105 protein-coding genes and 2 tRNA genes (2 of these 107 cut by a window edge) are annotated in these 115,343 nt (G+C 55.5%); 36 read left to right on the forward strand and 71 right to left on the reverse strand.

All coding sequences use genetic code 11. From position 1 onward, the window contains the following. The 3 genes in view from EGO56_RS16725 to EGO56_RS16735 are tightly spaced (at most 50 nt apart) and all read right to left on the reverse strand, a layout consistent with a single transcriptional unit that may run on beyond the window. Positions 1 to 490, reverse strand: the 5' portion of a protein-coding gene (locus EGO56_RS16725; protein WP_135910287.1) for a hypothetical protein. It extends 32 nt beyond the left edge of the window; only the first 490 of its 522 coding nucleotides appear in the window; its start codon is at positions 488 to 490; its stop codon lies off the left edge, out of view. Continuing rightward, positions 487 to 849: a tlde1 domain-containing protein gene (locus EGO56_RS16730; RefSeq protein WP_135910288.1), complete on the reverse strand. Its 363-nt coding sequence runs from the start codon at positions 847 to 849 to the stop codon at positions 487 to 489. Before EGO56_RS16730 ends, EGO56_RS16725 begins: the two co-directional genes overlap by 4 nt. A gap of 50 nt (positions 850 to 899) precedes the next feature. Then, positions 900 to 1,379, reverse strand: a complete 480-nt coding sequence (locus EGO56_RS16735; RefSeq protein ID WP_135910289.1) for an Hcp family type VI secretion system effector — start codon at positions 1,377 to 1,379, stop codon at positions 900 to 902. Positions 1,380 to 1,687: 308 nt separating this feature from the next. Here EGO56_RS16735 and EGO56_RS16740 point away from each other — a divergent pair, with 308 nt between their 5' ends. Then, positions 1,688 to 2,188, forward strand: a complete 501-nt coding sequence (locus EGO56_RS16740; RefSeq protein ID WP_033731349.1) for a GNAT family N-acetyltransferase — start codon at positions 1,688 to 1,690, stop codon at positions 2,186 to 2,188. A gap of 34 nt (positions 2,189 to 2,222) precedes the next feature. Here EGO56_RS16740 and miaE read toward each other — a convergent pair whose 3' ends face one another. Beyond that, positions 2,223 to 2,984, reverse strand: a complete 762-nt coding sequence (gene miaE / locus EGO56_RS16745) for a tRNA isopentenyl-2-thiomethyl-A-37 hydroxylase MiaE (protein WP_135910290.1) — start codon at positions 2,982 to 2,984, stop codon at positions 2,223 to 2,225. 54 nt (positions 2,985 to 3,038) lie between these two features. Then, positions 3,039 to 3,461, reverse strand: a complete 423-nt coding sequence (gene rraB / locus EGO56_RS16750) for a ribonuclease E inhibitor RraB (protein WP_013359940.1) — start codon at positions 3,459 to 3,461, stop codon at positions 3,039 to 3,041. Positions 3,462 to 3,621: 160 nt separating this feature from the next. Between rraB and argF the strand changes: the two genes are divergently transcribed. Further along, positions 3,622 to 4,629, forward strand: a complete 1,008-nt coding sequence (gene argF / locus EGO56_RS16755) for an ornithine carbamoyltransferase (protein ID WP_135910291.1) — start codon at positions 3,622 to 3,624, stop codon at positions 4,627 to 4,629. Positions 4,630 to 4,922: 293 nt separating this feature from the next. Here argF and EGO56_RS16760 read toward each other — a convergent pair whose 3' ends face one another. Together EGO56_RS16760 and EGO56_RS22440 are read right to left on the reverse strand one after the other, a co-directional pair. Then, positions 4,923 to 5,273: a DUF4087 domain-containing protein gene (locus EGO56_RS16760; protein ID WP_135910292.1), complete on the reverse strand. Its 351-nt coding sequence runs from the start codon at positions 5,271 to 5,273 to the stop codon at positions 4,923 to 4,925. After that, a complete protein-coding gene (locus tag EGO56_RS22440; protein WP_197732143.1) occupies positions 5,270 to 7,456 on the reverse strand; it encodes an EF-hand domain-containing protein in 2,187 nt (728 codons plus the stop codon). Before EGO56_RS22440 ends, EGO56_RS16760 begins: the two co-directional genes overlap by 4 nt. A gap of 462 nt (positions 7,457 to 7,918) precedes the next feature. Between EGO56_RS22440 and pyrB the strand changes: the two genes are divergently transcribed. The 3 genes from pyrB to ridA all read left to right on the forward strand — a co-directional run bounded on the left by pyrB (position 7,919) and on the right by ridA (position 9,789). Continuing rightward, on the forward strand, positions 7,919 to 8,854 hold the full coding sequence (gene pyrB / locus EGO56_RS16770) for an aspartate carbamoyltransferase (RefSeq protein ID WP_135910293.1): 936 nt from the start codon (positions 7,919 to 7,921) through the stop codon (positions 8,852 to 8,854). 11 nt (positions 8,855 to 8,865) lie between these two features. Beyond that, positions 8,866 to 9,330, forward strand: coding sequence for an aspartate carbamoyltransferase regulatory subunit (gene pyrI, locus EGO56_RS16775; protein ID WP_010251684.1), 465 nt, complete (start codon positions 8,866 to 8,868; stop codon positions 9,328 to 9,330). A gap of 72 nt (positions 9,331 to 9,402) precedes the next feature. Continuing rightward, a complete protein-coding gene (gene ridA, locus EGO56_RS16780) occupies positions 9,403 to 9,789 on the forward strand; it encodes a 2-iminobutanoate/2-iminopropanoate deaminase (RefSeq protein ID WP_135910600.1) in 387 nt (128 codons plus the stop codon). A gap of 49 nt (positions 9,790 to 9,838) precedes the next feature. Here the strand turns inward: ridA and lplT are convergent, their stop codons facing one another. The 8 genes from lplT to EGO56_RS16820 form a co-directional block, all read right to left on the reverse strand. Next, on the reverse strand, positions 9,839 to 11,029 hold the full coding sequence (gene lplT / locus EGO56_RS16785; protein ID WP_135910294.1) for a lysophospholipid transporter LplT: 1,191 nt from the start codon (positions 11,027 to 11,029) through the stop codon (positions 9,839 to 9,841). Then, the gene (gene aas, locus EGO56_RS16790) at positions 11,026 to 13,176 is read right to left on the reverse strand and encodes a bifunctional acyl-ACP--phospholipid O-acyltransferase/long-chain-fatty-acid--ACP ligase (protein ID WP_135910295.1); all 2,151 of its coding nucleotides are present in this window, start codon (positions 13,174 to 13,176) and stop codon (positions 11,026 to 11,028) included. The genes lplT and aas overlap by 4 nt, the downstream gene beginning before the upstream one ends. Before the next feature lie 89 nt (positions 13,177 to 13,265). Continuing rightward, positions 13,266 to 14,651, reverse strand: a complete 1,386-nt coding sequence (locus EGO56_RS16795) for an efflux transporter outer membrane subunit (protein WP_135910296.1) — start codon at positions 14,649 to 14,651, stop codon at positions 13,266 to 13,268. A 3-nt stretch (positions 14,652 to 14,654) separates the two neighbouring features. After that, a complete protein-coding gene (locus EGO56_RS16800) occupies positions 14,655 to 17,756 on the reverse strand; it encodes an efflux RND transporter permease subunit (protein WP_135910297.1) in 3,102 nt (1,033 codons plus the stop codon). Then, complete coding sequence (locus EGO56_RS16805; RefSeq protein ID WP_135910298.1) at positions 17,753 to 20,989, reverse strand: efflux RND transporter permease subunit; 3,237 nt, start codon at positions 20,987 to 20,989, stop codon at positions 17,753 to 17,755. Before EGO56_RS16805 ends, EGO56_RS16800 begins: the two co-directional genes overlap by 4 nt. Next, positions 20,986 to 22,194, reverse strand: a complete 1,209-nt coding sequence (locus EGO56_RS16810) for an efflux RND transporter periplasmic adaptor subunit (RefSeq protein ID WP_135910299.1) — start codon at positions 22,192 to 22,194, stop codon at positions 20,986 to 20,988. Before EGO56_RS16810 ends, EGO56_RS16805 begins: the two co-directional genes overlap by 4 nt. A 427-nt stretch (positions 22,195 to 22,621) precedes the next feature. Beyond that, the gene (locus tag EGO56_RS16815) at positions 22,622 to 24,361 is read right to left on the reverse strand and encodes a penicillin-binding transpeptidase domain-containing protein (protein WP_013359930.1); all 1,740 of its coding nucleotides are present in this window, start codon (positions 24,359 to 24,361) and stop codon (positions 22,622 to 22,624) included. A 278-nt stretch (positions 24,362 to 24,639) separates the two neighbouring features. After that, positions 24,640 to 26,913, reverse strand: a complete 2,274-nt coding sequence (locus EGO56_RS16820) for a molybdopterin-dependent oxidoreductase (RefSeq protein ID WP_135910300.1) — start codon at positions 26,911 to 26,913, stop codon at positions 24,640 to 24,642. 192 nt (positions 26,914 to 27,105) lie between these two features. On the opposite strand from EGO56_RS16820, the gene galR reads away from it, so the two are divergent. Continuing rightward, positions 27,106 to 28,107 (forward strand): HTH-type transcriptional regulator GalR, encoded by a 1,002-nt coding sequence (gene galR, locus EGO56_RS16825; RefSeq protein ID WP_003851033.1) that lies wholly within the window; start codon positions 27,106 to 27,108, stop codon positions 28,105 to 28,107. A 139-nt stretch (positions 28,108 to 28,246) separates the two neighbouring features. Here the strand turns inward: galR and EGO56_RS16830 are convergent, their stop codons facing one another. The 17 genes from EGO56_RS16830 to EGO56_RS16910 form a co-directional block, all read right to left on the reverse strand. Continuing rightward, the gene (locus tag EGO56_RS16830; RefSeq protein WP_135910301.1) at positions 28,247 to 29,248 is read right to left on the reverse strand and encodes a hypothetical protein; all 1,002 of its coding nucleotides are present in this window, start codon (positions 29,246 to 29,248) and stop codon (positions 28,247 to 28,249) included. Positions 29,249 to 29,252: 4 nt separating this feature from the next. Beyond that, complete coding sequence (locus tag EGO56_RS16835) at positions 29,253 to 30,191, reverse strand: ACP S-malonyltransferase (RefSeq protein ID WP_135910302.1); 939 nt, start codon at positions 30,189 to 30,191, stop codon at positions 29,253 to 29,255. Between the two features lie 10 nt (positions 30,192 to 30,201). Further along, positions 30,202 to 31,584, reverse strand: a complete 1,383-nt coding sequence (locus tag EGO56_RS16840; RefSeq protein ID WP_135910303.1) for a hypothetical protein — start codon at positions 31,582 to 31,584, stop codon at positions 30,202 to 30,204. Next, positions 31,581 to 32,318, reverse strand: coding sequence for an outer membrane lipoprotein-sorting protein (locus EGO56_RS16845; protein WP_238349025.1), 738 nt, complete (start codon positions 32,316 to 32,318; stop codon positions 31,581 to 31,583). The genes EGO56_RS16840 and EGO56_RS16845 overlap by 4 nt, the downstream gene beginning before the upstream one ends. A gap of 57 nt (positions 32,319 to 32,375) precedes the next feature. Then, positions 32,376 to 33,674 (reverse strand): ABC transporter permease, encoded by a 1,299-nt coding sequence (locus EGO56_RS16850; RefSeq protein ID WP_420371902.1) that lies wholly within the window; start codon positions 33,672 to 33,674, stop codon positions 32,376 to 32,378. Positions 33,675 to 33,686: 12 nt separating this feature from the next. Further along, the gene (locus tag EGO56_RS16855; protein ID WP_135910306.1) at positions 33,687 to 34,334 is read right to left on the reverse strand and encodes a hypothetical protein; all 648 of its coding nucleotides are present in this window, start codon (positions 34,332 to 34,334) and stop codon (positions 33,687 to 33,689) included. Further along, the gene (locus EGO56_RS16860; RefSeq protein ID WP_135910307.1) at positions 34,318 to 35,025 is read right to left on the reverse strand and encodes an ABC transporter ATP-binding protein; all 708 of its coding nucleotides are present in this window, start codon (positions 35,023 to 35,025) and stop codon (positions 34,318 to 34,320) included. Before EGO56_RS16860 ends, EGO56_RS16855 begins: the two co-directional genes overlap by 17 nt. A gap of 8 nt (positions 35,026 to 35,033) precedes the next feature. After that, positions 35,034 to 35,984, reverse strand: a complete 951-nt coding sequence (locus tag EGO56_RS16865) for an ATP-binding protein (protein ID WP_135910308.1) — start codon at positions 35,982 to 35,984, stop codon at positions 35,034 to 35,036. An 18-nt stretch (positions 35,985 to 36,002) separates the two neighbouring features. Then, a complete protein-coding gene (locus EGO56_RS16870) occupies positions 36,003 to 37,220 on the reverse strand; it encodes a beta-ketoacyl synthase N-terminal-like domain-containing protein (protein ID WP_135910309.1) in 1,218 nt (405 codons plus the stop codon). A gap of 4 nt (positions 37,221 to 37,224) precedes the next feature. Further along, on the reverse strand, positions 37,225 to 39,783 hold the full coding sequence (locus EGO56_RS16875) for a beta-ketoacyl-[acyl-carrier-protein] synthase family protein (RefSeq protein WP_135910310.1): 2,559 nt from the start codon (positions 39,781 to 39,783) through the stop codon (positions 37,225 to 37,227). 101 nt (positions 39,784 to 39,884) lie between these two features. Then, on the reverse strand, positions 39,885 to 41,045 hold the full coding sequence (locus EGO56_RS16880) for an aminomethyl transferase family protein (RefSeq protein WP_135910311.1): 1,161 nt from the start codon (positions 41,043 to 41,045) through the stop codon (positions 39,885 to 39,887). Between the two features lie 29 nt (positions 41,046 to 41,074). Further along, positions 41,075 to 41,356: an acyl carrier protein gene (locus EGO56_RS16885; RefSeq protein ID WP_135910312.1), complete on the reverse strand. Its 282-nt coding sequence runs from the start codon at positions 41,354 to 41,356 to the stop codon at positions 41,075 to 41,077. A 25-nt stretch (positions 41,357 to 41,381) separates the two neighbouring features. Then, positions 41,382 to 41,930, reverse strand: a complete 549-nt coding sequence (locus tag EGO56_RS16890) for a hotdog family protein (protein ID WP_135910313.1) — start codon at positions 41,928 to 41,930, stop codon at positions 41,382 to 41,384. Between the two features lie 3 nt (positions 41,931 to 41,933). Next, positions 41,934 to 42,689, reverse strand: a complete 756-nt coding sequence (locus EGO56_RS16895) for an SDR family oxidoreductase (protein ID WP_420371893.1) — start codon at positions 42,687 to 42,689, stop codon at positions 41,934 to 41,936. 20 nt (positions 42,690 to 42,709) lie between these two features. Next, positions 42,710 to 43,078: a holo-ACP synthase gene (acpS, locus tag EGO56_RS16900; protein ID WP_135910601.1), complete on the reverse strand. Its 369-nt coding sequence runs from the start codon at positions 43,076 to 43,078 to the stop codon at positions 42,710 to 42,712. A gap of 18 nt (positions 43,079 to 43,096) precedes the next feature. Continuing rightward, on the reverse strand, positions 43,097 to 44,719 hold the full coding sequence (locus EGO56_RS16905; protein ID WP_135910315.1) for a ShlB/FhaC/HecB family hemolysin secretion/activation protein: 1,623 nt from the start codon (positions 44,717 to 44,719) through the stop codon (positions 43,097 to 43,099). An 89-nt stretch (positions 44,720 to 44,808) separates the two neighbouring features. Next, complete coding sequence (locus tag EGO56_RS16910) at positions 44,809 to 48,687, reverse strand: two-partner secretion domain-containing protein (RefSeq protein ID WP_135910316.1); 3,879 nt, start codon at positions 48,685 to 48,687, stop codon at positions 44,809 to 44,811. 1,194 nt (positions 48,688 to 49,881) lie between these two features. Between EGO56_RS16910 and nrdD the strand changes: the two genes are divergently transcribed. Together nrdD and nrdG are read left to right on the forward strand one after the other, a co-directional pair. Further along, positions 49,882 to 52,020 carry an anaerobic ribonucleoside-triphosphate reductase gene (gene nrdD, locus EGO56_RS16915; protein WP_135910317.1) on the forward strand — a complete coding sequence of 713 codons (2,139 nt, stop codon included), beginning with the start codon at positions 49,882 to 49,884 and terminating at the stop codon, positions 52,018 to 52,020. Continuing rightward, positions 52,017 to 52,484 carry an anaerobic ribonucleoside-triphosphate reductase-activating protein gene (nrdG, locus tag EGO56_RS16920; protein WP_135910318.1) on the forward strand — a complete coding sequence of 156 codons (468 nt, stop codon included), beginning with the start codon at positions 52,017 to 52,019 and terminating at the stop codon, positions 52,482 to 52,484. The genes nrdD and nrdG overlap by 4 nt, the downstream gene beginning before the upstream one ends. Here nrdG and EGO56_RS16925 read toward each other — a convergent pair. Then, positions 52,476 to 53,111: an NAD-dependent epimerase/dehydratase family protein gene (locus EGO56_RS16925; RefSeq protein ID WP_135910319.1), complete on the reverse strand. Its 636-nt coding sequence runs from the start codon at positions 53,109 to 53,111 to the stop codon at positions 52,476 to 52,478. The two genes, nrdG and EGO56_RS16925, sit on opposite strands and share 9 nt — an antisense overlap. A gap of 146 nt (positions 53,112 to 53,257) precedes the next feature. Between EGO56_RS16925 and EGO56_RS16930 the strand changes: the two genes are divergently transcribed. Beyond that, a complete protein-coding gene (locus tag EGO56_RS16930) occupies positions 53,258 to 53,779 on the forward strand; it encodes a type 1 glutamine amidotransferase domain-containing protein (RefSeq protein WP_033731332.1) in 522 nt (173 codons plus the stop codon). Positions 53,780 to 53,814: 35 nt separating this feature from the next. On the opposite strand, the gene EGO56_RS16935 is transcribed toward EGO56_RS16930, so the two are convergent. Continuing rightward, positions 53,815 to 54,243 carry a YhbP family protein gene (locus EGO56_RS16935; protein ID WP_135910320.1) on the reverse strand — a complete coding sequence of 143 codons (429 nt, stop codon included), beginning with the start codon at positions 54,241 to 54,243 and terminating at the stop codon, positions 53,815 to 53,817. Between the two features lie 75 nt (positions 54,244 to 54,318). Here EGO56_RS16935 and EGO56_RS16940 point away from each other — a divergent pair, with 75 nt between their 5' ends. Beyond that, complete coding sequence (locus EGO56_RS16940; protein WP_135910321.1) at positions 54,319 to 54,612, forward strand: GIY-YIG nuclease family protein; 294 nt, start codon at positions 54,319 to 54,321, stop codon at positions 54,610 to 54,612. Here EGO56_RS16940 and EGO56_RS16945 read toward each other — a convergent pair. Then, the gene (locus EGO56_RS16945; RefSeq protein WP_135910322.1) at positions 54,596 to 55,102 is read right to left on the reverse strand and encodes a GNAT family N-acetyltransferase; all 507 of its coding nucleotides are present in this window, start codon (positions 55,100 to 55,102) and stop codon (positions 54,596 to 54,598) included. The two genes, EGO56_RS16940 and EGO56_RS16945, sit on opposite strands and share 17 nt — an antisense overlap. Next, positions 55,096 to 55,620, reverse strand: a complete 525-nt coding sequence (gene ubiT, locus EGO56_RS16950) for a ubiquinone anaerobic biosynthesis accessory factor UbiT (protein WP_135910323.1) — start codon at positions 55,618 to 55,620, stop codon at positions 55,096 to 55,098. Before ubiT ends, EGO56_RS16945 begins: the two co-directional genes overlap by 7 nt. 203 nt (positions 55,621 to 55,823) lie before the next feature. On the opposite strand from ubiT, the gene ubiU reads away from it, so the two are divergent. The 3 genes from ubiU to EGO56_RS16965 all read left to right on the forward strand — a co-directional run bounded on the left by ubiU (position 55,824) and on the right by EGO56_RS16965 (position 58,833). Next, complete coding sequence (ubiU, locus tag EGO56_RS16955) at positions 55,824 to 56,819, forward strand: ubiquinone anaerobic biosynthesis protein UbiU (RefSeq protein ID WP_033731328.1); 996 nt, start codon at positions 55,824 to 55,826, stop codon at positions 56,817 to 56,819. A 9-nt stretch (positions 56,820 to 56,828) separates the two neighbouring features. Next, the gene (locus EGO56_RS16960; RefSeq protein WP_033781667.1) at positions 56,829 to 57,707 is read left to right on the forward strand and encodes a U32 family peptidase; all 879 of its coding nucleotides are present in this window, start codon (positions 56,829 to 56,831) and stop codon (positions 57,705 to 57,707) included. Between the two features lie 115 nt (positions 57,708 to 57,822). Then, positions 57,823 to 58,833: a luciferase-like monooxygenase gene (locus tag EGO56_RS16965; RefSeq protein WP_135910324.1), complete on the forward strand. Its 1,011-nt coding sequence runs from the start codon at positions 57,823 to 57,825 to the stop codon at positions 58,831 to 58,833. Here the strand turns inward: EGO56_RS16965 and EGO56_RS16970 are convergent, their stop codons facing one another. Continuing rightward, on the reverse strand, positions 58,834 to 59,754 hold the full coding sequence (locus tag EGO56_RS16970) for an AraC family transcriptional regulator (protein WP_013359915.1): 921 nt from the start codon (positions 59,752 to 59,754) through the stop codon (positions 58,834 to 58,836). Between the two features lie 174 nt (positions 59,755 to 59,928). On the opposite strand from EGO56_RS16970, the gene EGO56_RS16975 reads away from it, so the two are divergent. Further along, a complete protein-coding gene (locus tag EGO56_RS16975; protein WP_135910325.1) occupies positions 59,929 to 60,675 on the forward strand; it encodes an SDR family NAD(P)-dependent oxidoreductase in 747 nt (248 codons plus the stop codon). 55 nt (positions 60,676 to 60,730) lie between these two features. On the opposite strand, the gene EGO56_RS16980 is transcribed toward EGO56_RS16975, so the two are convergent. The 17 genes from EGO56_RS16980 to rlmE form a co-directional block, all read right to left on the reverse strand. Next, complete coding sequence (locus EGO56_RS16980; protein ID WP_135910326.1) at positions 60,731 to 62,638, reverse strand: DEAD/DEAH family ATP-dependent RNA helicase; 1,908 nt, start codon at positions 62,636 to 62,638, stop codon at positions 60,731 to 60,733. A 16-nt stretch (positions 62,639 to 62,654) separates the two neighbouring features. Then, positions 62,655 to 62,711 carry a protein YrbN gene (gene yrbN / locus EGO56_RS22705; RefSeq protein WP_098053093.1) on the reverse strand — a complete coding sequence of 19 codons (57 nt, stop codon included), beginning with the start codon at positions 62,709 to 62,711 and terminating at the stop codon, positions 62,655 to 62,657. 105 nt (positions 62,712 to 62,816) lie between these two features. Then, positions 62,817 to 63,701, reverse strand: coding sequence for a lipoprotein NlpI (nlpI, locus tag EGO56_RS16990; protein ID WP_010251765.1), 885 nt, complete (start codon positions 63,699 to 63,701; stop codon positions 62,817 to 62,819). A gap of 129 nt (positions 63,702 to 63,830) precedes the next feature. Beyond that, entirely contained in the window at positions 63,831 to 65,966 is a 2,136-nt protein-coding gene (pnp, locus tag EGO56_RS16995; RefSeq protein WP_135910327.1) for a polyribonucleotide nucleotidyltransferase, read from the reverse strand. A 310-nt stretch (positions 65,967 to 66,276) separates the two neighbouring features. Then, positions 66,277 to 66,546 (reverse strand): 30S ribosomal protein S15, encoded by a 270-nt coding sequence (rpsO, locus tag EGO56_RS17000; protein ID WP_003851063.1) that lies wholly within the window; start codon positions 66,544 to 66,546, stop codon positions 66,277 to 66,279. Positions 66,547 to 66,677: 131 nt separating this feature from the next. Beyond that, a complete protein-coding gene (gene truB / locus EGO56_RS17005; RefSeq protein ID WP_033781661.1) occupies positions 66,678 to 67,622 on the reverse strand; it encodes a tRNA pseudouridine(55) synthase TruB in 945 nt (314 codons plus the stop codon). Then, the gene (gene rbfA / locus EGO56_RS17010; protein ID WP_033731320.1) at positions 67,622 to 68,029 is read right to left on the reverse strand and encodes a 30S ribosome-binding factor RbfA; all 408 of its coding nucleotides are present in this window, start codon (positions 68,027 to 68,029) and stop codon (positions 67,622 to 67,624) included. The genes truB and rbfA overlap by 1 nt, the downstream gene beginning before the upstream one ends. Before the next feature lie 65 nt (positions 68,030 to 68,094). After that, the gene (gene infB, locus EGO56_RS17015; protein ID WP_013359910.1) at positions 68,095 to 70,788 is read right to left on the reverse strand and encodes a translation initiation factor IF-2; all 2,694 of its coding nucleotides are present in this window, start codon (positions 70,786 to 70,788) and stop codon (positions 68,095 to 68,097) included. Between the two features lie 17 nt (positions 70,789 to 70,805). Next, entirely contained in the window at positions 70,806 to 72,293 is a 1,488-nt protein-coding gene (gene nusA, locus EGO56_RS17020) for a transcription termination factor NusA (RefSeq protein WP_061061455.1), read from the reverse strand. 24 nt (positions 72,294 to 72,317) lie between these two features. After that, positions 72,318 to 72,770 carry a ribosome maturation factor RimP gene (rimP, locus tag EGO56_RS17025; protein WP_010251795.1) on the reverse strand — a complete coding sequence of 151 codons (453 nt, stop codon included), beginning with the start codon at positions 72,768 to 72,770 and terminating at the stop codon, positions 72,318 to 72,320. A gap of 212 nt (positions 72,771 to 72,982) precedes the next feature. Continuing rightward, positions 72,983 to 73,059, reverse strand: a tRNA-Met gene (locus tag EGO56_RS17030). A gap of 59 nt (positions 73,060 to 73,118) precedes the next feature. After that, a tRNA-Leu gene (locus tag EGO56_RS17035) sits at positions 73,119 to 73,205 on the reverse strand. Between the two features lie 37 nt (positions 73,206 to 73,242). Next, positions 73,243 to 73,581 carry a preprotein translocase subunit SecG gene (gene secG, locus EGO56_RS17040; protein ID WP_135910328.1) on the reverse strand — a complete coding sequence of 113 codons (339 nt, stop codon included), beginning with the start codon at positions 73,579 to 73,581 and terminating at the stop codon, positions 73,243 to 73,245. Between the two features lie 217 nt (positions 73,582 to 73,798). Further along, the gene (glmM, locus tag EGO56_RS17050) at positions 73,799 to 75,133 is read right to left on the reverse strand and encodes a phosphoglucosamine mutase (protein ID WP_135910330.1); all 1,335 of its coding nucleotides are present in this window, start codon (positions 75,131 to 75,133) and stop codon (positions 73,799 to 73,801) included. Next, positions 75,130 to 75,969, reverse strand: a complete 840-nt coding sequence (folP, locus tag EGO56_RS17055) for a dihydropteroate synthase (RefSeq protein WP_135910331.1) — start codon at positions 75,967 to 75,969, stop codon at positions 75,130 to 75,132. Before folP ends, glmM begins: the two co-directional genes overlap by 4 nt. A 79-nt stretch (positions 75,970 to 76,048) precedes the next feature. Next, entirely contained in the window at positions 76,049 to 77,974 is a 1,926-nt protein-coding gene (gene ftsH, locus EGO56_RS17060) for an ATP-dependent zinc metalloprotease FtsH (protein WP_033731314.1), read from the reverse strand. A 113-nt stretch (positions 77,975 to 78,087) separates the two neighbouring features. Then, a complete protein-coding gene (gene rlmE / locus EGO56_RS17065) occupies positions 78,088 to 78,717 on the reverse strand; it encodes a 23S rRNA (uridine(2552)-2'-O)-methyltransferase RlmE (protein ID WP_013359905.1) in 630 nt (209 codons plus the stop codon). A gap of 127 nt (positions 78,718 to 78,844) precedes the next feature. Here rlmE and yhbY point away from each other — a divergent pair, with 127 nt between their 5' ends. Then, entirely contained in the window at positions 78,845 to 79,138 is a 294-nt protein-coding gene (gene yhbY / locus EGO56_RS17070) for a ribosome assembly RNA-binding protein YhbY (protein WP_010251809.1), read from the forward strand. Between the two features lie 106 nt (positions 79,139 to 79,244). Here yhbY and greA read toward each other — a convergent pair whose 3' ends face one another. Further along, positions 79,245 to 79,721: a transcription elongation factor GreA gene (gene greA, locus EGO56_RS17075; RefSeq protein ID WP_010251811.1), complete on the reverse strand. Its 477-nt coding sequence runs from the start codon at positions 79,719 to 79,721 to the stop codon at positions 79,245 to 79,247. Positions 79,722 to 79,970: 249 nt separating this feature from the next. Between greA and dacB the strand changes: the two genes are divergently transcribed. Then, entirely contained in the window at positions 79,971 to 81,404 is a 1,434-nt protein-coding gene (gene dacB, locus EGO56_RS17080) for a serine-type D-Ala-D-Ala carboxypeptidase (protein ID WP_010251813.1), read from the forward strand. 63 nt (positions 81,405 to 81,467) lie between these two features. Here the strand turns inward: dacB and EGO56_RS17085 are convergent, their stop codons facing one another. Then, on the reverse strand, positions 81,468 to 83,732 hold the full coding sequence (locus tag EGO56_RS17085; RefSeq protein WP_135910332.1) for a TonB-dependent siderophore receptor: 2,265 nt from the start codon (positions 83,730 to 83,732) through the stop codon (positions 81,468 to 81,470). 250 nt (positions 83,733 to 83,982) lie between these two features. Between EGO56_RS17085 and fes the strand changes: the two genes are divergently transcribed. From fes to EGO56_RS17100, 3 genes are all read left to right on the forward strand, one after another. Then, positions 83,983 to 85,194 (forward strand): enterochelin esterase, encoded by a 1,212-nt coding sequence (gene fes, locus EGO56_RS17090; protein WP_135910333.1) that lies wholly within the window; start codon positions 83,983 to 83,985, stop codon positions 85,192 to 85,194. Positions 85,195 to 85,290: 96 nt separating this feature from the next. Beyond that, positions 85,291 to 85,512, forward strand: coding sequence for an MbtH family protein (locus tag EGO56_RS17095; RefSeq protein ID WP_135910334.1), 222 nt, complete (start codon positions 85,291 to 85,293; stop codon positions 85,510 to 85,512). After that, positions 85,505 to 89,434 carry an enterobactin synthase subunit F gene (locus EGO56_RS17100; protein ID WP_135910335.1) on the forward strand — a complete coding sequence of 1,310 codons (3,930 nt, stop codon included), beginning with the start codon at positions 85,505 to 85,507 and terminating at the stop codon, positions 89,432 to 89,434. The genes EGO56_RS17095 and EGO56_RS17100 overlap by 8 nt, the downstream gene beginning before the upstream one ends. A gap of 42 nt (positions 89,435 to 89,476) precedes the next feature. Here the strand turns inward: EGO56_RS17100 and EGO56_RS17105 are convergent, their stop codons facing one another. The 3 genes from EGO56_RS17105 to fepD are packed head-to-tail and all read right to left on the reverse strand — an operon-like array spanning position 89,477 to position 92,231. Then, complete coding sequence (locus EGO56_RS17105; protein ID WP_135910336.1) at positions 89,477 to 90,268, reverse strand: ATP-binding cassette domain-containing protein; 792 nt, start codon at positions 90,266 to 90,268, stop codon at positions 89,477 to 89,479. Continuing rightward, positions 90,265 to 91,245 carry an iron-enterobactin ABC transporter permease gene (fepG, locus tag EGO56_RS17110; protein WP_135910337.1) on the reverse strand — a complete coding sequence of 327 codons (981 nt, stop codon included), beginning with the start codon at positions 91,243 to 91,245 and terminating at the stop codon, positions 90,265 to 90,267. The genes EGO56_RS17105 and fepG overlap by 4 nt, the downstream gene beginning before the upstream one ends. Continuing rightward, positions 91,242 to 92,231: a Fe(3+)-siderophore ABC transporter permease gene (gene fepD, locus EGO56_RS17115; RefSeq protein WP_135910338.1), complete on the reverse strand. Its 990-nt coding sequence runs from the start codon at positions 92,229 to 92,231 to the stop codon at positions 91,242 to 91,244. Before fepD ends, fepG begins: the two co-directional genes overlap by 4 nt. A 147-nt stretch (positions 92,232 to 92,378) precedes the next feature. On the opposite strand from fepD, the gene entS reads away from it, so the two are divergent. Further along, complete coding sequence (entS, locus tag EGO56_RS17120; RefSeq protein ID WP_135910339.1) at positions 92,379 to 93,623, forward strand: enterobactin transporter EntS; 1,245 nt, start codon at positions 92,379 to 92,381, stop codon at positions 93,621 to 93,623. Here entS and fepB read toward each other — a convergent pair. Next, a complete protein-coding gene (fepB, locus tag EGO56_RS17125) occupies positions 93,618 to 94,586 on the reverse strand; it encodes a Fe2+-enterobactin ABC transporter substrate-binding protein (RefSeq protein WP_135910340.1) in 969 nt (322 codons plus the stop codon). The two genes, entS and fepB, sit on opposite strands and share 6 nt — an antisense overlap. Positions 94,587 to 94,762: 176 nt before the next feature. Between fepB and EGO56_RS17130 the strand changes: the two genes are divergently transcribed. Genes EGO56_RS17130 through EGO56_RS17150 form a run of 5 tightly spaced genes read left to right on the forward strand, consistent with a single transcriptional unit; the run spans position 94,763 to position 99,618 of the window. Next, positions 94,763 to 95,941, forward strand: coding sequence for an isochorismate synthase (locus EGO56_RS17130; RefSeq protein WP_135910341.1), 1,179 nt, complete (start codon positions 94,763 to 94,765; stop codon positions 95,939 to 95,941). Positions 95,942 to 95,951: 10 nt separating this feature from the next. Then, on the forward strand, positions 95,952 to 97,568 hold the full coding sequence (locus EGO56_RS17135) for a (2,3-dihydroxybenzoyl)adenylate synthase (protein ID WP_135910342.1): 1,617 nt from the start codon (positions 95,952 to 95,954) through the stop codon (positions 97,566 to 97,568). 18 nt (positions 97,569 to 97,586) lie between these two features. Then, the gene (locus tag EGO56_RS17140; RefSeq protein WP_135910343.1) at positions 97,587 to 98,441 is read left to right on the forward strand and encodes an isochorismatase; all 855 of its coding nucleotides are present in this window, start codon (positions 97,587 to 97,589) and stop codon (positions 98,439 to 98,441) included. Then, complete coding sequence (gene dhbA / locus EGO56_RS17145; protein ID WP_135910344.1) at positions 98,438 to 99,196, forward strand: 2,3-dihydro-2,3-dihydroxybenzoate dehydrogenase; 759 nt, start codon at positions 98,438 to 98,440, stop codon at positions 99,194 to 99,196. Before EGO56_RS17140 ends, dhbA begins: the two co-directional genes overlap by 4 nt. Positions 99,197 to 99,198: 2 nt before the next feature. Continuing rightward, the gene (locus EGO56_RS17150) at positions 99,199 to 99,618 is read left to right on the forward strand and encodes a hotdog fold thioesterase (RefSeq protein WP_135910345.1); all 420 of its coding nucleotides are present in this window, start codon (positions 99,199 to 99,201) and stop codon (positions 99,616 to 99,618) included. 71 nt (positions 99,619 to 99,689) lie between these two features. On the opposite strand, the gene cgtA is transcribed toward EGO56_RS17150, so the two are convergent. The 3 genes from cgtA to rplU form a co-directional block, all read right to left on the reverse strand. Further along, positions 99,690 to 100,862, reverse strand: coding sequence for an Obg family GTPase CgtA (cgtA, locus tag EGO56_RS17155; protein WP_135910346.1), 1,173 nt, complete (start codon positions 100,860 to 100,862; stop codon positions 99,690 to 99,692). A 243-nt stretch (positions 100,863 to 101,105) separates the two neighbouring features. After that, positions 101,106 to 101,363, reverse strand: a complete 258-nt coding sequence (rpmA, locus tag EGO56_RS17160; RefSeq protein ID WP_003851093.1) for a 50S ribosomal protein L27 — start codon at positions 101,361 to 101,363, stop codon at positions 101,106 to 101,108. A 15-nt stretch (positions 101,364 to 101,378) separates the two neighbouring features. Beyond that, positions 101,379 to 101,690: a 50S ribosomal protein L21 gene (gene rplU / locus EGO56_RS17165; protein WP_008925416.1), complete on the reverse strand. Its 312-nt coding sequence runs from the start codon at positions 101,688 to 101,690 to the stop codon at positions 101,379 to 101,381. 256 nt (positions 101,691 to 101,946) lie between these two features. Between rplU and ispB the strand changes: the two genes are divergently transcribed. Beyond that, the gene (gene ispB, locus EGO56_RS17170; protein WP_135910347.1) at positions 101,947 to 102,918 is read left to right on the forward strand and encodes an octaprenyl diphosphate synthase; all 972 of its coding nucleotides are present in this window, start codon (positions 101,947 to 101,949) and stop codon (positions 102,916 to 102,918) included. Between the two features lie 237 nt (positions 102,919 to 103,155). Further along, positions 103,156 to 103,440, forward strand: a complete 285-nt coding sequence (locus EGO56_RS17175; RefSeq protein WP_135910348.1) for a helix-turn-helix domain-containing protein — start codon at positions 103,156 to 103,158, stop codon at positions 103,438 to 103,440. A gap of 72 nt (positions 103,441 to 103,512) precedes the next feature. Here EGO56_RS17175 and murA read toward each other — a convergent pair whose 3' ends face one another. The 8 genes from murA to EGO56_RS22370 all read right to left on the reverse strand — a co-directional run bounded on the left by murA (position 103,513) and on the right by EGO56_RS22370 (position 108,548). Then, complete coding sequence (gene murA, locus EGO56_RS17180; protein WP_013359888.1) at positions 103,513 to 104,772, reverse strand: UDP-N-acetylglucosamine 1-carboxyvinyltransferase; 1,260 nt, start codon at positions 104,770 to 104,772, stop codon at positions 103,513 to 103,515. 67 nt (positions 104,773 to 104,839) lie between these two features. Continuing rightward, entirely contained in the window at positions 104,840 to 105,097 is a 258-nt protein-coding gene (gene ibaG / locus EGO56_RS17185; RefSeq protein WP_003851098.1) for a BolA family iron metabolism protein IbaG, read from the reverse strand. Between the two features lie 113 nt (positions 105,098 to 105,210). Beyond that, positions 105,211 to 105,516: a lipid asymmetry maintenance protein MlaB gene (gene mlaB, locus EGO56_RS17190; RefSeq protein ID WP_010251883.1), complete on the reverse strand. Its 306-nt coding sequence runs from the start codon at positions 105,514 to 105,516 to the stop codon at positions 105,211 to 105,213. Further along, positions 105,516 to 106,151, reverse strand: coding sequence for a phospholipid-binding protein MlaC (mlaC, locus tag EGO56_RS17195; RefSeq protein ID WP_135910349.1), 636 nt, complete (start codon positions 106,149 to 106,151; stop codon positions 105,516 to 105,518). The genes mlaB and mlaC overlap by 1 nt, the downstream gene beginning before the upstream one ends. Positions 106,152 to 106,166: 15 nt before the next feature. Next, a complete protein-coding gene (gene mlaD, locus EGO56_RS17200) occupies positions 106,167 to 106,712 on the reverse strand; it encodes an outer membrane lipid asymmetry maintenance protein MlaD (protein ID WP_033731989.1) in 546 nt (181 codons plus the stop codon). Positions 106,713 to 106,716: 4 nt separating this feature from the next. Beyond that, entirely contained in the window at positions 106,717 to 107,499 is a 783-nt protein-coding gene (gene mlaE / locus EGO56_RS17205; RefSeq protein ID WP_033731283.1) for a lipid asymmetry maintenance ABC transporter permease subunit MlaE, read from the reverse strand. Positions 107,500 to 107,503: 4 nt separating this feature from the next. Next, a complete protein-coding gene (gene mlaF, locus EGO56_RS17210) occupies positions 107,504 to 108,319 on the reverse strand; it encodes a phospholipid ABC transporter ATP-binding protein MlaF (RefSeq protein WP_095706325.1) in 816 nt (271 codons plus the stop codon). Continuing rightward, positions 108,291 to 108,548, reverse strand: coding sequence for a hypothetical protein (locus EGO56_RS22370; RefSeq protein WP_148707093.1), 258 nt, complete (start codon positions 108,546 to 108,548; stop codon positions 108,291 to 108,293). The genes mlaF and EGO56_RS22370 overlap by 29 nt, the downstream gene beginning before the upstream one ends. Between EGO56_RS22370 and EGO56_RS17215 the strand changes: the two genes are divergently transcribed. The 9 genes from EGO56_RS17215 to ptsN form a co-directional block, all read left to right on the forward strand. Beyond that, positions 108,547 to 109,527 carry a calcium/sodium antiporter gene (locus tag EGO56_RS17215; protein ID WP_033731280.1) on the forward strand — a complete coding sequence of 327 codons (981 nt, stop codon included), beginning with the start codon at positions 108,547 to 108,549 and terminating at the stop codon, positions 109,525 to 109,527. The genes EGO56_RS22370 and EGO56_RS17215 overlap by 2 nt on opposite strands. Before the next feature lie 16 nt (positions 109,528 to 109,543). Further along, positions 109,544 to 110,527: an arabinose-5-phosphate isomerase KdsD gene (gene kdsD, locus EGO56_RS17220; RefSeq protein ID WP_013359882.1), complete on the forward strand. Its 984-nt coding sequence runs from the start codon at positions 109,544 to 109,546 to the stop codon at positions 110,525 to 110,527. A 13-nt stretch (positions 110,528 to 110,540) separates the two neighbouring features. Continuing rightward, positions 110,541 to 111,107, forward strand: a complete 567-nt coding sequence (kdsC, locus tag EGO56_RS17225; protein ID WP_013359881.1) for a 3-deoxy-manno-octulosonate-8-phosphatase KdsC — start codon at positions 110,541 to 110,543, stop codon at positions 111,105 to 111,107. After that, on the forward strand, positions 111,104 to 111,676 hold the full coding sequence (lptC, locus tag EGO56_RS17230) for an LPS export ABC transporter periplasmic protein LptC (RefSeq protein WP_013359880.1): 573 nt from the start codon (positions 111,104 to 111,106) through the stop codon (positions 111,674 to 111,676). Before kdsC ends, lptC begins: the two co-directional genes overlap by 4 nt. Further along, positions 111,651 to 112,202: a lipopolysaccharide ABC transporter substrate-binding protein LptA gene (gene lptA / locus EGO56_RS17235; protein WP_033731276.1), complete on the forward strand. Its 552-nt coding sequence runs from the start codon at positions 111,651 to 111,653 to the stop codon at positions 112,200 to 112,202. Before lptC ends, lptA begins: the two co-directional genes overlap by 26 nt. Before the next feature lie 5 nt (positions 112,203 to 112,207). After that, the gene (lptB, locus tag EGO56_RS17240; RefSeq protein ID WP_009092467.1) at positions 112,208 to 112,933 is read left to right on the forward strand and encodes an LPS export ABC transporter ATP-binding protein; all 726 of its coding nucleotides are present in this window, start codon (positions 112,208 to 112,210) and stop codon (positions 112,931 to 112,933) included. Positions 112,934 to 112,981: 48 nt separating this feature from the next. After that, positions 112,982 to 114,415 carry an RNA polymerase factor sigma-54 gene (rpoN, locus tag EGO56_RS17245; protein ID WP_033731275.1) on the forward strand — a complete coding sequence of 478 codons (1,434 nt, stop codon included), beginning with the start codon at positions 112,982 to 112,984 and terminating at the stop codon, positions 114,413 to 114,415. A gap of 21 nt (positions 114,416 to 114,436) precedes the next feature. Continuing rightward, complete coding sequence (hpf, locus tag EGO56_RS17250; RefSeq protein WP_013359877.1) at positions 114,437 to 114,724, forward strand: ribosome hibernation promoting factor; 288 nt, start codon at positions 114,437 to 114,439, stop codon at positions 114,722 to 114,724. A gap of 150 nt (positions 114,725 to 114,874) precedes the next feature. After that, positions 114,875 to 115,343: the 5' portion of a PTS IIA-like nitrogen regulatory protein PtsN gene (gene ptsN / locus EGO56_RS17255; RefSeq protein ID WP_013359876.1), read on the forward strand. Its footprint extends 11 nt past the window's final position; 469 of the gene's 480 nt are visible here — the first part of the coding sequence; the start codon lies at positions 114,875 to 114,877; its stop codon lies beyond the right edge, outside the window.

The following is a 115,343-nucleotide window of genomic DNA, read 5'->3' on the forward strand; positions in this document are numbered from 1 at the left end:
TTTCAGCAGCAAGATAATCATGACTCTTTTCTAATACAGACAGGCAATTTTTTTTACGGTCACTTTGTGACGTTAACTTAATAAGCGCCGCGCGGGCTCTTAAAAAGTACGCTTCTGTTTCATCAGGAGTGGGCTCAATAAATGGCATGCCGCATAGCTTATTAACATTTCTTTGATTAACATATTTCAATACCGATTCAGGATTTTCAGGTAAGGCAGACGCCATAGCAATGTCTAAACCTTCCTGAAAAGAGGTTGCACCTAAGAATGGCGCTTGATTAAGTATGGGATAAAGTTTAATCCAGCGTGCCCGACCCTGAGAGAGATATTCAGTTATCCTGTCAAAATCAGCTTCTGAGAGTGAACTGCTGTCGTTATTGCGGGATGCCGCAATCACTTTATCTGATAAACGTTGTTCTGCAGATTTAAAGCTCTCTGACGAGCAGGATACGGAAAATAACGTTAATATCACGATAATGAGCCATTTCATTTCACAATTAACTCCCGGTCGCCGCTGTCTGCGATACTCTTTCTGACATTAAAAGAAGCGACAATACAACCATTCGATGCAGTACCAAAGCCGTTATCTCCATGTATAAGAAATCCGGAACGGCCACACATATCGTTGCCCGCATACGGTGTCAGCCGCAGAACAAATCGGCCGGCGGTAGGATGCTTTGCCATAGGGCTGCCAATCTTATACTTACCTGCTGGTAAAGGCCCCTTGTTCACCTCACATGCTAATGCAGGATCGTCTTTGTATCCTTCAGCACCGGCATATAACGCATCAAATTTATAGACACCATTTCGTGTAAAAGATCGCTTTCTCACGTCATAAACCCATGTCATACCTGCTCCTTAAAATGACGCACAGAAATGCTGCGCCATTGATAGTTCAACTAAGTGCGTTCCTTCCATGAATCTGAATGTTGAATATTGCCATCGCAGTACTTCCAGGTGATTTTGTCGTAGCGCAATGTCACTGACTCGAGATGGTTCATGTTTTCAATCGTTTTAATGTTATGCATAAGAGGATTAACCGAAACGACTTTCACTCCTTCTATGAACATATTGAAGTACTCTTCTTCCTGACCAGCATGGTTAATGCGATACCATTTTATTTCCGCTGATTTGAGTGTTTGCCCGGAAGAGACTGCCTTGTAGAGATAAGGGCTGGATGAGTCAAATTCTTTTTCAAACTCTAATGCACTGTGAACACGCGTTCCTGTAATTTTACCTGTGTGGGCATCAACCGGTATGCTCAAACCATGCATGAAACTTAGTATTTCGATACTTCCTTCCCTATACTGAACATCAACTGACCCTTTAATATCTGCGCCGCCATCATCTTTCAGCCAGAGATACGCTGGAATTGCCATGAAGTTAATCCTTTAATTAGCGTTAAAGACCTTAACTTACAGCAGTAATACTCGGGGCTTTTGATTCATATCAAATAAGGCAAACAGAATTAATTGAAAAGGAAACCGCCTTTATTAAGGCCAACCAGGGAAATACTTTTATTATTACTGAACAGCGCAATAGTAAAAGGTAAAATATACTTGCAAGTCACTGTAATAAAAAACCAATGCGTTTCAGGCCGCCCTGCATTATCAGCAATATTGCTTTTACATGACGATAATGTTACTTCTGGTAAATGTCTAACCGATTCGCATAACCCAATCCCAACATGATTTCTGACTCTCAGCACCTCCAGGTGCGGCCAATAACGGCCGCCGATAATCCGCATATTGCCCAGGTGATCCGTGATGTTTCTGCGGAGTTCGGCCTGACGGCTGACAAGGGCTACACCGTCTCCGATCCGCAGCTCGACCAGCTGTTTGAGCTCTACAGTGCCGAACAGAGCGCCTACTGGATTGTGGAGTATCAGGGCAAAGTGGTCGGCGGCGGCGGGGTTGCACCTCTCGCCTGCAGCGCGCCCGATATCTGCGAACTGCAAAAGATGTACTTCCTGCCAGAGGTGCGCGGTCAGGGCCTGGCGCGCGAACTGGCGCTGAGGGCGATAGAATATGCACGCAGCCACGGCTTCCGTCGCTGCTATCTGGAAACTACCGCCAGCCTGACGCGGGCGATTAAACTCTATGAGTCGCTGGGCTTTGAGCATATCGACAGCGCGATGGGCTGCACCGGCCATGTCGACTGCGAAGTGCGGATGTTGAAACTGCTGTGATACAGGGGCAATCAGCCCCGCTGACGTGGCCGGTTCAGAACGCCGGAACGCCGCTATGAAAGCGTAATTCGTTGTCCGGTTGGCTGATCAAACGCCCTTCTGTCATGCCAATCGCCTGAACCCGCGGCGCGATATCTTTACCGGCGATTTGCGCCGCCAGCGTTAAATAGTCCTGATAATGCCGCGCCTCGGAGCGCAGCAGCGAAATATAGAATTTCGCCAGTTCATCATCAAGATACGGTGCCAGACTGGCGAAACGCTCGCAGGATCGCGCCTCAATGTAAGCGCCACAAATCAGCTTATCCACCAGCGTTTCCGGCTCATGGGTGGTCACTTCGCGCAGCAGCGATTTGGCATAGCGGCTGGAGGTAATCTTCTGATAGACCAGCCCGCGCGACTGCATAATTTCCCACACCTGATAGAAGTGATGCAGCTCCTCTTTAATCAGCAGCACCATCTTCTCCACCAGCTCATCCGCCCACGGCAGCGCATTGCGCACAATAACGCTTTTCGTCAGGTTCTTATGGGCGTTGATAAAGTCGCTGTCGCCATCTTCGCGGAAGATAAAATCTTCATAGGGCTTCAGCCACGCCAGAATGGCGTCGCCGCTGGGTTTGTCGGCGACATATTTGCGGATCAGCCATACCGCGGTCTGGGCGGCTTTCAGCTCGCAAACCAGATGGTCGGTTAACAGCAGAGTCAGGTTTTCCGGCTTGCGCGCCTCATCAATCCAGGCCTGTGGCGTGCGGCAGTGCAGAAACTGATAGATCGGTTCAAGTAAGGGTGCGTAATTCATGATGTCAAAAGGGGTGGCAGAAGTGACAGGCGGAGAACTCTCCGCCCCGGCTACTTAGTGGCGAATACCATCATCATCTTCATCTTCGATGGCGTCGTCATCTTCGTCTTCATCTTCGGCATCAGGGTCTTCGAAATAGGTGCCCCAGCCGTCGTAGTCGACGTTGTACTTACCAATCAGGTTCACCAGCTGCTCAACCTGCACATCAATCAGTTCAGGCTTCAGCGCAGATTCGCTGATGATGTCGACGCACATCACGGTGGTGCCATCTTCCAGCTCCAGCTCTTCCGGCTCGGTCACTTCATAACCCAGCTTGAATGCATCAACCGCGGCTTTTTCCAGTGAATCAAAATTATTGCATGAGAGATGATGCTCGATGGTATAGAGCGCATCAGGATCGCTGCCATCCTCCAGCAGCTCTTCGATAATCTGCCGTGTCTCTTCCTGCTGCTCTTCCAGTAATGCTTCATATGCCATGACAATGTCCTCTCTGAGTTCGGCAATAATCAATTATTTTCCCACACTGCCTGTCGCGCCACTACACAAAACGAAAAGTTTATTATCTCCAGACTTGAAAATGAATATTCATACGGTTAAATTGAATTTTAATTCATTTTAATGATTACCGGAGTGTTGTATGAGTCAACTGTATCAGCGCCATTTCCTCAGGCTTCTGGATTTTACCCCCGCCGAAATTGATCACCTGCTTTCCCTGTCCGCTGAGTTGAAACAGGCGAAAAAAAGCGCCAGCGAAGTGCAGTATCTGAAAGGCAAAAACATCGCGCTCATCTTCGAAAAAGACTCGACCCGTACCCGATGCTCTTTCGAAGTTGCCGCTTACGATCAGGGTGCAAACGTCACTTATCTCGGCCCGAGTGGCAGTCAGATTGGCCATAAAGAGTCAATGCGCGACACCGCGCGGGTGCTGGGCCGCATGTACGATGGCATTCAGTATCGCGGTTACGGTCAGGAGCTGGTGGAGACGCTGGCAGAACACGCCGGTGTGCCGGTGTGGAACGGTCTGACCACCGAGTTTCACCCAACCCAGCTGCTGGCTGACCTGGTGACCATGCAGGAGCATCTGCCGGGCAAAAAACTCAGCGAGATGACGCTGGTCTATGTGGGTGATGCACGCAACAACATGGGTAACACCATGCTGGAAGCCGCCGCTCAGGTCGGTCTTGATCTGCGTCTGGTAGCACCGAAGAGCTGCTGGCCAGAGGACGAACTGGTGGCACAGTGCCGCGACGCTGCGCAGCAGACCGGTGGCAAAATTACCCTCACCGAAGATATTGCTGATGGCGTAAAAGGCGCTGACTTTATCTACACCGACGTCTGGGTGTCGATGGGCGAAGCCAAAGAAGTCTGGGCCGAGCGTATTGCCCTGCTGCGTGACTATCAGGTTAACCGCGCGATGCTCGATCTGACCGGCAACCCGCAGGTGAAATTCCTGCACTGCCTGCCGGCCTTTCACGACGACCAGACCACACTGGGCCAGCAGATGGCAGCACAGTACGATCTGCCCAACGGCATGGAAGTGAGCAACGAGGTATTTGAGTCGCCGCACAGCATTGTGTTTGACCAGGCCGAGAACCGGATGCACACCATTAAAGCGGTGATGGTTGCCACGCTGGGCCAGCGCTGATGTGTCAGAGTCCTGACAGGAGATAAAATTGTTGCTGTTTAAGAAAGCTTTTTCCCATCAATCTTAACTTTCTAAAAAACCATCTCTAGAGGTGGTTTTTTCATTTACACGACAAAAGATTACGCTCAGTTATCAAGGAGTTTAAAAAGATCCTCAATAACTAAGTCATGATTGATTATTGAGATGCACGCAGTATCTTATTTTATTTTTACATACGCTATCACAGTAATGTTGTTTCATGAATTCGCAATGATATCTTATGTAGTTTTTGCGTATCGCTGGCTGAATACATGTCAGGGACGATGAAGGTTCGAATCATTTTGGCAACGATTAAGAGGTAATATGCTCTCACTATAAACCTTTGTTATTCTTTTTTTAACATGGTCTACATCAACCTTAACACAAGCACACCCATAACCATAACCTCCATTCGTTTTAACATATTCTTTATCGGTAAAATCTTTTAGCTTATCAATTCCATCAGCAATAAACCCTCCCTGAGAAGATATATCCCACAATCCATCTTTATCAATAATCCAGTGATTTCCTGGGCTGGGATTTTGTAACCAGCCACATCTTAGCTCACTACCAATTGAGCTAAAACTATTTAATAATATCATCAGAAGAAATAATTTACTTTTCACTTCAGCTCCCCTGAGTCAAGCTTAGTAAGAAATTCGTTAGCAAATTCTTTTATTTGCGCCGCGTGATCTAAACCATTTATGCATTTTCGGGCATTGAAAAAGTCAGATTCAATGTCATTAACATAATCAGACAACTTCTTACCTGTAAATACACCATTTTTGAAACCGTCTATTAGGATAAACAAAGCATTATTGGGCTCCAGTGCTTTGTCTGGCTCAGAAAATAGATCAACACCCAACTTTTCTGAATAGGCTTTATAATTGTAATCCCATGTAATTTGAACATACCCTCGCCCGTAGTATGGATAATAGCGATAGTGTTTTCTTCGATACTCATCTGTTGAAGTATGTCCTGACCAGTCTCCCTCCCTTACGGGCTGAAATGTATCTCCAGTCTCTCTTTTAACCGTAGCTAAAATATATGCGATCTGTGAATGGAGGTTTAATCCTTGTTTTCTACTTTCTTCAATTATTGCGTGAATAGTGCTTTCTCTTGTGGAAAAATCATATTCATTAACCTTTATCGCATCAAGAAACACAATCGGATGCACATGCCACAGCGCTTCGCCGCTGCGGATCTCCGGCACCTCTTTCATCCACACCAGCGTGTTGATGAAGTCGCGGTTATACAGCGCCATATCCGGATATTTCTTCGCCTGCTCATCCAGTGCGGCCTGCCACAGGGCCGACATCCCGTCCTTCAGCCACTCGCTGTGGTGCTTCACCACCAGACGCTCCACCTGATACCGGATGTGCGGCTGGCTGTTGTGCAGGAAACGCCACAGCTCCCCGGCGTCAATCACGCCGTCCCGGTTTTCATCCATCTGCTTCAGCAGCATCTGGTACCTTTCCGTATAGCTGGCTGAGTACATGTCCCGCGTTTCACTCCGGGCTAGCGCTTCGAGCCGCCCGAATACCTGCCGCAGCCAGCCCTCCTTCGGGGTCTGGAAAATGCTCTGCGGTGCGTCTTCCTGCTCCAGCGGCATAAAGCCCCGCTTTTCAAGCTCAAACTGATTCACCTTCTCCACGTCTTCCGCCGCCATCCATGCGAGTTCACCGGGGATGTGGTACCAGCTCTTTCCGTCCGCTTCTAATCTGCGGCACTCACCTTCCGGCGTGTAGTGCTCCGCGGTACTGGGTGACGGGTCACCATCCACGCCTGCCACAATGAACGTCTTTTCCCTTTCCCGGTACATCCAGCGCGTCCTGCCCGCCAGCGTATGCAGCTCTGTCGTCCCGGTTGTTACTCCGGCCGCATTTGCCAGGAAGCTTTTCATGCGCGCGTCCTGGCTGAATACCTCAAGATGGCAGAAGTGCTCAGGGGCACCATGCGGTCGCTCACTCAGGCCCAGGTGACCGATAACCTCGCCCGCCTTTATCCCCGGCGCATCCTCCCCGGAAACCGTCACCACCTGATTAAATACGCCGTGCTTACGGGCGGCCTGCATCCAGGCCGGCAGGATATACTCATGCCGCTTCACGAACCTGGCCAGACCCGAAATCCAGCCGGACTCTCCGGCAGATAACCCGCTCTTTGCCCCTTCGGGTACCGACACCACAGACACGAAGATAAACGGGGCCGGCCTGCCTTTAAGCAGAAAAGTGGCCTCCTGCTTAACTTCCACCACGGTACCGCGCGGCAGCGTGGTGTGCGTATCCTCAGGCACCTCATAGTGCCTCAGCACATCGCGCGGAACGCTGATGCCCTCGCTGAGGCCGTCGCGCACCCAGCCCGGAAACGTGTTGTCCTGGCGGATTTTGAGCGTGCCGGCGGTGACGGTCGCGGTCCGGACGCCAGTGACGCCGTACTCAGATAATGGCGCTATCTGCATCCATAGGGTATAGAAATCCAGCGCGTTATCGGGCCTGGCGCTGTCGGGGGTGCAGGTGGATTTGATAAGGAGGAAGGTGGAGCTGAATTTCAGCCTCTTTTTTCCGAACGCTGCGGTCTGATAATCATCGTTCAGCCGCCAGGCAACCACGTGACCGTCCGTCATGGATTTCAGGCCGGAGCTGCCGGGTTTACAGACGGCGCTGCCGGCAAAACTATCATACAGGTGGATGCCACCGTGCCAGTGCTCTGCCTGTTTCATTAGCCAGTGTGTGTCACCCCGGCTTCCCTGCATGGCAGCCATAAACTCCGCTGCTGAATGATAGCCGTCAACCGGCAGTACCATCTTCATCCCGTTCTCCCTGAACTTAGTATGGATATATGCACATCATACACCGCTCAGGACTTAACCCAAATATCCTCAGTTATTTGCTTACTTATGTGTTTGCCTGCCACGGAGTATCGACAGTGTTTTTAGCCCCACTGTAATTCAACAATGCTGGCAACTTCACTTTGCCATTTCGCCAATATCTTCAGATGTTAGCCTGTCGCACCCTGAATAATCATTAAAGATGCACAGCCGCAAACGGTTTCGTTGTGCATGTTTTCCTCTTGCCGCCCCACCGCGAACGGGTATAATGCGGCCCAATTTGCCGGAGGAAATATGCGACAGCACAGCGGACAATTTAACGTTCAATCACGCCTGACCGCAGGCGGCGCTGCTGTTTCTTTCGGTCATCGACCCGATCTTAAAAAAGCCCCTTAAGCAGGGGCTTTTTTTTGTCCGCAATCCGGCCGCGCAGAGGAGAAAGCTATGCCTAACCCGCTATATCGCAAGCACATTATTTCAATCAACGACCTCAGTCGTGAAGAGCTGGAACTGGCGCTGCACACCGCCGCAAAGTTGAAAGCCCATCCGCAGCCGGAACTGCTGAAGCACAAGGTGATCGCCAGTTGCTTCTTTGAGGCCTCGACCCGTACCCGCCTGTCGTTTGAAACCGCCATTCATCGTCTTGGCGCGTCAGCGGTGGGCTTTGCAGATGGCAGTAATACTTCGCTGGGCAAAAAAGGCGAAACCCTGGCCGACACCATTTCCGTCATCGGCACCTACGTTGATGCGATCGTGATGCGTCATCCGCAGGAAGGCGCGGCGCGACTGGCGACCGAATTCTCCGGCGGCATCCCGATTCTCAACGCTGGTGACGGCGCAAACCAGCATCCGACCCAGACGCTGCTCGATCTCTTCACCATTCAGGAGACGCAGAGCCGTCTTAATCAGCTGAATGTGGCGATGGTCGGCGACCTGAAGTATGGCCGTACCGTGCACTCCCTGACGCAGGCGCTGGCGAAATTTGATGGCAACCGTTTCTTTTTCATCGCGCCCGATGCGCTGGCGATGCCGGCCTATATCACCGACATGCTGGATGAGAAGAACATCGCCTGGTCACGGCACGACAGTTTTGAAGAGGTGATGCCGCAGCTCGATATTCTCTATATGACGCGGGTGCAGAAAGAGCGGCTCGATCCATCTGAATATGCCAACGTCAAAGCACAGTTCATTCTGCGCGCCGCCGATCTCACTACGGCACGCGACAACATGAAGGTGCTGCACCCGCTGCCACGCATCGACGAGATCACCACCGATGTCGATAAAACCCCGTATGCCTGGTATTTCCAGCAGGCGGGTAACGGCATCTATGCTCGCCAGGCTCTGCTGGCACTGGTTTTAAACAGCGAACTCGCCCTGTAAGGAGAACCCCCATGACGCAGGACAACAAATTGCAGGTCGAAGCGATCAAACGCGGCACGGTCATCGACCATATTCCGGCGCAGATCGGCTTTAAACTGCTCTCCCTGTTCCGGCTGACCGAAACCGATCAGCGCATTACCATCGGTCTGAATCTGCCGTCGGGCGAGATGGGCCGCAAAGATCTGATCAAAATTGAGAACACCTTTCTCACCGACGATCAGGTAAATCAGCTGGCGGTCTATGCGCCGCACGCCACGGTTAACCGCATCGACGACTACGAAGTGGTGGCGAAGATCGCCCCGACGCTGCCGGATCACGTTGAACGGGTGCTGACCTGCCCCAACAGCAACTGCATCAGCCGCAGCGAGCCGGTCTTCTCCAGCTTTGCCGTGAAGCAGCGTGCCGACGATGTGCATCTGAAGTGCAAATATTGCGAGAAAGAGTTCGCCCGTCATGTGGTGCTGGGTCACTGGTAATCGCCCTGCCCGACCCTATAATGGGCAACACCGGCGGCATCGCCGCCTGACGACATAATCAAAGGAGCCATGATGTCTCGTGAAATCAGTACTGAAAAAGCCCCTGCCGCTATCGGTCCCTATGTTCAGGGTGTCGATCTGGGCAGCATGATCATCACCTCAGGTCAGATCCCGGTCGATCCGGCGACCGGCCAGGCGGCAGATGACATTGCCGCACAGGCGCGTCAGTCACTGGAAAATGTGAAGGCGATTGTTGAAGCCGCGGGTCTGAAGGTGGGTGACATCGTGAAGACCACGGTGTTTGTGAAGGACCTGAATGATTTCGCTACGGTCAACGCGACGTATGAAGCGTTTTTCACCGAGCATGAGGCTAACTTCCCGGCGCGTTCCTGTGTTGAAGTGGCGCGTCTGCCAAAAGATGTGAAGATCGAAATCGAAGCGATTGCCGTCCGTCGCTAAGCCTCACGCCGCCTCTCCCTGCGTAAGCCGGAGAGAGGCGGCGAATTCGTTACCGCTTAGCCGGTCGCCATAGCCACAGCACCGTAATCGCCAGCGCAAACAGCACGCCAAAACCGACGCCCGTCGCCACCGCAGGTGCTCCCGCCTTAATCGCCAGCGTATAGAGCCCCAGCATGATCAGCATGGCGCTGTTCTCACCCAGATTCTGCACCGCAATCGCATTGCCTGACCCGACGCTCTCTTTACCCCGTGCCTGCAGCAGCGCATTCAGCGGCACGACAAAGAAGCCGCCCAGCGCACCAATCAGCATCAGCACTAAATAGGCATTCATCAGGGAATGCTGCAGCGCGAAGACCACCACCATCACGCCAATCAGCACACCGGCTGGCATGCAGCGACGCACAGTCTCCAGCGTGACCAGCTTCGCCGCCGCCGCCGCGCCAATCACAATGCCGATCGCCACCATCGCATTCAGCGTGGTTGGCGTAGTGTTGTCATTGATACCCAGCGCCACCGGCACCCAGAGCACCAGCAGGAAACGCAGCGTCACGCCTGCGCCCCAGAACAGACTGGTGCCGAGCAGCGAGAAGCGCGTTTCCGCATCACGCCACAGCAGCGCAGCGGCACTGAAGAAACTGCGCGTCATCACGCCAAACTGCCAGCTCTGCCCCGGCCGTGCCGCCTGCAGCTTCGAGATAAACAGGTTCGCGACCACGGCGATGCCGTAGGTCAGCGCACAGATTCCCAGTGCCGCCAGAATATGCCAGTCAGCCAGCATACCGCCTGCCACCGAGCCAAGCAGAATGGCGGCGATGGTCGACGCCTCCATCAGCCCGTTGGCTTTCACCAGCTTCTCGCCATGAGTAATCTCACCGAGGATGCCATATTTGGCCGGCGAGTAGGCCGCTGCGCCCGCGCCCACCAGGGTATAGCCGATGAAGGGATTAAAGCCGAAGCAGATCACCAGCGCGCCCAGCAGCTTCAGGCTGTTGGCGAGCATCATCACCCGCCCTTTCGCCATGCTGTCCGCCACCTGCCCGACAAAGGGTGCCAGCAGAATGTAGGCTGCAACAAACAGCATCTGTAATACCGGCTGGCTCCACTCTGGATAGAACTGACTTTTCAGCACCGCCAGTGTGGCAAACAGCAGCGCGTTATCGCCGAAGGCCGAAAAGAACTGGGCGATAATCACGGCAATCATGCCGCGCGACATCAGCGGCGCATTACGATCAAGGCTCATGCCTGCTCCTCTTCCGCCATTTTTTTCAGCGTGACGTAGTCGGGTTTACCGCTGCCCAGCTGCGGCAGTTGCTTCATGACACGGATATCACGCGGCAGTGCCAGCTCTGGTGCACCCAGCTCACGGGCCGCTTTCTGCAGCCTGTCGCGCGCCAGCTCAGCATCGGTGGTGAACAGCACCAGTGCCTCACCACGCTGACCATCCGGGCGCAGTGAAGCGGCGTGCTGTTTGTCCGGTGACGCTTTAAGGGCGATCTGCTCGACGATCTCCAGTGACACCATCTCACCGGCAATCTTCGCAAAGCGTTTGGCACGGCCCTGAATCTGGCAGAAGCCGCCTTCATCGAAGCTGACGATATCGCCGGTGTCGTACCAGCCTGCTTCCATATTGCCTTCACCATCGTCGGCGACCGGCGCTTCCAGCACGCCAGGATTTTCGACCCGCAGATAGCCCTTCATCACGTTCGGCCCACGCAGTTGCAGCCGTCCGCCGTGCTCAATGCCCGGCACCGACATCAGTCGCGAATCCATGCCCGGCAGAATGCGCCCCACGGTGTGCGTCTTCGCTGCCATCGGCACGTTAATCGCCACGACCGGCGCGCACTCGGTTACGCCGTAGCCTTCGAGAATGCGAATGCCATACTTCTCGATGTAGAGCTGACGAGTGTTCTCCTGCAGCTTCTCCGCACCGGCAACCACATAGCGCAGACGGGCAAAATCATAGGGCGCGGCAAAGCGCGCGTAGTTACCCAGGAAGGTTGAGGTGCCAAACAGCACGGTGCAGTTACGGTCATAGACCAGCTCCGGCACGATGCGATAGTGCAGCGGGCTGGGATAGAGGAAGACCTGTGCGCCGGTCATCAGCGGCGTAAACAGCCCGACGGTCAGACCAAACGCATGGAACAGCGGCAGCGCCGACATAAAGCGGTCACGCGGGGTGAAGTCGGCGATGGTGCGGATCTGCTCGACGTTCGCCAGCAGGCTTTTATGGGAATGCACCACGCCTTTGGGATTGCCTTCAGAGCCAGAGGTAAACAGCACCATCGCGGCGTCTTCCGGCTGCTGAGGCAGCTGGGCGCGATGCGGCATCAGCAGATGCGCAAGGATCCACAGCTTGTCCTTGCCGGTGACGGTATCTTTCAGATCTTCCAGGTAGATCCACTGCACATCGTCCAGCCCCTCCGGCAGATGCCACAGGTTGCCTTTGTCCAGGAACTGCCGCGACGTGAAGACGGTTTTGATCTGCGCGGCGGTCAGTGCAGCCCGCATGCCGTTAACGCCCGCGCTGTAGTTGAGCATGGCCGGAACACGCCCGCGCAGCGTAGCGCCGAAAATCGCCGCCGCCGTGACGGTGGCATTGGGCAGCAGCAGCCCTACCACTTCACGCGGCTGGCTGTAGCGCTCCAGAATACGGCCCACGCCCAGCGACTTCTTCAGCAGTCCGGTGTAGCTGTCGGGTTTGAAATTCACATCTTCGATACAGCGCTTGAACGCGCCATAACGGGTCCGGGCCGCCAGAAACGCCTCAAACAGGGTTTCACGCGGACGCACCGCCATGCGCGCTTCCATCATCACGTGATGCAGATGCTCCCCGGCCAGCACGCGCCGGTCGCGCGCCCGCTTCGCCTCCGGCATCGGAATGCGGGTCGCGGGCAGAATGGTCAGGGTGATGCGCGGGAACAGGCGACGTTTGAACACGCCCGCCAGACGACCGAACGGCGTGTATTCAGCGCCTTCGATGCGCATCGGCACCACATTCGCGCCTGAACGCGCGGCGACAAAGCCGGCCCCGCTGTAGATCTTCATCAGCGATCCGGTCACGGTTATCCGTCCTTCCGGGAAGATGACCACCGGACGGCCCGTATCAATCAGCCGTACCAGCTGCTTCAGCGCCATGGGCCGGGTCGGATCCAGCGGCACAAAGTCGATAAAGGGTTTAATCAGACGCATAAACCAGCTTTCGCTGATGGTCGAGTAGACGGCGAATACCGGCTTAATCGGCAAAAACAGCGCCAGCAGCATGCCGTCGAGAAACGACATATGGTTCGGGGTAATCAGGACCTTCTGCTTATGCAGTTCGGCGACGTCGCCACGCAGTTCGACCCGCCATAACAGTCGGAATATCAGGCGTAAAAGTGTGAAAGCCATGCCAGCTCCTTAGCATCGTAAAAAATAGCCCTCACGATGCAGGATTTGACGCGGTTCGACAACCAAATTATCGGCAATCTGGCGCGGCTTCAGGGGGCCTGCCAGCCACCGCCGAGCGCGGCAATCAGCGCCACGCTGCTGACCCACTGCGTGCTCTGCAGCGTCAGCAAACTCTGCTGCGCACTCAGGCTGCTGTTCTCAGTAGTCGCCACATCCAGGTAGTTAATCATGCCAGCCTCATACTGCAGACGCGTCACCCGTGCTGACGTCTGCGCGGCGTCGGTGGCGCGCTGCTGGGCGGCGATTTCGCCCTGCAGCGTGTTCAGCTCCACCAGCTTATCTTCCACTTCCTGCATCGCGGACAGCACCGTCTGACGATAGGTCGCGACGCTGGCATCCCAGCTCGCCCGCGCCTGATCGACTTTGGCAGAGGTCGCGCCCGCGTCAAGCAGCGTGCCGCTCAGCTCCGGCCCCAGCGACCAGACGCGGTTCGGCAGCGAGAACAGCGAATGCAGTACCGAAGCGCTGACGCCACCGCTGGCGCTCAGGGTCAGGTCGGGATAGTAACCAGCCACCGCCACACCCACGGCGGCATTGGCGGCTGCCATGTTGCGTTCGGCGTAGGCGATGTCGGGACGGCGCTGCAACAGCTCGCCCGGCAGGGCCGCCGGAATCGCGGGCAGCGTAGCGGTCAGCGGCGCGGCGGCCAGGCTAAAGTCGGCGGGGGCTTTGCCGATCAGCAGCGCAATGGCGTGCTCCATCTGCGCGCGCTGCCACTGGTAATCCTGCGCCGAGGCGCTGGCATTCTCCAGTTGCAGCTGCGCCTGAGCCAGAGTCGCCCGCGACGCGGTGCCCGCCAGATACTGGCTGTTGATCACGTTCAGGTAGCGCTGATAGGCATCAACGCTCTGCTGATAGCGCGCGATTTTCTGATCCATGATGCGCAGCTGAAAATAGTCCTGCGCCAGCTCAGACTGGGCGCTCAGGGTGATGTTGGCCAGCTCCGCCGCGCTGGCCGCGGCGCTGGCGCGGTCCTCCTCCAGCGTGCGCCGCAGTTTGCCCCACAGATCCAGCTCCCAGCTGGCACTCAGCTCCGCCTGATGGCTGCTGCTGGTGGTGCGAACGCTGCTGTTGGTTGCATGGCTGCCGCTGCGCGTCACGCTGCCGTCATAGCCCAGCGAAGGAAACAGCGCCGCGCGAGACTCCGCCGCCAGCGCCTGCGCCTGCCGGTACTGCGCGGCATAGGTCGCCACGTTCTGATTCGACACGCTCACCTGGCTCAGCAGCCCGCCCAGCGTGGCGTCGTGATAGACCGACCACCATTCGCCTTTGCTTTGCGCATCCAGCGGCGTCGCCTGCTGCCAGCCCCGGGCCTCTTTATAGTGAACCGGCATCGCCACCGCCGGGCGCTGATAATCGGGACCAACGCTACAGCCAGCCAGCAGCAGCACAATAAACGGGATAAGAGGTTTCATGGATCAGGATTCCGCATGGCGCAGACGACGCCATTGACGTTGAGTGGCACGGCCCAGACGGTCGAGCCACAGATAAACAACCGGTGTGGTAAACAGCGTCAGCAGCTGGCTGAGCGCCAGTCCGCCCGCGATGGCAATCCCCAGCGGGCTGCGCAGATCGGCATCACCGCCGCTGCCCAGCGCCAGCGGCAACGCGCCGAAGAAGGCGGCCAGCGTAGTCATCATGATCGGCCGGAAGCGCATCAGGCACGCCTGGGTGATCGCCTGCTGCGGCGACATGCCCTGCCGCCGTTCCGCGTCGATGGCAAAATCGATCATCATGATGGCGTTCTTTTTCACGATGCCAATCAGCAGGATGATGCCAATCAGCGCGATCACCGTGAGCTGCGTGTTGGTCAGCAGCAGCAGTAACAGCGCGCCGACGCCCGCAGACGGCAGCGTCGAAAGAATGGTCAGCGGATGGATGTAGCTCTCGTAGAGCACGCCGAGCACGATATAAACCGCTGCCAGCGCCGCCAGAATCAGCCACGGCATGGTGGCGGTCAGCTGGGAAAAGGCGGCGGCGGTACCGGCAAAACCGGCATGAATGGTCGATGGCAGGCCCAGCTTCGCCATCGCCTGTTTAATGAGTAACTGCGCCTGCTCCAGCGAGATGCCCTCATTGAGGTTGAATGCTACGGTACTGGTGGCGGACTGGCCCTGATGCGCCACCGACAGCGGCGCATTGCCGCCGCTGAAGCGGGCAAAGGCGGAGAGCGGCACGCGGTCACCGCTGTCATTAATCACATAAAGCTGCTGCAGCGTCTCAGGATTCGCGGTGTCGCTGTCCTGCAGCGACATCACCACGTGATACTGATTCAGGGTGTGATAGAGCGTGGCGATCTGCCGCTGGCTGAACGCATTGTTCAGCAGCGTATCGAGCATTTTCACGTTGACGCCCAGCCGGGTAGCACGGTCGCGGTCAATGGTCAGCTCCACCTCCTGCCCGCCGGTCTGCGAGTCGGAGTCCACGCTGTTGAGCTGGGGGATCGCCGCCAGCGCCGCCTGCACTTTCGGCGTCCAGATCCGCAGCAGATCCAGATCGTCCGCCTGCAGGCTGTACTGATACGTGGCGTTAGCGCTGCGTCCGCCAATGTGCAGATCCTGCGCCGCCATCAGGAACATCTGCGCCCCGGCGATGTGGCTGGTTTTACGCGTCAGCCGGTTGGCCACTTCGCTGGCCGTGGCATCACGCTGGTCAAAGTCCTTCAGCCGCACAAAGAAGTTGGCGCTGTTGCGGGAGCCAAACATCCCGCTGCCCATCGACGACATCACGCTTTCGACCGCCGGATCCTCCTGAATGATTTTGGTGAACATCAGCATTTTCGGCTTCATCGCCTGAAATGAAATGTTCTGATCGGCGCGCAGCGCGCCCATCAGTAGCCCGGTGTCCTGGTTCGGGAAAAAGCCCTTCTGCACTACGGTAAAGAGAAAAACATTCAGCAGCACGGTCAGCAGCAGACTGAGCAGCGTCAGTTTCTGATGGCGCATCACCCAGGCCAGCCCGCGCCCGTAGGCGGCCAGCAGGCGGTTCAGCTGATTTTCAATAAACTGATAAAGCGGATGCGGCCGCTGGCTGACGGGCGGCTTTGGTTTCAGCAGACGTGCGCAGAGCATCGGCGTCAGGCTGAGCGAGACAAACAGCGAGATCAGCAGCGACACGGTGAGCGTCACGGCAAACTCGCGGAACAGTCGCCCGACAATGCTGCCCATCAGCAGGATCGGGATGAACACCGCAATCAGCGACACGGTCATTGACAGCACGGTGAAACTCACCTCCTGCGCCCCGCGCAGCGCCGCCCGCAGCGGGCTCAACCCGCGCTCAATGTGACGGGTGATGTTCTCCAGCACCACAATCGCATCATCCACCACGAAGCCGGTGGAGATAATCAGCGCCATCAGCGACAGGTTATCCAGACTGTATCCCAGCAGGTACATCACCGCGCAGGTGCCGATCAGCGACACCGGCAGCGCCAGCGCCGGAATGATCACCGCCTGCAGATTGCGCAGGAAAACAAACACCACCGCAATGACCAGCAGCACCGCGATCAGCAGCGTCTCTTCGGTGTCATACAGCGAGGCGCGCACGCCGGGCGAGCGGTCAACCACCACTTTCAGCTGGCTGTCCGCGGGCAGGCTCTTTTCCAGCAGCGGCAGCTGCGCTTTGATCGCATCGATGGTTTCGAGCATGTTAGCGCCCGCCTGACGTTTGATGCCGATCATCACCGCAGGCGTGGCATTCAGAAATCCCGCCTGATAGCGATCTTCCACCGAGTCATAGACGGTGGCGACGTCGCGCAGCCGTACCGCCTTGCCCTGCTGATACGTGATGATCAGATCGCGATAGCTGGCGGCTTTTTCCAGCTGGCCGTTGCTGTCCACCAGCCACGACTGGTCACTGCCCTGCAAAATTCCCTTGGGCAGATTGGTGGTGCTGTTGGCAACGGCGGCACGCACCGTCTCCAGCGAGATGCCGTAATGGGTCAGCTTCAGCAGCTGCAGATCAATCCGCACCGCGGGCAAGGCGCTGCCCATCAGTGACACTTCGCCCACGCCCTGCACCTGCCCCATTGCCTGTTCGATCTTGCTCTCCGCCAGATCGTAAAGCTCGCCGGGTGTGCGGGTGGCGGAGGTCAGCGCCAGCATCACAATCGGCGCATCCGACGGGTTGGCTTTGCGATAAGTTGGCAGCGAGGCCATCGCGCTCGGCAGCAGGCTACGCGACGCGTTGATCGCCGCCTGCACGTCGCGCGCCGCGCCGTTGATATCGCGGTCCAGCTCAAACTGCAGGATGATGCTGCTGGAGCCCTGCGAACTGCTGGAGGTCATCTCACTGATACCGGCAATCTGCCCCAGCGAACGTTCCAGCGGGGTGGCGACCGTCGCCGCCATGGTTTCCGGGCTGGCTCCCGCCAGGCTGGCGCTGACCATGATGGTCGGAAAATCGACCTGCGGCAGCGGTGCCACCGGCAGCAGCCGGTAGCCCAGCGCGCCGAGCAGCAGGATCGCCAGCGTCAGCAGCAGCGTCGCCACCGGACGAAAGATAAACAGCCGGGTCAGATTCATTGCCCGCTCCGCGCCTGCTGCTGACGGCGTTTCACCCAGGCGTTGCCGCGCTGCGCCAGCCCGTCAAACCAGAGGTAGATGACCGGCGTGGAGAAGAGCGTCAGCACCTGACTGACAATCAGCCCGCCGACAATCACCAGCCCCAGCGGCTGACGCAGTTCGGCACCCGAGCCGGAGGCGAGCATCAGCGGCAGCGCGCCGAGCAGCGCCGCCATCGTCGTCATCAGGATCGGGCGGAAGCGCAGCAGGCAGGCCTGATGAATCGCCTCACGCGCGCTGAGGTGCTGCTGATGTTCCGCCTCCAGTGCGAAGTCGATCATCATAATGGCGTTCTTTTTCACGATGCCGATCAGCAGGATGACGCCAATCAGCGCAATCAGGCTGAACTCCGTGCCCGCCAGCAGCAGCGTCAGCAGCGCGCCCACCGCCGCCGACGGCAGCGTAGAGAGAATCGTGACCGGATGGATAAAGCTTTCGTAGAGGATACCGAGCACCACATACATGGTGATCAGCGCCGCCAGAATCAGCCACAGCGTGTTGCCGGTGGCGCTCTGGAACGCCGAGGTTTCCCCCTGATAGCGCAGCGTAGTGCTCTCCGGCAGCTGCAGCTGCTGGCGCACCTCCGCAATTGCCTGCTGACCATCCTCCAGCGAGTAGCCTGGATTAAGGTTGAAGGAGATCATCACCGCCGGGAACTGATTCAGTCGCATATGCATCAGCGAACCGGTGCGCTGATGAATCGTCGCAATAGCGGTGAGTTTCACCATCCCGCTGCTGGCCGTAGTGCTGTCCGAACCTGAGGTCGACGTCGACGTTGATGAAGACGTTGATGAAGACGTGGATGAAGAGGTGGACGAAGAGGCAGATGACGTCGTGCTGGTGGATGACGACGAACTGCTGCTGGTGGACGGCTGCAGATAAACATCATCAAACGACGCCGGCCCCTGCTGGTAAGCAGGCGCCACTTCCAGCACCACCCGATACTGATTCGACTGGGTAAAAATAGTCGAGACCAGCCGCTGACCAAACGCGTTATAGAGCGCAGTGTCCACGTCCGATGCGGTAATGCCGAAACGCGCCGCTTTGTCGCGGTTCAGCTCCACGTAAGAGACACGCCCCTGATCCTGGAGGTTACTCACCACCCCATTAAACTCGGGCCGCTGCTGCAAGGCCGCCACCAGTTTCGGCGACGTGCGGACCAGATTTTCACTGTCGGCGTCGTCAAGGGTGAACTGATACTGACTCGGCGACACCTGATCGTTGACGGTGAGATCCTGCGCTGGCTGCAGATAGAGCCGGATACCCGGCACGCTGGCGGTCGCCTGGTTCAGCTGGCTGATGACCTCGCTGGCACTGAGATCGCGCGAGCCAAACGGCTTAAGGTTGATCTGCAACCGTCCGCTGTTGAGACTGGTGTTGGTGCCGTCGATACCGATGGTCGATGAGACACTCTCCACCGCCGGGTTTTTCAGGATAAGTTTAGAGAGCGCCTGCTGGCGCGTAGCCATCGCGTTAAACGAGACATCCTGTGAGGCGACGGTAACGCCCTGAATCAGCCCGGTATCCTGCGTCGGGAAGAAGCCTTTCGGCACCATCAGATAGAGCAGCGCCGTCAGCCCGAAGGTCGCCAGCGCCACCAGCAGCGTCAGTTTCTGATGATTCAGCACTACGGTCAGCAGCCGGTCATAGCCGCGCACCAGCCGGTCAAACAGCGCGCCGCCCTTGCGGGCAAAGGTTGACTGCTGCTCTGGCGGAATGTGCCGCAGCAGATACGCGCACAGCATCGGGGTCAGCGTCAGCGACACCAGCATCGATACCAGGATCGTCACCGCCAGCGTAATCGCGAACTCCCGGAACAGCCGCCCGACCACATCGCCCATAAACAGCAGCGGGATCAGCACCGCAATCAGTGAAAAGGTCAGCGAAATGATGGTGAAGCCAATCTGCTGTGAGCCTTTCAGCGCGGCTTCCATCGGTGACTCGCCCTGCTCCAGCCGCCGGGAGATGTTCTCGACCACCACGATCGCGTCATCGATGACAAAGCCGGTGGCGATGGTCAGCGCCATCAGCGACAGATTATTCAGGCTGAAGCCCGCCAGATACATCACGCCAAAGGTGCCGACCAGCGACAGCGGCACCGCCACGCTGGGGATCAGCGTGGCGGCCACATTACGCAGGAACAGAAAGGTCACCATTACCACCAGCGCAATCGACAGCATTAACTCAAACTGCACGTCGCTGATTGAGGCACGAATGGTCTGGGTGCGGTCGGAGAGAATGGTCATCTTCACCCCGTCCGGCAGCGCCGCCTGCAATGCAGGAAGCTGCGCCTTGATGTTGTCCACCACCTGAATCACGTTTGCGCCGGGCTGACGCTGCACGCTGATGACAATCGCGGGCTGGTTATTGGCCCATGCGGACTGGAAGCTGTTCTCCGGACCCTGTTCAATATGGGCGATATCTTTCAGGCGCAGCGCCGCGCCGTTCTCGTAAGTGAGGATCAGGTTGCCGTACTCTTCAGCGGTGCGCAGCTGATCGTTGGCGTCGATGGTGACCGAATGATATTTGCCGTCAAAGCCGCCTTTGGAGCCATTGACGTTGCTGTTGCCGATCAGCGTGTTCACCGCCTCCAGCGTCAGATGATGCGCCGCCAGCGCCTGCGGGTTCATCTGCACCCGAATTGCGGGCTGATGACCGCCCGCCAGCGTCACCATGCCGACGCCGGAAATCTGCGACAGCTTCAGCGCCACCCGGGTATTCACCAGATCCTGCACCTCTGTCAGCGGCAGCGTGTCTGAACTGGCTGCCAGCGTCACCACCGCGCTGTCCGCCGGATTGACCTTTTTGTAGGTCGGCGGATTAGGCAGATCGTCAGGCAGCAGGTTATTTGCCGCGTTAATGGCCGCCTGTACTTCCTGCTCGGCGACATCCAGCGACAGATCGAGGCTGAACTTCAGGGTAATGATCGACGAGCCGCTGGCGCTGGTGGAGCTCATCTGGCTCAGCCCCGCCATCTGCCCTAACTGACGCTCCAGCGGTGAGGTGACCGACGACGCCATGACATCCGGGCTGGCGCCCGGATAAAGCGTGGTGACCTGAATGGTCGGATAGTCGACCTGCGGCAACGCCGAGGTCGACAGGAATTTATAGGCAAAGATGCCCGCGATTAGCACGCCGACCATCAGCAGAATGGTGGCGACCGGACGCAGAATAAACAGGCGAGACGGATTCATTTCGATACAGCACCGGCAGCGGGCGTCTCATCCGCCAGCGTGACTTTGCTGCCGCTGGTCAGACGATCGATCCCTTCCGTCACCAGCCGATCGCCCGGCGAAACGCCGCTGAGGATCGCCTGCTGATCGTCGCCGAACGCCGGTCCGGTGGTGACCGCTTTGCGCGTGACGGTATGATCTTTGTTGATCACAAAGACGAAGCTGCCATCGCTGCTGAGCTGCAGCGCCTGCGCCGGGATCACCGTCGCGCCTTTCAGCACCCGGGTCTGCAGCCTGATATTCACAAACTGGTTAGCAAACAGCGCTTCATCCCGGTTGGCAAACATCGCCTTCAGCGCCACGGTGCCGGTGGCGGTGTCGATCTGGTTGCTGATGAACTTCACTTCGCCGCTGGCGAGCGGATGCTGATTATCCTGATCGAACAGCGTCGCGGGCAAGCTTTGCCCCTGATGCAGCACGCTGACCAGCGCCGGGATGTCGCTTTGTGGCACGCTAAAGGTGACGGCGGCGGGCTGCATCTGAGTGATGGTGACCAGGCCGGTACTGCTGGAGCTCTGTACCATGTTGCCGGGATCGACCTGACGCAGACCGACGCGCCCGCTGATCGGGGCGGTGATCCGGGCATACTCAATGCTCAGCTTCGCACTGGCAATCTGCGCCTGATCGGCGGCGACAGCGCCGCGATACTGCCCGACGGTGGCAATCTGACTGTCCAGATCCTGACGCGCCAGCGCATCCTGCGCCGCCAGTTTGCGGTAACGCGCCAGCGTCAGCTCGGCACTTTTCAGCAGCGCCTGGTTTTCGCTGAGTTCAGCCTGATACTGGTTCAGCGTCGCCTGATAGCTGCGCGGATCGATCTGCGCCAGTAGCTGCCCGGCGCTGACCTTCTGCCCCTCAGTGAAGAAAACCTGCTCCAGCTGACCGTCAACGCGGCTGGTCACCGTCACGCTGGCGTTGGGGATCACCGTGCCGAGCGCGTTCAGCCACACCGGCACATCCGCCGTGCTGGCGACGCCGCTGTGAACCAGCGTTGCACCGCCGCCCATCATGCCAGGCGCACCCGGTCTGCCCGGCGGCATTCCCTCACCCGGCCCGTGCCCCGAAGAGAGCAGACGCCAGATAACGCCCGCGACAATCGCAACAACCAGCAACAGGAGCAGCCATTTAAGCCCAAAGGAACGCGCGGGGCGAGAAAGGTGAGTCATCGTCGAACTCTTCAGATAAGCAGAAAAAGAAATCCCGGAACGTGCGGAATGCGGCAGTGAAAACCGGCTGTGGCGAGCAAAAAAACGCCAGGCGTCACGGCGGCCATTATCGGTGAAAGGCGACGCGCGTTTCTACCGGCAAACTGTCAGGGTTTCGTTAAGAACGATGATGATTTAACGGCGGTTGATACAGCCGAAAAGACAGGGCCCGGTGCGCAGGCAAAAAAAAACCCACGCATCTGCGTGGGTCGGTGTAATAACAGGGTCTCACTGCCGAAGCGGTGTTGTTTTCACACCCATCAATACCTCTGGGACTGCTATCCTCGCACTGTTTGACCGCGCGGAGACAGCAGGAAAACGCAACCGAATTCGGGGAAGTGCAACGAGGTGTGTATATCCTTCACGCCTCGCTTACACTCTGATTTAACTAAGATTTGTCCGAAGGGCTGGCCGCAGGCCTGGTGTAGATGGCATCCGGCGCAACGTTCATGTGTTTCAGTACCGGCCCCATGATGTTGCCGAATACCGGCGCAGCAACCGAACCACCGAAGTGATCGCCCGCCGTCGGATGGTTGATCATCACCACCAGCGCCACTTCAGGATGGCTGGCGGGCGCGATACCGGCGGTGTAGTTGACGTAGCCGCCATCATACTTGCCGCTGGTGCCCATCTTTTCCGCCGTACCGGTTTTGGTTGCCAGACGGTAGCCCGGCACCGCCGCTTTCAGTCCGGTTCCGCCCGGTAGCACGTCGCTCTCCAGCATATGCACCACCTCTTTCACCGTTTCCGGATTGGCAACCTGGCGGCCCATGACCGGTGGCGTGACGCGGGTGATCGACAGCGGACGGTAAACGCCATAAGAGCCGAGCGTGGCGTATTCGCGGGCAATCTGCAGCGGCGTGACGCGCAGGCCATAACCAAAGGAGAAAGTGGCACGCTCAATGTCAGCCCAGCGGGCACGGTGCAGCGGGAAGTAACCGACGCTTTCGCCGGTCAGCCCTAATCCGGTCGGTTTGCCCAGGCCAAACGCATGATAGGTATTCACCAGCGCTTCCGCGGGCATCGCCAGCGCGAGATGAGAGACCCCGATGTCGCTCGATTTTTGCAGAATGCCGGTCATGGTCAGGCGCGGCCAGTGACCCACGTCGCGGATCAGGTGGCCGTTCACGCTGTAAGGCGTGGTGTCGATCACCGAGTCCGGGCGAACCAGATGGCGCTCCAGCGCTTCCATCACCACTAACGGCTTGACGGTCGATCCCGGTTCGTAGCTGTCATTGATGGCCGAGTTACGCATCTGCGCCGGGGTGGCCCCTTCATAGTTGTTGGGGTTGAACGACGGATAAGAGGCCATCGCCAGAATCTCGCCGGTGTCGATTTTCACCAGCACGGCGGCACCCGAGTCCGCCTTGTTGATCAGCACGCCGTCGCGCAGTTTGCTGTAAAGCGTGTACTGGTCATATTTGTCGATGCTGAGCTGGACCGTTGGCGGCTGCGTCGGCGGCTGGTAGTTGATCATCGCGATGATATTGCCTGCCGCATCCTGACGATAGACCTCTTTGCCCGGCTCGCCCTGCAAGACCTTATCAAAGCCTTTTTCCAGCCCGTTCAGGCCGACGTTATCCGCGCCGACGATGCCGATCAGTGGCGCAGAGGCTTCACTCATCGGATAGAAACGGCTGTCGTCATAAACTTCACTGATGCCTTTCAGCTTCAGCTCTTTAATGTCTTTGGCGATGCCCAGTTCGACTTTACGTCCCAGATAGAGGAAGCGACGTTTCGGGTTGGCGGTGATCTGCGCCGCCAGCTCTTCGGGACGGGTGTTCAGCGCGGCCGCAAGATAGGCCCATTTGGCACTGGTAAAATCGGGGTTGCTCTCCAGCACGCGCAGTGGATCCGCAATCACGTCGCGCGATGGCACGCTGAGCGCCAGCGCTTCGCCGTTACGATCCAGCAGGGTGCCGCGACTGGTCGGTAGCGTGACGGTTCGCAGCGATCGCTGATCCGCTTCGTGCTCCAGCATCGGCTGATTCAGGAACTGCAGGTCCGCGACGCGCGCCAGCAGCACCACCAGGCAGGTCGTGACACCGAGGCAGATTAGCCGAAAACGAAAAGGGTTAAAGGGCGCTTTTATCTGGTCTTTTCCCAGTAGTTTTTTAATCCGGGGCATGGCATTCCGCTGCGCAAAATAAAGAGAAAGGGGCTGGTGCCAGCAGTTATAAAGAAAGCGCTGGCCGTATAACAGGAAAACTGTGTATCAGTTCGTTATTGGCAACGGATTTTTGGCAAAAAAAACCTGCGCATCTGCGCAGGTTGGTGTAATCAAGAAAATCTATTGATGTTCACCCATCAATACCTCTGGGACCCTGAATGTAGCAAAGGGGATTGATCGGCTGCCATCGCCTAAACGCAACAGTTACCCGCAAAATGTAACCAGCCATGAGATCCTTACGCTATTGTGCAATCCTGATGTTTTTTGATTTCCACCAGGCAACTCATGGCGTTTGGCCCCTGCGTCAGCGACGAGGTGCTGATGTCGAGCGTCAGCACGTTGGGGTTACCCGCGCGATCGAAAGGCTGCCACGCCCTGCCGAAGCCCGGATCAAACCAGGCACCGGTGGCGATAATCACCACGCCCTGCGTTATACCCTCAGTGATGCGCACACCCGCCAGCATCACACCACGGGCGTTGCTCACCTCAATCTCATCGCCTTCCACCAGTCCGCGCGCGGCCGCATCCACTGGATGCATGCAGAGGGTTTCGTGGCCGGCCGTTTTGTTGCCCTGCACCGTGTCGGTGGCATCCAGCTGGCTGTGTAACCGGTCGGACGGCTGAATGGAGATCATGTGCAGCGGATAGTCACGGCTGACGGGCGAACCGAGCCACTCCTGCGGTTCACGCCACTCCGGATGACCGGCGAAATCGTCCAGCTGGTAGTCCGCAATGGTCTGGCTGAACAGCTCGATTTTGCCGCTGGCGGTTTTGATCGGATTCGCCTGCGGATCGGCGCGGAAATCCTCCATAAACTGGTAGGGCTTGCCGCCTTCCGGAATTTCCACAAAGCCGCGCTGCCAGAATTCATCAAACTCCGGGAAATCGATGCCCTTACGCTGATGCGCGGTGGCGCACTGCTGATAAAGATGCGCGATCCACTGCATCTCGTTGCGCCCTTCGGTAAAGGTGTCGCGATAGCCGAGACGCTCTGCTAAGTCGGCAAAAATATCGAAGTCGTTGCGCGCCTGATGCTGCGGCTTAATCGCCTGATGCATGGCCAGCACAAAGCGGTCACGTGACGAGCCGCCGATGTCGTTGCGCTCCAGTGTGGTCGTCGCGGGCAGCACGATGTCCGCCATCTGCGCCGCTGGCGTCCAGACGATATCCTGCACCACCACCGTATCGGGCCGTTGCCAGCCCTCCACCAGCCGGTTCAGCTGCTGATGATGGTGGAACGGATTGCCGCCCGCCCAGTGCACCATGTGGATGTCGGGATAGTGCAGCGTTTCACCCTGAAAGCGGTAAGGCTGGCCGGGGTTGAGCAGCATATCGCTGATGCGCGCCACCGGAATCGACAGTCCCGAAGGATTCGGGCCAGTGCTCATCATCGGCGCTGGCCCTTCCTGACGCGGGTTGCCGACGCTGTTCATCGACCCGTGACCAAAGGAGAACCCTGCGCCCGGCAGGCCAGGCTGACCGAGCATTGAGGAGAGCGCAATCATCATCCAGTAAGGCTGCTCGCCGCGATGGGCGCGCTGCACGGAATAGGAGCAGGTAATAAAGCTGCGCTTGCCGGTCAGTTGCTGCGCCAGCTGCACGATGCGGTCAGCCGGAATGCCAGTGATACGGCTGGCCCAGCCGGCGGTTTTCGCCACGCCGTCGGTTTCGCCCAGCAGATAGGCGCGCAGCTGCGGCCAGCCGGTGCAGTGGCTGGCGAGAAACGCCTCGTCAACCGCGCCGCGCTGGATGATCTCATGACCCAGCGCCAGCATCAGCGCCACGTCGGTGTTGGGGCGAATCGGGATCCATTCGGCGTTCACAAATTCCGGGCAGTCATCGCGCATCGGGCTGATGTTGATGACCGGCGTGCCTTTAGCCGCCAGCTGCATCAGCGCCGGTTTCAGGCTATGCTGCCCTGCGCCTCCCGAGGCGACCTGGGCGTTTTTCAGCGCCAGCCCGCCAAAGGCGACAAATATTTCGGCATGCTCCACTACCTGCGGCCACTCGGTAACACGTCCGGTTAGCGGCATATAGGTGCCGATTACATAGGGCAGGAAGAACTGCGCCGCGCCCCAGCTGTAGTTACCCTGCTGATCGACGCCGCCGCCACCCTGAAAGTAGAAGCGACGCACCAGCGTGCGGGCATGGTTGACGCGACCGGCCGATGACCAGCCGTAGGAGCCGTTAAAAATACCCGACGCACCGTAGCGCTCGCGGACGCGGCGATTCTCTTCCGCCACCAGATCCAGCGCGGTTTCCCAGTCCACGGCGACAAAATCTTCCCGGCCTCGCAGCGTGCGGTCGCTCTTCTCGCGTGACTTCAGCCACGAGCGGCGCACCATCGGCTGGCGAATGCGTTTGTCGGAGTAGACCAGCTCGGGAATGGTGTGGATCATCGGCGACGGATCGGCATCGGCGAAGAAAGGTTCGCAGCCAGTCAGACGATCGTTTTCAGTGACGGCGGTAAACGCGCCCCAGTGCGCCAGATGTGGCACTTTGGTTTTCATCGTTGTTTTTTTCACGGTAGCCAGGTGGGGAACTGAGCATAACATGGGGCGACGTCTCAGCAGAAGATGTGCCTGTGGGTCTGATTTTGCCCCTTTTTGCGACGACGCTGGCATTCTGTCGGGTTGATGTGTCCGCCCTTTTCCGTAACACTGATGCGATGTGTAAACGTTTTCCCCAAAGCAGGTCAACGCATGGCTACCATAAAGGATGTTGCGCGACTGGCGGGCGTTTCTGTCGCCACAGTCTCCCGTGTAATCAATAATTCTCCCAAAGCCAGCGACAGCTCCCGACAGGCCGTAGGCCAGGCGATGGAGCAGCTTCAGTATCACCCGAATGCCAACGCACGCGCGCTGGCGCAGCAATCGACCGAAACGCTCGGCCTGATTGTCGGTGACGTCTCCGATCCCTTTTTTGGCGCAATGGTGAAAGCCGTGGATGAAGTGGCAGGCGACACCGGTAACTTTTTGCTGATTGGTAACGGTTACCATAATGAGCAAAAAGAGCGGCAGGCGATTGAACAGCTGATGCGTCACCGCTGCGCGGCGCTGGTAGTGCACGCCAAGAAAATTCCCGACGCAGAACTGGAAGTGCTGATGAAGCAGGTGCCGGGTATGGTGCTGCTGAACCGCCTGATTAAAGGCTTTGAAAAGCGCTGTATTGCACTCGACGATCGCTACGGTGCCTGGCTGGCGACCCGCCATCTGATCCAGCTCGGCCACCAGAATATCGCCTTTATCTGCTCAACCCACACCATCTCTGATGCCGAAGATCGCCTGCAGGGTTACTACGATGCGCTGAAAGAGCACGGTCTGCCATGCAGCGATCGGCTGGTGACCTGGGGCGAACCGGACGAAGTGGGCGGTGAGCAGGCGATGACAGAACTGCTGGGACGCGGCAGGAATTTCACCGCCGTCGCCTGCTACAACGACTCCATGGCGGCGGGCGCGCTGGCGGTGCTGAGCGATAACGGCGTCCGCGTGCCGGAAGAGATGTCGCTGATCGGCTTCGATGATGTGCTGGTGTCGCGCTATGTGCGACCACGCCTCACGACGGTCCGCTATCCGATTGTCACGATGGCGCAGCAGGCGGCCCAACTGGCACTGGCGCTGGCCAACGATCTGCCGCTGCCGGAAGTGACCCACATGTTCAGCCCGACGCTGGTGCGCCGTCACTCGGTCAGCGGCCCGGCCTGACGCGGCAAGCGGAATCAGTCCGCTGCGATGGGAAAACCCCGCGCAGCGGACTGCCGCATCCTCTTCCTGCCTGGTTCATACCGGGTGCGTAAATCTCCTGTTCCGGCGCGTCATTACCGCCCTCTTCCGTCCGTCACCTCTACCACAGCGCGTTCTGGCGGCTGATCTCGCCCCAGCGTAAGTACATATCGCAGGACATCATGAAATCGTTATGCCACCTCCACCAGGCATGGAGCGCGTAGTAAGCCAGGCACGGCAGATAGCAGAGCAGGAAATAGACTTCGAACCACAGATTCCATCCCAGCAGCATGGCAATCAGTCCAGTCAGTGCCAGCCAGACAAACTCCACCGCAAGCAGCAACAGCAGCCGTAGCCACAGCGGTTTTTCATACAGCGCACGCAGCGGGGTCGCTGATGAGAACAGCAGGTCGATCTCGTTCATAAACAGATGACCCAGGAAGATATAGCGCCGGGTAAAGCGCAGAGAAAGCAGGTTTATCGCCAGCACCACCGCGCAGAGCACCAGCATGGTGATAATCGCTTTCAGCGTAAAGTAGTGCCCGTAAAGGTCAAATGCCTCGCGGTGACGCAACGGGGCGATGGTCAGCAGAGTCATCAGCAGGCTCATCAACACCGGCAGCGCCAGATAGTGTGAAAGCCGTCGGTAGCGCAGAGTATCCCTGGGCGCGACAAACACCTGTCTGATATAGCGTGGCCGCAGCAGGGCAAACAGCCCCCAGATCAGCAGCGGGGCCGTTACGGCCAGCACCGTCAGCGCAATGGCTGGCGGAGTCAGTAACAGTACAGCGCCGGTCAGGCCACCCGCCAGCAGCATCGCAAACGGCAGCACCACCAGGGGCGCATAAATAACGCGATCCGCGCGCTTCGGATCCTGATCCGCAAAGCAGCTCAGATCAACATTTTTGACCACGATTTTGTAGGCCCAGTAGGCGCGAAGATCGGCAATAAAGGCGTAGAGTATCAGCGCTAAAATCGCGCTCACACAGCCGATATCCTTCACGGAAAGCGAAAATCCGCTATTTTTCCAGTAAAAACCCAGCAGAGTCAGCGTCACCAGATAGATAACCGGCAGGGTCCTTTTATCCTGATAGCGAATAAAGGTGAAATAATCAGGGATCATAATTTTACTCTGACATCGCTATGGCGGTCCGGCTGTGCAGAACCGGATCGGCAGAGACACCGGAAAAGTCATTCAGCATCTGTCCCAGATAGGCTTTGTTGCTCATCTCAATGAACAGCGGCTGCGCAGAATGGTTCAGGCAGTGCAACAGGCTATCGCGCCATTTCACCGTGTGAGTCAGATGCAGTGACAGATTCTCTTTTATCCGGGCGGCATCCGACTCAGGCTGGCCGGTGACATTCATCAGCACCGGATGTTGCGGTGTGCTGATCGGCTGACCGGCGAGAAAATTCCGCATTGGCTCAACCCCCGCCTCCATCAACCGCGTATGCCAGGCCCCGCTGACGCCCAGCCTGATCGGGCTGTAGCCGTTCTCCAGCAGGACCTGACTGAATTGATTAAGCGCCGCAGCGGACCCGCCTATGACCTGCTGCTGTGGCGTGTTGTCGCAGCTGATATCCAGCGCGATACCGGAACGTTCAATCAGATCCCTGAGGGTGCCATAGTCGGCGCCCTTCAGCGCCAGCATGGATCCTTTGCAGACTTTACTGACCGCATCCATCGTGCTGGCACGAAAATGTAAGGCGCGGAACAGCGTCTCCAGCGAGAGTGCTCCGGCGGCAAATAGCGCGCTGTACTCGCCGACACTGTGGCCGCAGGAGGCGACGATCTGGCTGCCAGGGAAACGTTGCCGCCACAGGCTGAACAGCGACAGGTTGATCGCCGTGACCGCCAACTGCTGCACCGGAGTCTGTATCAGCTTATTCATCGGCCCTTTCAGGCAGACCCGACGCAGATCGCTGCCTGAAATATCGCTGGCACAATCCCAGATGGCGCGGGTGGTGTCATTCACCGCCCACAGATCGCTTCCCATCCCGATAAGGGGATTTCCCTGACCGGAAAAAAGCAGTACGACCGGGCGCGCCGGACTTTTAAGCGTCATGGTTATGTCCTTATAAGTAGTAATTGAAGCCAAGATAAATACCTACTGACTGGCCGAAGAGCGCAAACTCAGAATCGGCGCTGCCCAGCGCCGCACCCATCCCGCTAAACAGTTCAAGCCGCTCGCTGACGGCACTTAGCGGCGTACTGACGTGGAAGCCCGCCAGGGAACTGTTATCCACCAGATTGAGGATCAGATAGGGCTGCAGCCGGGTCTGTCCGGCAAACTGCAGGCTCGACCAGGCATTGAGATAGTGTTTCCCCTGCAGCATCCCTTTATTGCCGGTATTACTGATTTCAGATGACATCAGGTATTTGTAATCATCAAACGCCCGGTCAAGCGGGCCGAATCCGCTGCGGGTGTTGAGAAAACGCACCAGCTGACGCTGTTTTTGCCACCGGGAACGGGAATAGCCTTCACTCTGGAAATAGTATTCCAGCCCAAACACATCAAAGGTCTCTGAGGCATATTGCCCGCCAACCGCCAGCTCAACGCCCTGTTTATCTTCAGCCTGATAGAGCGAGGCGGGAAACGCATAGCGTTGAAGGGCGTTACGCTGAGCATCGGAGAGGTGACGCCAGCGCTGCGCAGTGTGATAGGCCGCCTCAGCATTCAGCGTCAGCTGAGGGGTGTAACGGAAGCTGTCAGAAAGCGCCACCGAGCGTGACTCCCCCAGAAGAACACGGACGCCGGGCGTATGGTCGCTGAACTGATGGGAGGTATAACTTAGCAGCCAGGCTTCACTGCTGTTTCCACGCTGGCTGGCGGACCAGTTGCCTGAAGAGAGATAGGGTTTATCGATTGTCGCCAGCCGCGGTACCAGCGTCAGGGACAACGCATGATCCGGGTTATCGGCCCGCAGGGTTGCCGCCCAGGAAGAGGAAGGATAGACCGAACGCATCTGCGGCTGATAAAACCGGGTCGGCTTAAAACCACCGTACCAGGTGCTGATAAGATCGTAAGGCGAATGCAGAAAAAAGAGCCCTGGCTTCGCTTTGAGTTTACCCGCCTCAAGCTGAACATGGTCTGATACCGCGTAAACCAGCCTGAGCTGTTCAATCAGCGCACGGGAACGGTGCGTATCACTTTCGAATACGCCGGTTGACCGGACGTTATACCAGGTCAGCCCGTAGAGTGAAAAATCGAGATTCAGCACATTATCTTTCAGCGAGCAGTTACTGGTGACGCTGATGCCCGCATCGTTATACAGATTGTTTCGGGTATAGGGATTTTTGCCCGCAATCTGCCACGGTGAAGTCTGTTTCTTCTGGTATGACATCTGCTCGAACAGCGTCACCGTGCTGTTTTGCGCTATCTCAGTACCCGAGAAGCAGCCAGCCCGCAGGCTCAGCGAAACAGCGCACAGTACTAATCCAGCCAGTACGCGCTTCATTTCAGCCCCCGCTGGATAGCCTCGCGGGTGAAATACGATTCCGGCAGTGATTCCAGACGGACGTCGCTGTATTCCATTACGGAATAACGCTGGCCGTGGCGGATATCCTTCACCACGATTTTCGTCGGGCGCATTTTGCCCAGTACCTTCTGAAAATTATGGTACGACACCTCTTTAAGCAGCTGTTTATCCAGCGAGTAGTAGGCGGCTTTGAAGGGGCGGTTATCCCCCTCTTTCTCGACGTAATAGATCACCTGAGGCCAGGTCACCTCTTCTGACCTGCGGTCTAATTGCAGCGAATAACAGACTTTGTCGCCGCACGGCACTTCTCCCAGTAATCTGGCGTGATAGGCATATTCAAAATTGGTCACAATGACATCGCCGTTGGAAATCTGCCCGACCAACCGCTGCTGGGGCGAAACCGGAATCGGACGGCGCAGTTCAGGCGTATAAAACCACAGCGCATACCAGTCAGAAAACAGCACCTTTCCACGATCGCGCGGCGGGTATATAAAACGCGCCAGCGAACGCGCATCAGCTTTGGTTTCCCCATCGGGCTTCATAAAGCGCATGGAGATATCCAGCACCTGTTTATTTTCAGGCTGCGTGGATCCCGCTTTATATTCGCCGATGGTTAGTGTGTAGCGGAAAGGCTTATTCGGCGAGCGAACGTCATCGGCACGCCGGATAATTTCAATCGCCTTTTCATCTGCGGGCGCTGAATAAGCCCACATCGGCCAGACTAAACAGGAGAGTGTTATTGCAACAGCTATGAACCCCATACCGCTTCCTTACGAGAATTTAAACGCATCCGAAATGTTAAGCCGCGAGGCACGCAGCGCTGGCAGCACCGAAGCACCGGTTGCCGTTAATATCGGCAGCACCAGCGTGATCCAGATAAGCGCCACGCTGTCCGTTTTAATAAATGCCGTATAGCCTACGGACTGGCCCGGCGACGGCGGCATCGCAATGCCGTAAACATTAATTACGCAGGCGATGAGATACCCCACGACCAGGCTGCCGACAGCGCCAGTGATGCCCGTCAATATTCCCTCAATTAAAAACAGTCTTGTCACATGCAGTGGTTTTAAACCAATCGCCCTGAGCGTGGTAATTTCCCGGGTACGTTCAATAATATTCATCGTCATGGCGTTGCCGATCATAAAGATGACAATCAGACTGACAATCAGCTTAATAAAGAAATAAATGCCGGACAGCAGTCCTTCGACTTGCTGATAAAAGAGTGAGACCTCTTTCCACTCTTTAACGATTAGCGGCAGGTTGTGCTTCGCAATAAAACGGCGCAGGTTGTCGGTGAAGACGGCGGTCTCATGCTCTTTCAGCAGGATCAGCACCTTACTTACGCCCCCGGTTCCCATAATACGTTGCGCGGTATCCAGGGGTATTTTCATCGCCACGTCATCGTAATCTTTGATGCCCGATTCAAACACACCGCGCAGCTTCATGGATAATGCCCCCTGCCCGCCATGCGTGTTGACCACCAGCACGTCAAGCCAGTCGTCGTAACGGGCATTAAGCGTTCTCGCCAGGCCGCTGCCCAGGGTAACTTCACTGGTTTTGACGCGTGACAAATCGCTGCCGGAAATTAACTTATCAAAAGAGCCCAGCGTTAATGCCGGTAAAGGCTCCACCCCCAGCGCAGAGAAATAGCTGGACGTTTCACTTTCATAGTGCGAAATCATCCCGGTAAACTCCAGCTGACCAGAAAGGGTCGATATATATCCGGCCAGATCCGGATCATTGAGAATTTCGCCCCTGAGCCAGCTATAGTTATCAATCAGACTTTTATTTTTATTGGAGGTGTCAAAATAGTTCTGGTTATAGATCTGAACATGCCCGACATTGGTACGTATCGTCTGCTCTTTTAAAATCCAGAATGAATAATCGATAAATCCGCCATATAAAAAAATCGACACACCGCCCAGCATGATGGCGGCCAGGGTTGAAAAGGAGCGTCGCTTGTGGCGGAAAAGATTTAAAAAGGCAAACTTTACATCCCGCGAACGATATAAAGCACACCAGATAATATAAATCAGAATGATAACAACCATACCATTGGCTAAAAGCATTTGACTGGACATTTATTTCCCTTCCAGCAGCGGTAATAAGACGTGCCTGACTTCATTCATATCCCATTCCGGGGCACGGTCAGAGGTGAGTACCGCAGCAGCGTCTGGATTCTGCTGCGTCAGTTTCGCCAGCAGTGCCTCTGCCCCGGCCTGCTGTTCACAACTCAGCAGCGCCCGATAACGCATCCCGATGAGATGTTCCACCAGCCCGGCATTGAATACCTGCGTGTTGTCCAGCATCAGAGCCGTATCCTTCAGCGTAACGACACAGCGCCCGATATCGGCCGCCAGCCAGGCATCAACCCGCGCGCGTAAATAGCGTACCCGCGGGTCAGCTTCGTGCAGGTCAACCGCCTCATCCAGATAGAAAAACCCCGTTTTGGCGTATTCAGATGCCCGGATAAAATCACCGGTAGTCAGAAAATAACGGGCCTGCCGCAGCATCCCATAGGCGTGGAACACCAGCGAAAGCACGTTGTCGCTGGCGCTGTACTCGTTGAACAGGGCCTGGGTGACGTCGGCAAGCGCGCCGGGCCGATCCGGTAATCCGCTCTGTATGACATGCGCCGCAACGGGAGCGAAAGAGGCTTGGGCCTGACCGGTACCGGCGAGACTCAGCAGGCACACGCAGAGCAGCAGAAAATTACGATTGCGCGTCATGGACTAACACTCCGTCTTTGATTTCAATCACCCGCTGCGCCCGCGCTTTCAGCTCGCTGGCGTGCGTAGAGATAATAAAAGTCGTGCGGGTCTCCTGATTAATTTTCAGCAGCAGCTCCAGGATGGCTTCGCCGGTGACCCGATCAAGATTCCCGGTGGGTTCATCGGCGACGACCACCTTCGGGTCATGGGCCAGCGCTCTGGCAATTGCCACGCGCTGCTGCTGACCACCGGAAAGTTGCCCGGGTTTACGCGCCGTAAGCGCAGCCAGCCCTACGCTGTCGATAAAATGCAGCGCTCGCTCTTGTGCTTCTTTTTTACCGATGTGTCCGTTCAGTACCAGCGGGAAATAGACGTTATCAAAAACATTCAGCACCGGAATTAAATTAAAAAACTGGAAGATAAAACCCAGATGTTTACCACGAAGCGTTGAGAGCTGTTCTTCACTGAGGTTATTCAGCAATTTATTATCAAACAGCACGGTACCATGGGTGGGTTTATCAATCCCTGACAGAATATTTAATAGTGTGCTTTTGCCGCTGCCGGAGGGTCCGCACAGCGCCACAAATTCGCCTTTTGCGATATCCAGGCTGATATTTTTCAGCGCATCAACTTTTCCATCCCCGCTGCCATAGTGTTTATGGATATGGCTTAACGATATCAGCGGAAGCGCTTTTATTACTCTGCTCATGGTGGCCGTCATTCCCTGCAGGATTCAATATCGAAATAGCTAAAGCCAGAATGTGTGTCAGGCACTATCGTTCTGATGTTTGTCGCAGGATCAGCGTGCTGGTCAATCCAGGCAAAGCTCAGGGCAGGCGTCATGCAGCCGCTGGCACCGTAGGTCTCTGCCAGATCAAGGATCTTGTGCTGCGGAATCGCTGAACGCTTTAACAGATCTTTTCGCAGGCCAGCAAAAGCGATGCGGTCGGCTTCTGCTGCATCCTGAACGCGCTGCGCCGGACTGTACTGACCGCCACTCACTTTGATCGCGCTTTTCTGCTGACTAAAAATAAAACAGCCGGTGCGTTCCACCGTCAGGTTCACTTTGTCAGCCTGGCCTCGCAGCCTGTCACCCCACCTGATGCGAAGATCCTCGTCAGAAAAGACCAGCATCGGGATGGCGCGATACGCGGCGCAGATTACGACATAATCGAACACATCCCAGCTCAGGTAATCCTTCGCCAGTGCCATTGCCTGAGTTAATGCCTGCTTTTCACCCCGGATTTTGCAGGTCGGTCCGTGAACGGCGAATTTTTTAACCAGATTCTTTGGCAGCGTATCAATTGCCGAAATGTGTAGCGCGCTGGAGATATTCTCAAATGTTCCCGACTCGCCCCACGAATCAACATAGATAAATGCCGTCCGGCTTTTTAATAATTTCACGCGCTCTTTGGCTGACAATGCCTGTAGCGCGTCATCAGCTGCCTGCTCCATTGCATCCAGATAATGCTGATACAGCGGATTTCGGATCATCTCGGCGGCATAAAGTGCAGACTGTGTGCCAAAACGCTTCAGCCCCCAGCCATTCGCCTGAGTCGATTTCAGCGACTTTTGATATAAATGTGCTTCCCAGGCATTGAGCCAGCCTGGCTGATAGAAATAAAAATCATCTTCCGGTTCAATAATCGAAAATGAGGATAAATACATGTCACTCTCCCTGTGCGCTCAGCGGCCTGAACAGATGTCAGACATCACGACACCAATGACAGAACCATCAACCCCCACGCCTGTTTTCAGCAGGTGACGCTTATTGTGACGGGTTACATCACGATCAATAAAAAGATGCGGCGCGATGACATCAATAATGTCGTCATTACTTACAGATGAAATAATCTCGTGATGAGTCAGCGTATGATGACCAATGATTAAATCAATAATTCCCGATCCGGTGGCGGTATAACCCATTTGCCCTTTATAGGCGAGAACCGGAACGATATTATCTTCCGCGAATACGGCTATCGCTTTCGCTTCTGCTTTATCACTGATGGAAGAGCCATTACCGTGGGGAATAATCGCACAGAGCTCTTCAACACTGACGTCGGCTATTTTCATCACTGACCGCATGACTTTCAGGATGCTGGTGCTGAGCCAGGAGCTGTCGTTGCTTCGGCCAGCGCTAATCTGCGTATAGCTGGTTTGCAGGTGTATTCCACCCGCGACCTGTCGTGCCTGCCGGTGCCGGCCACTTTCCAGCAACAGCACGCTGAATCCTTCAGCGAACAGGACACCTTTACTGTTCTCACCAAATGGCTGAACGCGTTCGGTTTCCAGCATCGACTGCGTGTTAAGAAACCAGATATCCTGCGTTTTAATTCTGGAGATATTGATAACCAGCACAAGGTCTATGCCCTGATGTTCAATGGCCTGACAGCCCAGATGTATCGCCGTCAGCGATGAGTTACTGGTGCCATTTATATTGGGCGGCAAATATTTCAGATGATACTGACGGGCAATATCGCCAGACAGACGATCCTGTGACATATTACTCACATGCAACTGCGTTAACGATTTTGAAAGATAAATATCTTCAACATCATTTTTATTATAAAAATCGTTATATGCGATACCGTCAACCCTGGGGCCGAGACCGCTAAAATAGACGCGTACGTTTGACCCGGCCAGACATTTCACATCCAGCCCGGCCTGGTCAAATGCCTCATCAATCAGGCAATAAAGCAGATCGGATGCGCTATCATCACTATCATTAAGGGTGGCGAAATATTTATTTCCTTTAAAACCACACTTTATTGCCTCATGTTCTGAGGTGAACCAGGGCTTTGTTTCTACGCGTTTCCCCCGTTTCAGATTTTCAATCAGCTGAAAACGGTTTCCGGCAAAGGGTAAACAGGAACTGAACCCTGCGATGATAGCGGCATTATCCACAATGTTATCCTTTAATCACAAACGCGTAATAATTACCGCCTTCCGTCGCACCCACGAGTAATACATGCCTGATGGCAAGATTCAGAGGCTCACGAACAAAATTAATTCGTTCATCAAAGAACGCAGCGGTATGCGGTATGGCGGGAACGGCCTGCTTTTTAATACAGTCAATAATGACAAGCAGATTCAGCAAACCGGCGGCAGAGGCGACAAAACCAAAATAGCCGTTGTAGTTAACGACCGGCACCTGCGGATGTCCTGCGGCAAAGGTGGCATAGATGGCATCGATTTCAATGCGCGAACTTTCAACACTGCCGTTACTGGTGCCGCACACCAGGTCGATCTCCCGCGCTGTAATTCCGGCATCGGTCAGGGCACGCTCAATGGCTAACGCCATAGATGCCGACTTTTCAGCAAGCATTGAACCGTCGAAATAGCTGTTGCTGCATGACTTACCGTAACCGGCAACCTCCGCCAGCACGTCCACGCCACGTTCTCTGGCCTGCTGTGGATCTTCCAGCAGCAGCATGCAGGCGCCTTCACCCGGAACGTACCCTTTGGAATCTTTACCGTAGACCTGGTAATCACTGGCCTCAGAGGTCATCCGGAGTTTCTGCGTCACTGCATTCATATACAGCGACATGGAGGGGAAATACTCATCCGCCCCGCCTACAATGACCTGCGATTGCAGGTTCTGGCGGACGATTTCATAGCCGTAGGTTAATGCGCCAAGCGCCGCATTCTCGCCGGTTGCCAGCGTGGTGGTGTAGCCCTTAATTCCTTCGGAAATCCCGCAGAAGGTCGGAATCGCGTTCATCAGTGAGCCGGGAAATTCAGAAGTCCGGACTTTACGTGGGTCGGGTTTCAGGCTTTGCAGATATTTGTAGGTGGTCTCCTGCGGACCGCTGGACATTCCCATCACCATACCCAGCTCATCGCCATCACGTTTAATTTTTCGCTTCGCCTGGTCAAGGGCGGCGGAGAGCGCAATCAGAGCAAAGGTGCCGCCTCGCGTCGCCTTGCGCGGGTCGAAACGGCGCAGATGCTTACGAGGCTCAAGACCTGTAATCTGGAAGGTTTTAAAATGCGGGTTATGTTCAGGGCGGGTGGCACCCCTGAGGCTGTACCCCTTACCAGACAGCGCTTCAAACTGGTTCGTTTTTTCGAGCACTTCCAGTAATTCGTTCGCCTCTTCCAGCGTATCTTCAGGAAAGATGACCTCCCCCAGCTCAACGCGGTGATTGCGCTGACGGATGCTGTCGAGGATTTCGCTGAGGGTATGTCCGATGGCAGAAACCGCGCCGCTGCCGGTAATCGCGACTCGCTTCTGATCAAAGCTGCTGACAGGAATTGAGCCGGGTTCCATGCTGACAATCAGGCTGCAATTATTACCGCCAAATGCGTAGTTGTTCTTCATGAAGATATTGGTCTTCTGCTCCCGGAACGCGTTGGGCACATAATCGAGTTCGCAGTTTGGACGGGCATCCGTGAAGTTCAGCGTTGGCAGTACGCGGTTATCCGGCAGCGTCACAAGGCAGGCAATTAACTCAACGATTCCTGCGGCACCAATGTTGTGGCCAAAGTAGGATTTGGTCGAACTCACCAGCGGCATCGGATGCCCGGCAAAGACTTTTTTCATTGCCAGTGTTTCGATGCGGTCGTTCGCCTCTGTGCCGGTGCCGTGTGCATTGACATAATCAATCTGCTCAGGAGTGATGCCGGCATTTTTCATCGCTTTCTGCATGACCTGTACTGCGCCGCTGGCACGCGGATCCGGACCGGTCTCATGAAACGCATCACACGAGGTCGCGTAGGAGAGGATCTCTGCGTAAATGGTGGCACCGCGCGCGACGGCGTGCTCATACTCTTCCAGCACCAGCGCACCCGCGCCTTCACCAATAGACATGCCGGAGTTGCCGGAAAACGGCGTACAGGTCTCCGGGTGCATGACGTTAAGCGCATAGAAACCGGCGAAGGTTGGCAGGTAGATCGGTTCAGTGCCGACCGCCAGCATGGTTTTGCTTTTACCGTTCTGGATATAGTCGAAGGCCATGCCTACAGCATTCGGACTGGCGGTACAGGCAGTCGCGACCAGCTCGACGCCGCCCTGCAATCCCAGCAGGGTTGAGACGCTGGAACAGCAGGATGAGAAGCCGCCGGAGAACAGCGCTTTGCGCAGTGAGAAATCTTCCAGGCGCTGCTCAAACAGCGGTAAAAAAGCCTCCGTGCCGGCAGAAGAAACGCCCACAATCAGGCCGGTCTGTTTAAGATGTGCCTTGTCTGCGACCAGACCCGCCTGGCTTAGTGCATCTTTGCCGACTTTATAAGCCCAGAGTGCCGCGTTATCCAGCGAGGCAATAACGTCATCCGGGAGTTCTGAATAATCGATATCGTGCAGCACTTCGGCTGCTCTGGCATTTTCAAACCATGCTGAAAAACGCTCGCTGTCAGCAACGCCATTTTTCTTATTTAATAAGGCCTCTTTGAAGTCGGGAATATTTTCAGCCAGAGAGGATAAAATACCCATCCCGGTAATAACGACGCGTTTCCTGGTTGTCTTCATAAATAACCGTACCATCCTGTACCGGAAGCACACAGCCGGCAGTCATCACCTGCGGCTTTGTCGCCGCTTATTTCTGCCTGCTGTGTCTGATATTGAAAGAATTACACTGCGCTTTTCGCTTTCGATTCGTCTACATAGCTGTGTTCAGTTGGATTAACCAGCATGCTCAGGTTGTAGATGAACGGCATAGATTTGGTTTTCGCCGTCACGGCTTCCGTGCGGGTCTGGATGGTAAAGCCGTCGATATCGGCCCAGGCGTAGTCGCTGTCCAGCAGCGTCAGGGCAATCATATTTTGCAGCGCCGGGGAGTAGATCGCCTGAACCACCTGACCAGCCGGCTGACCATCGACCAGAACGCTATCGCCCGCGGCCATCCCTGAACAAGGCTGTGTGGCTATCATGCCGATCAGTTTGCGTGAGCCTCTGTCCTGCGACAGCGCTTCGACCGCCTCTTTGCCAACGAAACCCTCTTTGTCATACTGGACGGCCCACTGCATCTGCAGTTCAACCGGGGTCAGAGGAATGCCAGCCCACAGGCGATCATCCCAGCCTGGGTTTTCGATGCGTGCCAGGGTCTGATAATCCAGACCGCCGGTTTGCAGCAGGTATTTGCTGCCCCGTTGCTGAAGTTGCTGCCACTGCTCAAGCAACTTCTCTTCAGGGCCAATCACCATATAGGCAAACTCACCATGCTTACCGCAGCGGAACACCATCAGTTCCTGTTCCGTGTTCATATGCTCGTGATAGGGCAGACCGATGACGTCAAAACCATGAAGTTCTGCCATCAATTCCCAGGAATAGGGCCCTTCCAGCAGAATCGCGCCCCACTGCTCTTCGCGCATATCTCTGATTTCAGGCGTTTCCTGTATATCAAGCTCATCTGCTTTTTCCAGCAGCTTATTCAGGCTGGTAATCAGTTCAATGGCGGGGATATTTTCAGATATGACATAATATCCGTCGGAACAGCAGAGGACGTAGACATCTCCGCGAATCGTGCCATCCTCTTTAAGAATCAGCGAGTAGATCCCCTGCTCGTCACGAATAATGGAAACGTCCGCAGAGACCAGATAATTTACCAGTGCCCAGGCATCGTCACCCATCACGCTGACGATGGCCATATGTGAATAGTCAACCAGCAACACGTTCTCACGCAGGGCTTTATATTCCACCATGGGATCGTTATAAGCCGAGGGCACGGAATAATTATTACGCATGCCCATTACTGCACCCTGCTTTGAATGAAAATCATTGAGAGACATCATAATTAAATCCTGTCAGTCACAAATTATAATTAAGCATTCTGCTTCCGGATAATGAACGTAGCGAGGCTGTTGATACTTCTCATATAAGAGGGATCATCGCTTTCACCGACTCTGATGCCGAACACTTTATCCAGCATGACGACAATTTCTGTGGCATCGACGGAGTCCAGCTTTAAACCATTGCCGAACAGAGCCGTGTCATCATCAATCTGCGATTCATCACGCTGAATGTTCAGACGCTGAATAATCTCTGTTTTAATCGTGCACAAAATCTCTTTGCGTTGCTGAATATCATCTTTCATCGTCGTCATGGTTTTACTCTCTCAGAGGTTACGGTTACCTGGTTTCTCGAAAATTAATAATGGTGCCCTGGCTAATCAATCTCTTACCGACATTCGCTGTTACGGCGTAATGTTTAAATCCCTGGGCATCAGAGAAGGCTAATTTGCTGGTAACTTCAATTGAGTCACCAGGCCAGGCGATATCTTTGAATTTAAGGTTCTGGGCAGCCAGCACTCCGCGCACTTCAGCGCGGCGGGTACGGATAATGTCCAGCATGTCATCAGTGGCAATACGGGCATGAATATCGCGCAGTGATGTCAGTGTTTCATTAAATCTTGCCTGATAAATGTCACAAATATCGGTCAGAAAAGAGAGATACTCACTGGCCTGGCCGAATATCTCGGAAATGATGGCGCCAGGCATTATCGGATCGTCCGGAAAGTGCCCCAGCAGGTAGGGTTCGTTATAGGTAATATGTTTCGTTACCTTCACAAAACCGTTCGGGCCATATTTAAAGTCATCAATTCTGTCGACCATCAGCAAAGGCTGACGCCAGCCACCCATTTCCAGAAAGATTTTTGAGGGAATAACGTATTTAGACATAAGTCACCGCATAACCAGGCCACCATCGATGACGATGGTCTGGCCGACAATATAGCTGGAGGCAGAAGAGCTTAAATAGACAATGCTGTTTGCGACTTCCTCACTTTTGCCAAGACGGCGTAAAGGAATGGAAGCGGTAATATTGCGTACCACCGTCCGTGAGACCTTTTTCACCATTTTTGACTCAATCATCCCCGGTGCCACAGCATTGACGCGGATACCGTACTGCGCGAGTTCAGCGGCCAGCGTGCGGGTAAAACCAAGAATGGCCCCTTTTGACGCGCTGTAGTTCACCTGCCCTACGCTTGGGATGAGCGCGGCAATAGAGGCGACGTTAATAATCGCCGGGCTTTCAGCGGAGCGAAGCAGCATCAGCGCCTCTTTTGTCAGGCGAAACATGCTGAACAGGTTGATATCCACCACCCGGCTGAAATCTTCAAAGCCCATGGACGCAAACAAACTGTCTTTCACTACCCCGGCGTTATTCACCAGCACATCCAGTTTGCCAGCCACATCGGTCAGATGAGCACAAAGCGCAGAAACGCTCTGCGGATCGGCGAGGTCGCACTGAATGATGGACAGTTTATGCCCTGCCGGATGGGCCTCTTTCAGCTCGGTAAGTTGCGTTGCATTCGAATGGTATACCGCGTAAACATCGCAATGCTGATCCAGAAATTTAGCGCAGATCGCCAGGCCAATATCGCCGCTGGCCCCCGTAATAAGCACCGACTTTTCTTTAAGGTCGTTATATTTATACATAATATTCACATATAGTTTGATTAATAGATAATGGCAACGGCGGTTGCATGGCTCTGGCAATGTGAAATAGTCAGCGCGCTATTGGCGATAGCGTTTTCAGCAAGCAGATCCTTTACCCGCCCGCTAAAAATAAAAGAGGGGCAGCCATATTCATCATGTGTAATTTCAATATCGTGAAAGGTAATGCCGTGACGATAACCACATCCCAGCGCCTTAACCGCCGCCTCTTTTGCAGCCCAGAAACCGGCTGCCCGTCCGAAATCAGGATCATCAGCGTTAATTTTAATTATTTCTCTGCGGGTAAAAACACGGTGCAGAAACTCTTTATTACCGTTATTGATTGCACGACTGATGCGTGAAATTTCAACGATATCTGTACCTATGCGCATAATGGCACCCATCCCTGGTTATAGCTGGTAAGATAAATTTAAATTAAGCGTGGCTTTATCAACATTCATCGCACCCGGATATTTCACGGGCACTGAAATCGCACAGTCATACGTCAGCGATTTTATCTGTCCCTGGATACCCACTGCTCCGCCAGCGATCAGTTCATCGCCATAAAGACTGTCTTTTTTTATCTGTCCAGCATCCAGGCCGTAATAGTAACTGGCATTAACCGATCTGATCGGATGATAGATCGTATTCTGCAGGTAGTATCCCTTGCTGCCCGTAAGCCCTGGGCTATTTTCAAAGCCACGTACGTTCCAGCGTTCACCCAGGGTTGTCTTATCCTGTAACGTCAGCTCATGGGGGGCGTATTGCCCGAATAAAGTGGCACTGTAAATGTTATTGCCCAGTTGCCGCGAATAGCGACTTTCCAGACTGAAAATCTGACTTACAGAGCTGACGTCACCATAGACCATGTCAGCCGTTTTCTCTGCGCCAAACCACGTCACAAATCGCTGCCACGAAAGGGTCGAATCCCAGGCTGCTGCTTCCAGCTGCTGTTTGTAGTTAACGCCAAATTTCACGTTATCCATGTTCCGCTTTTGCAGCACCAGTTCCTGGCCGTTAATTTTATAACCGGCTTTGCGACGAATAAGTTCAGCATTACCGGTTACTATCCGGCTCCTGTCGCGATAAACCGTACGTGATGCTTTTGCGCTCCAGTAATCACTCTTGCCCGCATAGTCCACTGAGATATCGCTGAGCGGAATCGCCTGACGCGACTTACTGCGGCTATAGAACAGCGAATAGTTCCAGTAGCCTGCCGGAAGCAGGTAGTACGCACTGGCACTCTCATACTTCCCGGTTGTGCTGCGGGTTCCGGCCAGATAAAACAGATCGCTTAAATGAGCCGTGTTGTATAAATAACCTACCACGGAGGTCAGGTAGCGGCCTGTCTCTTTGTCGCCCCAGTTGCTGACACTCGCTCTTAAACTCCACTCTTTCGTGCGAAGCGTCTTTATGCGGATAACGCTGTAGCCCTGCCGGGTACCCGGCTCGATATTCATTTTCACGTCAACATCAGGCACTAACTGAAGATTTTCCAGCCCCTGTTCAATATCGCGAATATTGAGAATGTCTCCGGCTTTAAACGGTAACATCCACGTATTAATATCATCATTTTCAACAATGATTTTCTCTATTCGCCCTGGATCCACCCTGAGCTTAAGACTGCCGGTCGAGATATCCTGTGAAGGAAGAGTGATGCGGGTTGTGATGTAACCAGCATTGATATAAACGTCCTGTAATGCCGTAGCGATTTTTACAATGCCGATACGACCAATGCAGTGCCCGAGTATCTCATTTTTAATCACCCTTTCGGCTTTACTGCTGAGAAAGTTATTTTCAGGAATAAAGTTCGTTATGGTAAAACAGTTCTCCTCTGCTGGCAGATCTTTCAGCCTGACTATTCTTTTTTCAGTGCTGGAATAAACATCCTGGCGATAAACCTTCTGTTCTTTAAAGACACTCAGATCGGCATTACTTTGCTGTTTGATCAGATGGCTGATCTCATCATCGGCGCGGGTATAAAAGGAGATCAACACGAATAACAGCAAAATAACTCTGTATTTCAGTTCCATTGACTTTCTCAAAAATAAAAAGGCAGCAGGTTCTCATTATTGTTAACGCAGAATCGTGATAGCTACTGCCTTTAGTTACCGCTTAACCGTTAAATACCAATCACAGCGCCGCTATTGGTAACTTTACCTGTCGTTATTTCCATGCCCGTCAGACCACCGAATACCGCATTAGTACCGCTGTTGGTCACACTATTGGCAGTGACGTTAGCTGTGCCATAGCTGAGCATATTGAGATAGTTATAGATATTGCCAGCCGTTTTTGCCGTTAATGTATAATCGGCGACAATATTACCGCGGTTATTAATGTCAGTACCGGCATCGATTGCGATATTTTGCGCAAGCATATTAGCTGATACGTTGTTAGTTACATGTCTCTGCGTACTGATGTTCAGGGAACTCCCGGCAACGATGTCTTTAAAATTCTCCACGCCATTCAGGGTACTAATTGTCAGCGCATTGGTCGCAGAAAGCGTATTCCGGTTGTAGAGAATACCTTTAAGCACGCTGAAGTTCAGATCACCTTTGCTGCTAATCCAGCCGTAGTTTACGTCGCTGCTGTCGACTTTCAGTGTTAAATCTTTGTCTGAAGCAATAACGCCGGTTGCTGTATTATCAGCCATGTTCCCACTGCTGAAGTTGTAGAGCGTCGCTGCAGTGATGTCCAGATTGCCTGCACTGTAAGTGGTTGCATAGTTGTTGTAGAACACACCCGTCGCTTTGACGATAGCGTCCGCACCGCTGACCAGCATTCCCCAGGTGTTATCCAGAACGCCGTTTGCAATGAGGCTCAACGGGCCATTGTTTGCAACGATATTGCCACTGTTGTTGTAAATGTTCTGTCCCGACAGGGAAACGCCTTCCTGCCCGATCATACCACCAGCATCCGCTGTGATATCAAAGTCGCTGCCTGACTGACTGCTGAAGTTATTTCCGTAACGGTTTTCAATGTTTCTGACCGCTGTTACCGACAGTTTCTGGCTTGCCGCCATCAGAGCAGTGTCATTTTGCACCGCTGATTTTGAATCGACCGTGACATTTGCACCGGCAATCAGACCGTAATTATTATCAACCGAATTTGCAGCAAGAGTGATATCACCTTCGCCAGAAACAAGCACACCTCTGAAACTATCATAATTACCTTTCAACGCCAGACTGATAGCTTCAGTCGCAGCAATCTGTCCGTAGTCGTTATTAAGTGCGTTCGTTTTGACATCAATAGCACCACCAGATTCAAGGACGCCGCTGTAGTTGTCAACGTTTCCATTCCCGGAAGCAATACGCATGTTTCCTGTCTGCGATTTTATTTTGCCACGGTTGTTACCCACATTTGCAGAGGTCGTTATTGTTGTATCGCCGGCAGATTCAAGATAAGCACTATTGTTATTAAAACTGTTTGCACTGATTGACGCATTACCATAACTGACAAGATTGAGATAATTATACAGATTCCCGCTTGTGGTAATGGCCATGTCAGCATTACTCACAATGTTATTTCGGTTGTTGATATCATTGACTGCAGTAATAGTGACGTTATTACCTATCATGTTACTGTTGTTATTGTTCGTCACATGGCGTTTGGTGTTCACTGACAGATCGCCGCCTGCTGAAACAATGGCAAAATTCTCTACACCGTTCTGCGCATCAATCTCCAGATCTGCTGTCGCGGCCAGCGTATTCCGGTTATATAGCGTGCCCTGCAGAACGTTAACGGTCGCATTGCCCGCACTGCTAATCCAGCCATAGTTGGTGAAATTATTGTTCACATTCAGCGCAAGGTCTTTATCTGCAACAATAAGTCCGGTGGCATTGTTATCGATTAGCGTGCCATTACTGCTGTTCTCAAGGTAAGGCGTATCTATCCTGAGGTTACCCATACTGTAGGTGGTCGCATAGTTATTATTGAATGACCAGCCTGTTTTAATGGTGGTGTCTTCTCCGCTCATCAGTAATGCCCGGGCATTGTCAATGCTGCCTTTGGCCTGCAGCGTTAGCGAACCACTTTCAGCAATAATCCGGCTTCTGCCGTTGTAAATATTATTGCCGGCGAGTGAAACACCTTCTTTGCCAATCATTCCGCCTTCCTGCTGCGGCATACCAAAGTACACACCGAAGAAGGTACCGAAGTTATCGCTATTAGCGTTATCAATATTGCTGGCAGAGTCTATTTTGAGTGTTTTATCAGCAACCATCAGCGCCGTGTTATTATTCACACCACCATTAGCACTGATACCAATATTTTGCCCCATCATAAAGCCGCCGTAGTTATTAACGACGTTGGCAGCCAGTTCGATGTCACCTTCCTCAGAACTGATCGCGCCAATATAGTTGGTAATATTGCCCGTGATTGCTGTAACAACGCCGCCTTTACCGGAAAGACCCGCGTTGTCGTTGCGCAGGGAACTGCCTTTAGCGATGACTTTGCCAGTGGCGTTTATTTTGCCGGAATAGTTGTCGATGGCTCCGCGACTTTCCAGAGAAACATCACCATTGGAGGCCATCTGTCCGCCATTGTTGTTCAGGCTGTTCGCAACGATCTGAACGCCCTTCTCCGCAATAATGCCTAATGAGTCATCACTCCCGGTATCGGCTGTTTTAGTCGAGCCGTTGTTTACCGTTGCAGTACTGGCGGAGATTTTAGCGTAGCCACCTGCTGAGCGGATCAGGCCCTGGGTATTATTGACATCACCTGTACTGACAATATTAACATCACCCAGAGAGTCCATCAGGCCTCTGTTGTTATTAACAGCGGCAGACTCAATGCCTACATATCCCCCCTTAATCTGACCATTGCTGTTGTTCAGCGTGCCGGTTTTTAAAGCCACGATCCCGGCTTCCATTCCAACCGTTTTTCCCTTACCTGAGTTGGTCAGTGTACTGTTATTGGTATCAACGGCCAGTGTGCCACTGGCGGCAATTTTGCCGTTAACATTGTCGATGGCGCTGCTGTTGATATAGAGATCGGCCGCAGTCGTTATCGTGCCTGCGCGGCTGTTCACCAGCGTGTTTTTATTGGTATCCAGCGCGATAGTGCCAACAGAAGTCACGGTGCCGGTGGTGTTATTCAGCGTACCGCTGGTTTTGATATTGATGGCTCCAGAAGACTCAATACCCGCGTTGCTGTTCAGCAACTGGCCTTTTGAATCGATGCTGATACCGTTATCACCACCCGCGATGACGCCCAGATTACGCACGCCTACGCCGTTTTCCGTACTGACCAGATTAATTTTGTTGGCATACATCCCACCCAGTGCGGCCACGTCGATGCTGTTTGCGCTACCCCAGCCTGATGCAGTCACGCTGCCGGTGACTTCACCCATTGCGTCGACATAGTTATTCCCAGCCACGACCTTAAGTTCGTCAACGCTGACTTTGTCATTGACCACAACAGTGCGTGACAGGATTTCCGTCGGGCTGCCGTTACTCATCTTGCCCAGCGTGATCGTACCGCCGTTAACCGAGTAGCCTGCCAGCTGGTTATTCTGAACGTCCGGTTTACCGGTGGTGAGCGTCAGCTTGCTGGTGTTGATGGTGCCGCTATTCCTGATCGAAATGCCGTTCGGATTGGCGATAATCAGATGAGCTTTGTCGCCTGCAACTTCCATCATGCCATTGATGGCACTGGCATTGCGTGAGGTCACCTCATTAAGAATGACTTTAGCTGTACCGGATGTCAGATTGCTATTGCCCTGCAATTTGCCGGCCAGCGTGGTGGTGGATTCAGCAACGCTGTTATTAAAGATTATTCCTTTCTTATCAACGTTTAATTTGTCGTAAACGTTATGAGAAAGCCCTTTATCGTTGGCTTTATTGATGTTGATAACCGGCACGTTATTCACTGCTGCCACAGTACCGTTATTGATACTGATCTCTGCCGCGTACGAAACGGATGGCAACGTTAACATCACAGCGATAGCTACCGGATGCCACTTCATTTCACAGCGCAATATATTATTTTTTCCATTATTCATAGAATCATTCCCTCTGCTAAATTTGTAGCTAAAAAAATAACACTGCGGACCAGAATCAGTGATTCATCTCGTCCGGCACAACAGTCTGCATTTCTCGTCCCACCTCTTTTACGAATAAGTGGTGACGGGCAGCAGACCAGACATTTCGTCTGAATCTTATGACTTACGATGATTAATATAAAATATCGTTAACCTATTCTATCCCGGTAATAACCCGGAGAATGAAAGTGTATAATCAGTAAGGACATCCGTAACATAATAAAGAAGAAAAAGGTATCCCTCACGCTTAAATGCACGATATTTTTTTATGCAAATCTATGATTTAAAAGGTATTTACCGGATAAAACCTCAATCAAATAAGCGCAGACCCTGTTACCGAAATAATACTTACCCTTGTGTTGTCTAAACAAAATCCTGTCATTAAATGACATCAGATATAATTTAGCGCAATGGTAACAAGTTTTTTCAGATTAGCAATGCCAGTAAAACGATATTAAGTATCGTTTAGGCATGACGGCTCGCCACACCCTGATAGAAATAGAGGAAAACCCGCAGATTACTAATACATAAAATAAAAAATAGGTCTGTATTTCCTTATTATCGACAATTCACCTTAATTTATATAGGCATTTAACCTGATTAAACTAAGCCACAAAGATCATTTTTTTAACATTTATAAGGAGTGCCCTAAGAATAAAAGGAATCTGAAGATCGCTTACTCAGGAAATTCCGGATAAATACGTTATCTTCCTGAGCAGAAAAAATATCACTTAAGGGAGCAGCAGCTGCAGCCGTCTACCCTGTTTTTCCCGTTGCAGCTGGCTGTTAGCACCTTATTGCCGTGCGCCTGTCATCGCGAATATTACCGGACAGTCATCGTCTCTATTCTCAGCCCGGTATTACCGATAGCGTCAGCTGAAATCCAGCAACGCGACTTTCCTTATTCCCATAATGACTGGCTGACAAAGCCGTTCGATACCTTAAATGGGATGCAGCGCTCACCATGCAGCCTGTCGTACATCAGCCGATCACGGCTGTCCCTGATCCAGGCCAGATGATTAACGTTGTTCAGCGTTTCGGCCGGGTTGAAGCTTCCTTGTTTCAGGTCAAATCTGTGCGCAATAATTCACAGCAATCACTACATGTAGGGAATAGAATCCACCCGAACCCCATATGTAGTTAACGGAGAGAGAAATGGCGACGGTGGTAATCAAGCGTGATGGATGCCGGACAGGCTTTGATGCGCAGCGTATTGAGCAGGCTGTCGTGGCGGCGGCACAGGCAGCAGGCGTTGACGATGCAGCCTGGTGCGCGCAGGTCGCTGAACGCGTTGCACTGCGGCTGGCCGATCGTCCTGAGGTGGCTATCCGTGAGATTCAGTGTGCAGTCGAAGAGACGCTGATGGCGGGTCCTTATCCGCAGCTGGCGCGCGCCTACATTGAATACCGCCACGATCGCGATGTCGCCCGAGATCGTCAGAGCCAGTTACACCACGCCATTCGCGGTCTGGTCGATCAGACCAACGCGGCGCTGCTGAACGAAAATGCTAACAAAGACAGCAAAGTGATCCCGACACAGCGCGATCTGCTGGCCGGGATCGTGGCGAAGCACTACGCGCAGCAGCAGATCCTGCCGCGGGATATCGTTCTGGCGCACGAGCGCGGCGAGATCCACTATCACGATCTCGACTATTCGCCCTTCTTCCCGATGTTTAACTGCATGCTGATCGATCTGAAAGGCATGCTGACTAACGGCTTCAAAATGGGCAACGCTGAGATCGAGCCGCCTAAATCGATCGCTACCGCCACTGCTGTGACGGCGCAGATCATCGCCCAGGTCGCCAGCCACATTTATGGCGGCACCACCATTAATCGCATTGATGAAGTGCTGGCCCCGTTTGTTGAGCAGAGCTATGCCCGGCATCTGACGATCGCTGAGCAGTGGCACATCCCACAGGCTGAACAGTATGCACGCCAGCGTACGGAGAAAGAGTGCTACGACGCCTTTCAGTCGCTGGAGTATGAGGTTAATACCCTGCACACCGCCAACGGCCAGACGCCGTTTGTCACCTTTGGTTTTGGTCTGGGGACGGACTGGGCGGCGCGGCTGATTCAGCAGTCGATTCTGCGTAACCGGCTGGCCGGACTGGGCAAAAATCGTAAAACCGCGGTGTTCCCAAAACTGGTGTTCAGCATTCGCGAAGGCGTTAACCGCCGGGCGGGCGACGTGAATTACGACATCAAGCAGCTGGCGCTGGAGTGTGCCAGCAAGCGGATGTATCCCGACATCCTAAATTACGATCAGGTGGTGAAAGTCACCGGCTCGTTCAAAACGCCCATGGGCTGCCGCAGCTTCCTGGGCGTTTATGAAGAGAATGGCGAGCAGATCCATGAGGGCCGCAACAACATCGGCGTGATCAGCCTGAACCTGCCGCGCATTGCGCTGGAGGCAGCTGGAGATGAAGCACGCTTCTGGACGTTGCTTGATGCCCGCCTGCTGCTGGCTAAGCGGGCGCTGATGACGCGGGTGGCGCGGCTGGAGAAGACCAAAGCGCGCGTTGCGCCCATCCTTTATATGGAAGGGGCCTGCGGCGTCCGGCTGAATGCCGATGATGAAGTAGGACCTATTTTCCGCAATGGCCGTGCGTCGCTGTCGCTGGGTTACATCGGCCTGCACGAAACCCTGAATGCGCTCAGCGGCGGCCACCAGCACCCTTACGATGACGCGGCACTGCGCGCCAAAGGCGTAGAGATCATTGCGTACCTGCGCGCCGCCACCGACCGCTGGAAAGCGGAAACAGGCTACGGCTTCAGCCTTTACAGCACGCCGAGTGAGAATCTGTGTGACCGCTTCTGCCGACTGGATGCGGCGCAGTTTGGCGTGGTGCCGGGCGTTACCGACAAGGGTTATTACACCAACAGCTTCCATCTCGACGTCGAGAAGAAGGTGAATCCTTACGATAAAATCGACTTTGAAGCGCCCTATCCGCCGCTGGCGAATGGCGGATTCATCTGTTACGGCGAATACCCGAACGTACAGCACAACCTTAAAGCGCTTGAGGATGTCTGGGATTACAGCTACGACCGCGTCCCCTATTACGGTACCAATACGCCGATTGATGAGTGCTACGAGTGCGGCTTCAACGGCGAGTTTACCTGTACCAGCCGTGGCTTTACCTGTCCGAACTGCGGCAATCACGATCCGGCTCGCGTCTCTGTGACACGGCGGGTCTGTGGCTATCTGGGCAGCCCGGATGCGCGACCTTTTAACGCCGGTAAGCAGCAGGAAGTGCAGCGTCGGGTGAAACATCTGGCCGAAGGGCCGCTGGGATGATGCATATTCACCGCTACTACGATGTGGATATCGTGAATGGCCCCGGCACCCGCTGCACGCTATTTGTCGCCGGTTGCGAACATCAGTGTCGCGGCTGCTACAACCAGAGTACGTGGCGCACTGACTCCGGCGTGCCCTTTACGCTGGCGATGGAGGAGCAACTGCTGGCGGATTTGCAGGACACACGCATTCCGCGCCAGGGCTTGTCACTGAGCGGTGGCGATCCCCTTCATCCGCATAACGTGCCGCACATTCGCCGGCTGGTGAAACGGGTACGACAGACATGTCCCGGTAAAGATATCTGGCTCTGGACCGGCTATCGCATGCAGGAGCTGAATGCGGCACAGCGTGCCGTGCTGGACTATCTCGACGTGCTGATCGATGGCCGCTTTGTTGAAGAGGAAAAGGATGCCACGCTGCAATGGCGCGGCAGCCGAAATCAGATCGTCTGGCAGTTACGCTGAATGACGCGGGATATCTCCCGACTCAATGATGCTGACGCTCTCACCACCTGGCGTGAATGCCTGCTGATGCAGACAACGTGCCACGTCGCGTGCGTGAACCGCCCGCCAGTTGCCCGGCAGCAGCGAAAACAGCGGTCCCGCCAGGCTTTCGCCCTGACGTTTCTGCGCGCGATCCCCCAGCAGCAGTGAAGGCCGCACCAGCGTCAGGCGCGGCCAGCCCTGATGGCGCAGCGCATTCTCCATTTCGCCTTTGACGCGATTGTACAAAAACGGTGAGTGACGGCTGGCACCGTGCGCGCTGACCACCAGCATCTGCTTCGCACCCAGACGTAATCCGCATAACCCGCTGTCCACCACCAGCGTGTAATCGACATGAATAAAGGCCTGCTTGCTGCCCGCCTGCTTACGTGTGGTGCCCAGGCAGCAGAACACCGTATCCAGCGAACTCTGCAGCGGCCCCAGCACATCGGTGAGATCGGCCTCTACCGGATTCACCACTTTGTGCATTACGGGCAGTGGCCGGCGGGTGGGCGCGATGATCTCATCAACACGCGGATCCTCAATCAGTAAGCGCAGCAGATGCGACCCGACTAAGCCGGTGGCACCGGTCAGTAATACGCGATTCATCTCAGATTCGTCCTTATTTCACTGCTGACAGCTTAAAAGATAGCTGATCTTAACGGGCTGGCTTGCGTTCTCACGCTCAGCGACCAGGCTTACAACGTTATCCGGATAGCGCGCCTCGCGCTCCACAAATTTAAGGAGGAAAAAAGATGAGCAAGAAAGTTGCGGTTTTGATTACCGATGAATTTGAAGACTCAGAATTTACCTCACCCGCGGAAGCCTACAAAGGCGCTGGTTTTGAGGTGGTGACCATTGAGAAACAGGCCGGTAATGTCGTTAAAGGCAAGAAAGGCGAAGCGGAAGTAACCATCGACCGCAGCATTGATGATGTCAGCCCGGCGGAATTTGACGCCCTGCTGCTGCCAGGCGGCCACTCGCCTGACGCGCTGCGCGGCGACGATCGTTTTGTTGCCTTTACCAAAGAATTTGTCGCCAGCGGCAAACCGATCTTTGCTATCTGCCACGGTCCACAGCTGCTGATTAGCGCGAACGGCGTGCGCGGTCGCAAGATGACTACCGTTAAAGCCGTTGCCATTGACCTGATCAATGCCGGTGCTGACTTCCATGATAAGGAAGTGGTCGTGGACGGCGATAAGCTGGTCACCAGCCGGACGCCGGACGATTTACCGGCCTTTAACCGTGAATCCCTGCGGATCCTCGAAGCGCTGTAAATCCGCCACGCCCTTTTCTGCTGAAAGGGGCGTGTCTATTTCTCCCGTTGCCACACAATTTTCTTGCCGAATCCCAGCGCATTATCCGTCATCTTCACCTCATCCAGCTCAATCTCCCACAGCGGTGCTGACACTTTGCGTGAGACCGGAAACCGTTTCTGGTAAGCCGCTCTGGCGATCTGCTCTGATGCCTCATCCAGCCGTGTGACCCGGCCACGATACTGTACCCCTTTAATCAGCAGGACAGTTCTGGGCTGGCCATTGACGGTGCCTGCAACCTGCGGATTCAGTACCATGAGTTCACCGTGGCGGGTATCAGGTTCGGTCATGATCCAGAAGACCATGCGTGTCTCATCAAAGACGTAGTAGCAGTTAGCGCACCAGAGTTGATCGTCGGCGGTACAGCAGAGTGAAAGCACATGCTGCTTTCGGAGGTAGCGAACCAGATGGGCGTGATCGGACAAGGTAAACTCCTGACGGTGCACCGGAGCGTGAAGCGCGCTACACTGCCCGGCACCTTTTTTTGGGAATAGATTACGATGGGTCAGCAGTGGCAACTCTACATCGTCCGGACGGCGAAAGGGAGCCTGTACACCGGCATCACCACGGATGTGGTGCGCCGGGTTGCTCAGCACCAGAGCGGACGCGGCGCACGCGCATTGCGGGGCAAAGGTCCGCTGGACCTGGTGTTTCACTGTGAAGCGGGCGATCGCGCCAGCGCCTCCAGACTGGAGTATCAGGTTAAACAACTGACCCGTCAGCAGAAGTTACTGCTGGTGGCGGGTCAGCCGATCAGTCTGGAGAGCTGGCTGGGTATTACGGCTGGCGTTTAAAAGGTTCGGCGTAGTCGATCTGCCCTTCCGTGCCGTCAAAAGCATTGTCCGCCAGACGGTAGACCTGGAACGTTGCCTCAGTTCCCGGCCAGTCACTGCGCAGGCCATGGCGTGCAGCCGGTTCAAAACCAAACCGGCTGAACAGCGCCGGATCGCCCAGCACCACAACCGCGCTGTAGCCAAATTCATTGAGCGTATCCAGCCCCTCATAAATCAGCTTGCTGGCAATGCCCTGACCGCGCAGCGTCTCATCAATGGCCAGCGGTGCCAGCGCCACCCAGCCGCGATCTTCACCCTGAACGCTGACCGGACTGAATGCGGCATAACCCAGCACCTGTCCCTCATCATCCGTGGCGACCACGCCTAAGGTCAGCAGGCCATCTTCACGCAGCGCCTGTGTCAGTTCCGCCTCGGCTGAACGGCTGAAGCAGCGTCTGAGCAGCGCGTCGATGCCTGCAGCATCAACACCAATTTCGCTACGAATCAACATGCGGCACCCGCGCGCGCCTGTGTGGCCTTCGCGTCCTGTTTCATGCCGGCGTCGACAAATGCCGCCATCTGCTCAATAGCCGTGCGTAACGCGGTGGGCATAGCCTCGGGTTCAATAGCATCCATTACGTTCTTCACCTCAAGTCCCAGTTCTGTGTCACCTTCAATCACCAGACGGCGTTGAAAGAACAGCATGTCGGGATCTGCTTTACGTGCTGCCACCAGCAACAGATCATTGGCATTGCCCCGAAACCAGACATCCGCTTCGGACTGTTGCAATACCGCCAGTCGGCCATCCTGCAGCGTGGTTATCCATTGCAGATTGAGATCGGCAATCCCGATACCCAGCAGGCGACCGTTCAGAAAGTCTAACTCACCTTCAGCCAAAGCATGGCGAAATTGCCAGTTTAAGAGTTGTTGCAGCAGCAACTTTTTGACCAAGAATGGGGTGAGCGCTACGGGTAACCCTAAGATTTTTGGACCCTTTTTTACAAAATGGGCATGTATCCGCTCTAACACTTTCGTCACTCCCTTTAGAAAATTTTACGTATATTGCCATATCCTTTTCTGCGCGCCTCATCCGGGATCAATAAAAAACGCGGCTATAGAGGGAAAAAAGCGCCGCCAGGCCGGATGAACTGGAATTTCACTGCCCCAAATCAACACGCTCGCCGGACCAGATGCCTAGACTCGACGCCCATCGCATGTTGAGAGGAACACCTATGGAACTGCTCTGCCCGGCAGGAAACTTACCCGCAGTGCGCACCGCCACAGAGAATGGTGCGGATGCGGTCTATGTGGGACTGAAAGATGACACCAATGCCCGTCACTTTGCGGGCCTGAACTTCACCGATAAAAAGCTGGCTGAAGCGGCGCGCTATCTCCATCAGCATCGGCGCAAACTGCATGTGGCGATCAACACGTTTGCCCACCCGGATGGCATGGGACGCTGGCAGCGGGCGATTGATGTGGCGGCGCAAAACGGAGCCGACGCGCTGATTCTGGCCGATATTGCCACGCTGGAGTATGCCGCGAAGCATTATCCACAGGTTGAACGTCATCTCTCTGTGCAGGCTTCGGCAACCAATCTTGAGGCGATTCGCTTTTATCATCGCCACTTCAATCTGCAGCGCGTGGTGCTGCCGCGGGTGTTGTCGATTCATCAGGTTAAACAACTGGCGCGCAGCACGCCGGTGCCGCTGGAGGTGTTCGCCTTTGGCAGCCTGTGCATTATGGCGGAAGGCCGCTGCTATCTCTCCTCCTGGATGACCGGCGAATCGCCTAACAGCGCAGGTGCCTGCTCCCCGGCGAAGTTTGTGCGCTGGCAGCAGACGCCGCAGGGCATGGAGTCACGCCTGAATGAGGTATTAATCGATCGCTACGCGCCCGATGAGAGCGCCGGTTACCCGACGCTCTGCAAAGGACGCTATGAGGTTAACAATCAGCGTTATCACGTGCTGGAGGAGCCCACCAGTCTCAACACACTGGAACTGCTGCCGGAGCTGCTGCGGGCAGGCATCGCCTCGGTGAAAATCGAAGGCCGCCAGCGCAGTCCCGCCTACGTCGCTGATGTGGCGCGCGTCTGGCGTCAGGCGATCGATCGCTGCAAGGCGCAGCCGGAACAGTTTGACGTCGCGCCACAGTGGATGCAGACCCTGGGCGATCTCTCCGAAGGCACACAAACCACGCTGGGTGCTTATCACCGTGAATGGCAATAAGGAGTCATGATGCAATATGCCCTTGGGCCGGTGCTCTGGTACTGGCCGACCGATACGCTGGAAGATTTCTACCAGCAGGCTGCCCGCAGTAGTGCGGATATTATTTATCTCGGCGAGGCGGTGTGCAGTAAACGCCGCGCCACGCCCTATGCCCGCTGGATGGCGCTGGCGCGTGACGTGGCGTCCAGCGGCAAACAGGTCGTACTCAGCACGCTGGCGCTGCTGCAATCCCCCTCTGAGCTGAAAGAGCTGCAGCGCTACGTAGAAAACGGCGAGTTCCTGATTGAAGCCAATGATATCGGCACGGTCAATATGGCCGCTGAGCGCCATCTGCCCTTTGTCGCCGGGCCGACGCTGAATGTCTATAACGCCGACACGCTGCAGCTGCTGGTCAAAGAGGGCATGACGCGCTGGTGTATGCCGGTGGAGATGTCGCGTGACTGGCTGCTACAGCTGCTGGCGCAGTGCGAAGCACGGGGTATCCGGCAGCAGTTTGAGGTGGAGGTGATGGGCTACGGTCATCTGCCGCTGGCGCTGTCAGCGCGCTGCTTCACCGCCCGCTCTGAAAACCGCGCGAAAGATGACTGCGAAACCTGCTGCATCAACTATCCGACAGGCCGCCGCGTCAATTCTCAGGAGGGACAGCAGGTGTTCGTCCTCAATGGCATTCAGACCATGAGCGGCTACTGCTATAACCTGGGTAACGATCTGGCGGGAATGCGTGGCCAGGTCGATTGCGTGAGACTCTCGCCACAGGATACGTCGACGCTGGCGGAGATTGACCGTTTCCGCGCTAATGAAAATGGCCAGGCCCCGCTTATGGTCGCGAAAGGCTGCGATTGTAACGGTTACTGGCGCAAACTGGCGGGTATGACGCTGGCATCCTGAGTAAAAGCACATACCGGCTATATTCCTGCTGAGGTTAGCAGTTTTAATATAAGGAATGATGCGTAATACTAAATGGTGCAGGTTTTTACGCCTGCGCCATACAACGGGAGTAGTCATGTCTGATAAAAAACCTCTTCGCCTGTCCGTGCTGGATCTTGCGCCGATTCCACAGGGCGCGACCGCACGGGATGCGTTCCACAATTCACTGGCGCTGGCGCGTCAGGCTGAAAAACTGGGCTTCGAACGCTACTGGCTGGCTGAACATCACAACATGACAGGGATTGCCAGCGCTGCGACGTCGGTGTTGATCGGCTATCTGGCGGCGAACACCGAGACCCTGAAGCTGGGTTCCGGCGGCATTATGCTGCCCAACCATGCGCCGCTGGTGATCGCCGAGCAGTTTGGCACCCTGGCCTCTCTCTATCCTGGCCGAATCGACCTCGGCTTAGGCCGTGCGCCCGGTTCTGACCAGCGCACCATGATGGCGCTGCGCCGTCACCAGGCCAGCATGCACGCTGACACCTTTCCCGAAGATGTGGCTGAGCTGATTCACTGGTTTGATGCTGACTCGGATGCGCAACTGCCGGTTCAGCCAGTGCCGGGTCTGGGGCTGAAGATCCTGGTCTGGCTGCTCGGTTCCAGCCTCTACAGCGCCCAGCTGTCAGCGAAAATGGGACTGCCATTTGCCTTTGCCTCCCATTTCGCGCCTGACCAGCTGTTCCAGGCGCTGCACGTGTATCGTGAGAACTTCCAGCCTTCAGCGCGTCTCGACAAGCCGTATGCCACCGTCTGCATTAACGTGGTTGCCGCTGATAATGAACGTGATGCGCGCTTCCTGTTTACCTCGCAGCAGCAGCAGTTTATTAACCTGCGCCGCGGCAAACCTGGCCCGTTGCCGGCACCGGTTGAGAACATGGATAACCTCTGGTCGCCGTCAGAGCAGTATGGCGTGCAGCAGGCGCTGAGCATGTCGCTGGTAGGCGATACCGACAAGGTGCGTCATGGCCTGGCCTCGCTGATGCGTGAAACGCAGGCGGATGAAATTATGGTTAATGGTCAGATTTTTGACTCCGAGGCACGTCTGCGCTCCTTTGCCATTGCGATGGAAGCGGCAAACAGCCTGTAATCAGTTTTGCGGTGGGCGCAGGGTATCCGGGCTCACCGCCAGCTGACGACTGTCCCTGGCCGGAGATTGCCCATACAGGCGGCGATACTCGCGGCTGAACTGTGATGCGCTCTGATAGCCCACCCGATAGCCTGCGGTACCGGCATCCAGCTTTTCCACCATCATCAGACGTCGCGCCTCATTGAGCCGCAGTTGTTTCTGGTATTGCATCGGCGTCATGGCCGTGACGGCTTTGAAGTGATGATGCAGCGAAGAGATACTCATGCCAACACTGCTGGCGAGCTGATCGATCTTCAGCGGCTGATGAAAATTCTCCCGCAGCCAGCGAGCTGCCTGCGCCACCCGGTTACCCGGCCGCTCAGCCAGCGCCATGTTCAGGATGCGCGATCCCTCCGGCCCGGTCAGCAGTCGGTAGAAAATCTCCTGCTCAATCAGCGGGGCCAGCGCCTCAATATCTTCCGGATGGTCAAGCAGACGCACCAGCCGGATGACCGCATCCACCAGCAAAGGTGAAACCTTATGCACGGTGACACCACGTTCATTGCCTGCGGTTGACAGCGGCAGCGCTGGCGGAAACTGTTCAAGGTAGCGCATAAGCCGGGATTCATTAATGGCGATACCTATCCCGAGATTCGGCTTTTCCGGTGTGGCGACAGTGACGCAGGCGCGCACTGGCATATCCAGCGTCACCAGCAACAGATCCCCCGGTCCATAGTGCAGCACCTCATCACCCATATGCAGTGCTTTGCTGCCCTGCGCCACCAGCGCAAAACTGGCCCATTGAGCAAAGTGCATCGGCTCTGTGGGTGCTGAAACCCGGCCAAAAAACAGGCAATCGATGGCGCTTGAATGCCGGCCATCCTCCGGCGCATGACGGGCAATTAACTGCGCCAGCGCCTGCCACTTGTCACTCTCTGTCACTGCGTTCTCCCCTTCCGCTCTCTGTGCCGATATTACCTGACGTCAGGTGAAATACCTGTCCTGCTGCCGCACTTTTGCAGGATCGTGCAAGAAGCTTGCAGGATTGCGCTACCCGCTTCTGGTCACCAGCGCGCATAGTCTTTCGACGCAATCATTACGGCGGAGAATGACATAATGAAAGCACTGCAGAACAAAATTGCACTGGTGACAGGTGCCTCAAAAGGCATTGGTGCAGCGATTGCCATCGCGTTCGCCGCAGCGGGCGCCAGGGTGGTGGTCAACTATCGTCAGGATGAAGTCGGGGCAGCTGACGTGGTCAGCGATATCGTCACGCTGGGCAGTGAAGCCGTGGCGGTACAGGCTGATATCTCTCATCTGCGGGATGTGGAACGGCTGTTTGCCACCACCGCAGAGTGTTTCGGCGCACCCGATATTGTGGTGAATAATGCGGGCAGTTTTCATCATGGCGAGTTTGCGGCGCTGACGCCGGAGGAGATGCAGCAGCAGATTAACGTTAACCTGCTCGGCACGCTGCTGGTCTGTCAGCAGGCAATTCGTCACTTTCCCGCGCATGGCGGCAGCATTATCAACCTCAGCGCCCTGAACAGTAAAAACAGTACGCCAGGTTCCGTGCTCTGGGCGGCAACTAAAGGTGCGGTGGATACGCTGACTCAGGGGCTGGCGCGCGAGCTGGGCGCAAAAAATATCCGGGTTAACGCGCTGGCACCTGGCATGATTCTGACCGAAGGATTGCTGGCCGCGAAGAGGATCAGCCCGCAGCTCAAGGCACAGCTGCTGGCGGCTACCCCGCTGGGGCGTTTTGGTCTGCCGGAGGATGTGGCGCAGGTCGCGCTGTTTCTTGCTTCTGAGGAGTCCGCTTATGTCAGCGGCGAGCGCGTCATGATCAGCGGCGGTGCCTGACAGGCATAAAAAAAGGGAAGCCAGCGGCTTCCCTTTTCGTTACGACGTTAAGTCGTTATGCATCACGACGACGTGGAGCGGCAGCTGCGCCTTCTTCACGACGTGGACCACGGCTACCTTCACGGTTAAAGCTGCGTCCGCCGCCTTCACGACCACCTTCACGGCGCTCTGAAGAGAAGCGACGACCACCTTCACGGTTGGCTGCGCCAGGACCGCTGCGACGCTCACCGCCAGCTGGACGACGATCGCCACGGCCTTCGTTTGGCTGTGCATCACCCAGCAACTGCATATTCATCGGTTTGTTCAGAATACGCGTACGGGTGAAGTGCTGCAGCACATCGCCTGGCATGCCTTTCGGCAGCTCGATAGTCGAGTGGTTACCGAACAGCTTGATGTTACCGATGTAACGGCTGCTGATGTCGCCTTCGTTAGCGATAGCGCCAACGATGTGACGAACTTCAACACCATCATCACGGCCCACTTCGATACGGTACAGCTGCATTTCGCCAACGTCACGACGTTCGCGACGTGGACGATCGCCATCACGGCTTTCACGTGGACCACGATCGCTACGCGCTTCACGGCTGTCACGACGGCCATCACGCTCGTCACGATCGCGGTATTCGCGACGTGCAGGACGTGGTGCTTCTGGTGGCAGAATCAGAGGACGTTCGCCCTGTGCCATCTTCAGCAGTGCGGCTGCGAGAGTTTCCAGATCCAGTTCATCTTCCGGCTGCATTTTAGTCAGCAGAGCACGGTACTGGTCCAGATCGCTGCTTTCCAGCTGCTGCTGGACTTTAGCGGCAAACTTAGCCAGACGACGCTCACCCAGCAGTTCTGCGTTAGGCAGTTCAACTTCAGGGATGGTCAGCTTCATGGTACGTTCGATGTTGCGCAGCAGACGACGCTCGCGGTTCTCAACGAACAGCAGCGCACGGCCAGCACGACCGGCACGACCGGTACGGCCGATACGGTGAACGTATGATTCTGCATCCATCGGGATGTCGTAGTTTACAACCAGGCTGATACGCTCAACGTCCAGGCCACGGGCCGCAACGTCGGTTGCAATCAGGATGTCCAGACGACCATCTTTCAGGCGCTCCAGCGTCTGCTCACGCAGTGCCTGGTTCATATCCCCGTTCAGCGCGGCGCTGTTATAGCCACTACGTTCCAGCGCTTCTGCCACTTCCAGCGTTGCGTTTTTAGTACGCACGAAGATGATGGCAGCATCAAAGTCTTCTGCTTCCAGGAAGCGAACCAGTGCGTCTGTTTTACGACCATAAGCGGTCCAGTAACTCTGGCTGATGTCAGGACGCGTTGTCATGCTTGACTGAATACGCACTTCCTGTGGATCTTTCATGAAGCGTTTGGTGATGCGACGAATCGCTTCCGGCATGGTTGCAGAGAACAGCGCAGTCTGATGACCGGCTGGGATCTGTGCCATGATGGTTTCAACGTCTTCGATGAAGCCCATACGCAGCATTTCATCTGCTTCATCCAGCACCAGACCGCGCAGGTTAGAAAGGTCTAACGTGCCGCGTTTCAGGTGGTCAAGCAGACGACCAGGCGTACCCACAACAACCTGTGGTCCCTGACGCAGAGCGCGCAGCTGCACGTCATAACGCTGGCCGCCGTAGAGGGCAACCACGTTCAGGCCGCGCATGTGTTTAGAGAATTCAGTAACTGCTTCAGCAACCTGAACCGCCAGTTCGCGGGTCGGTGCCAGCACCAGAATCTGTGGTGCTTTAACAGTCGGGTCAATGTTGTTCAACAGCGGCAGTGAGAACGCCGCAGTTTTACCACTCCCGGTCTGCGCCATGCCTAACACGTCACGGCCCGCCAGCAGGTGAGGAATACACTCAGCCTGGATTGGGGATGGCTTTACGTAGCCCATGCCATTCAGTGATTCAAGGATGTCGGCGTTCAGGCCAAGGTCAGCAAAAGTGGTTTGAATATCAGTCATGTAGTACACGTGCCTCTTAGATTGCGGCGGCCAGTCTACATAACTCGTCGTGAAAACTTTCAGTCATTTTCATCAAAAAGTGTGAACCGGCTCAAATTAGAAGTTTTGACGAACAGAAAAGCCCTCATCCCTTAAGATGATGACTTAACAGGTTTTACAGGCAAATTAAGTTCGTCAGCTATTGCTGGTCAGATTCTGATAAATCGTCTTGTGCCTGGCCGAGTTGCGCCAGTTCCAACAATGCGTATCGGTGTTCAACAAAGTTGTTAACGTTGTTGGCCACCGCCAGTTTGAACAACGCTTTCGCGTCGTCCTTCTCCCCCAGACTTAGGTAGTACTTACCTAAATAGAAGTTGGTTTCACTGAGATGTTCAGCGAGCGAGGTGTTATCCGTTGCGTCCGCCTTGAGACTTTCCATCAACGTTTTCTCGTTGATATCTCCAAGGTAGAACTCGACAATATTCCATCCCCATTGGTCTCTGACCGCTTTGTCGTGACGCTGTTGAAGCGCGACTTTTGCCTTGTCGACATCCATCTCACGTTCAACGAGATAGAGCCACAGACTGCGGAAAGGATCGTTAGGATCGTCTTGATAAAACGCCAGCAGATCATCTTGCGCTAACTTGTATCGACCGCCGTAATAGAGGGCGATACCACGGTTTAAATGCGCATAGTTGTAAGTTGGATCAAGCTCAAGTACAGAATCAAACGCTTCATAGGCGGCATCAAAGTTGCCCGCCTGCGTTAAATATATGCCTAAGTAGTTAAACACTTCGGGCATATCTGGTCTTATAGACAGCGCTTGCGAAAAATCGTTCCGCGCTAATGCCCGCAGACCTAAACTATCATACAACACTCCGCGCTCATATAACAGCTGTGCGCGTTCATCATCGGTGAGAGCGCGACTGGCAAGAATTTGTTCCATGCGCGCCAGTATCACTTCCTGCTGCAGTGTGGGCTGTAAAGGCACTGCAAGAACTTCGTTCTTACGCCAATTGGAGTTGCTGCATCCTGCCAGCGTCAAAGCTGTCGCAACAAAACACCAGCGCAGAAAAGGCTTCATTTCCCACTCCCGAATACAAACATTGGGATAACCATCCTGTCATCCGCCTGCTGTGCACAAGGATTCCCGCCCTCGCGATGATACAAACGCCCCTCTCTGCCAGGCAAAGAGGGGCAAATCAGCAACGACTTATTCAGCGTCAGGCGTAGTCACCGCTGCAGCTTCTTCAGTCTGCGGCTTAGATTCTGTCGCTTCTTTGATGCTCAGACGTACGCGGCCCTGGCGATCAACTTCCATCACCTTAACCGGCACTTCCTGACCCATCTGCAGGTAGTCAGTCACTTTCTCAACGCGCTTATCAGCGATTTGTGAAATGTGAACCAGACCTTCTTTACCGCCGCCGATAGCAACGAAGGCACCGAAGTCAACGATACGGGTCACTTTACCACTGTAAATGCGGCCCACTTCGATTTCTGCAGTGATCTCTTCGATACGACGAATCGCTTCTTTCGCTTTCAGACCATCGGTCGCCGCGATTTTCACGGTGCCGTCATCTTCGATTTCAATCGTCGTGCCGGTCTCTTCGGTCAGTGCACGAATCACTGAGCCGCCTTTACCGATCACATCTTTGATCTTGTCAGAGCTGATTTTGATGGTGTAGATGCGTGGAGCGAATTCAGAAATCTCAGTACGCGGTGTGCTGATAGCCTGTTCCATGACGCCCAGAATGTGCAGACGCGCACCCTTGGCCTGGTTCAGGGCTTCCTGCATGATTTCACGCGTGATGCCTTCGATTTTGATGTCCATCTGCAGCGCGGTGATACCTTCACGGCTACCGGCTACTTTGAAGTCCATGTCGCCCAGGTGATCTTCGTCGCCCAGGATGTCTGACAGAACCACAAACTTCTCATCTTCTTTTACCAGACCCATTGCGATACCGGCAACGGCGGCTTTGATTGGCACACCTGCATCCATCAGCGCCAGTGAGGCACCACAGACAGAGGCCATCGAAGAGGAGCCGTTAGATTCGGTGATTTCAGACACCACACGCACGGTGTAAGGGAAATCTTCCGCTTTAGGCATTACCGCTAACACACCGCGCTTCGCCAGACGACCGTGACCAATCTCACGACGCTTCGGCGAACCGACCATGCCGGTTTCACCGACAGAGTATGGAGGGAAGTTGTAATGGAACAGGAAGCTGTCGGTACGTTCGCCCATCAGCTCATCCAGATTCTGCGCATCACGGGTAGTACCCAGCGTTGCCGTAACCAGTGCCTGCGTCTCACCACGGGTAAACAGTGATGAACCGTGAGTACGTGGCAATACGCCAGTACGCACGTCCAGACCGCGGATCATGTCTTTTTCACGGCCATCGATACGTGGCTCGCCATTCAGGATGCGGGTACGAACGACGGTTTTTTCGAGGCTATGCACGATGTCGCCGATTTCTGAACCATCCAGCGTTTCATCTTCAGCCAGCAGCGCAGCAATGGTTTCGTCTTTGATGACGCCAACCTGCGCGTAACGCTCCTGCTTGTCAGTGATGCGGTAAGCATCGCTGATGCGCGCTTCTGCCAGGGCAGCAACGCGAGAAATCAGCGGGGTGTTAGCCGCTTCTGGCTGCCAGTCCCAGCGTGGTTTGCCGGCTTCAGCCACCAGGGCATTGATGTTTTCGATAACGATCTGCTGCTGGTCATGGCCAAAGACCACGGCGCCCAGCATCTGCTCTTCTGACAGGATCTCAGCTTCAGATTCAACCATCAGAACGGCATTCTGCGTACCGGCAACGACCAGATCCAGACGAGACTGTTTCAGCTCATCTGCGGTTGGGTTCAGAATATATTGATCGTTGATGTAACCGACACGCGCAGCACCAATCGGGCCATTAAACGGCAGACCAGAAAGCGCCAGTGCAGCCGAGGCACCAATCATTGCAACGATGTCCGGATGAACCTGTGGGTTAACAGACACCACGGTGGCAATAACCTGGACTTCGTTAACAAAGCCTTCCGGGAACAGCGGGCGAATCGGGCGGTCAATCAGACGCGAAATCAGAGTTTCGCCTTCGCTTGGACGGCCTTCACGACGGAAGAAGCTGCCTGGGATACGACCAGCAGCGTAAGTACGCTCCTGATAGTTCACGGTCAGTGGGAAGAAGTCCTGACCGGGTTTAGATTTTTTCTGACCTACGACAGTGACGAACACTGCAGTATCGTCCATGCTCACCATCACAGCGGCTGTCGCCTGGCGAGCCATCATGCCGGTTTCCAGCGTGACGGTATGTTGACCATATTGGAATTTGCGTACGATCGGATTCAGCAAAATCAAAGTCCTTAACTTCGGGGCTGGGCTATCTGTAGCCCGCCATTGATTACCAATCTTCAGCTGCATCCTCGCGACTAATGACAACCCTCGACCGCCCCTGCGGTAAAGCCTCTCATTAGCCGCGCGAAATTCTGCAAACTAAAGATCACACTAAGCAACAATACATCAGTTTGGCCCGGATTGCTGCCGATTGCTCGAAAAAAGGGGCCATAAAGGCCCCCTCTTCACGAAACTCGCACAAATCTGATCGTAAGCTGCACACCGTGCAAAAGCTCGCATAATGCCCCGACGATCAGATTCTTCAGACTTAGCGACGCAGACCGAGACTTTCGATCAGGCTGCTGTAGCGTGCAACGTCTTTACGCTTCAGGTAGTCCAGCAGCTTACGACGCTGAGATACCATGCGCAGCAGACCGCGGCGGCTGTGGTGGTCTTTTTTGTGCTCAGAGAAGTGACCCTGCAGATGGGTAATCTGCGCGGTCAACAGGGCAACCTGAACTTCAGTTGAACCGCTGTCGTTAGCACCACGGCCATATTTAGCGACGATCTCTGCTTTAGCTTCTACGCTTAGAGACATAATAAACTCCAGTAATAAATGAATGTATGGGTGCCGATCTCTAATTCAGCATCCCGCTTTAAAGCCGCGCTATTCTACTCTGCGCCCGATAGCAACGCAAATGCCCCATCAGCGAAAAGTGAACGCCTGGCTTAATCCTGATACTCAACCACTAAACGACGTGGCGCAAGACGGCCATCATCGGCAATTTCTGCCATACCGATAAATTTACGTGCTTCGCCTTCCGATACCCTGACCAGCCCGTGCGCAGGCGCATTGCTGGCCTGCACCGGCTGTCCCTGGCGGAAAAAATCTGCCACGGCGGGCGGGATATTTACTTCAGGGAAATCAGAAGCGGGACTGTCCATCGGCAACAACAGCGGATCGAGCTGCGTTTCCAGTGGGATGCCTGCTTCTGTGGCTTCCGCCAGCAGGGTATTGAGCTGTTCCAGCGTCACCATCCGTTCATACGGATAACGCGCAACCTGTACACGTCGCAGCATGATGACATGCGCACCACATCCCAGCTTTTCGCCCAGATCATCGATGATGGTACGGATATAGGTGCCTTTGGAGCAGTGAATTTCCAGCTCCAGCTCATTATCCTGCCAGCGAATAAACTGCAGCTCATAGACCGTGATCGGGCGCGGTTCACGCTCAATCACAATGCCCTGTCGCGCATATTCATACAGCGGACGACCCTGATGCTTCAGCGCTGAAAACATCGATGGCACCTGCAGCGTGTCGCCGCGGAAGCTCTCAAGGGCGCTATCCAGATCGGCCTGACTGAAGCTGACCGGACGCGTCTGCACGATGTTGCCATCGGCGTCTGACGTGTCAGTGCGCTCGCCCAGTCGGGCAATCACACGGTAGCGTTTGTCGGAATCGAGCAGATACTGCGAAAACTTGGTCGCTTCACCCAGGCAGATTGGCAACATGCCGGTGGCCAGTGGATCAAGCGCGCCGGTATGGCCTGCGCGATTGGCGTTGAAGATACGCTTCACTTTCTGCAGGACATCATTCGACGAAACGCCTTGTGGCTTATCCAGCAACAACACGCCATGGACGTCGCGACCGCGACGACGCGGACGACTCATTACGCCTCCTCGTCATCGCCGGTGGCATCCGGACCACGGCGCTCTGCATCGTTCTTCACGACGCTGGTGACGAGGTTAGACATGCGCATCCCTTCGACTAACGAGTTGTCGTAGAAGAACGTCAGCTCAGGCACGATACGCAGGCGCATCGCTTTGCCGAGCAGAATGCGAATGTAACCTGAGGCTTCTTTCAGCGCTTTCAGGCCATGCTTAATCGCATCTTCATCTTTGTCGTTGAGGAACGTCACGAACACTTTTGCGTAAGCAAGATCGCGTGACACTTCAACGCCGGATACGGTGACCATCATGCCAAGGCGCGGATCTTTAATCTCACGCTGCAGGATCATCGCAATCTCTTTTTGCAGCTCTTGTGACACGCGCTGCGGGCGACCAAATTCTTTCGCCATCATTATTTCTCCCAAATAATTCGGGAGGCCAGAGGCCTCCCAAATTGCAACACATCAGCAGTCTATTACTCGATGGTGCGTTTAATTTCGATGATTTCAAACACTTCGATCATATCGCCAACGCGAACGTCGTTGTAGTTCTTCACGCCGATACCGCACTCCATGCCGTTACGCACTTCGTTGACGTCATCTTTAAAGCGACGCAGAGATTCCAGCTCGCCTTCGTAAATCACCACGTTGTCACGCAGGACACGGATTGGATTGTGACGTTTGATGTTACCTTCCGTCACCATACAACCGGCAATCGCGCCAAACTTAGGTGATTTGAACACGTCGCGCACTGCAGCCAGACCAATGATCTGCTGTTTGTACTCTGGTGCCAGCATGCCGCTCATCGCTGCTTTAACTTCGTCAATCAGGTTATAGATGACAGAGTAGTAGCGCAGATCCAGGCTTTCTGCGTCAATAACGCGACGCGCAGAGGCATCGGCACGAACGTTGAAGCCAAGGAGGATGGCGTTAGAAGCAGCCGCCAGGGTTGCATCGGTTTCGGTAATCCCGCCTACGCCTGAACCCACAATCTTCACCTTCACTTCGTCGGTGGAGAGTTTCTGCAGGGAATCAGAGATGGCTTCCACAGAACCCTGAACGTCAGCTTTCAGAACAATATTCAGTTCAGACACTTCGCCTTCGGTCATGTTAGCAAACATGTTCTCGAGCTTAGATTTCTGCTGGCGAGCCAGTTTAACTTCGCGGAATTTGCCCTGACGATAGAGCGCAACTTCACGTGCTTTCTTCTCGTCACGTACCACGGTCGCTTCATCACCTGCAGCCGGCACGCCGGACAGACCCAGAATCTCAACCGGGATAGAAGGACCCGCTTCCAGAACTTCGCGACCCAGTTCGTCACGCATTGCACGAACACGGCCATATTCGAAACCACAAAGAACGATGTCGCCCTTGTTGAGCGTACCTTCACGAACCAGCACGGTAGCAACCGGACCACGACCTTTGTCGAGGAACGATTCAATCACTACGCCACTCGCCATACCTTCACGGATAGCCGTCAGTTCCAGCACTTCCGCCTGCAGCAGGATAGCGTTTAACAGGTCATCAATGCCGGTACCCGCTTTCGCAGAGACATTCACGAACATGTTTTCGCCGCCCCACTCTTCCGGAATAATTCCGTACTGAGTCAGTTCGTTTTTAACACGATCCGGATCCGCTTCTGGCTTATCGCACTTGTTCACGGCAACCACAACCGGCACTTTAGCGGCTTTGGCGTGCTGAATAGCTTCGACAGTCTGTGGCATCACGCCATCGTCTGCGGCAACGACCAGGATAACGATATCGGTCGCCTGCGCACCACGTGCACGCATCGCGGTAAACGCGGCGTGGCCCGGGGTATCCAGGAAGGTGACCATACCGTTGTCGGTTTCAACGTGGTAAGCACCGATGTGCTGTGTAATACCGCCCGCTTCACCAGAGGCGATTTTAGTGGAGCGGATATAGTCCAGCAGAGAGGTTTTACCGTGGTCGACGTGGCCCATGATGGTCACAACCGGCGCACGAGATTCCTGTGCCGCATCGGTATCACGATCGTCCATTACCGCTTCTTCCAGCTCGTTCTCACGACGCAGGGTCACTTTGTGGCCCATCTCTTCGGCTACGAGCTGTGCAGTTTCCTGATCGATGACCTGGTTGATAGTCGCCATGGCGCCCATCTTCATCATCGCTTTGATGACCAGAGAACCTTTCACCGCCATTTTGTTCGCCAGTTCGGCTACGGTGATGGTTTCGCCAATCACAACATCGCGGTTAACGGCCTGCGCTGGCTTGTTGAAGCCCTGCTGCAGTGCGCTAGGTTTGCGATGCTTACCGCCTTTACCGCCACGAACCTGCGCACGCGCTTCTTCACGGTCAGTTTTGGCTTCGGAATGTTTGTTGCCTTTTTTCGCCGGACGCGCAGCTTTAGCAGTCGTACGTGCACGCGCACGGCCTGCTTCAACCTGACGGTCGTTTTCGTCTTCTGCCTGACGGGCGTGGGTCGAAGTGGTGACGTGATAGTCGCCTTTATCCTCTTCTTCCGGTTTTTCCCATTCAGCTGATTTCTCTTCAGCCAGACGGCGGGCTTCTTCGGCTACGAGGCGGGCAGCCTCTTCAAGCTTACGGCGGGCTTCTTCTTCAGCTTTACGCTTCAGTTCAGCAGCTTCAGCTTCGCGACGGGCTTTGTCTGATTGCGCAGCCCTGGTCACTTCGTCGGTAGGTTGATTTGTCACTTTGTCATTTTCCGCTGCTGCACGTTTGGCCTTATCAGCGGCTTCGCGCCTTGCTTTATCTTCGGCTTCACGTTGCGCTTTCTGTTCAGCTTCGCGACGGGCTTTTTCTTCAGCCTCGCGTTGCGCCTGCTCTTCCGCTTCACGCTGCGCCTGGGCTTCAGCTTCTGCCTGAGCTTGCTCAGACTCTGCATCACCTTTCACATAGGTACGCTTTTTGCGGACTTCAATTTGCACCGACTTACTTTTACCCCCGGTGCCTGGAATATTCAAGGTGCTGCGCGTTTTACGCTGCAGCGTCAGCTTAGCTGAACCGACCTGACCGTGTTCACGGTTCAGATGAGATAGTAAGGTTTCTTTCTCTTGCTGGGTCACCGCGTCATTTTCAGACTTAGGGATCCCCGCATCAGCAAATTGCTGTACCAGGCGATCGACCGGAGTCTGAATTTCTGCGGCCAGCGATTTTACGGTTACATCTGTCATGCTGTTCCTTCCTGTTATTACGCGTCATCGCCGAACCAGCAGATATTACGTGCGGCCATAATCAGCGCGCCGGCCTGTTCATCAGACATGCCTTCAATATCCGTCAGATCGTCAACACCTTGCTCAGCGAGATCTTCCAGCGTGCAAACGCCTTTTGACGCCAGGCGGAACGCCAGCGCACGATCGAGGCCTTCAAGATTCAGAAGATCCGCTGCGGGCTCCTGATTTCCAAGACTCTCTTCTTTCGCCAGTGCCAGGGTGGTTAACGCATTTTTTGCTCGTTCACGCAGGGCTTCAATGGTCTCTTCGTCGAGGCCGTCGACTTCCAGCAGCTCGTTGATTGGCACGTATGCCAGCTCTTCCAGCGAGGAGAAGCCCTCTTCCACCAGTACGGTGGCGAACTCTTCGTCGATGTCGAGATGTTTAGTGAACATATCGATCGCTGCATGCGCTTCAGCCTGATGCTTAGCCTGCAGATCATCGACGGTCATCACGTTCAGCTCCCAGCCACTCAGCTGCGAAGCGAGACGCACGTTTTGGCCGTTACGGCCGATCGCCTGAGCCAGATTGCCAGCTTCTACGGCGATATCCATGGTGTGATTATCTTCATCAACCACGATTGACGCCACATCGGCCGGAGCCATGGCGTTAATAACAAACTGCGCCGGGTTATCGTCCCACAGCACGATATCGATACGCTCGCCGCCCAGTTCACTGGAAACAGCCTGAACACGCGCGCCGCGCATGCCCACACAGGCACCCACCGGATCGATACGTTTGTCGTTAGTTTTGACTGCAATTTTAGCGCGAGAACCCGGATCACGGGCAGCAGCTTTAATTTCAATCAGTTCTTCGCCAATTTCTGGCACCTCAATGCGGAACAGTTCAATCAGCATTTCCGGTTTGGAACGCGTCACGAACAGCTGCGCGCCACGCGCTTCCGGACGTACCGAGTAGAGTACGCCACGAATACGGTCGCCTGGACGGAAGTTTTCACGCGGCAGCATATCTTCGCGCAGAATGACCGCTTCGGCATTGCTGCCTAAGTCGAGGGAAATGTTGTCGCGGTTAACTTTCTTCACCACACCGGTGATGATTTCGCCTTCCTGCTCACGGAACTGATCAACCACCATCGCGCGCTCAGCTTCGCGCACTTTTTGCACGATAACCTGCTTAGCGGTCTGGGTAGTGATACGGTCAAAGGTGACCGATTCAATCTGATCTTCGACATATTCGCCCAGATTGAATGCTTCATCTTCGAAGCGGGCCGCATCCAGCGTGATCTCGCGCGTCGGCTGTGTCACCTCTTCTACGATTTCCCAGCGGCGGAAAGTATCGAAATCGCCACTGCGGCGATCAATGCTGACGCGTACTTCAATTTCCTGCTCGTACTTTTTCTTGGTCGCAGTCGCCAGCGCGCTCTCCAGCGCTTCGAAGATTTTCTCACGCGGCAGGGCTTTTTCGTTAGAAACGGCTTCTACAACAGCTAAGATCTCTTTGTTCATCCTGGTTAGCCTCAATCCGGACTTTTAAAAGTGGGGGACCAGGTTCGCTTTCTGAATATTACTCAGCGCGAACACTTCATCGCTACCCTCAACGTGCACCGTGATCATCTCGCCATCAACTGACTTGATGGTTCCCTGCCATTTACGGCGGTTCTGAACGGCCATACGCAACACCAGACTCACTTCTTCACCCATAAAACGGGTGTAGTGTTCTGCGGTGAACAGAGGACGATCGAGTCCCGGTGAAGAGACTTCAAGGTTGTAAGGTACCGTAATCGGATCTTCAACATCCATTACCGCACTTACCTGGTGGCTGACATCGGCGCAATCATCGACATTGATGCCATCTTCACTATCAATATAGATGCGCAGGATAGATGTGCGACTACGAACGAATTCAATTCCAACCAGTTCGTAACCCAGCGCTTCTACGGGAGCCGATACCAACTCTGTCAATTTTTGCTCTAATGTGGACAAGCCCACCCCCAAGACATAAAAAAAGGGCCTATAGCCCAGTATTACGATTCGCTAATAACAAAAAACCCCGAATATTCGGGGCTTTTAGTCACTGGACCCTGTATGCCGCAATGCGGCCCGGACTCCATCCAAAGAATTTTCTTTCAAAAAATAGCCGTGAATGCGTCCGTCGATGCATACAGTATATTTGAAAAAGAACTCAAAGGGAAAATTGGTTGCGGGGGCCGGATTTGAACCGACGACCTTCGGGTTATGAGCCCGACGAGCTACCAGGCTGCTCCACCCCGCGTCCGAAAACGTGGCGAATAATACGCCAGACCTGCATAAAATGCAAGAGATACTGCTATTTGGTACCGAGGACGGGACTTGAACCCGTAAGCCCAATCGGGCACTACCACCTCAAGGTAGCGTGTCTACCAATTCCACCACCACGGCACTGCACTGACCACAACGATTCGTTGTGCTGACGACCTTACTTAGGAATATCGCTGCCCGGTGTAACCGGTTGAGCTGGCTTTTCAGTCTGTTGAGAAGACTGCGCCGGCGCAGAAAGATTTTCCCACTCGCTTCCTTTTGAGGTTTTATTGCTGTTCAGATTACCCAGAACCAGGCTGATGATGAAGAACAGTGCCGCTAAGATGCCAGTCGTACGGGTCATGAAATTACCTGAACCCGAAGAACCAAACACCGTACCGGATGCGCCTGCACCGAATGAGGCTCCCATATCAGCGCCTTTGCCTTGCTGCAGCATGATCATACCCACGAGGGCGATAGCTACAATAAGGAAAACAACTAAAAGAGCTTCGTACATATTCAACCTGTTCCTTGCACGATAATCGTACAGTTAAAGCTTCAACCAGTATTGATGGGGCGTCTCGTCATCACCCATCAGAAGCGGGTGTGAATACTAACCAAAGGCGCATATCTCTGCAAGTGCAATTTCTCTTACGCAAACTGATTGCAGAAAAAAGCGCCATCCCGGTGATTTTACAGGCGGTTCAGCATTCTGAGTACCGCCATTAAGAGGTTTAAACCGCTTTGACCTGATCGGCAATCCGATTAGCCAGTTCGGTGACCTGCGCCTCATTTTCGCCTTCGACCATCACACGAATCAGCGGCTCAGTGCCTGACTTACGCAACAGAACGCGTCCGCGACCCGCCAGCGCTTTTTCAACATCGGCGGTGACCGCTTTCACGGCGTCGCTTTGCAGCGGGTCATGCTCGCCCGCGAAGCGTACGTTGACCAGAACCTGCGGCAGCATCTTCATACCACTGCAGAGATCGTGCAGGCTCATGTGGTTACGCACCATCGCAGTGAGCACTTGCAAACTTGCAACGATACCGTCACCGGTGGTGGTTTTATCCAGCAGGATCACATGACCGGAGTTCTCCGCGCCGAGACGCCAGCCCTTCTCCTGCATCTTCTCCAGCACATAACGGTCACCGACTTTGGCACGGGTAAACGGAATGCCGAGCTGTTTCAGCGCTAATTCCAGGCCCATGTTGCTCATCAGCGTGCCCACTACACCGCCACGTAACTGTCCCTGACGCAGCGCTTCACGTGCAATGATGTAAAGAATCTGGTCGCCATCAACTTTGTCACCCAGATGGTCAATCATCATGATGCGGTCGCCGTCGCCATCATAGGCCAGACCGATATCCGCCTTCTCTGCCAGTACGCGCTGCTGCAGTAGTTTAAGATCGGTCGCACCGCACTCTTTGTTGATGTTCATGCCGTCTGGCTGCACACCGATTGCGATGACGGTTGCGCCCAGCTCGCGCAGGACATTCGGCGCAATGTGGTAAGTCGCGCCATTGGCACAGTCGACCACAATTTTCAGGCCATTCAGATTGAGTTCGCTGGGGAAAGTCCCTTTGCAAAACTCAATGTAACGCCCTGCTGCATCTACGATGCGGCTGGCGCGGCCTAACTGCGCGGACTCCACGCAGGTAATTGGCTTTTCCATCTCCAGCTCAATCGCTTCTTCCACGTCATCAGGCAGTTTGGTGCCTTCGGACGAGAAGAATTTAATGCCGTTGTCGTCAAACGGATTGTGCGATGCTGAAATCACAATGCCCGCCTCAGCGCGGAAGGTACGGGTCAGATAGGCGATGGCGGGGGTCGGCATCGGACCGGTAAACGCAGCGGTCAGGCCCGCGGCGGCGAGACCTGCTTCCAGCGCAGACTCCAGCATATAGCCAGAGATACGGGTATCTTTGCCGATGATGATCTTTTTGGAACCGTGGCGCGCCAGTACTTTACCCGCGGCCCAGCCCAGCTTCAGGACAAAATCAGGCGTGATAGGTGTTTCACCGACTTTGCCGCGAATGCCGTCTGTACCGAAATATTTACGATTACTCATGATGTTCCTTTTGCTCTTCGGGTCGCTTCGACCACGCGCATCGCTTCGGCCGTCTCTCTTACGTCATGGACGCGAATAATCTGCGCGCCCTGCATGGCAGCAATCACCGCGCAGCTCAGGCTGCCGGTTAAACGCTGTGACGGGCCGACATTTAACAACTGGCCAATCATCGATTTACGCGACATCCCCACCAGCAGTGGCAGACCAAAGTGGTGAAAATCGCTGAGATGAGCCAGCAGTTCATAATTGTGGCTGAGATTTTTACCGAAACCGAAGCCCGGGTCGAGTATCAGCTGCTCTTTTTTCATTCCCGCCGCTTCGCAACGCGCAATCTGCTGAGCGAAGTAAGTGTCCACTTCCCTTAAGATGTTTTCGTAAACCGGTGCCTGCTGCATGGTGCGCGGTTCGCCCTGCATATGCATTAAACAGACAGGCAGTCCGGTTGCGGCGGCAGCTTCCAGCGCGCCCGGTTCAGAGAGGGAACGGACATCGTTAATGATGTGAGCACCCACTTGCGCGGCTTCCCGGATCACGTCCGCTTTAGAAGTGTCTACTGAAATCCAGACTTCGAAACGCTGGGCAATGGCATCGATCACCGGAATGACCCGCTCCAGCTCCTCCTCCACACTGACCTCATCAGCGCCCGGACGGGTTGATTCACCGCCTACATCGATAATGGTTGCGCCGGCGTTGACCATCTCATTGGTATGCGTCAGCGCATCGACCAGCGCGTTATGTTTACCACCATCTGAAAAGGAGTCCGGCGTGACATTCAGAATGCCCATCACATGAGGAAACGATAAATCGAGATGGGAATCACGGGCAAACAACTTCATGGTGAAAACTCCTTGCTGATCAATATCTGGATGTAAAAAACCCCGGACCAGCCGGGGTTTTGTCTGACGATGATGCGTCTTATTTGTTGTACTGCTCTGACATGGTATTACCTGGATTTGGTGTACGTGGTTCATCAACCGGACGTGGCGCTTTTGGCGTACCGTTGCTGTCTGAGTTGCTGCCTGGATCTTCCCAGCCCGCTGGCGGACGCACTTCGCGGCGTGCCATCAGGTCGTCGATCTGTGGTGCATCGATGGTTTCATACTTCATCAGCGCATCTTTCATCGCGTGAAGGATGTCCATGTTCTCACCCAGAATGCGACGAGCACGCTGGTAGTTACTGTCGATCAGGTGTTTAACTTCCTGGTCGATAATGCGGGCTGTTTCATCAGACATATGTTTCGCTTTCGCGACAGAACGTCCAAGGAACACTTCACCCTCTTCTTCTGCATACAGCAACGGACCCAGTTTTTCAGAGAAGCCCCACTGCGTCACCATGTTACGTGCCAGATTCGTCGCGACTTTAATGTCGTTGGACGCGCCGGTAGAAACATGTTCAACACCGTAGATGATCTCTTCTGCCAGACGACCGCCGTACAGCGTTGAGATCTGGCTTTCCAGTTTCTGACGGCTGGCGCTAATCGCGTCGCCTTCAGGCAGGAAGAAGGTCACACCCAGCGCACGGCCACGCGGGATAATCGTGACTTTATGCACCGGATCATGCTCTGGCACCAGGCGGCCAATAATGGCGTGGCCTGCTTCGTGATAGGCAGTGGATTCTTTCTGCGATTCCGTCATCACCATGGAGCGACGTTCCGCACCCATCATGATTTTGTCTTTCGCTTTCTCGAACTCAACCATCGACACCACACGCTTGTTTGAACGAGCGGCGAACAACGCTGCTTCGTTCACCAGGTTAGCCAGATCGGCACCTGAGAAGCCTGGCGTACCACGTGCAATGATTGCAGCATCAATGTCGGTTGCCAGTGGCACACGACGCATATGCACTTTCAGGATCTGCTCACGACCACGTACGTCTGGCAGACCGACCACAACCTGACGGTCAAAGCGGCCTGGACGCAGCAGCGCAGGGTCCAGTACGTCAGGACGGTTAGTCGCGGCGATAACGATAATTCCTTCGTTACCTTCGAAACCATCCATCTCAACCAGCATCTGGTTCAGCGTCTGCTCACGTTCATCATGGCCACCGCCTAAACCGGCGCCACGCTGACGACCGACGGCGTCAATCTCATCGATGAAGATGATGCACGGTGCGGCTTTCTTGGCCTGTTCGAACATGTCGCGCACACGGGATGCACCGACACCGACAAACATTTCCACAAAGTCAGAACCGGAAATAGTGAAGAAAGGCACTTTGGCTTCACCGGCAATCGCTTTTGCCAGCAGGGTTTTACCGGTACCCGGCGGCCCCACCATCAGAACGCCTTTTGGAATTTTACCGCCCAGCTTCTGGAAACGGCTCGGCTCACGCAGATATTCCACCAGCTCAGCCACTTCATCTTTCGCTTCGTCACAACCCGCAACGTCGGCGAAAGTGGTTTTAATCTGGTCTTCTGTCAACATGCGGGCTTTGCTTTTGCCGAAGGACATCGCGCCCTTACCGCCGCCGCCCTGCATCTGACGCATAAAGAAGATCCACACACCGATCAGCAGCAGCATCGGGAACCACGAAATGAAGATGGAAGCCAGCAGGCTTGGCTCTTCCGGCGGTTCGCCAACCACTTTGACGTTTTTGGTCAAGAGGTTATCGAGCAACTTGGGATCGTTGACAGGAATGTAGGTGGTATATTTATTGCTGTCTTTTTTGACAACGTTAATTTCACGCCCGTTAATACGTGCCTCGCGGACCTGATCCTGGTTCACTTCCGACAGGAAGGTTGAATAATCAACCCGACGGCCATTCGACTCGCTGGGCCCAAAGCTCTGGAATACTGACATCAGCACGACCGCGATGACTAACCAGAGAATCAGGTTTTTCGCCATGTCACTCAAGGGATTAACCTCATATTACATCGGTGTTAACAGATAGCGTAGGGTACTATAGTTCCTGCATACATGGAATCGCAGCAAAGCTGCGGACATCTCCAGCAATTTGGTTATAGTTTGCGCCCAGTCGCCACAATGTACACTTCACGTGAACGAGACCGTGAAGCGTCCGGCTTACGAATTTTTACTTTCGTAAACAGGGAGCGAATTTCCCGCAGGTATTCATCGAAGCCATCTCCCTGAAACACTTTCACTACGAAACTGCCGCCAGGTGCCAGAATATCCCGACACATCTCCAGCGCCAGCTCCACTAAATACATCGACCGGGGAATATCTACGGCAGGTGTACCACTCATATTCGGCGCCATATCGGACATGACAACCTGAACTTTCTGATCGCCAACGCGCTCAAGCAGCGCATTGATCACCGATTCTTCACGAAAATCGCCCTGAAGGAAATCGACACCGACTATCGGATCCATTGGCAGGATATCACAGGCAATGATGCGCCCTTTATTCCCGATTTGCTGAACCACATACTGCGACCAGCCACCAGGTGCAGCACCCAGATCTACCACGGTCATGCCGGGTTTGAAAAGCTTGTCACCCTGTTGTATTTCATCAAGTTTAAACCAGGCGCGCGAGCGCAACCCTTTTTTCTGCGCCTGAAGCACATATTTATCGCTAAAGTGTTCCTGAAGCCAGCGGCTGGAGCTGGCCGAACGCTTTTTACCCGTCATAATAATTCCAGTTAAATCGTCATCGTAGCGATAAACCTGCACGCAATGGGTTGCGTCGATTTGGTGATATACCCGAGATGGCGGTAGAATGAACCGTTTTCAATCCCTGAGTAAGTAAAAAACTACGATGAATCTAAGTACCAAACAAAAACAGCACCTCAAGGGCCTCGCCCATCCGCTCAAGCCAGTGGTTATGCTGGGTGGCAATGGCCTGACTGAAGGCGTGCTGGCCGAAATCGAGCAGGCTCTGTCGCATCACGAACTGATTAAGGTAAAAATCGCCTCTGAAGATCGTGAAACGAAACAGCTGATCGTCGAGGCTATCGTGCGTGAGACCGGTGCCAGCAACGTACAGGTGATCGGCAAAACGCTGGTGCTGTATCGCCCCTCTAAAGAGAGCAAAATTTCTCTGCCACGCTAAGTGGGCAAAGAAAGTGACATGCTCTTACCTCAGATAAAAGGCCGCAATGCGGCCTTTTTCCTTTCTTTACATTGTGCTTAAACGCTTTTCAAAGCGTAGCAACATCTTAAAGGTATTCCACCTTCAGGATCTCATACTCAACGTCGCCGCCCGGGGTTTTTACGATAGCCACATCATCGGCCTCTTTACCCACCAGGCCGCGCGCCATTGGCGAATTGACCGAAATCAGATTTTGCTTAAAGTCCGCTTCGTCATCGCCCACGATGCGATACGTGGCTTCTTCGTCGGTCTCGACGTTCAGCACGGTCACCGTGGCACCGAAGATCACGCGGCCGGTTTTCGGCATCTGCGTGACATCGATAACCTGCGCATTGGAGAGTTTGGCTTCAATCTCCTGAATACGGCCTTCACAAAAGCCCTGCTCTTCACGCGCAGCGTGATATTCCGCGTTCTCTTTTAAATCGCCATGTTCGCGTGCATCAGCGATAGAGGCGATAATGCGCGGGCGCTTCACGGTTTTCAGCTCGTTCAGCTCTTCGCGCAATCTTTCAGCGCCTCTTAACGTCATCGGAATCTGATTCATTTAAGCTCCTCGCCCTCTTTCCTGTTTAACGATGTCATCCTGACCGGTGACCGCAGAAAAAAGCGCTCTGCGGCGCATTAGCCCGTTTTTGCAAATAAAAGAATCCTGACCCGGAGATGCCTCCAGGCCAGAAAAGAGTTTTGCAATTTGATACGTATTTTACCCCAGAGTTCCCTGCGGGTCATCGTTTACTTTGCACCGCCCAGCGACGTAGTATTGACGCCCTCACCTGCCAGTTACCGCGAGATTATGCGATTTTCACGACTTGTTACCGGATTAAGCTGCGCATTTATGCTGCAGGCACACGCAGCGCCAGTTGATGAATACATGCAGTACCTGCCAGATGGCGCCAATCTGGCGCTGATGGTTCAGAAAGTGGGTGCATCAACACCGATTATTGATTACCACGGCAAACAGATGGCCCTGCCCGCCAGTACCATGAAAGTGGTGACGGCGCTGGCGGCACTACTGGAACTGGGTGGCGACTTCCGTTTTCAGACCACGTTTGAGACCCGGGGTGCCATTATTGATGGCACCCTGAACGGCGATTTAGTTGCACGTTTCGGCGGTGATCCGACCTTAAGCCGTCAGGATCTGCGCAACATGGTCGCGGCGATAAAGAAGCAGGGCATTAACCATATCAAAGGCAACCTGGTTATCGACACCTCGGTTTTTGCCAGTCATGACATGGCACCGGGCTGGCCGTGGAACGATATGACCCAGTGCTTCAGCGCCCCGCCGGGTGCCGCGATTGTGGATAAAAACTGCTTCTCGGTGTCGCTCTACAGCGCTAATACGCCGGGTGAAAATGCGTTTGTGCGCATCGCTTCCTATTATCCGGCGCATATGTACAGCCAGGTCCGCACCATCGGCCGTAACAGCGGTGAAGGGCAATATTGTGAACTGGATGTGGTTCCGGGTGAGCTGAACCGTTACACCCTGACAGGCTGTATGCGCCAGCGTGCCGAACCGCTGCCGCTGGCCTTTGCGGTGCAGGATGGCGCGGCGTGGGCGGGTGAAATCCTGAAGGCAGAGCTGCGGTCATCAGAGATTGACTACAGTGGCCATCTGGTACGCCAGACGCAGGTCACGGAGCCAGGTACCGTACTGGCATCGACCCAGTCTGCCCCGCTGCATACGCTGCTGCACACCATGCTGAAGAAGTCAGACAACATGATAGCCGACACGGTCTTCCGCACCATTGGTCATCACTACTTTAACGTGCCTGGTACCTTCCGCGCCGGACAGGATGCCGTCCGCCGTATCCTGAAAGCCAAAGCCAACGTCGATATGGGCAACAGCATTCAGGTCGATGGTTCCGGTCTGTCGCGCCACGATCTGATTTCGCCGCAAACCATGATGCAGGTGTTGCAGTTCATTGCGAAGAATGACAATACGCTGGATTATATTTCGATGCTGCCGCTGGCGGGTTATGACGGCACACTGCAGTATCGCGGCGGACTGCATGAGGCGGGACTGGATGGCAAGGTCTCGGCGAAAACCGGTTCACTGCAGGGCGTCTATAATCTCGCGGGCTTTATTACCACGTCCAGTGGTGCACGTGTGGCCTTTGTTCAGTTCCTTTCCGGTTATGCCGTGCCGCCGGAAGATCAACGTACCCGCCGTATTCCACTGGTACGTTTTGAGAGCCGACTCTACCGCGATATCAATCAGAACAACTGATAAAGCAGAGATAAAAAACGCAGCGGGCGATCACCCTGCTGCGTTTTTTTATGGCTGAACCGATCAGAAGCGGGTGTTCACGCTCATATAAAATGTGCGCCCCGATTCGTTAAAGGTATTGGCTCCCGCGCCGTAGAGGTAAGCGCCGGTGGTGGTATTGCCGGTGGTTTGCGCGTTGCCCTGCCGGAAATGACGCTTGTCGAACAGGTTGTCGATACCGACCGTGACGCTGGCATACTGATTAACATCATAGGTGCCGCTCATCCCCACCACCGAATAGGGGCTGACCTGATCGGTCGCGCTGCCGGTGACGGCGTTACCCTTATAGTCATACTTCTTCGGCACCTGTTTACCGTACCAGGTCAGGGTTGTCTGGAGAGACAGATCCTGCGTCGCCTGCCAGCTCAGCGTCGAATTGAGCGTATACGCCGGAATAATTGACAGACGATCGCCGGTCTCTTTATTTTTGCTTTGCAGCATATACGTGAAGTTGTTGTTCCACGTTACGCTGTCGGAGAACGGGACGTTAACCGTACCTTCCAGCCCCTCAACCACCGCTTTTGGCACATTTTCCCATTTGTAGATGTCGGTTTTGCCGTTAGACGCCGTGCCGGTGGGAGCCGTGCCTGCCTCAATCTTGTTCCGGTAGTCGTTGCGGAACCAGGTCAGACCCGTCTGATAGCCGTCGCGCTTCCATTCCAGTCCAATCTCTTTATTAATGCTGTTTTCCGCTTTCAGGTCATCATTACCCATCAGATAACAGGCACCGGTACTGGCTGCGCAGCCCTGACCATTGCTGTAAAGCAGGTAGTTCGGGTTGGTCTGGTAGAGGCTCGGCGCTTTATAAGCGCGCGCAATGCCCATTTTCAGGGTGACCTCATCGCCTAAGCCCTGAGAGAGGTTGAGCGACGGGCTCCAGTTATCGCCGACGATCGAATGGTGATCGAAGCGCAGGCCTGGCGTCAGCATGGTGCTATCGGTCAGCTCAATATTGTCTTCCGCAAACAGTGAGAAGATCTCCGCCTGCGAATAGGGAGAGCGTCCGGTGGAGGCGATACCCGGAATCGAGCCGTAGCTGGCGGCCTGCGTCGTCGAGGACGGATCCTTCATCCGCTGCTGATTCCATTCCGTGCCAAAGGTTGCGGTCTGATTCACCAGCCACTCAAACGGCACGCTGATCTCGCTGTGCAGCAACACATCATCCAGCTGGATGGTGTTGAAGTTGCTGTTGGAAAAGATACCTTCAGTGCCGCCCGCCAGCCCTTCATTCAGGCGCGAGTTGCGGGTGTTTTCATACTGCGCATAGGTATTGGTGCTGATGCCATTATCCCAGGCGCCGGTCCACTTAACCGAAAAGTTCTGCCGATAGAGCCGGTTGGTCTCGTCTCCATATTTGCTTTTCACAAGCGCGTTGGTATTGGTGTTCTGGGTGTCGCCAGCATAGAGGTTGCCCTGACGGCTGTAACCGGCCCCCACTTCCAGCGCCTGCATTGGTGCAAACGCCCAGCGCAGCAGGCCATGAACATCTTTATTGACTGAACCTTCCCGGCCCGCCGGATAGGATCCTGCATAACTGCCGGTGCGGTCAGCGGCGTGACCTTCATTAATGTCGTAAGCGTCGGCCTGCGTTTTTGCCAGACCGCCATAGAGCCGGAAACTGACATCATCGCCCAGCGGTCCTTCAAGACTGAAGTTGGTACGCCGCGTCGCGCCCTCCTCCTTGTGTTGCGGCACGTTGTAATAGGCGCTCCACGAGCCGTGCCACTGATTATCCATCTCTTTTTTGGTGATGATATTGACCACGCCACCCGCCGCACCATTGCCGTAGCGGGCCGCTGCCGGACCGCGGATGACGTCAATGCGGTCAATGATCTCTGGCGGAACCCAGTTCGTGTCGCCGCGTGTGTCGCGCTCGCCACGCCAGCCAAGCCGCACGGAATTACGGCTGGTTACCGGCAGCCCATCGATCAGAATCAGGGTGTTTTCCGGTCCCATTCCACGGATATCGATCTGACGGTTGTTTCCGCGCTGGCCGCTGGTGGAGTTACCGGTCAGGTTGACACCTGGCATGGTACGGATGATTTCGGCAACATCGCGCGCAGGCGGATGTTTTTTGATTTCGTCGGCGGTAATCGTCGATACGCCAGGTGCCTGCAGCGTCTGCTCAGCGGCGGTGACCGTCATGGTGCCGTCGTGGATCGTATCTGACGTGTTGTTGATCGCCGGGTCGCTGTGGGCTTCGGCAGCCACTGCGCCAGCAGAAATGAGAGAGGCAGTAAAACCCAGTTCAATCATAATGGCTAACGAAAGCCGGGATAACTTTTTCATTTTTCTGTTCCTGGAGTGCCAGCGAGCATGCCACTGCCGGCGTACCGGTAAAAAGGTCATAACCTTGCCTGCAACGCATTAACCCTCCCGCCACACCTGCTTCAGAACCGCGTTACGTCCGTCTGAAATCCGATGCGGCAGAGAGAATGCGCGCGCTCCCTGTCGAGCGGAAACACCCTATTGCAAATGCAAATAATTATCAATACTATTATCTGTAACATGCATTACCCTAAGCAAGTGTGATTGAATCATGGCGCGAATGGCGTGGTTAAACGAAGAGACCGGCAGCGAACGCTGGTGGCATCATCAGCAGCAACAGGGCATTCCCCTGATTGAACCCGGCGAAAAGGGGACCTGTCAGGTCACTTTTTTCTGGCGTGATCCGCAGGGTGACCCGCTGCACTCTGATACCCGGCGCGTCTGGATCAACATTACCGGTGTAACCGATCATCATCACACAGCCTCACCTTCCTCCTTAACACCTGTTCCTGATACTGATGTCTGGTGGTGGCAAACCACCCTGCCCGCTGACTGGCGCGGCAGCTACTGCCTGATCCCTGACAACCAGAAAGAGACGTTTACCGGGCAGGCTGATATGCATGCGCTGCGCCAGTGGTGGAGTCAGAAATTCAGGCACGCACAAAGCGATCCGCTCAATCCGCTGCGGAGCTGGTCGGCCGGGCGTGGCATGAGCGTCTCACCGCTGCATCTGCCGCTTGCGCCTGAGCAGCAGATATGGCGTGCAGTTGATGAAGGTCGCGCCACCACTCTTCCGCTGCAGCAGCATCTGTGGCGCAGCCAGCGGCTGGGCAATCAGCGTCAGGTCTGGCTTTATGTCACCGGCGAGGCAGATGCTGCCGATCGTCCGCTGGCACTGCTGCTGGATGGTCAGTTCTGGGCGCACAGCATGCCGGTTGCCGGTCCGCTTCAGGAACTCACTGCGGCAGGCGAATTGCCTCCTGCGGTCTATGTCATGATCGACATCATTGACCGCGAACACCGCACGCGTGAGCTGACCTGTAATCCCGATTTCTGGCTGGCGATTCAGCATGAGCTGTTACCACAAATTCAGCAGCGGGCACGGTTCCGGGCCGACAGCACGCTGGTAGCCGGACAGAGTTTTGGCGGCCTTTCTGCCGCTTACGCCACCCTGACCTGGCCGGAAACCTTTGCGGGTGCCGTCAGTCTTTCCGGTTCGTTCTGGTGGCCCGCACGCGGCGACCCGAATGGCTGGCTGCCGCAGCAGTTACAGCAGGGTTTGCTGCAGGCGCCCTCACGGCGCTTTTATCTGGAGGCGGGACGGCGCGAACGCCTGATTCTGGCGGCAAACGCGCAGTTTCAGCGCGATCTGACGGTGGCAGGACATAAGGTCAGCTATCACCCGGTTGAAGGTGGTCACGATGCGCTGTGCTGGCGCGGCGGGCTGCTGGCAGGCCTCAAAGCTATGTGGCAATCGTCATAACCCGCTGAACTCCCGGCGCCTGTGCGCCATTAAAAGAAAAAGGATACGCAGGAGAGCGGCGTTAACGCGCCCGACGACTTCGGACAGGAGACCAACATGCAACAACGCAATCCTTTCGACGATCCCCAGCAGGATTGTCAGGTGCTGAAAAACGATCAGCAGCAGTACAGCTTATGGCCCGCCTTTTGTGCGGTTCCGCCAGGATGGCAGCCTGTTTATGGGCCCGAACCACAAGCCCGTTGCCTGAACTGGCTGAATGAAAACTGGCACGATATCCGTCCGGTTATGACGCAGGATAGTGGGAGCCGCAATGTCTGAGACCACTCTGAACCCGCTGACAGAGCAAAAAACATTGCCGCTGGTGGCCGCTCAGCCCGGTATCTGGATCGCTGACCAGTTATCCCCCTATTCCAATGCCTACGCCGTGGCGCATTTCGTTGAACTGCGTGGTGCGCTGAACAGCGCGCTGCTGTCTCGCGCCATCGTTGCCGGCATGCAGGAAGCGGACACGCTGAATATGGCCTTTGGCGAGCAGGAGGGTGAACCGCTGCAGTGGCCTGCCCCCCAGCATTTTCGCGAGCCTGAAATAATCGATCTGCGCGATGCCGCCGATCCGGCGGCGGCCGCACGGGCGCTGATGCAGCAGGATATGTCCGGCGATCTGCGGGTGCTGAGCGGTGCGCCGCTCTATCATCACAGCCTGCTTCGGCTGGGCGAGGATCACTGGTACTGGTATCAGCGCTACCATCATCTGGTGGTCGATGGTTTCAGCTTCACCGCCCTGACCCGCCGCATCGCCCATCTCTACAGCGCCTGGCAGCACGGCGACACGCCGGAGCCGAGCCCCTTTGTCCCGTTCAGCGAGGTCGTCGACGAGTATCAGCGCTATCAGCACTCTTCGACCTGGCAGCGCGATCGTCAGTTCTGGCTGGAAAAAGGGGCGCATTTACCTGCGCCCGCCTCGTTATCTACGCTGCCGCTGGCGGGGCAAAGTGCCAGCACCAACCTGCTGCGACACACATTTGCTGTGGAGCAACACACCTTTCAGGCGTTGCTGGCGCATACTCAGCAGCAGAATCTCAGCGCGGCGGACACCGCCTTTGCGCTGGTGGCGCTGTGGCTGGCGCGCCTCACCGGTCAGAACGACTTTGCCGCCGGTTTCATCTTTATGCGCCGCATCGGCTCGGCCGCGCTCTGCACCACCGGTCCGGTGATCAACGTATTGCCTATGGCGATCCATTACGATCCGGCGCAGCCGCTGACGGCACTGGCCGCGCAGCTGGCGGGTGAGGTCAGAAAAATGCGCCGTCATCAGCGTTACGACGCTGAGCAGGTGCAGCGCGATCTGGGGCGATTGGGTGACAGCGCTCCGCTCTATGGGCCGGTGATTAACCTGAAGATGTTCGATTATCAGCTCGATTTCGCCGGCATTGAAGGCATCACTCATCAGCTGGCATCAGGCCCGGTTCGCGATCTGGAGATTGCTATCTACCTCAGCGAACAGGGCGACCTGACGCTGGAACTACTGGCTAATGCAGAGCGCTACCGCGAAACCGTGCTGAAGCAACATGCCAGCCGCTTTGGTCTGCTGCTTCAGCAGCTTGCCGTCCGGCCAGCGTGCGCCTGTGGTGAGCTGGATATGCTGATGCCGGAAGAACATCAGCAGCTGGCAGCGGTCAATCAGACCGCCGTGATGCTGCCTGCAGAGACGCTAAGCAGCCTGCTGCTGCTGCAGGCGCAGCGGACGCCGGACGCCGTGGCGCTGGCGGATGAGGCGCATCAGCTTAATTATCAGCAGATGCAACAGCAGGTCGCCGCGCTGGGACAACAGCTGATTGCGCAGGGTGTGACGCGGGGTGACATCGTCGCCGTGGGGCTGCCGCGCTCGGTCTTTTTATCGCTGGCACTGCAGGCGATTGTCAGCACAGGCGCAACCTGGCTGCCGCTTGATACCGGCTACCCGGACGATCGGCTGAAGATGATGCTGGAAGATGCCGCGCCGAAAACGCTGATCACCTGCCGCGAACTGGCAGACCGGCTGGCGGCTCTCTCACCGGTTGCGCCGCTGTTTTACGACGCGCTGTTAACCCCGGTTGATCGCGTGCTGACACAGGCTCCGGGTCCGCATGATGGTGCTTACCTCATCTATACCTCTGGTTCGACCGGTCGGCCAAAAGGCGTGCTGGTCAGTCATGAGGCAATCGTCAACCGGCTGCTGTGGATGCAGGATCGCTATCCGCTCGGCGGTGATGATGTCGTGCTGCAGAAAACGCCGAGCAGCTTTGATGTCTCGGTGTGGGAGTTCTTCTGGCCCTTGATCGCTGGCGCACAGCTGGTGATGTCACCGCCTGATGCCCACCGCGACCCGGAAGCCCTGCAGCAGCTGTTTGCCCGCTACCGCGTGACCACCACCCATTTTGTTCCCTCGATGCTGGCGGCCTTTGTTGCCTCGCTGCAGGATGACAACGCGATAGCAAGGTGCACCACCCTGCGCCAGGTGTTCTGCAGCGGCGAAGCGCTGCCCGCTGAGCTGTCGCGCCAGTGGCAGACGCTGACCCGGGTACCCTTGCACAACCTGTATGGCCCGACCGAAGCGGCAGTGGATGTCAGCTTCTACCCGGCGTTCGGACCCGCGCTGGCGGCCGTCGACGGTGCCAGCGTGCCGATTGGCTTCCCGGTCTGGAACACCGGCTTACGGATTCTGGATGCGCGCCTGCAGCCGGTGCCGCCTGGCGTGGCGGGCGATCTCTGGCTGACCGGCGTGCAGCTGGCACAGGGTTATCTGGATCGTCCCGACCTCACGGCCAGCCGGTTTGTGGCCGATCCGTGGGGTCACGGCTCCCGCATGTACCGCACCGGCGATGTGGCGCGCTGGCTGCCGGATGGTGCGGTGGAGTATCTGGGCCGCAGCGACGATCAGCTTAAAATCCGCGGACAGCGCATCGAGCTGAATGAGATCGACTATGCCATGGCTGCGCTGCCTGGCATTGTGCAGGCCGTGACGCATGCAGTGGTCCTGGGCAGCAGCAGCGACCAGCAGGGTGATGCCCGCCAGCTGGTCGGCTATGTAGTGGCAGATGGCCCGATTGATGCCGACGTCATGCGCCAGACGCTGGCGACACAGTTGCCCGCGCATATGGTGCCGGTGGCGATTGTTCAGCTGGCGGCATTACCGCTCAGCAGCAACGGCAAGCTGGATCGTAAAGCGCTGCCGCTGCCACAGACCCGGACAGCAACTGCCGGTCGTGCGCCGCACCCTGGTCTGGAAACCACGCTGGCGCAGGCGTTCGCCACGCTGCTGGAACGTGAGTCCGTCAGCGCACAGGATGATTTTTTTGCGCTGGGTGGCCATTCGCTGCTGGCGATGCGGCTGGCGGCGCAGCTGCGGCGGACGCTGAATCAGTCGGTATCAGTGGGCCAGATTATGGTGGCAGCCACGGCAGAAAAGCTGGCCGCCCTGCTCAGTAGCGAATCCGCGGAGACAGCCCGCGCCGGATTTGAGGCGGTCTTGCCGCTGCGGCGCACTACCGGCCCGACCCTGTTCTGCTTCCATCCCGCCTCCGGTTTTGCCTGGCAGTTCAGCGTGTTGCAGCGCTATCTGGATGCCCGCTGGTCGCTGCTCGGTATTCAGTCACCCGACATCACCAGCCCGCTGAATCAGGCGCAGCACCTTGATGCGGTGTGTGACGCACATCTGGCCACGGTACGCCAGCAGCAGCCAGAGGGCCCCTACTATTTCCTGGGCTATTCACTGGGCGGCACGCTGGCACAGGGTATCGCTGCGCGGCTGGAGGCCGAAGGTGAAACGGTTGCCTTCCTCGGGCTGCTGGATACCTGGCCGCCAGAGACGCAGAACTGGGATGAACGGCGCGGCGAAAACGTGCTGGACCCGGCGGTGCTGGAAGAAGTGAATCGGGAGCGCGAGCAGTTTATCGCGGCACAGCGCGAGCAGGCCGGTGAAGGGATGGCGGCGCTGTTCACCACCATTGAAGCCAACTACGCCAGTTCGGTGCGCCTGCTGGCGACGGCACGCAGCACCCGCTTCGGGGGACACGCCACGCTATTCCTGGCGCAACAGACGCAGCAGCCCGGTCAGGATGCGCGTCGCGCCTGGGCGCCCTGGGTCGGTGAACTGACCGTCTGGCCGCTGGACTGCGCGCACGTCGAGATCATCTCACCCCGCATGTTCGGGCAGATTGGCCCACGACTGCAGCAGTGTCTGGCGGCTCTTAATCCCTGAGCCGTCCTGACCTCGCGCTTTCTTCACCGGAGAAGGCGCGGGTCAGCCTCTGCCCAGCGGCACAATCATCGGCGTACCGGCCACGGGATCGTTAATGATAACGCAGCGCAGGCCGTAGATCGCTTCTATCAGTTCCGGCGTCACAATCTCCGCCGGTTTCCCTTCGGCAACGATTTTCCCGTCGCGCATCGCTATCAGGTGGCTGGCGTAGCGGCACGCCTGATTGAGATCGTGCAGCACCACTACCAGCGTTCGGCCATGCTGCTGATTGAGATCCTGCATTAATTCCAGCAGTTCAATCTGATGGGCGATATCCAGCCAGGTGGTCGGTTCATCCAGCAGCAATAGCGGTGTCTGCTGAGCCAGCACCATCGCAATCCACACCCGCTGCCGCTGACCGCCAGAGAGCGTATCAACTTGCTGCTGCGCTAAATCGGCCACGCCGGTAGCCTGCATGGCCTGCTGCACCGCTGCCTCATCTTCCTGTCGCCAGCGCCCGAACAGCGACTGGTGCGGATAACGCCCGCGCGCCACCAGTTCGCTGACGCTAATACCCGCAGGCGCATTCGAGCTTTGCGGCAGCAGTCCCAGCCGACGTGCCACCTCTTTGGTGGCGTAGTGAGCAATGGTATTGCCATCCAGCAGCACCTCGCCCTGCAGCGGCGAGACCAGGCGGCTTAAGGTACGCAGCAGCGTCGATTTTCCGCAGGCGTTGGGACCGATGATCACGGTCAGCTCACCGTCAGGGATCGCTACAGAGAGATTCTCCGCCACGATTTTTTTGTCATAGCCCAGCGTCAGCGCGTCGCCCTGCAAACGTGTTGTCACTTTCATTGACGTCGTGCCTCCCGCACCAGTAGCGCAATCAGATAGAGTCCGCCCAGGCTGACCGTGATTACGCCAACCGGCAGCTGATAAGGCAGGAAAAAGTGCTGCGCGGCGTAATCCGCGGCGATTAACAGCAGCGCGCCACAAAAGGCCGCCAGCGGCAGCGCGCCTTTAGTACCACCACTGAGCCGCCGCGCAATCTGCGGTGCCAGCAACGCAATAAAGGAGATCGGACCGACCAGCGCCGTTGAGGCGGCGGTGAGGATAACGCCCGTCAGCATCAGCATGAGGCGGCTGCGCTCAACCGGAACGCCCAGCGCGCAGGCCGTGTCGTCACCCATCTCCAGCAGTCGCATGCGGCGGGCCAGCATGCCTGTTGCCAGCAGCGCCAGCAGCAGCACGGTGATCACCGGCGTGGTTTTCGCCCAGGTAATGCCGTTAAGTGAACCGGCGCTCCAGAGCCCGGCGCTCAGTGCCGCCTCCAGTGAAGCACTGATAATCAGCCAGCTGTTCAGCGCCATCAGCAGTGCCCGCACGCTGATGCCGACAATAATCAGCCGGAAGGTCTCCACGCCGTTGCGCCAGCTGAACAGCCAGACCACACCTGCAGTGAGCAGCCCGCCTGCCAGCGCCGCCAGCGTCATCCCTTCCATGTTTTGCTGGAACAGCACCAGCGCCACCAGCACACCGCTGTAAGCGCCGGTGTTAAAACCCAGAATATCGGGACTGCCCAGCGGGTTGCGCAGCAGCGACTGAAAAATCGCCCCGCTGACGCCCAGCGCTGCACCAATCAGCAGCGCCATCATGACGCGCGGCAGACGCCACTCCAGCACAATCAGCTGAACATTGCGCGCCGCCTCGCCGTTGAGAAGTGCCCATAACTGGCTGGCGGAGATCGGTAAGGTGCCACGCGTGACGCCCAGAAAAGCCAGCACCCCGCAGGCCATCAACAGCAGCAGCGTATTGATCATCATCCGTGTCATATCTGCCCTCTTCCCGGCTTACGGCGCACCAGCACAATCAGCATCGGCGCACCGAGAATGGCCGTGACAATTGACACGCGCAGTTCACCCGGCACCAGCAGCCGTCCCAGAATATCGGCCGCCAGCAGCAGACAGGGAGTGATCACCAGGGTTCCCGGCAGCATCCAGCGATGATCGTTGCCCAGCAGCCAGCGGGCCAGATGCGGTGTCATTAACCCGACAAAGGCGATGGGGCCGACTGCCGCCGTCGCCGCACCGCTCAGCAGGGCAATCGCCAGCAATCCCACCAGTTGAGTACGCATCACACGGGTGCCCAGCGCGGTTGCCATATCTCCGCCCATACTCAGGCTGTTGAGCGAACGTGCCAGCAGCAGCGCCAGCAGACTCCCGGCCACGACCGCCGGAAAGACAGTGCGCAGAATGGCAAAATTGCGGATATCCAGCGAGCCGCTGTGCCAGAAACGCAGATGATCGTAAATATCGGGATTAAGCAGCGACAGGCCAGACGTTAAGCCCTCCAGCACCGCACCCAGCGCCACACCTGCCAGCGTCAGACGCAGCGGATTCACGCGGCCGCCGCCGATCGCACCCGTCATGGCCACCAGCAGCGACGCCAGCAGTGCACCCGTAAAAGCAAAACCCAGCCATTCCGCAGGAGAATCGGCGCCAGAGAGGGCGATGCCAAGCACCACCGCAAAACCCGCTCCGGCATTCACACCAAGAATGCCTGGGTCAGCCAGGGGATTGCGCGTCAGGCTCTGCATCAGTGCGCCCGCCAGACCTAAACTGATCCCGGCCAGCAGTCCCGCCAGGGTTCGCGGCAGCCGGGCATCGCGCACGATCACGCAATCGATGCGGCTGCAGTCGGAGAGTAAGGCATGTGTGACATCATGAAAGGGGACAGGTCTGGCTCCCAGCATCAGGCTGAGCGCGATAAGCAACAATAGCAGCATACCTGAACCGGCTATTGCACGGAGTTGACGCATAACGTTTAAACCTTCACGAATTCAACATGGCCCGCAATTGCGAGTGTTTATGATAATGATACTTGTTATCGTTATTAACTATTTTTTGTATGTTACCATGACTCTCAGATTCAATAATGAGGAAAATGGGTGCAAAAAAGCGACGCTATGAACAAACCCTCCCATTTTATCGATCTCACTCTGCTGAGAACCCATCCCGCCTTTCGCGCCCTGTTTATCGCCCGCTTTATCTCGATTGTCGCTCTCGGCATGCTGGCGGTGGCGGTCCCGGTTCAGATTCAGCAGCTGACGCAATCACCATTGCTGGTAGGACTGGCGGTGACGCTGGCCGGAGCCGGTATGTTTATCGGTCTGCTGACCGGCGGCGTGCTGGCCGATCGCTATGAGCGTCGTCGTCTGATCCTGTTTGCCCGATCCACCTGTGGCCTGGGCTTTGCCGCGTTGTGCATAAATGCCCTGCTCCCTTCACCGTCGGTCATCGCCGTCTTCGTGCTGGGACTCTGGGATGGCTTTTTCGGCGCGATAGGCGTCACGGCGCTGCTGGCAGCCACCCCGGCACTGGTCGGGCGTGAGAATCTGATGAAAGCGGGTGCCATTACTTTGCTGACGGTGCGCTTTGGCGCGATTCTGTCACCCGCGATTGCGGGTATGGTGATTGCTCAGGGCGGTGTGGCGTGGAACTACGGGCTGGCCGCGTTCGGCACGCTGCTGACGGTGTTAACCCTGTTGCGATTGCCGCCGCTTGCGCCACCGCCGCAGCCGCGTGAACATCCCATAAAGGCACTAAGCAGCGGCGTCCGCTTCCTGTTCGATACGCCGATTGTAGGTATGGCGGCGCTGACTGGCGCGCTGGTGACGTTAGCCAGCGCGGTGCGCGTGCTCTATCCGGCGCTGGCCCCTCACTGGCAGGTCGGTCTGACGGAGCTGGGGCTGATGTACGCCGCCGTGCCGTTGGGTGCTGCGACAGGCGCGCTGACCAGCGGACGGCTGGCGCAGTCGCCGCAACCGGGCCGCCTGATTCTGGTCAGTGCCATCGCGGCATTCGTCGCACTGGCTCTGTTCAGCCTAATGCCGTTGTTCAGCCTGAGTCTGATCTGCCTCGTGGCCTTTGGTTATTTCAGTGCCATCAGCAGCCTGGTCCAGTACGCGCTAATTCAGACGCTGACGCCCGATGCACTGCTTGGCAGGATCAACAGCCTCTGGACAGCACAGAATGTCACCGGCGATGCGATAGGTGCAGCAATAATTGGCGCGATGGGTTCACTGCTATTGCCACAGCAGGCTGCCGCCCTCTCTGGCCTGGCAGCCACCGTGCTGGGTCTCATCATGTGGCTGCTGATGGCCCGCCTGCGACGCTATCAACGGCCTGCCCCCGACGAAGCCACATCATGATTTCACGAACAGCGCTTCCAGCCGTGTCAGTAAATGACTGGCGCTGTAGTAGTCGAGACGAAAGCTATCCAGCCCCAGCGCATAGACTGCTTTATCGCGCACCGCTGGGGTCTGCGCCAGAAAAGCATTGCTCATTACCTGCGCAGCCGTGTTATCCTCGGCGGCGAACAGCAGATAAGTCTGTCCATTCAGGCCTTCCGCCAGATTTTCGCCTGATAGCTGAAGAATATCTTTACGCTGTCCCATGCTGTGAGCGGACTGAAGCGTCGCCGGTGGCGTTGCCAGCGTGAAGCCCAGCGCCTGCAGTAACTTCCCCTGTGCTGATGCCTCCGTCCAGAGATTCACAGCCCGGCCATCTCCGTTCCACACCATCGCAGAAACCGGCTGCGGAGGCAGGGTCAGCTTTGCCTTCAGCGCCTTTTCACGCGCGTCGAACTCGCTTATCCGGGCAGCGGCATCCGCCTCATGCCCGGTCGCCTCACCCAGCAGCGTCACCAGCTGCTGCCAGCTTTTATCGTCATAGTTAACGACCAGTACCGGTGCAATCGCCGAGAGCTGATCGGCCAGTTTGATCGCTGAATCATTACCGGTGGCGCTGACCACAATCAGGTCTGGCGCTTCCGCAGCGATCGCTTCCGCATTGGGTTCGCCAATATAGAGCCGCTTTACGCCACGCTGTTTCGCCACATGCCCCCACTGCCGGAAGAATCCCTGCTCATCAGCCAGCCGGCTGCCGGGTGCGGTTGCGCCACTGGCAATTAATGGCGCATCAATCGCCAGCAGCGAGCCGGTCAGGGTGACACTGGTTGAGACAATGCGAGTCGGTGCCTGAGCCAGGGTAACCTGACCTTTTGCCCCCGCGAAGGTGCGCGGCCAGCCGGTCTGTGCAACAGCGGTCACGCTGAACAGAGTGATACTCAGCAAAAACAGCGCTAATGCCGACGTTACTCCCTGTTTAGTCATTTGTTTTCATCCTATTTATCTCCGGTAATCCGGGCGACAACTTGTGCTGATTTAACCAACAAAACCAGCTGAATCACCGCGTATTTATTGACACCTCCGGCTATTCGACGTAGGTTACTGCAACATAATACAAATGATAATCATTATTAGTTATCTTATCATTTATAGGTGAAATTATGGTGGAATCGCTGGCATTTGAACATCCCCTGCTGCAGGATTTTCCGGCACTCTGCCGTGGCTTCCTGTTTACTTCTCCCTGGCGAAGCCTGACGACTCAGGGCTGTTTTACGACACTCACTGCTCCGGTAAACCAGGGCGAGCAGCTGACCGGAGAGTTTCAGCAACAACTGCAGCATCATTTTGCCTCGGCAAGAAAACAGGGCATAGCCCATCCCATTCTGGTAGGTGCGATCCCGTTCGATGTGGATCAGCCCGCTGCACTGTTTATCCCTGAGTCGTATCAGACCTTTCAGCGTGACGATCTGAAAGCCCACGCCTCATCGGCTGAAAGCGATCTGCCAAAAGTTCGTCGCCGTACGGCGCTGCCGGATCACGACACCTTCACTGACATGGTTGCGCAGGCCGTGGCGGCCACGCAGCGCGGCGATCCGGATAAAGTGGTGCTGTCGCGGCTGATGGAGATCGTGGCGGAACAGCCGGTCGATACGGCCGCCCTGATGCAGCGCATCCTGGCGCAGAACCCTGACAGCTATCACTTTCATCTGCCGCTGCCCGATGGCGGCGCGCTGGTGGGTGCCAGCCCTGAACTGATGATCCGTAAGCAGGGCCGCCAGTTCAGCTCCTGTCCGCTGGCCGGTTCAGCGCCACGCAACAGCGATTCACAGCGTGACCAGGCCTCAGGTGACAGCCTGATGCGGTCAGCCAAAGACCGGCATGAACATAAACTGGTGACGGATGCGATGCGCATGACGCTGCAGCCGCGCAGTCGCCTGCTGTCGGTCCCGGAAATCCCTTCCCTGCTGACCACCCCGACACTGTGGCACCTCGCCACGCAGATTCGGGGTGAAGTGCTGGACGACCGCGAAAATGCGCTGTCACTGGCCTGCCTGCTGCATCCGACACCGGCGCTCAGCGGCTTTCCGCATCAGCGTGCTCAGGCGCTGATTCAGCAACTTGAACCGTTTGAGCGTCAGCTGTTTGGCGGCATCGTCGGCTGGTGTGACGATCAGGGCAACGGCGAATGGGTCGTCACCATTCGCTGCGGCACGGTGAATGGTCCGCGGGTCCGGCTGTTTGCTGGCGCGGGCATCGTGGCGGACTCACAACCTGAATCAGAGTGGCGCGAAACCGGCGTCAAACTCGACACCATGCTTCGCGCTTTTGGATTGCACTAAAGGAACCTGTATGACGATTTCTTACAGCCGCTGGCCGGACGATCTGGCCGCACGTTACCGTGAAAAAGGGTACTGGCTGGATCTGCCGATGACCGACATCCTGGAACGTCACCGCGACAGCGAATGCGTGGCGGTGATTGATGGCGACCGGCAATTTACCTATCGCCAGATGGCCTCACTGAGTGACAATCTGGCAGCGGCCCTGCAGCGTCGTGGCCTGAAACCCGGTGATACGGCGCTGGTGCAGCTTGGCAACGTGGCGGAATTTTATCTGACGCTGTTTGCGCTGTTCAAAATCGGCGTCGCCCCGGTTAACGCCCTGTTCAGCCATCAGCGTACCGAACTGGTCGCCTATGCCAGTCAGATCGCGCCGTGCCTGTTGATTGCCGATCGCAGCCATCCCCTGTTCGCCGATGACGCCTTTATCACGCAGCTTCGCCGGGAACAGCATTCACTGCAGCAGGTGATCCTGCGTAATGACGCTCATGCGGAAAACAGTCTCGACACCCTGCTGGCAGAACCCGCAGGTGACTTCAGGGCAACCCCGACCGCAGGCGATGACGTCGCTTTTTTCCAGCTGTCGGGCGGCAGTACCGGCACTCCGAAGCTGATCCCGCGTACCCACAATGATTACTACTACAGCATCCGGGAAAGTGACGTGATCTGCGGGGTCAACGAAGATACCCGTTACCTGATTGCCCTGCCCGCTGCGCATAATTTCCCGATGAGTTCTCCGGGCGCGCTGGGCGTCTTTTACGCGGGCGGCCAGGTGATCTTAGCGGCCGATCCCAGCGCGACCCTCTGTTTCCCGCTGATTGAAAAACATCAGGTTACTGATACCGGCCTGGTTCCACCCGCGGCCAGTCTCTGGCTACAGGCGATTCAGGAATGGGGCAGTAATGCCGCGCTGGCCTCACTGCAACGCATTCAGGTCGGTGGCGCAAAGCTGGGTGAAACGCTGGCTGCGCGCATTCAGAACGAGATGGGCTGTACCCTTCAGCAGGTGTTTGGGATGGCGGAAGGTCTGGTGAACTACACCCGGCTGGATGACGATGAACAGACCATTCTCACCACGCAGGGACGCCCTATTTCTCCGGATGACGAGGTGTGGGTTGCAGATGAACAGGGGCAACCGCTGCCGGTCGGTGCCATTGGGCGCCTGATGACCCGCGGTCCCTACACGTTCCGCGGCTACTACAACAGCCCGGAACATAACGCCGCCAGCTTTGATGACCAGGGCTTCTACTGCTCTGGCGATCTGGTTGAGATCACCCCCGCTGGCAACATCATTGTGCAGGGTCGGGAGAAAGATCAGATCAACCGGGGCGGCGAAAAGATCGCAGCTGAAGAGATTGAAAACCTGCTGCAGCGCCATGTGGATGTGATCCACGCGGCGCTGGTCTCTATGAGCGACGAACTGATGGGTGAAAAGAGCTGTGCGTTTATTGTCACCCGTCAGCCGGTGAAACCGGTGGCGCTGCGTCGTCACCTGCGTGAACTGGGCGTCGCCGAATTTAAGCTGCCCGACCGTATTACCTGCGTAGATGCCCTGCCGCTGACCGCGGTCGGCAAGGTGGACAAAAAACGTCTGCGCCAACAACTTGCCGATCAGCGTGCGCAAGCCTGATCTGTCCGGAGAATTTTAATGGCTATTCCACAACTGACCTCTTATCCGCTACCTGACGCCACTGAGTTGCCGAACAACAAGGTGAAATGGACGCTGGAGCCGGGCCGTGCTGCCCTGCTGATCCACGATATGCAGCGCTATTTCCTTAACTTCTGGGGCGATAACAGCCCGCTGGTTGAGCAGGTCGTTGACAATATTGTCCGCCTGCGACGCTACTGCAAAGCGCAGGGCATTCCGGTGTTTTATACCGCTCAGCCTAACGCGCAGAGCGATGAAGATCGTGCGCTGCTCAACGATATGTGGGGACCCGGCCTGAATAAACATCCCGATCAGCAGAAGATCGTGGAGGCGCTGGCACCGGATGAGCACGATCAGGTCCTGACCAAGTGGCGCTACAGTGCGTTTCACCGCTCGCCGCTGGAGGCGATCCTGCAGGAGATGGGCCGCGATCAGCTGATTATTACCGGCGTCTATGCCCATATCGGCTGCCTGACCACCGCCACGGATGCGTTTATGCGTAATATCCAGCCGTTTATGGTGGCCGATGCGCTGGCTGACTTCAGCCGTGAGGAACATATGATGGCGCTGACCTACACCGCGGGTCGCAGCGGAAAGGTGGTGATGACCGCCGATCTGATGCCTGTGCCGCTCAGCAAAGACGAACTACGCGCGCTGATCCTGCCGCTGCTGGAAGATGATGAGGTGCCGGGCGATGATGAAAACCTGATCGACTACGGGCTGGATTCGGTACGCGTGATGGCGCTGGCGGCACGCTGGCGTCAGGTACATCGTGATATCGATTTTGTCAGCCTGGCCAGAAATCCGAGCATCGACGGCTGGTGGGCGCTGCTGTCGCGGGAGCCCGCTGAATGAGCCATGTATCCGATTTCAGCGGTAAAATCGTCTGGGTGACCGGTGCCGGTCAGGGCATTGGCTACCACACAGCGCTGGCTTTTCACCAGGCGGGCGCGCAGGTAGAGGCCTTTGATCTGCAGTTCCAGGGTCATGACTATCCGTTTTCCTGTCACATCATGGATGTAGCCGATCCGGCGCAGGTAAAATCAGTGTGTCAGCGGATGCTGGCCGCCCAGCCGCGCATCGATGTGCTGGTCAACGCAGCCGGTATTCTGCGTACTGGTACCACCGATGCGCTCTCATTTGCTGACTGGCAGGCCTGTCTTAACGTCAATGCGGGCGGTGCGTTTAACCTGTTTCAGCAGACGCTGCCGCGCTTTCGCGAACAGCGCGCCGGTGCCATCGTTACTGTCGCATCGAATTCAGCGCATGCACCGCGCATTGGTATGTCCGCTTATGGTGCGTCAAAAGCCGCGCTGCGCAGCCTCTGTCTGACCGTGGGTCTGGAAATGGCGCCTTACGGTGTGCGCTGTAATATTGTTTCGCCTGGCTCCACTGACACCGATATGCAGCGCAGCCTGTGGCACACACCAGCCGGCGAGCAGGAGATGATTGCGGGCTTCCCGGATCAGTTTAAGCTGGGTATTCCGCTGGGCAAGATCGCGCAGCCGCAGGAAATTGCGGCCACCGTTCTGTTTCTCGCGTCGGATCTTGCCAGCCATGTGACGCTGCAGGATATTGTGGTCGATGGCGGCGCAACCCTGGGAGCCTGATAATGACAGCGATCTGGAAACGATCCCTTGATCTTCCTGCACTGAACAAGCTGGGTGAGCACTCACTGGTGGCGCATCTGGGGATCGTTTTTACCGCAATTGGTGACGATTATCTGGAAGCGACAATGCCGGTCGATGCCCGGACGCAGCAGCCGTTCGGGTTGCTGCATGGCGGCGCCTCCGTGGTGCTGGCGGAGTCGATGGGTTCAATTGCCGGGTATATGGCGGTGGAAGAAGGCAGCAGCGTGGTCGGTGTTGAAGTTAACGCCAGCCATCATCGCGCGGTGTCAGCGGGACGGGTGCGGGGGACCTGCCGTCCACTGCATCTGGGTAAACGCAGTCAGAGCTGGCAGATTGAGATTCGGAACAGTCGGGATCAGCTGTGCTGCACTGCGCGACTGAGCGTAGCGGTCATGAGCTAGCGGCAGAAAGAACGATGCCCCCTTTCATACTGAAAGAGGGCATCACATATTACGCTGTAGCAGGCGTTCTGTTAACGCTGATAGATAATTTCAACGCCTTCGTCGTCTTCATCATCCCAGTCGTCATCCCACTCTTCATCTTCCACTTCGACCGTGTTTTCAATGGTTTCTTTGTGGTAATCATCCCACATGAATTCCACTTTCTCCGGCTGCTTCTCTTCAAGCTCCGCTTCTTTCGGGTTAGCGTTGATGAAGCTCATCACGTCCCAGCAGAGTTCTTTGACGCCGATCTGGCTTGCGGCAGAGATCAGGTAATACTTATCTTCCCAGCCCAGCGCTTCAGCAACCGCTTTAGCCCGTGACTGCGCTTCTTCTTCACTGATCAGATCAATTTTGTTGAAGACCAGCCAGCGTGGTTTGTTGAACAGCTTCTCGCTGTATTTTTCCAGCTCGCCGAGGATGATACGGGCATTTTCAACCGGATCGCTTTCATCAATCGGGTCGATATCGATCAGGTGAAGCAATACGCGGCAGCGTTCAAGATGCTTCAGGAAGCGAATGCCGAGGCCTGCGCCCTCTGCTGCGCCTTCAATCAGACCCGGAATATCGGCCACGACGAAGCTTTGCTCGCTGTCCATACGCACCACGCCCAGGCTTGGCACCAGGGTGGTAAACGGATAGTCCGCTACTTTAGGTTTGGCTGCCGAGACGGCACGAATAAAGGTCGATTTACCGGCATTCGGTAAGCCCAGCATACCGACGTCCGCCAGCAGCATCAGCTCCAGCTGCAGGTCACGCTTTTCACCTGGGGTACCCATGGTTTTCTGGCGCGGACTGCGGTTCACTGACGATTTGAAACGGGTGTTGCCCAGGCCATGCCAGCCGCCTTTACCGACCATCAGTTTCTGGCCGTGGCGCGTCATGTCGCCGAGTGTCTCACCGGTACCCTGGTCGATAACCCGGGTGCCGACCGGCACTTTAACTTCGATATCTTTACCGCGTTTACCGGTACAGTCGCGGCTCTGGCCGTTCTGCCCACGTTCGGCGCGGAAAGATTTTTCGAAACGATAATCGATGAGGGTATTGAGGTTTTCATCAGCGATCAGATAAACGTCACCGCCGTCACCACCATCACCCCCATCAGGGCCGCCTCTCGGGATATATTTTTCGCGGCGGAAGCTGACGCAACCATTACCGCCATCACCGGCGACGACCAGAATTGTCGCTTCATCAACAAACTTCATTTTTAAATCTCCGTCACACAATCGCCTGCAGCACTCTGCAGACGGGTCCGCCAGGGTCTTCTGCGCTGACCAGCGGCGGATAAATCAGGATTGGCTTTCGCCAGTGCGTACACAAAGTGTACAGCAAACTTTTGTGATGCGTCGCTTTTACCGCGACAGACCGCAGAATGTAAAAAGCCCCGCAGGAGCTGCGGGGCCTTCAATTCGTGCGTTCAGACGTTAAACGTCTGCGTCACGACAACCTTACTCAGCAACGATGCTGATGTATTTACGGTTGTTCGGACCTTTAACTTCGAACTGTACTTTACCGTCTGCGGTAGCAAACAGGGTGTGGTCACGACCACAACCTACATTGGTACCGGCGTGGAATTTGGTGCCACGCTGACGAACGATGATGCTACCTGCCAGAACAGATTCGCCACCGAAACGTTTTACACCCAGACGTTTTGCATTGGAGTCACGACCATTTCGAGTCGAACCACCAGCCTTTTTATGTGCCATTTGTCAGATCTCCTCTTACGCCGTGATACCAGTGATTTTCACATCAGTGAACCACTGGCGATGGCCTGCTTGCTTACGGTAGTGCTTACGACGACGAAACTTAACAATCTTAATTTTCTCGCCACGACCGTGAGCAACAACTTCTGCCTTGATCATTCCGCCTGAAACCAGTGGCGCGCCGATTTTCACGTCTTCGCCATTAGCAATCATCAGAACCTGGTCAAACTCAATCGTTTCACCGGTTGCGATGTCCAGCTTTTCCAGGCGAACGGTCTGACCTTCGCTTACTCGGTGTTGTTTACCACCACTTTGGAAAACCGCGTACATATAAAACTCCGCTTCTGCGCTTGCCTTTTAGTTCATCAGGCGGCGCGCTAAATATTCACAATAGGGCGCGAATTCTACGCAAAACTCCAGAAGAAGACAAGAGCACTTTGCACACTCTTGCAGAAAAAAAACACAGGCTGAATGCAACCGTTTCTCAGGCACAAAATTCAAGTACAATCAGTAACAGATTACCTGAACGCTGGCTGGGTAAACCACTTACCATGGCAGAGATAACGAGTCATAGCTGAAAAGACGAATGAACTTAGAACAGATTAATGAATTAACCGCACAGGATATGGCTGCCGTTAACCAGACCATCCTCGACCAGCTGAATTCGGATGTCTCGCTCATCAACCAGTTGGGCTACTACATCATCAGTGGCGGGGGCAAGCGTATCCGTCCCATTATTGCCGTGCTATCTGCACGTGCCATGGGCTACAAGGGCGACCTGCACGTGACCAATGCGGCGCTGATCGAATTTATCCACACCGCCACGCTGCTGCATGACGATGTCGTGGATGAATCCGATATGCGTCGTGGCAAAGCGACCGCGAACGCGGCGTTTGGCAATGCGGCAAGCGTGCTGGTCGGTGATTTTATTTACACTCGCGCCTTCCAGATGATGACCAGCATGGGGTCGCTGCGTATCCTGGCGCTGATGTCAGAGGCGGTAAACGTGATTGCTGAAGGCGAAGTCCTGCAGCTGATGAACGTCAACGACCCGGACATCACCGAAGAGAGCTACATGCGCGTGATTTACAGTAAGACCGCGCGCCTGTTTGAAGCGGCCTCACAGGCCTCGGCGATACTGGCTGAAGCGACACCTGAAGAGGAAAAAGCGCTGCAGGATTATGGACGCTATCTGGGTACCGCTTTCCAGTTAATTGACGATTTGCTGGATTACAGTGCTGACGGCGAGACGCTGGGTAAAAATACCGGCGATGACCTGAGCGAAGGCAAACCGACGCTGCCGCTGCTGCATGCCATGCAGCACGGCTCGCCTGAACAGGCGAAGATGATCCGTGAAGCCATCGAGCAGGGAAATGGCCGCCATCTGCTGGAGCCGGTGCTGGAAGCGATGAATCAGTGTGGTTCGCTGGAATGGACGCGTAGCCGCGCGGAACAGGAAGCGGATAAAGCGATTGAAGCCTTGCGGATTCTGCCCGAATCCCCCTGGCGCAGCGCGCTGGAGTCGCTGGCACACATGTCAGTTCAGCGCGACTTCTGATCCCTCACGGAGCCTGCCGGGCTCCGTTTTTACGACCCTGCTCTCACTTCTTTTTGTTCCCTCTTAGCTATTGCACTCCTGTTGCGTGCCACCACACAGACCAGACGCGGGATCCAAATATTACTGGAAATTAACAGGAAATATTTGCTATAAAATTCTGGCTATTTCCAGATAATGGTAAAAGGAAAGCCAGCGTCTCGCTGGATGATGCAATGACAAGGAAAAGGAGAACAGGTTATGCAAAAAATAAAGGAAGACTGGCACCCGGCTGACATTATCGCGGCGCTGCATAAGCGTGGTATGACGCTGGCAGCGCTGTCACGCGCAGCAGGCCTGAGTTCATCCACGCTGGCGAATGCACTGACGCGTCCATGGCCCAAAGGTGAATGGCTGATCGCCGACGCGATCAAGGTTCATCCCTGTGAGATCTGGCCCAGCCGCTATTACGATCCCGATACAAACTGCCTGCTGGATCGCAGAAAACGTATCCGGACGCCTGCCGATCAGACGGATAACGCCTGAGATCTCTGGCGATCCTCAGGCCAAAAAAAACCAGCCCCCGCGGGGGCTGGCTATTTCAGCGCATCTGCAGGATTACTCTTCGCTGACGCGCTCGATGTTCGCGCCCATCGCTTTCAGCTTATCTTCGATGTGCTCATAGCCACGATCGATGTGATAAATGCGATCAACGAACGTCGTGCCTTCCGCAATGCAACCCGCCAGAACCAGACTGGCAGACGCACGCAAATCGGTCGCCATTACCTGCGCACCTGACAGGGTTTCAACCCCGTGACAGATCGCCGTGTTGCTCTCAATCTCAGCATGTCCGCCCATACGAATCAGTTCCGGGATATGCATGAAACGGTTTTCAAAGATGGTTTCGGTAATCACGCCCGTGCCTTCCGCAACCATGTTTAACAGGGTGAACTGCGCCTGCATATCGGTCGGGAACCCCGGATGCGGTGCGGTGCGCACGTTGACCGCTTTTGGTCGCTTGCCGTGCATATCCAGACTGATCCAGTCTTCACCGGTTTCGATATCGGCACCCGCATCACGCAGCTTCGCCAGCACAGCGTCCAGCGTATCAGGCTGGGTTTTATGACACATCACTTTGCCGCCCGAAATCGCGGCAGCCACCAGGAAGGTACCGGTTTCGATACGATCGGGCAGGACGGTATAGACACCGCCACCCAGACGCTCTACGCCTTCGATGGTGATTTTGTCGCTGCCTGCGCCACTGATTTTAGCGCCCAGGGTGTTAAGGAAGTTGGCGGTATCCACAATTTCCGGCTCACGCGCCGCATTTTCAATCACGGTAGTACCGGTCGCCAGCGTCGCAGCACTCATGATGGTCACGGTTGCGCCAACGCTGATTTTGTCCATGACAATCAGCGCGCCTTTCAGGCGGCCATTGACTGACGCTTTGACATAGCCCTCTTCCAGCTTGATCTCGGCACCCAGCTGTTCCAGACCGGTGATGTGCAGGTCAACCGGACGCGCGCCGATAGCACAGCCACCCGGCAGGGAAACCTGACCCTGACCAAAACGTGCCACCAGCGGGCCCAGCGCCCAGATTGAGGCACGCATGGTTTTAACCAGATCGTAAGGCGCACAAAAGACATCTACCGCGCTGGCATCGACATGCACAGAACCGTTGCGTTCCACCTTCGCACCCAGCTGGCTCAGCAGCTTCATGGTGGTATCAATGTCGCGCAGCTTTGGCACATTCTGGATCTCTACCGGCTCTTCGGCCAGCAGGGCAGCAAACAGAATAGGAAGTGCGGCATTCTTCGCCCCGGAAATGGTGACTTCACCACTTAAGCGGGTGGGGCCTTGCACACGAAATTTTTCCATTAACACGGCTCTCAATTAACTAGCTAAAAATTGGACTCGCCCACGGCGAGTTCACCACGCTGCGGGATCAGAAACCGTTGAGTTTACGGTCACGCGCCCATTCAGCGGGAGTATAGGTTTTGATAGAGACAGCATGCATGCGGTTATCCGCGATGAACTCCATCAGCGGCGCGTAGACAGCCTGCTGCTTTTTCACGCGGCTCAGTTCGCCAAACAGTTCGCCTACGGCGATCACCTGAAAATGGCTGCCATCGTTGCTCATCACATGAACTTCGTCTAAAGGCAATGCGGCCATCAGCACGGCCTGAATTTCACTGTTTTCCATTGGGCTTAACTTCACTTAATAATAATAAGGCTGACATAGTAGAGGAAAGCGGCTGACTCTTAAATACGCAAAAGCCCCTGTTGAAAACAGGGGCTTAGCATAACAACCGGAAATCAGGCGCTTTTATCCGCAGAAACAATAATCTGTTGCAGATTGTAAAGCGTAATCAGCGAGTGCAGTTTGTCACTGATACCCGTAAAGCGTGGAGTAATGCCCTGTGCCCGGGCGATTTCCCGCAGGTGCACCAGCAGGGCGAGACCGGAAGAATCAACACGCTCCAGCGCTGCAACGTCGATGGTATCGACATCTTTAATCAGCGTTTCACGTTGCTGCCACAGGCTCATTAACGTGTCGCGATCCAGTTCGCCTTTCAGCAATAGCGTGCTGGCTTCCCGCTCCCAGCGTAACGATTCGTGCATTATTTTTGTTTATCCAGCGTAATTGGCTGTGCCGCAGAGGATTTCAGTTGCGCTGTCAGACCGTCAATACCTTTAGTACGTAACAGATCGCTCCACTCATTTTGTTTGGTGGTGATCATGCTCACGCCTTCGGCGATCATGTCATAAGCCTGCCAGTTACCGGTCTGGCTGTTTTTACGCCACTGGAAGTCGAGACGAACTGGTGGACGGCCATTAGGATCGATGATGGAGACCCGAATAGCGACAATCTGAGCATCGCCCAATGGCTGCTCAGGCTGAATCTGGTAGCTCTGACCGTTATAGAGTGCCAGTGCCTGACCATAAGCCTGGGCCAGATAGTCACCAAAGGCGCTGAAGTAGGCTTCACGCTGCGCCGGCGTCGAATCACGATAGTAGCGGCCCAGCACTAACGCGCCCGCGTATTTGATCTGTACATAGGGCAGCAGCTCCTGACGCACAATCTGACGCAGGTAGTTTGGGTCCTGCTTGATTTTCGGCTGCTCATTTTTCAGACGGGTAAACGTCTTTTCCGCCGCTTCGTTCATCAGCTTGTAGGGATTGCTCTGATCGGCTGCTGTCGCCGTCAGCGGTACGGCAACCACCAGCATGGTAATCATCAGTAAACGTTTAAACATGGTATACCCTCTTCTTTAAGGTTGAGCCGGTGCCGCAGGCGCAGCACTGTCGCCTTCCTGCGCATCCTTGTTGTCACTGTTTTGCTTGTTATCGCCGCTCTTATAAAGGAACTGGCCAATCAGGTCTTCAAGCACCATCGCTGACTTGGTATCGCGCAGCGTATCGCCATCTTTCAGCATCGCCGAACCGAGTTCAGGATCGTCAAAGCCTAAGTTGAGCGCCAGGAACTGCTCACCCAGCAGTCCCTGCGTGCGAATCGCCAGCGAGCTGGTGTCTGAAATTTTATTCGCATACTGATCGCTGATCTCCATCGTGACACGTGGCAGCAGCGTTTTCGGTTCAAGCTCAATGTCCGTTACCCGGCCAATCACCACACCGCCGATTTTGACCGGCGAACTGGCTTTCAGGCCGCCGATATTGTCAAACGTGGCGTAGAGTTTCCATGTTGGCTCTGTGCCCATCGACTTTAAATCGGCGACGCGCAGACAGAGAAACAATGCGGCGATCAACGCCATAATCATAAAAATGCCAACCCAGATTTCGCTTTTTTTGCTTTGCATTGCATCAATTCCCAAACATCAGTGCTGTCAGCACAAAATCCAACCCGAGCACCGCCAGTGAAGCATGTACTACGGTACGCGTTGTCGCGCGACTGATCCCTTCAGAAGTGGGAATCGCGTCATAGCCATTAAAAAGAGCAATCCAGGTAACCGTCACGGCAAAGACGGCGCTTTTGATGATGCAGTTAACAACGTCGGTGCGGAAATCGACCGCGTTCTGCATGGCTGACCAGAAGAAACCAGGATCGATTCCCTTCCAGCTCACGCCAACCAGGGCACCGCCAGCAATGCCTACCGCGGTGAAGATCAGTGCGAGTAGCGGCATACTGATAAAACCGGCCCAGAAGCGCGGCGAAACGACGCGACGCAACGGATCCACCGCCATCATCTCCATACTGGAGAGCTGTTCAGTGGCTTTCATCAGACCGATTTCAGCCGTGAGGGCCGAGCCTGCCCGCCCGGCAAACAGCAGCGCGGTCACGACCGGCCCCAGCTCACGCAGCAACGACAGCGCCACCAGCATGCCCAGACTGGTTTCAGCACCGTAAGTGGTCAGTACCAGATAACCCTGCAGTCCCAGTACCATGCCGATAAACAGGCCCGACACCACAATAATCAGTAACGACAACACGCCAACACTATAGAGCTGTTTAATCAGTAGCGGCGAGTGTCTGCGGAACGCGGGTTTTCCTACCAGCGCGTGAAACAGCATTAATCCTGCGCGTCCAAAACTGGCGCACGTTTCAATTCCCTGACGACCGAATGACGCCAGCGCCTTCAAGACCATCTGTTTAGTTACTCCCTGAGCCGGTTAAATCAGCGAGATAGTCGCCGGCAGGAAAACGGAAGGGAACCGGACCATCCGCATCGCCATCAATAAACTGGCGGACGCGCGGGTCATTATTCTCTCGCAGTTCCGGCGTGGTGCCGTGTGCGATAATTTTTTGTCCGGCCACGATATAGGCATAGTCCGCAATACTCAGTACTTCCGGTACGTCGTGCGAGACCACAATACAGGTCAGGCCCAGAGCATGGTTCAGTTCATCAATGAGTTTGACCAGCACACCCATGGTGATGGGATCCTGACCGACAAAAGGCTCATCGAACATGATCAGTTCCGGCTCAAGCGCAATCGCGCGCGCCAGCGCCACACGACGCGCCATTCCGCCCGACAGCTCAGCCGGTTTCAGTTGAGCTGCGCCACGCAGCCCCACGGCTTCCAGCTTCATTAATACCGTGCTGTGCAGAATAGGTGCGGGAAGACGGGTATGTTCGCGCAGCGGCCAGGCGACATTTTCATAGACCGTTAAGTCAGTAAATAGCGCGCCAGACTGGAACAGCATGCTCATCTTCTTGCGCGCTTCATACAATTTAGCGCGCGACAATGACGGAATGTTTTCGCCACGGAAAAAGATGTCACCGCGGGTCGGCTGAAGTTGCCCCCCAATCAAGCGTAGCAGAGTGGTTTTCCCTATCCCCGACGGTCCCATTATCGCCGTCACTTTGCCTTTCGGCACGGTCAGCGAAATGTCGTCGAAGATGGTGCGATCTCCGCGCGAAAAACTCACGCCACGAACCTCAACCAGATTCGTTTGCTGCTGGATCATTATTACCTCTTGTAAGGATCGGGCGTAAACATGGGGTACGATGGTAGCCTGTTCGGTCCTGATTCACGATAGCTTTACAGAAACTTACCGCTAAGATTTGGCGAAAATGGTCATTAAATTTACTTTTGCCGTTCAGACGGTCAAAATCAGCGGCTGTCTCGCCAAACAGAACCTTAAACCGGTCGGTAAAGGCATTGCCGGCCCGGGTTTTTACGCAAGGATTTTTCATGTTCGTAGCTTCTGCACTGCTGATTATCGGTTTGCTTTTACTGGCATATGGTGCCGATCGTCTGGTGTTTAGCGCCTCTATATTGTGTCGTTCCTTTGGCATTCCGCCGCTGATCATTGGCATGACCGTTGTCAGCATCGGCACCTCGCTGCCAGAAATGATCCTCTCCTTTTCCGCGGCCCAGCATGGCCAGATGGATCTGGCAGTTGGCACCGCGCTCGGCTCGAATATTACCAACATTTTACTCATTTTGGGTGCCGCTGCGCTAATGCATCCACTCAGCGTTCATTCTAATCTGATACGCCGTGAACTGCCGTTGATGTTGCTGGTTACCCTGCTCAGCGGATTCATGCTGTTTGACAATCAGCTTAGTCGACTGGATGGAATTGGCCTGATTGCCATCGCCGCTATTTATCTGATGGTGGTGATTCGCATTGCGCGTAAAGCAGAACGGGACAACAACGACACCCTGACCCGCGAGCAGCTGGCCGAGCTGCCCCGTGAAGAGAGCGGAAACACGGTGGCCTTTCTCTGGCTGGCCGTCGCGCTGATAATTCTGCCGATGTCCACCCGCATGGTGATCGACAATGCCACCGCCTTTGCCGACTACTTTGGCGTCAGCGAACTGGTGATGGGCCTGACGCTCATCGCCGTGGGCACCAGCCTGCCTGAGCTGGCGACGGTGATTGCCGGGGCGCTGAAAGGTGAAGATGATATCGCGATCGGCAATCTGATCGGTGCCAACATTTATAATATTGCCATCGTGCTGGGCCTGCCGGCGCTGATTCACCCTGGCAGTATCGACTATCACGCCTTTGCTCGTGATTACTGGGTGATGCTGGGCGTCAGCGTGCTGTTTGCCCTGCTCTGCCTGCTGCGTCGCCGACGCGTTGGCCGCATCGCCGGCCTGATTTTACTCTGTGGTTTCTTCGTCTGGGTGACGCTGCTGTGGATGCAGCCGGCATTCATGGACGGCTAACAAGGACAGACTCACTATGTCATATCAGCAACCAACAGCATTTGATTTTCAGCAGGCGGGGAAAACCGTCCTGCGCATCGAGCGTGAAGGACTGGAACAGCTCGATCAATATATTAATGACGATTTCGCCCGCGCCTGCGCCCTGATCTACGCCTGTCAGGGTAAAGTGGTCGTGATGGGCATGGGTAAGTCTGGTCATATCGGCAAAAAAATGGCGGCGACCTTTGCCAGTACCGGTACGCCAGCCTTTTTTGTTCATCCGGCCGAAGCCAGCCATGGCGACCTGGGCATGGTGAGCAAAAATGATGTGGTGATCGCCATCTCTAACAGCGGTGAGTCGAATGAAATCCTCGCGCTGATTCCGGTGTTAAAACGTCAGCACATTGCGCTGATCTGCATGACAGGACGGCCTGACAGCGCGATGGGCCGGGTTGCCGATGTGCATCTGTGTGTCCATGTTCCGCAGGAAGCCTGCCCGTTAGGCCTTGCGCCAACCACCAGTACCACAGCCACACTGGTGATGGGCGATGCGCTGGCGGTTTCGCTGCTGGAAGCACGCGGATTCACGGCGGAAGATTTCGCCCTCTCCCACCCTGGCGGTGCGCTGGGCCGCAAACTGCTGCTGCATGTAGCAGATATCATGCACAGCGGCGATGAGCTGCCGCACGTAACCCGTGACGCCTCACTGCGTGATGCGCTGCTGGAGATTACCCGCAAAAATCTGGGCCTGACGGTCATCGTCGACGGTTTGATGAAAATTGAAGGTATCTTTACTGATGGTGACCTGCGCCGCATCTTTGATATGGGCATCGATTTTCAGCGCGCCACCATCGGGGAAGTGATGACGCCAGGTGGCATCCGCGTCCGGCCAAATATGCTGGCGGTTGAAGCCCTGAACCTGATGCAAACCAAAAACATTACCTCGATTCTGGTGGCCGATGACGACCATCTGCTCGGTGTGGTACATATGCATGACATGCTGCGCGCTGGCGTAGTCTGAACAGGAAAAGAAAATGCAACAGGTAACGCCCACGATTGACACCTGCTATGGACCTGTCAGTGCTGACGTCATGGCGCGCGCCAGCAACATTCGTCTGCTGATCTGCGACGTCGATGGCGTCATGTCCGACGGGGTGATCTACATGGGAAACAAGGGTGAAGAGCTGAAAGCCTTCAACGTGCGGGATGGTTACGGTGTACGCTGTTTGCTGACCGCTGATGTGGAAGTGGCTATTATTACCGGCCGCAATGCGCGTCTGATGGAAGATCGCTGCAAAACGCTCGGCATCCGTCATCTTTATCAGGGACAATCGGATAAGCTTTTGGCCTATCGTGAACTTCTGGATAAACTGTCTCTCTCTGATGATCAGGTCGCCTACATCGGTGACGACCTGATCGACTGGCCGGTTATGGCGAAAGTGGGATTAAGCGTGGCGGTGGCGGATGCACATCCGATCCTGTTGCCGCGCGCGCAGTATGTCACGCGGATTGCGGGTGGACGCGGCGCGGTTCGCGAAGTATGTGACCTGATCTTAATGGCGCAGAACAAATTTGAGGATGCCAAAGGGCAATCAGTATGAGTAAAAGCAGGCGTTGGATAACGCTGATTCTGACCTTGATTGCACTGGTTTTGATCGGCTGGAATCTTACCAACCAGGATGGCGATGGCACGCCAGTCGGGACGGATAGTCAGTCGCCGACCTATACCAGTGATGATTCTCACACTGTGGTGTATAACCCGCAGGGCGCGCTGTCATATAAACTGGTCTCTGACAAAGTGACCTATTTCTCGGATGACGAGCTGAGCTGGTTCGACAATCCGGTAATGACCACCTTTGATGAGAATAAAATTCCTACCTGGACGTTACGCGCAGATAAAGCAAAGCTCACCAAAGATCGTATGCTTTATCTGTATGGCCATGTTGAGCTGAATACGCTGACGCAGGATTCTCAGCTTGAGCGGATCAAAACCGATAATGCACAGATTAACCTTGTTACTCAGGACGTTACCTCTGATGACCAGGTGACATTGTATGGCCGCAGCTTTAACTCCACCGGCATGAAAATGCGCGGCAATTTACGGACAAAAAACGCCGAGTTAATCGAGAAGGTCAAAACCTCTTATGAAATTCAAAATGAACAAAAATAGCCTGAAGATTTTACTGGCCAGCATGTTACTGGCAACCAGCGTTCCGGCGCTGGCCCTGACCGGTGACTCGGACAAACCCGTCAATATTGACTCGCAGAATCAGGCGCTGGATTTGCAGGGCAATGTCGCGACCTTTACCGGCAATGTCATCGTGACGCAGGGCTCTATCAAAATCACGGCCGATAAAGTCGTGGTGACCCGTCCGGGCGGCGACAGTAAGAAAACCATCGTTGACGCCTACGGTAATCCCGCCACTTTCTATCAGATGCAGGACAGCGGCAAGCCGGTTCAGGGCCATGCCTCTAAACTGCACTACGAACTGGCCAACGATTTCGTTGAACTGACCGGCAATGCGTTCATTGAGCAGCAGGACAGCAACATCAAAGGCGATCGTATTACCTATCTGGTGAAAGAGCAGAAAATGCAGGCTTACAGCCAGGGCCAGAACAAGCGCGTCACGACCGTACTGGTGCCGTCGCAACTTCAGGATAAAGGTTCGTCCAACAGCGGAAAGAAGAGTAACTGATAGCTATGGCCACATTAATCGCAGAAAACCTGGCGAAGGCATATAAAGGCCGTCGCGTGGTAGAAGATGTCAGCCTGCAGGTAAAATCCGGCGAGATTGTCGGCCTGCTGGGTCCGAACGGAGCCGGTAAAACCACCACCTTTTACATGGTGGTGGGCATTGTGCCGCGTGACGCTGGCCGCATTGTCATTGATGATGAAGACATCAGCATCCTGCCGCTGCATGCGCGTGCGCGTCGCGGCATCGGTTATCTGCCGCAGGAGGCGTCGATTTTCCGTCGCCTCAGCGTCTACGATAACCTGATGGCGGTACTGCAGATCCGTGATGACCTCACCGAAGAGCAACGCCAGGATCGCGCCCGTGAGCTGATGGAAGAGTTCCACATCGAGCACCTGCGTGACAGCATGGGTCAGGCACTGTCGGGTGGTGAACGACGTCGTGTTGAGATTGCCCGCGCGCTGGCTGCCAATCCTAAGTTTATTCTGCTGGATGAACCTTTTGCCGGTGTTGACCCTATTTCCGTTATCGACATCAAGAAGATCATTGAGCATCTGCGTGACAGCGGCCTCGGCGTTTTGATTACCGACCACAACGTGCGCGAAACGTTAGCGGTCTGTGAGCGGGCCTATATCGTCAGCCAGGGCCACCTGATTGCGCATGGTACACCCAATGAAATTCTTGCGGATGAGCAGGTTAAGCGGGTTTATTTGGGTGAAGAGTTCAGACTCTGATAAGGTGTCGTTAATACCGATGTTTACCTGGGAACTACCATCCTGTCTATGAAGCAAGGTTTACAACTCAGGTTCAGCCAACAGCTGGCAATGACTCCACAATTGCAGCAGGCAATTCGTCTGCTGCAACTCTCCACGCTTGAACTCCAGCAGGAGTTACAGCTTGCACTGGAAAGTAATCCCCTGCTTGAGCAGACCGATCTGCATGACGAGATTGACTCCCGGGAATCGTCAGAAGCCGAAGCGCTGGATACCCGTGAAGCGCTCGAGCAGAAAGAGATGCCTGATGAGCTGCCGCTGGATGCCACCTGGGATGAAATCTACACCGCTGGCACCCCTTCCGGCACCGGTACCGATTATCAGGATGATGAGTTGCCGGTCTATCAGGGCGAAACCACGCAGTCACTGCAGGATTACCTGATGTGGCAGGTTGAATTGACGCCTTTCAGCGATACCGACCGCGCGATTGCGACCTCTATCGTCGATGCTATCGATGACACCGGATATCTCACCGTCTCGCTTGAGGAGATCCTCGACAGCATCGGCAACGATGAGCTTGAAGCGGATGAGGTTGAGGCGGTGCTGAAACGCATCCAGCGCTTTGACCCGATTGGTGTGGGCGCACGTGATTTGCGTGACTGTCTGCTGGTTCAGCTCTCCCAGTATGCGCCAGAAACGCCGATGCTGACTGAAGCACGCCTGATTGTCAGCGAACATCTCGACCTGCTGGCTAATCACGACTTCCGTAGCCTGATGCGCGTCACGCGCCTCAAAGAAGAGGTGCTGAAAGAGGCGATGCTGCTGATTCAGTCGCTGGACCCGCGTCCGGGTCAGTCCATCAACACCGGCGAGCCGGAATATGTTATCCCCGACGTGCTGGTGCGTAAGGTCGGCAACCGCTGGACGGTTGAGCTCAATGCCGACAGCGTGCCTCGTCTGAAGATCAACCAGCACTATGCGGCAATGGGCGGTGCAACGCGCAATGACAGCGACAGCCAGTTCATTCGCAGTAATCTGCAGGAAGCGCGCTGGCTGATTAAGAGTCTGGAAAGCCGCAATGACACGCTGCTTAAAGTCACGCGCTGTATCGTTGAGCAGCAGCAGGCGTTCTTTGAGCAGGGTGAAGAATTTATGCGTCCGATGGTGCTGGCCGATATCGCCCAGGCCGTTGAGATGCACGAATCGACCATTTCCCGTGTGACCACGCAGAAGTATCTGCACAGCCCGCGTGGCATTTTTGAACTGAAGTACTTTTTCTCCAGTCACGTTAATACGGAGGGTGGCGGTGAAGCCTCCTCTACCGCGATCCGTGCTCTGGTGAAGAAATTAATTTCGGCGGAAAATCCAGCCAAACCCTTGAGCGACAGTAAACTGACCTCCATGTTATCTGATCAGGGGATCATGGTGGCACGGCGTACCGTCGCCAAATATCGTGAGTCTTTATCCATCCCGCCATCGAACCAGCGTAAACAGCTGGTTTGAAAGAAATGAGAAGGAAGACCTATGCAGCTGAACCTGACCGGGCAACATGTTGAAATCACGCCACCTTTACGTGAATTCGTCAGCGGTAAATTTGCCAAACTGGAACACTATTTTGAACATATCAATCAGGTCTATATTGTCCTGAAGGTTGAGAAAGTCACACAGGTGGCTGACGCAACACTTCACGTGAACGGTGGCGAGCTGCACGCCACGTCGGAAGCGGAAGATATGTATGCGGCAATTGACGGGCTGATCGATAAACTCGCCCGTCAGCTGACCAAACACAAAGATAAACTGAAAAAACACTAACCTTCACGCTAGCTACGCGCGCATGGCGCGCAGAGCCGACAGGATGGGGCGGATAATCCGCCCCGTTTTGTCATCTGAGCAAGCGCCGTTTGTCGCACATATCAGGGCGCTGGCGGTGAATGGCCTGGTGAACACGCAAGTGAAACGATAATGAACAACGACCTTACACTGGAATTGAGCACAGTGCTTTCGCCAGACTGCACCCGCAGCGGCGTACACTGCCAGAGCAAAAAACGTGCGCTGGAAATCATCAGCGAACTGGCCGCTAAGCAGCTCAACCTGCCGCACCAGACGCTTTTCGAAGCGATTCTGACCCGCGAACGCATGGGCAGTACCGGTATTGGTAACGGAATAGCCATTCCTCACGGCAAGCTGGAAGAGGATACGCTGCGTGCGGTTGGGGTATTTATCAGCCTTGAGCAGCCGATTGCGTTTGATGCCGTCGACAACCAGCCGGTCGACCTGTTGTTTGCATTGCTGGTTCCGGCTGACCAGTGCAAAACACACCTGCACACCCTTTCACTGGTGGCAAAACGTCTGGCAGATAAAACGGTTTGCCGTCGTCTGCGTGCTGCGCAGAGTGATGAAGAGCTCTATGCCATTATTACGGAAGTCCAGA

Origin of the sequence: Pantoea vagans, assembly GCF_004792415.1 — a bacterium.
Taxonomy (GTDB): Bacteria; Pseudomonadota; Gammaproteobacteria; order Enterobacterales; family Enterobacteriaceae; genus Pantoea; species Pantoea vagans.

Excerpts from the sequence above, each read along its gene's own strand:
- EGO56_RS16730 (WP_135910288.1), bottom strand. The coding sequence starts at position 849 with ATGACATGGGTTTATGACGTGAGAAAGCGATCTTTTACACGAAATGGT.
- EGO56_RS16735 (WP_135910289.1), bottom strand. The coding sequence starts at position 1,379 with ATGGCAATTCCAGCGTATCTCTGGCTGAAAGATGATGGCGGCGCAGAT.
- EGO56_RS16740 (WP_033731349.1), top strand. The coding sequence starts at position 1,688 with ATGATTTCTGACTCTCAGCACCTCCAGGTGCGGCCAATAACGGCCGCC.
- miaE (WP_135910290.1), bottom strand. The coding sequence starts at position 2,984 with ATGAATTACGCACCCTTACTTGAACCGATCTATCAGTTTCTGCACTGC.
- rraB (WP_013359940.1), bottom strand. The coding sequence starts at position 3,461 with ATGGCATATGAAGCATTACTGGAAGAGCAGCAGGAAGAGACACGGCAG.
- argF (WP_135910291.1), top strand. The coding sequence starts at position 3,622 with ATGAGTCAACTGTATCAGCGCCATTTCCTCAGGCTTCTGGATTTTACC.
- EGO56_RS22440 (WP_197732143.1), bottom strand. The coding sequence starts at position 7,456 with ATGAAGATGGTACTGCCGGTTGACGGCTATCATTCAGCAGCGGAGTTT.
- pyrB (WP_135910293.1), top strand. The coding sequence starts at position 7,919 with ATGCCTAACCCGCTATATCGCAAGCACATTATTTCAATCAACGACCTC.
- pyrI (WP_010251684.1), top strand. The coding sequence starts at position 8,866 with ATGACGCAGGACAACAAATTGCAGGTCGAAGCGATCAAACGCGGCACG.
- ridA (WP_135910600.1), top strand. The coding sequence starts at position 9,403 with ATGTCTCGTGAAATCAGTACTGAAAAAGCCCCTGCCGCTATCGGTCCC.
- lplT (WP_135910294.1), bottom strand. The coding sequence starts at position 11,029 with ATGAGCCTTGATCGTAATGCGCCGCTGATGTCGCGCGGCATGATTGCC.
- aas (WP_135910295.1), bottom strand. The coding sequence starts at position 13,176 with ATGGCTTTCACACTTTTACGCCTGATATTCCGACTGTTATGGCGGGTC.
- EGO56_RS16795 (WP_135910296.1), bottom strand. The coding sequence starts at position 14,651 with ATGAAACCTCTTATCCCGTTTATTGTGCTGCTGCTGGCTGGCTGTAGC.
- EGO56_RS16800 (WP_135910297.1), bottom strand. The coding sequence starts at position 17,756 with ATGAATCTGACCCGGCTGTTTATCTTTCGTCCGGTGGCGACGCTGCTG.
- EGO56_RS16805 (WP_135910298.1), bottom strand. The coding sequence starts at position 20,989 with ATGAATCCGTCTCGCCTGTTTATTCTGCGTCCGGTCGCCACCATTCTG.
- EGO56_RS16810 (WP_135910299.1), bottom strand. The coding sequence starts at position 22,194 with ATGACTCACCTTTCTCGCCCCGCGCGTTCCTTTGGGCTTAAATGGCTG.
- EGO56_RS16815 (WP_013359930.1), bottom strand. The coding sequence starts at position 24,361 with ATGCCCCGGATTAAAAAACTACTGGGAAAAGACCAGATAAAAGCGCCC.
- EGO56_RS16820 (WP_135910300.1), bottom strand. The coding sequence starts at position 26,913 with ATGAAAACCAAAGTGCCACATCTGGCGCACTGGGGCGCGTTTACCGCC.
- galR (WP_003851033.1), top strand. The coding sequence starts at position 27,106 with ATGGCTACCATAAAGGATGTTGCGCGACTGGCGGGCGTTTCTGTCGCC.
- EGO56_RS16830 (WP_135910301.1), bottom strand. The coding sequence starts at position 29,248 with ATGATCCCTGATTATTTCACCTTTATTCGCTATCAGGATAAAAGGACC.
- EGO56_RS16835 (WP_135910302.1), bottom strand. The coding sequence starts at position 30,191 with ATGACGCTTAAAAGTCCGGCGCGCCCGGTCGTACTGCTTTTTTCCGGT.
- EGO56_RS16840 (WP_135910303.1), bottom strand. The coding sequence starts at position 31,584 with ATGAAGCGCGTACTGGCTGGATTAGTACTGTGCGCTGTTTCGCTGAGC.
- EGO56_RS16845 (WP_238349025.1), bottom strand. The coding sequence starts at position 32,318 with ATGTGGGCTTATTCAGCGCCCGCAGATGAAAAGGCGATTGAAATTATC.
- EGO56_RS16850 (WP_420371902.1), bottom strand. The coding sequence starts at position 33,674 with ATGCTTTTAGCCAATGGTATGGTTGTTATCATTCTGATTTATATTATC.
- EGO56_RS16855 (WP_135910306.1), bottom strand. The coding sequence starts at position 34,334 with ATGACGCGCAATCGTAATTTTCTGCTGCTCTGCGTGTGCCTGCTGAGT.
- EGO56_RS16860 (WP_135910307.1), bottom strand. The coding sequence starts at position 35,025 with ATGAGCAGAGTAATAAAAGCGCTTCCGCTGATATCGTTAAGCCATATC.
- EGO56_RS16865 (WP_135910308.1), bottom strand. The coding sequence starts at position 35,984 with ATGTATTTATCCTCATTTTCGATTATTGAACCGGAAGATGATTTTTAT.
- EGO56_RS16875 (WP_135910310.1), bottom strand. The coding sequence starts at position 39,783 with ATGAAGACAACCAGGAAACGCGTCGTTATTACCGGGATGGGTATTTTA.
- EGO56_RS16880 (WP_135910311.1), bottom strand. The coding sequence starts at position 41,045 with ATGATGTCTCTCAATGATTTTCATTCAAAGCAGGGTGCAGTAATGGGC.
- EGO56_RS16885 (WP_135910312.1), bottom strand. The coding sequence starts at position 41,356 with ATGACGACGATGAAAGATGATATTCAGCAACGCAAAGAGATTTTGTGC.
- EGO56_RS16890 (WP_135910313.1), bottom strand. The coding sequence starts at position 41,930 with ATGTCTAAATACGTTATTCCCTCAAAAATCTTTCTGGAAATGGGTGGC.
- EGO56_RS16895 (WP_420371893.1), bottom strand. The coding sequence starts at position 42,689 with ATGTATAAATATAACGACCTTAAAGAAAAGTCGGTGCTTATTACGGGG.
- acpS (WP_135910601.1), bottom strand. The coding sequence starts at position 43,078 with ATGCGCATAGGTACAGATATCGTTGAAATTTCACGCATCAGTCGTGCA.
- EGO56_RS16905 (WP_135910315.1), bottom strand. The coding sequence starts at position 44,719 with ATGGAACTGAAATACAGAGTTATTTTGCTGTTATTCGTGTTGATCTCC.
- EGO56_RS16910 (WP_135910316.1), bottom strand. The coding sequence starts at position 48,687 with ATGAATAATGGAAAAAATAATATATTGCGCTGTGAAATGAAGTGGCAT.
- nrdD (WP_135910317.1), top strand. The coding sequence starts at position 49,882 with ATGGCGACGGTGGTAATCAAGCGTGATGGATGCCGGACAGGCTTTGAT.
- nrdG (WP_135910318.1), top strand. The coding sequence starts at position 52,017 with ATGATGCATATTCACCGCTACTACGATGTGGATATCGTGAATGGCCCC.
- EGO56_RS16925 (WP_135910319.1), bottom strand. The coding sequence starts at position 53,111 with ATGAATCGCGTATTACTGACCGGTGCCACCGGCTTAGTCGGGTCGCAT.
- EGO56_RS16930 (WP_033731332.1), top strand. The coding sequence starts at position 53,258 with ATGAGCAAGAAAGTTGCGGTTTTGATTACCGATGAATTTGAAGACTCA.
- EGO56_RS16940 (WP_135910321.1), top strand. The coding sequence starts at position 54,319 with ATGGGTCAGCAGTGGCAACTCTACATCGTCCGGACGGCGAAAGGGAGC.
- EGO56_RS16945 (WP_135910322.1), bottom strand. The coding sequence starts at position 55,102 with ATGTTGATTCGTAGCGAAATTGGTGTTGATGCTGCAGGCATCGACGCG.
- ubiU (WP_033731328.1), top strand. The coding sequence starts at position 55,824 with ATGGAACTGCTCTGCCCGGCAGGAAACTTACCCGCAGTGCGCACCGCC.
- EGO56_RS16960 (WP_033781667.1), top strand. The coding sequence starts at position 56,829 with ATGCAATATGCCCTTGGGCCGGTGCTCTGGTACTGGCCGACCGATACG.
- EGO56_RS16965 (WP_135910324.1), top strand. The coding sequence starts at position 57,823 with ATGTCTGATAAAAAACCTCTTCGCCTGTCCGTGCTGGATCTTGCGCCG.
- EGO56_RS16975 (WP_135910325.1), top strand. The coding sequence starts at position 59,929 with ATGAAAGCACTGCAGAACAAAATTGCACTGGTGACAGGTGCCTCAAAA.
- EGO56_RS16980 (WP_135910326.1), bottom strand. The coding sequence starts at position 62,638 with ATGACTGATATTCAAACCACTTTTGCTGACCTTGGCCTGAACGCCGAC.
- nlpI (WP_010251765.1), bottom strand. The coding sequence starts at position 63,701 with ATGAAGCCTTTTCTGCGCTGGTGTTTTGTTGCGACAGCTTTGACGCTG.
- rpsO (WP_003851063.1), bottom strand. The coding sequence starts at position 66,546 with ATGTCTCTAAGCGTAGAAGCTAAAGCAGAGATCGTCGCTAAATATGGC.
- truB (WP_033781661.1), bottom strand. The coding sequence starts at position 67,622 with ATGAGTCGTCCGCGTCGTCGCGGTCGCGACGTCCATGGCGTGTTGTTG.
- rbfA (WP_033731320.1), bottom strand. The coding sequence starts at position 68,029 with ATGGCGAAAGAATTTGGTCGCCCGCAGCGCGTGTCACAAGAGCTGCAA.
- infB (WP_013359910.1), bottom strand. The coding sequence starts at position 70,788 with ATGACAGATGTAACCGTAAAATCGCTGGCCGCAGAAATTCAGACTCCG.
- nusA (WP_061061455.1), bottom strand. The coding sequence starts at position 72,293 with ATGAACAAAGAGATCTTAGCTGTTGTAGAAGCCGTTTCTAACGAAAAA.
- secG (WP_135910328.1), bottom strand. The coding sequence starts at position 73,581 with ATGTACGAAGCTCTTTTAGTTGTTTTCCTTATTGTAGCTATCGCCCTC.
- glmM (WP_135910330.1), bottom strand. The coding sequence starts at position 75,133 with ATGAGTAATCGTAAATATTTCGGTACAGACGGCATTCGCGGCAAAGTC.
- folP (WP_135910331.1), bottom strand. The coding sequence starts at position 75,969 with ATGAAGTTGTTTGCCCGTGATTCCCATCTCGATTTATCGTTTCCTCAT.
- ftsH (WP_033731314.1), bottom strand. The coding sequence starts at position 77,974 with ATGGCGAAAAACCTGATTCTCTGGTTAGTCATCGCGGTCGTGCTGATG.
- rlmE (WP_013359905.1), bottom strand. The coding sequence starts at position 78,717 with ATGACGGGTAAAAAGCGTTCGGCCAGCTCCAGCCGCTGGCTTCAGGAA.
- yhbY (WP_010251809.1), top strand. The coding sequence starts at position 78,845 with ATGAATCTAAGTACCAAACAAAAACAGCACCTCAAGGGCCTCGCCCAT.
- greA (WP_010251811.1), bottom strand. The coding sequence starts at position 79,721 with ATGAATCAGATTCCGATGACGTTAAGAGGCGCTGAAAGATTGCGCGAA.
- dacB (WP_010251813.1), top strand. The coding sequence starts at position 79,971 with ATGCGATTTTCACGACTTGTTACCGGATTAAGCTGCGCATTTATGCTG.
- EGO56_RS17085 (WP_135910332.1), bottom strand. The coding sequence starts at position 83,732 with ATGAAAAAGTTATCCCGGCTTTCGTTAGCCATTATGATTGAACTGGGT.
- fes (WP_135910333.1), top strand. The coding sequence starts at position 83,983 with ATGGCGCGAATGGCGTGGTTAAACGAAGAGACCGGCAGCGAACGCTGG.
- EGO56_RS17095 (WP_135910334.1), top strand. The coding sequence starts at position 85,291 with ATGCAACAACGCAATCCTTTCGACGATCCCCAGCAGGATTGTCAGGTG.
- EGO56_RS17100 (WP_135910335.1), top strand. The coding sequence starts at position 85,505 with ATGTCTGAGACCACTCTGAACCCGCTGACAGAGCAAAAAACATTGCCG.
- EGO56_RS17105 (WP_135910336.1), bottom strand. The coding sequence starts at position 90,268 with ATGAAAGTGACAACACGTTTGCAGGGCGACGCGCTGACGCTGGGCTAT.
- fepG (WP_135910337.1), bottom strand. The coding sequence starts at position 91,245 with ATGACACGGATGATGATCAATACGCTGCTGCTGTTGATGGCCTGCGGG.
- fepD (WP_135910338.1), bottom strand. The coding sequence starts at position 92,231 with ATGCGTCAACTCCGTGCAATAGCCGGTTCAGGTATGCTGCTATTGTTG.
- entS (WP_135910339.1), top strand. The coding sequence starts at position 92,379 with ATGAACAAACCCTCCCATTTTATCGATCTCACTCTGCTGAGAACCCAT.
- fepB (WP_135910340.1), bottom strand. The coding sequence starts at position 94,586 with ATGACTAAACAGGGAGTAACGTCGGCATTAGCGCTGTTTTTGCTGAGT.
- EGO56_RS17130 (WP_135910341.1), top strand. The coding sequence starts at position 94,763 with ATGGTGGAATCGCTGGCATTTGAACATCCCCTGCTGCAGGATTTTCCG.
- EGO56_RS17135 (WP_135910342.1), top strand. The coding sequence starts at position 95,952 with ATGACGATTTCTTACAGCCGCTGGCCGGACGATCTGGCCGCACGTTAC.
- EGO56_RS17140 (WP_135910343.1), top strand. The coding sequence starts at position 97,587 with ATGGCTATTCCACAACTGACCTCTTATCCGCTACCTGACGCCACTGAG.
- dhbA (WP_135910344.1), top strand. The coding sequence starts at position 98,438 with ATGAGCCATGTATCCGATTTCAGCGGTAAAATCGTCTGGGTGACCGGT.
- EGO56_RS17150 (WP_135910345.1), top strand. The coding sequence starts at position 99,199 with ATGACAGCGATCTGGAAACGATCCCTTGATCTTCCTGCACTGAACAAG.
- cgtA (WP_135910346.1), bottom strand. The coding sequence starts at position 100,862 with ATGAAGTTTGTTGATGAAGCGACAATTCTGGTCGTCGCCGGTGATGGC.
- rpmA (WP_003851093.1), bottom strand. The coding sequence starts at position 101,363 with ATGGCACATAAAAAGGCTGGTGGTTCGACTCGAAATGGTCGTGACTCC.
- rplU (WP_008925416.1), bottom strand. The coding sequence starts at position 101,690 with ATGTACGCGGTTTTCCAAAGTGGTGGTAAACAACACCGAGTAAGCGAA.
- ispB (WP_135910347.1), top strand. The coding sequence starts at position 101,947 with ATGAACTTAGAACAGATTAATGAATTAACCGCACAGGATATGGCTGCC.
- EGO56_RS17175 (WP_135910348.1), top strand. The coding sequence starts at position 103,156 with ATGCAAAAAATAAAGGAAGACTGGCACCCGGCTGACATTATCGCGGCG.
- murA (WP_013359888.1), bottom strand. The coding sequence starts at position 104,772 with ATGGAAAAATTTCGTGTGCAAGGCCCCACCCGCTTAAGTGGTGAAGTC.
- ibaG (WP_003851098.1), bottom strand. The coding sequence starts at position 105,097 with ATGGAAAACAGTGAAATTCAGGCCGTGCTGATGGCCGCATTGCCTTTA.
- mlaB (WP_010251883.1), bottom strand. The coding sequence starts at position 105,516 with ATGCACGAATCGTTACGCTGGGAGCGGGAAGCCAGCACGCTATTGCTG.
- mlaC (WP_135910349.1), bottom strand. The coding sequence starts at position 106,151 with ATGTTTAAACGTTTACTGATGATTACCATGCTGGTGGTTGCCGTACCG.
- mlaD (WP_033731989.1), bottom strand. The coding sequence starts at position 106,712 with ATGCAAAGCAAAAAAAGCGAAATCTGGGTTGGCATTTTTATGATTATG.
- mlaE (WP_033731283.1), bottom strand. The coding sequence starts at position 107,499 with ATGGTCTTGAAGGCGCTGGCGTCATTCGGTCGTCAGGGAATTGAAACG.
- mlaF (WP_095706325.1), bottom strand. The coding sequence starts at position 108,319 with ATGATCCAGCAGCAAACGAATCTGGTTGAGGTTCGTGGCGTGAGTTTT.
- EGO56_RS17215 (WP_033731280.1), top strand. The coding sequence starts at position 108,547 with ATGTTCGTAGCTTCTGCACTGCTGATTATCGGTTTGCTTTTACTGGCA.
- EGO56_RS22370 (WP_148707093.1), bottom strand. The coding sequence starts at position 108,548 with ATGAAAAATCCTTGCGTAAAAACCCGGGCCGGCAATGCCTTTACCGAC.
- kdsD (WP_013359882.1), top strand. The coding sequence starts at position 109,544 with ATGTCATATCAGCAACCAACAGCATTTGATTTTCAGCAGGCGGGGAAA.
- kdsC (WP_013359881.1), top strand. The coding sequence starts at position 110,541 with ATGCAACAGGTAACGCCCACGATTGACACCTGCTATGGACCTGTCAGT.
- lptC (WP_013359880.1), top strand. The coding sequence starts at position 111,104 with ATGAGTAAAAGCAGGCGTTGGATAACGCTGATTCTGACCTTGATTGCA.
- lptA (WP_033731276.1), top strand. The coding sequence starts at position 111,651 with ATGAAATTCAAAATGAACAAAAATAGCCTGAAGATTTTACTGGCCAGC.
- lptB (WP_009092467.1), top strand. The coding sequence starts at position 112,208 with ATGGCCACATTAATCGCAGAAAACCTGGCGAAGGCATATAAAGGCCGT.
- rpoN (WP_033731275.1), top strand. The coding sequence starts at position 112,982 with ATGAAGCAAGGTTTACAACTCAGGTTCAGCCAACAGCTGGCAATGACT.
- hpf (WP_013359877.1), top strand. The coding sequence starts at position 114,437 with ATGCAGCTGAACCTGACCGGGCAACATGTTGAAATCACGCCACCTTTA.